The sequence below is a fragment of the Weissella paramesenteroides genome (assembly GCF_036327715.1).
In the GTDB taxonomy this organism is placed as follows: Bacteria; Bacillota; Bacilli; order Lactobacillales; family Lactobacillaceae; genus Weissella; species Weissella paramesenteroides.
The window spans coordinates 1,324,350-1,439,692 of the sequence record NZ_CP130559.1; the positions used below are offsets into that span (position 1 = coordinate 1,324,350).

112 protein-coding genes, 16 tRNA genes, 3 rRNA genes, 1 riboswitch and 2 other annotated features (2 of these 134 cut by a window edge) are annotated in these 115,343 nt (G+C 38.4%); of the genes, 10 read left to right on the forward strand and 121 right to left on the reverse strand.

The window, feature by feature from the left end; all coding sequences use genetic code 11:
- The 23 genes from recD2 to QRX23_RS06675 all read right to left on the reverse strand — a co-directional run.
- A protein-coding gene (gene recD2 / locus QRX23_RS06565; protein WP_330155083.1) for an SF1B family DNA helicase RecD2 crosses the window boundary here: on the reverse strand, positions 1-175 show its 5' portion. The gene continues 2,330 nt to the left of window position 1, outside the view; the window shows 175 of its 2,505 coding nt (coding positions 1-175); its start codon is at positions 173-175; the stop codon falls past the left edge of the window.
- Entirely contained in the window at positions 156-824 is a 669-nt protein-coding gene (locus QRX23_RS06570) for a tetratricopeptide repeat protein (protein WP_330155084.1), read from the reverse strand. The genes recD2 and QRX23_RS06570 overlap by 20 nt, the downstream gene beginning before the upstream one ends.
- A gap of 21 nt (positions 825-845) precedes the next feature.
- Positions 846-1,508, reverse strand: a complete 663-nt coding sequence (locus tag QRX23_RS06575; RefSeq protein ID WP_330155085.1) for a histidine phosphatase family protein — start codon at positions 1,506-1,508, stop codon at positions 846-848.
- A 94-nt stretch (positions 1,509-1,602) separates the two neighbouring features.
- On the reverse strand, positions 1,603-4,395 hold the full coding sequence (gene ileS / locus QRX23_RS06580; protein ID WP_330155086.1) for an isoleucine--tRNA ligase: 2,793 nt from the start codon (positions 4,393-4,395) through the stop codon (positions 1,603-1,605).
- Between the two features lie 278 nt (positions 4,396-4,673).
- Positions 4,674-5,312, reverse strand: coding sequence for a DivIVA domain-containing protein (locus QRX23_RS06585; protein WP_002828537.1), 639 nt, complete (start codon positions 5,310-5,312; stop codon positions 4,674-4,676).
- A 14-nt stretch (positions 5,313-5,326) separates the two neighbouring features.
- On the reverse strand, positions 5,327-6,112 hold the full coding sequence (locus tag QRX23_RS06590) for a YlmH family RNA-binding protein (RefSeq protein ID WP_002828538.1): 786 nt from the start codon (positions 6,110-6,112) through the stop codon (positions 5,327-5,329).
- A gap of 8 nt (positions 6,113-6,120) precedes the next feature.
- Positions 6,121-6,384 (reverse strand): YggT family protein, encoded by a 264-nt coding sequence (locus QRX23_RS06595; protein WP_002828539.1) that lies wholly within the window; start codon positions 6,382-6,384, stop codon positions 6,121-6,123.
- A gap of 11 nt (positions 6,385-6,395) precedes the next feature.
- Positions 6,396-6,848, reverse strand: a complete 453-nt coding sequence (locus QRX23_RS06600) for a cell division protein SepF (RefSeq protein WP_002828540.1) — start codon at positions 6,846-6,848, stop codon at positions 6,396-6,398.
- 11 nt (positions 6,849-6,859) lie between these two features.
- Positions 6,860-8,113, reverse strand: coding sequence for a cell division protein FtsZ (gene ftsZ, locus QRX23_RS06605; protein WP_002828543.1), 1,254 nt, complete (start codon positions 8,111-8,113; stop codon positions 6,860-6,862).
- Positions 8,114-8,142: 29 nt separating this feature from the next.
- Positions 8,143-9,504 carry a cell division protein FtsA gene (gene ftsA / locus QRX23_RS06610; RefSeq protein ID WP_330155087.1) on the reverse strand — a complete coding sequence of 454 codons (1,362 nt, stop codon included), beginning with the start codon at positions 9,502-9,504 and terminating at the stop codon, positions 8,143-8,145.
- Positions 9,505-9,611: 107 nt separating this feature from the next.
- Positions 9,612-10,577, reverse strand: a complete 966-nt coding sequence (locus tag QRX23_RS06615) for a cell division protein FtsQ/DivIB (RefSeq protein ID WP_330155088.1) — start codon at positions 10,575-10,577, stop codon at positions 9,612-9,614.
- A gap of 38 nt (positions 10,578-10,615) precedes the next feature.
- Complete coding sequence (murG, locus tag QRX23_RS06620; protein WP_330155089.1) at positions 10,616-11,713, reverse strand: undecaprenyldiphospho-muramoylpentapeptide beta-N-acetylglucosaminyltransferase; 1,098 nt, start codon at positions 11,711-11,713, stop codon at positions 10,616-10,618.
- A gap of 25 nt (positions 11,714-11,738) precedes the next feature.
- Positions 11,739-13,073, reverse strand: a complete 1,335-nt coding sequence (murD, locus tag QRX23_RS06625; RefSeq protein WP_330155090.1) for a UDP-N-acetylmuramoyl-L-alanine--D-glutamate ligase — start codon at positions 13,071-13,073, stop codon at positions 11,739-11,741.
- Positions 13,074-13,131: 58 nt separating this feature from the next.
- Positions 13,132-14,127 carry a phospho-N-acetylmuramoyl-pentapeptide-transferase gene (mraY, locus tag QRX23_RS06630; RefSeq protein ID WP_330155091.1) on the reverse strand — a complete coding sequence of 332 codons (996 nt, stop codon included), beginning with the start codon at positions 14,125-14,127 and terminating at the stop codon, positions 13,132-13,134.
- A gap of 29 nt (positions 14,128-14,156) precedes the next feature.
- The gene (locus QRX23_RS06635) at positions 14,157-16,346 is read right to left on the reverse strand and encodes a penicillin-binding protein (protein WP_330155092.1); all 2,190 of its coding nucleotides are present in this window, start codon (positions 16,344-16,346) and stop codon (positions 14,157-14,159) included.
- A 1-nt stretch (position 16,347) separates the two neighbouring features.
- A complete protein-coding gene (gene ftsL / locus QRX23_RS06640; protein WP_131473365.1) occupies positions 16,348-16,725 on the reverse strand; it encodes a cell division protein FtsL in 378 nt (125 codons plus the stop codon).
- A gap of 21 nt (positions 16,726-16,746) precedes the next feature.
- On the reverse strand, positions 16,747-17,691 hold the full coding sequence (rsmH, locus tag QRX23_RS06645; protein ID WP_330155093.1) for a 16S rRNA (cytosine(1402)-N(4))-methyltransferase RsmH: 945 nt from the start codon (positions 17,689-17,691) through the stop codon (positions 16,747-16,749).
- A gap of 36 nt (positions 17,692-17,727) precedes the next feature.
- A complete protein-coding gene (gene mraZ / locus QRX23_RS06650) occupies positions 17,728-18,162 on the reverse strand; it encodes a division/cell wall cluster transcriptional repressor MraZ (RefSeq protein WP_002828552.1) in 435 nt (144 codons plus the stop codon).
- Positions 18,163-18,573: 411 nt separating this feature from the next.
- Positions 18,574-18,954: a hypothetical protein gene (locus QRX23_RS06655; protein ID WP_330155094.1), complete on the reverse strand. Its 381-nt coding sequence runs from the start codon at positions 18,952-18,954 to the stop codon at positions 18,574-18,576.
- Positions 18,955-18,975: 21 nt separating this feature from the next.
- Positions 18,976-19,716 carry an RsmE family RNA methyltransferase gene (locus QRX23_RS06660; protein WP_330155095.1) on the reverse strand — a complete coding sequence of 247 codons (741 nt, stop codon included), beginning with the start codon at positions 19,714-19,716 and terminating at the stop codon, positions 18,976-18,978.
- A complete protein-coding gene (gene prmA / locus QRX23_RS06665) occupies positions 19,716-20,669 on the reverse strand; it encodes a 50S ribosomal protein L11 methyltransferase (protein ID WP_330155096.1) in 954 nt (317 codons plus the stop codon). The genes QRX23_RS06660 and prmA overlap by 1 nt, the downstream gene beginning before the upstream one ends.
- A gap of 144 nt (positions 20,670-20,813) precedes the next feature.
- The gene (pyk, locus tag QRX23_RS06670; protein ID WP_330155097.1) at positions 20,814-22,238 is read right to left on the reverse strand and encodes a pyruvate kinase; all 1,425 of its coding nucleotides are present in this window, start codon (positions 22,236-22,238) and stop codon (positions 20,814-20,816) included.
- A gap of 340 nt (positions 22,239-22,578) precedes the next feature.
- Positions 22,579-24,054, reverse strand: coding sequence for an amino acid permease (locus QRX23_RS06675; RefSeq protein WP_330155098.1), 1,476 nt, complete (start codon positions 24,052-24,054; stop codon positions 22,579-22,581).
- A gap of 95 nt (positions 24,055-24,149) precedes the next feature.
- Positions 24,150-24,327: riboswitch (Lysine riboswitch) on the reverse strand.
- Positions 24,328-24,501: 174 nt separating this feature from the next.
- On the opposite strand from QRX23_RS06675, the gene QRX23_RS06680 reads away from it, so the two are divergent.
- Entirely contained in the window at positions 24,502-25,149 is a 648-nt protein-coding gene (locus tag QRX23_RS06680; RefSeq protein ID WP_330155099.1) for a hypothetical protein, read from the forward strand.
- 165 nt (positions 25,150-25,314) lie between these two features.
- Here QRX23_RS06680 and QRX23_RS06685 read toward each other — a convergent pair whose 3' ends face one another.
- From QRX23_RS06685 to mreD, 5 genes are all read right to left on the reverse strand, one after another.
- Positions 25,315-26,982: a formate--tetrahydrofolate ligase gene (locus QRX23_RS06685; RefSeq protein ID WP_330155100.1), complete on the reverse strand. Its 1,668-nt coding sequence runs from the start codon at positions 26,980-26,982 to the stop codon at positions 25,315-25,317.
- 229 nt (positions 26,983-27,211) lie between these two features.
- Positions 27,212-28,045 carry an amino acid ABC transporter substrate-binding protein gene (locus tag QRX23_RS06690; protein ID WP_002828562.1) on the reverse strand — a complete coding sequence of 278 codons (834 nt, stop codon included), beginning with the start codon at positions 28,043-28,045 and terminating at the stop codon, positions 27,212-27,214.
- The gene (locus QRX23_RS06695) at positions 28,042-28,692 is read right to left on the reverse strand and encodes an amino acid ABC transporter ATP-binding protein (protein WP_330155101.1); all 651 of its coding nucleotides are present in this window, start codon (positions 28,690-28,692) and stop codon (positions 28,042-28,044) included. Before QRX23_RS06695 ends, QRX23_RS06690 begins: the two co-directional genes overlap by 4 nt.
- A 12-nt stretch (positions 28,693-28,704) precedes the next feature.
- Positions 28,705-29,349, reverse strand: a complete 645-nt coding sequence (locus QRX23_RS06700) for an amino acid ABC transporter permease (RefSeq protein WP_002828564.1) — start codon at positions 29,347-29,349, stop codon at positions 28,705-28,707.
- Positions 29,350-29,679: 330 nt separating this feature from the next.
- On the reverse strand, positions 29,680-30,300 hold the full coding sequence (gene mreD / locus QRX23_RS06705; protein WP_002828565.1) for a rod shape-determining protein MreD: 621 nt from the start codon (positions 30,298-30,300) through the stop codon (positions 29,680-29,682).
- Between the two features lie 152 nt (positions 30,301-30,452).
- Here mreD and QRX23_RS06710 point away from each other — a divergent pair, with 152 nt between their 5' ends.
- Positions 30,453-31,079 carry a carbonic anhydrase family protein gene (locus tag QRX23_RS06710; protein WP_330155102.1) on the forward strand — a complete coding sequence of 209 codons (627 nt, stop codon included), beginning with the start codon at positions 30,453-30,455 and terminating at the stop codon, positions 31,077-31,079.
- Positions 31,080-31,140: 61 nt separating this feature from the next.
- Here the strand turns inward: QRX23_RS06710 and mreC are convergent, their stop codons facing one another.
- From mreC to QRX23_RS06725, 3 genes are all read right to left on the reverse strand, one after another.
- The gene (gene mreC, locus QRX23_RS06715) at positions 31,141-31,986 is read right to left on the reverse strand and encodes a rod shape-determining protein MreC (RefSeq protein ID WP_330156128.1); all 846 of its coding nucleotides are present in this window, start codon (positions 31,984-31,986) and stop codon (positions 31,141-31,143) included.
- A 126-nt stretch (positions 31,987-32,112) separates the two neighbouring features.
- Positions 32,113-33,117, reverse strand: coding sequence for a rod shape-determining protein (locus QRX23_RS06720; RefSeq protein ID WP_002828570.1), 1,005 nt, complete (start codon positions 33,115-33,117; stop codon positions 32,113-32,115).
- An 83-nt stretch (positions 33,118-33,200) separates the two neighbouring features.
- Positions 33,201-33,635, reverse strand: coding sequence for a JAB domain-containing protein (locus QRX23_RS06725; protein WP_150177891.1), 435 nt, complete (start codon positions 33,633-33,635; stop codon positions 33,201-33,203).
- Between the two features lie 111 nt (positions 33,636-33,746).
- Between QRX23_RS06725 and QRX23_RS06730 the strand changes: the two genes are divergently transcribed.
- A complete protein-coding gene (locus tag QRX23_RS06730) occupies positions 33,747-34,091 on the forward strand; it encodes a VOC family protein (protein WP_002828572.1) in 345 nt (114 codons plus the stop codon).
- Between the two features lie 151 nt (positions 34,092-34,242).
- On the opposite strand, the gene QRX23_RS06735 is transcribed toward QRX23_RS06730, so the two are convergent.
- From QRX23_RS06735 to nrdH, 9 genes are all read right to left on the reverse strand, one after another.
- Complete coding sequence (locus QRX23_RS06735) at positions 34,243-35,088, reverse strand: hypothetical protein (RefSeq protein WP_330155103.1); 846 nt, start codon at positions 35,086-35,088, stop codon at positions 34,243-34,245.
- Positions 35,089-35,215: 127 nt separating this feature from the next.
- Complete coding sequence (locus QRX23_RS06740; protein WP_150191287.1) at positions 35,216-35,584, reverse strand: fluoride efflux transporter FluC; 369 nt, start codon at positions 35,582-35,584, stop codon at positions 35,216-35,218.
- Positions 35,572-35,958: a fluoride efflux transporter FluC gene (locus QRX23_RS06745; protein WP_330155104.1), complete on the reverse strand. Its 387-nt coding sequence runs from the start codon at positions 35,956-35,958 to the stop codon at positions 35,572-35,574. The genes QRX23_RS06740 and QRX23_RS06745 overlap by 13 nt, the downstream gene beginning before the upstream one ends.
- A gap of 13 nt (positions 35,959-35,971) precedes the next feature.
- Positions 35,972-36,745 (reverse strand): ABC transporter ATP-binding protein, encoded by a 774-nt coding sequence (locus QRX23_RS06750; RefSeq protein ID WP_330155105.1) that lies wholly within the window; start codon positions 36,743-36,745, stop codon positions 35,972-35,974.
- A gap of 6 nt (positions 36,746-36,751) precedes the next feature.
- Positions 36,752-37,639 carry an ABC transporter permease gene (locus tag QRX23_RS06755; RefSeq protein WP_330155106.1) on the reverse strand — a complete coding sequence of 296 codons (888 nt, stop codon included), beginning with the start codon at positions 37,637-37,639 and terminating at the stop codon, positions 36,752-36,754.
- A 7-nt stretch (positions 37,640-37,646) separates the two neighbouring features.
- A complete protein-coding gene (gene trpX, locus QRX23_RS06760; protein ID WP_330156129.1) occupies positions 37,647-38,636 on the reverse strand; it encodes a tryptophan ABC transporter substrate-binding protein in 990 nt (329 codons plus the stop codon).
- 318 nt (positions 38,637-38,954) lie between these two features.
- Complete coding sequence (gene nrdF / locus QRX23_RS06765; RefSeq protein ID WP_150191290.1) at positions 38,955-39,911, reverse strand: class 1b ribonucleoside-diphosphate reductase subunit beta; 957 nt, start codon at positions 39,909-39,911, stop codon at positions 38,955-38,957.
- 32 nt (positions 39,912-39,943) lie between these two features.
- Entirely contained in the window at positions 39,944-42,115 is a 2,172-nt protein-coding gene (nrdE, locus tag QRX23_RS06770) for a class 1b ribonucleoside-diphosphate reductase subunit alpha (RefSeq protein WP_150191291.1), read from the reverse strand.
- A gap of 85 nt (positions 42,116-42,200) precedes the next feature.
- Positions 42,201-42,437, reverse strand: coding sequence for a glutaredoxin-like protein NrdH (gene nrdH, locus QRX23_RS06775; RefSeq protein WP_040760879.1), 237 nt, complete (start codon positions 42,435-42,437; stop codon positions 42,201-42,203).
- 257 nt (positions 42,438-42,694) lie between these two features.
- Between nrdH and QRX23_RS06780 the strand changes: the two genes are divergently transcribed.
- Genes QRX23_RS06780 through QRX23_RS06790 form a run of 3 tightly spaced genes read left to right on the forward strand, consistent with a single transcriptional unit; the run spans position 42,695 to position 44,093 of the window.
- Positions 42,695-43,141 (forward strand): class Ib ribonucleoside-diphosphate reductase assembly flavoprotein NrdI, encoded by a 447-nt coding sequence (locus tag QRX23_RS06780; protein WP_330155107.1) that lies wholly within the window; start codon positions 42,695-42,697, stop codon positions 43,139-43,141.
- A gap of 23 nt (positions 43,142-43,164) precedes the next feature.
- Positions 43,165-43,818: a hypothetical protein gene (locus QRX23_RS06785; RefSeq protein ID WP_330155108.1), complete on the forward strand. Its 654-nt coding sequence runs from the start codon at positions 43,165-43,167 to the stop codon at positions 43,816-43,818.
- Positions 43,819-43,829: 11 nt separating this feature from the next.
- Complete coding sequence (locus QRX23_RS06790; RefSeq protein WP_150177896.1) at positions 43,830-44,093, forward strand: hypothetical protein; 264 nt, start codon at positions 43,830-43,832, stop codon at positions 44,091-44,093.
- A 96-nt stretch (positions 44,094-44,189) separates the two neighbouring features.
- On the opposite strand, the gene QRX23_RS06795 is transcribed toward QRX23_RS06790, so the two are convergent.
- The 7 genes from QRX23_RS06795 to QRX23_RS06825 all read right to left on the reverse strand — a co-directional run bounded on the left by QRX23_RS06795 (position 44,190) and on the right by QRX23_RS06825 (position 47,861).
- Positions 44,190-44,825, reverse strand: coding sequence for a LysM peptidoglycan-binding domain-containing protein (locus tag QRX23_RS06795; protein WP_330155109.1), 636 nt, complete (start codon positions 44,823-44,825; stop codon positions 44,190-44,192).
- A 453-nt stretch (positions 44,826-45,278) separates the two neighbouring features.
- Entirely contained in the window at positions 45,279-45,620 is a 342-nt protein-coding gene (locus tag QRX23_RS06800) for a cysteine desulfurase (protein WP_330155110.1), read from the reverse strand.
- A gap of 23 nt (positions 45,621-45,643) precedes the next feature.
- Complete coding sequence (locus QRX23_RS06805) at positions 45,644-46,339, reverse strand: 5'-methylthioadenosine/adenosylhomocysteine nucleosidase (RefSeq protein ID WP_330155111.1); 696 nt, start codon at positions 46,337-46,339, stop codon at positions 45,644-45,646.
- A gap of 31 nt (positions 46,340-46,370) precedes the next feature.
- Positions 46,371-46,664 (reverse strand): hypothetical protein, encoded by a 294-nt coding sequence (locus tag QRX23_RS06810; protein WP_002828588.1) that lies wholly within the window; start codon positions 46,662-46,664, stop codon positions 46,371-46,373.
- Between the two features lie 12 nt (positions 46,665-46,676).
- The gene (locus tag QRX23_RS06815) at positions 46,677-47,240 is read right to left on the reverse strand and encodes an NUDIX hydrolase (RefSeq protein WP_330155112.1); all 564 of its coding nucleotides are present in this window, start codon (positions 47,238-47,240) and stop codon (positions 46,677-46,679) included.
- 22 nt (positions 47,241-47,262) lie between these two features.
- Positions 47,263-47,463, reverse strand: coding sequence for a cold-shock protein (locus tag QRX23_RS06820; RefSeq protein WP_348650840.1), 201 nt, complete (start codon positions 47,461-47,463; stop codon positions 47,263-47,265).
- Between the two features lie 26 nt (positions 47,464-47,489).
- Positions 47,490-47,861 (reverse strand): DUF3397 family protein, encoded by a 372-nt coding sequence (locus tag QRX23_RS06825; protein ID WP_002828592.1) that lies wholly within the window; start codon positions 47,859-47,861, stop codon positions 47,490-47,492.
- 114 nt (positions 47,862-47,975) lie between these two features.
- On the opposite strand from QRX23_RS06825, the gene QRX23_RS06830 reads away from it, so the two are divergent.
- Positions 47,976-48,098 carry a DUF4044 domain-containing protein gene (locus tag QRX23_RS06830; protein ID WP_002828593.1) on the forward strand — a complete coding sequence of 41 codons (123 nt, stop codon included), beginning with the start codon at positions 47,976-47,978 and terminating at the stop codon, positions 48,096-48,098.
- Positions 48,099-48,197: 99 nt separating this feature from the next.
- On the opposite strand, the gene QRX23_RS06835 is transcribed toward QRX23_RS06830, so the two are convergent.
- The 6 genes from QRX23_RS06835 to QRX23_RS06860 form a co-directional block, all read right to left on the reverse strand.
- Complete coding sequence (locus QRX23_RS06835; protein WP_330155114.1) at positions 48,198-49,319, reverse strand: ATP-grasp domain-containing protein; 1,122 nt, start codon at positions 49,317-49,319, stop codon at positions 48,198-48,200.
- Between the two features lie 23 nt (positions 49,320-49,342).
- Positions 49,343-49,906: a glycoside hydrolase family 73 protein gene (locus QRX23_RS06840; RefSeq protein ID WP_002828596.1), complete on the reverse strand. Its 564-nt coding sequence runs from the start codon at positions 49,904-49,906 to the stop codon at positions 49,343-49,345.
- Positions 49,907-50,020: 114 nt separating this feature from the next.
- The gene (gene cydC / locus QRX23_RS06845) at positions 50,021-51,781 is read right to left on the reverse strand and encodes a thiol reductant ABC exporter subunit CydC (RefSeq protein ID WP_330155115.1); all 1,761 of its coding nucleotides are present in this window, start codon (positions 51,779-51,781) and stop codon (positions 50,021-50,023) included.
- Complete coding sequence (gene cydD, locus QRX23_RS06850; protein WP_330155116.1) at positions 51,774-53,507, reverse strand: thiol reductant ABC exporter subunit CydD; 1,734 nt, start codon at positions 53,505-53,507, stop codon at positions 51,774-51,776. Before cydD ends, cydC begins: the two co-directional genes overlap by 8 nt.
- A gap of 107 nt (positions 53,508-53,614) precedes the next feature.
- Positions 53,615-54,628: a cytochrome d ubiquinol oxidase subunit II gene (cydB, locus tag QRX23_RS06855; RefSeq protein ID WP_330155117.1), complete on the reverse strand. Its 1,014-nt coding sequence runs from the start codon at positions 54,626-54,628 to the stop codon at positions 53,615-53,617.
- A 3-nt stretch (positions 54,629-54,631) separates the two neighbouring features.
- On the reverse strand, positions 54,632-56,104 hold the full coding sequence (locus QRX23_RS06860) for a cytochrome ubiquinol oxidase subunit I (protein ID WP_002828601.1): 1,473 nt from the start codon (positions 56,102-56,104) through the stop codon (positions 54,632-54,634).
- 272 nt (positions 56,105-56,376) lie between these two features.
- On the opposite strand from QRX23_RS06860, the gene QRX23_RS06865 reads away from it, so the two are divergent.
- Positions 56,377-57,309 carry an NAD(P)-dependent oxidoreductase gene (locus QRX23_RS06865; protein WP_330155118.1) on the forward strand — a complete coding sequence of 311 codons (933 nt, stop codon included), beginning with the start codon at positions 56,377-56,379 and terminating at the stop codon, positions 57,307-57,309.
- Positions 57,310-57,371: 62 nt separating this feature from the next.
- Here the strand turns inward: QRX23_RS06865 and QRX23_RS06870 are convergent, their stop codons facing one another.
- The 23 genes from QRX23_RS06870 to QRX23_RS06980 all read right to left on the reverse strand — a co-directional run bounded on the left by QRX23_RS06870 (position 57,372) and on the right by QRX23_RS06980 (position 67,319).
- Entirely contained in the window at positions 57,372-58,223 is an 852-nt protein-coding gene (locus QRX23_RS06870) for a helix-turn-helix transcriptional regulator (protein ID WP_330155119.1), read from the reverse strand.
- 748 nt (positions 58,224-58,971) lie between these two features.
- Positions 58,972-59,059, reverse strand: a tRNA-Ser gene (locus tag QRX23_RS06875).
- Between the two features lie 26 nt (positions 59,060-59,085).
- Positions 59,086-59,159, reverse strand: a tRNA-Ile gene (locus QRX23_RS06880).
- A 10-nt stretch (positions 59,160-59,169) separates the two neighbouring features.
- A tRNA-Gly gene (locus QRX23_RS06885) sits at positions 59,170-59,241 on the reverse strand.
- A gap of 20 nt (positions 59,242-59,261) precedes the next feature.
- A tRNA-Phe gene (locus tag QRX23_RS06890) sits at positions 59,262-59,334 on the reverse strand.
- Between the two features lie 9 nt (positions 59,335-59,343).
- A tRNA-Asp gene (locus QRX23_RS06895) sits at positions 59,344-59,417 on the reverse strand.
- Positions 59,418-59,442: 25 nt separating this feature from the next.
- Positions 59,443-59,516 (reverse strand) — tRNA-Met (locus QRX23_RS06900).
- Positions 59,517-59,547: 31 nt separating this feature from the next.
- A tRNA-Ser gene (locus QRX23_RS06905) sits at positions 59,548-59,637 on the reverse strand.
- Positions 59,638-59,657: 20 nt separating this feature from the next.
- Positions 59,658-59,731: transfer RNA gene (locus QRX23_RS06910), tRNA-Ile, on the reverse strand.
- A gap of 16 nt (positions 59,732-59,747) precedes the next feature.
- Positions 59,748-59,821, reverse strand: a tRNA-Met gene (locus QRX23_RS06915).
- A 23-nt stretch (positions 59,822-59,844) separates the two neighbouring features.
- Positions 59,845-59,918: transfer RNA gene (locus QRX23_RS06920), tRNA-Pro, on the reverse strand.
- A gap of 41 nt (positions 59,919-59,959) precedes the next feature.
- Positions 59,960-60,033: transfer RNA gene (locus QRX23_RS06925), tRNA-Arg, on the reverse strand.
- An 8-nt stretch (positions 60,034-60,041) separates the two neighbouring features.
- Positions 60,042-60,125 (reverse strand) — tRNA-Leu (locus QRX23_RS06930).
- Positions 60,126-60,127: 2 nt separating this feature from the next.
- Positions 60,128-60,200, reverse strand: a tRNA-Gly gene (locus QRX23_RS06935).
- 4 nt (positions 60,201-60,204) lie between these two features.
- Positions 60,205-60,277, reverse strand: a tRNA-Thr gene (locus tag QRX23_RS06940).
- A 49-nt stretch (positions 60,278-60,326) separates the two neighbouring features.
- A tRNA-Lys gene (locus tag QRX23_RS06945) sits at positions 60,327-60,399 on the reverse strand.
- Between the two features lie 2 nt (positions 60,400-60,401).
- Positions 60,402-60,474: transfer RNA gene (locus tag QRX23_RS06950), tRNA-Val, on the reverse strand.
- Positions 60,475-60,480: 6 nt separating this feature from the next.
- Positions 60,481-60,597, reverse strand: a 5S ribosomal RNA gene (gene rrf / locus QRX23_RS06955).
- Positions 60,598-60,690: 93 nt separating this feature from the next.
- Positions 60,691-63,606, reverse strand: a 23S ribosomal RNA gene (locus QRX23_RS06960).
- Positions 63,607-63,854: 248 nt separating this feature from the next.
- Positions 63,855-65,429, reverse strand: a 16S ribosomal RNA gene (locus QRX23_RS06965).
- Together the 16S, 23S and 5S rRNA genes with 16 tRNA genes alongside form the textbook arrangement of a ribosomal RNA operon.
- A 429-nt stretch (positions 65,430-65,858) precedes the next feature.
- Positions 65,859-66,245, reverse strand: coding sequence for a hypothetical protein (locus QRX23_RS06970; protein WP_002827700.1), 387 nt, complete (start codon positions 66,243-66,245; stop codon positions 65,859-65,861).
- Positions 66,246-66,271: 26 nt separating this feature from the next.
- Positions 66,272-66,670, reverse strand: a complete 399-nt coding sequence (locus tag QRX23_RS06975; RefSeq protein WP_277375299.1) for a CvfD/Ygs/GSP13 family RNA-binding post-transcriptional regulator — start codon at positions 66,668-66,670, stop codon at positions 66,272-66,274.
- 64 nt (positions 66,671-66,734) lie between these two features.
- A complete protein-coding gene (locus QRX23_RS06980) occupies positions 66,735-67,319 on the reverse strand; it encodes a peptidylprolyl isomerase (protein ID WP_277375300.1) in 585 nt (194 codons plus the stop codon).
- Positions 67,320-67,455: 136 nt separating this feature from the next.
- On the opposite strand from QRX23_RS06980, the gene QRX23_RS06985 reads away from it, so the two are divergent.
- A complete protein-coding gene (locus QRX23_RS06985) occupies positions 67,456-68,118 on the forward strand; it encodes a VTT domain-containing protein (RefSeq protein ID WP_330155120.1) in 663 nt (220 codons plus the stop codon).
- Positions 68,119-68,179: 61 nt separating this feature from the next.
- On the opposite strand, the gene rpoZ is transcribed toward QRX23_RS06985, so the two are convergent.
- The 34 genes from rpoZ to QRX23_RS07155 form a co-directional block, all read right to left on the reverse strand.
- The gene (gene rpoZ / locus QRX23_RS06990; protein WP_002827705.1) at positions 68,180-68,383 is read right to left on the reverse strand and encodes a DNA-directed RNA polymerase subunit omega; all 204 of its coding nucleotides are present in this window, start codon (positions 68,381-68,383) and stop codon (positions 68,180-68,182) included.
- Positions 68,380-68,997 (reverse strand): guanylate kinase, encoded by a 618-nt coding sequence (gmk, locus tag QRX23_RS06995; protein ID WP_002827706.1) that lies wholly within the window; start codon positions 68,995-68,997, stop codon positions 68,380-68,382. Before gmk ends, rpoZ begins: the two co-directional genes overlap by 4 nt.
- A 74-nt stretch (positions 68,998-69,071) precedes the next feature.
- Complete coding sequence (gene recN, locus QRX23_RS07000) at positions 69,072-70,763, reverse strand: DNA repair protein RecN (RefSeq protein ID WP_330155121.1); 1,692 nt, start codon at positions 70,761-70,763, stop codon at positions 69,072-69,074.
- Positions 70,764-70,789: 26 nt separating this feature from the next.
- Positions 70,790-71,233, reverse strand: a complete 444-nt coding sequence (locus QRX23_RS07005; protein WP_002827708.1) for an arginine repressor — start codon at positions 71,231-71,233, stop codon at positions 70,790-70,792.
- Positions 71,220-72,068 carry a TlyA family RNA methyltransferase gene (locus QRX23_RS07010; protein WP_330155122.1) on the reverse strand — a complete coding sequence of 283 codons (849 nt, stop codon included), beginning with the start codon at positions 72,066-72,068 and terminating at the stop codon, positions 71,220-71,222. Before QRX23_RS07010 ends, QRX23_RS07005 begins: the two co-directional genes overlap by 14 nt.
- A complete protein-coding gene (locus tag QRX23_RS07015; RefSeq protein WP_330155123.1) occupies positions 72,059-72,931 on the reverse strand; it encodes a polyprenyl synthetase family protein in 873 nt (290 codons plus the stop codon). Before QRX23_RS07015 ends, QRX23_RS07010 begins: the two co-directional genes overlap by 10 nt.
- Before the next feature lie 3 nt (positions 72,932-72,934).
- Entirely contained in the window at positions 72,935-73,153 is a 219-nt protein-coding gene (locus QRX23_RS07020) for an exodeoxyribonuclease VII small subunit (RefSeq protein WP_002827711.1), read from the reverse strand.
- 1 nt (position 73,154) lies between these two features.
- A complete protein-coding gene (gene xseA, locus QRX23_RS07025) occupies positions 73,155-74,417 on the reverse strand; it encodes an exodeoxyribonuclease VII large subunit (protein WP_330155124.1) in 1,263 nt (420 codons plus the stop codon).
- Positions 74,402-75,292, reverse strand: a complete 891-nt coding sequence (locus tag QRX23_RS07030) for a bifunctional 5,10-methylenetetrahydrofolate dehydrogenase/5,10-methenyltetrahydrofolate cyclohydrolase (protein ID WP_330155125.1) — start codon at positions 75,290-75,292, stop codon at positions 74,402-74,404. The genes xseA and QRX23_RS07030 overlap by 16 nt, the downstream gene beginning before the upstream one ends.
- A 177-nt stretch (positions 75,293-75,469) precedes the next feature.
- Positions 75,470-76,015: an ECF-type riboflavin transporter substrate-binding protein gene (locus tag QRX23_RS07035; RefSeq protein ID WP_330155126.1), complete on the reverse strand. Its 546-nt coding sequence runs from the start codon at positions 76,013-76,015 to the stop codon at positions 75,470-75,472.
- Between the two features lie 99 nt (positions 76,016-76,114).
- A complete protein-coding gene (locus QRX23_RS07040) occupies positions 76,115-76,609 on the reverse strand; it encodes a hypothetical protein (RefSeq protein ID WP_330155127.1) in 495 nt (164 codons plus the stop codon).
- A gap of 267 nt (positions 76,610-76,876) precedes the next feature.
- Positions 76,877-77,605: a glucosamine-6-phosphate deaminase gene (locus tag QRX23_RS07045; RefSeq protein WP_330155128.1), complete on the reverse strand. Its 729-nt coding sequence runs from the start codon at positions 77,603-77,605 to the stop codon at positions 76,877-76,879.
- A gap of 205 nt (positions 77,606-77,810) precedes the next feature.
- Complete coding sequence (gene thrS, locus QRX23_RS07050; protein WP_330156130.1) at positions 77,811-79,790, reverse strand: threonine--tRNA ligase; 1,980 nt, start codon at positions 79,788-79,790, stop codon at positions 77,811-77,813.
- Positions 79,791-79,873: 83 nt separating this feature from the next.
- Positions 79,874-80,076, reverse strand: a binding site (T-box leader).
- A gap of 44 nt (positions 80,077-80,120) precedes the next feature.
- Positions 80,121-80,582: a flavodoxin domain-containing protein gene (locus QRX23_RS07055; protein WP_330155129.1), complete on the reverse strand. Its 462-nt coding sequence runs from the start codon at positions 80,580-80,582 to the stop codon at positions 80,121-80,123.
- 28 nt (positions 80,583-80,610) lie between these two features.
- Positions 80,611-82,638 (reverse strand): DNA mismatch repair endonuclease MutL, encoded by a 2,028-nt coding sequence (gene mutL, locus QRX23_RS07060; protein ID WP_330155130.1) that lies wholly within the window; start codon positions 82,636-82,638, stop codon positions 80,611-80,613.
- A gap of 15 nt (positions 82,639-82,653) precedes the next feature.
- A complete protein-coding gene (mutS, locus tag QRX23_RS07065; protein ID WP_330155131.1) occupies positions 82,654-85,290 on the reverse strand; it encodes a DNA mismatch repair protein MutS in 2,637 nt (878 codons plus the stop codon).
- 95 nt (positions 85,291-85,385) lie between these two features.
- Complete coding sequence (locus tag QRX23_RS07070) at positions 85,386-85,931, reverse strand: YceD family protein (RefSeq protein WP_330155132.1); 546 nt, start codon at positions 85,929-85,931, stop codon at positions 85,386-85,388.
- Between the two features lie 16 nt (positions 85,932-85,947).
- Positions 85,948-87,129 carry a nucleotidyltransferase gene (locus QRX23_RS07075; protein ID WP_330155133.1) on the reverse strand — a complete coding sequence of 394 codons (1,182 nt, stop codon included), beginning with the start codon at positions 87,127-87,129 and terminating at the stop codon, positions 85,948-85,950.
- 16 nt (positions 87,130-87,145) lie between these two features.
- Entirely contained in the window at positions 87,146-87,892 is a 747-nt protein-coding gene (locus QRX23_RS07080) for a class I SAM-dependent DNA methyltransferase (RefSeq protein ID WP_330155134.1), read from the reverse strand.
- Positions 87,892-88,263 carry a ribosome silencing factor gene (gene rsfS / locus QRX23_RS07085; protein WP_040760474.1) on the reverse strand — a complete coding sequence of 124 codons (372 nt, stop codon included), beginning with the start codon at positions 88,261-88,263 and terminating at the stop codon, positions 87,892-87,894. The genes QRX23_RS07080 and rsfS overlap by 1 nt, the downstream gene beginning before the upstream one ends.
- Before the next feature lie 4 nt (positions 88,264-88,267).
- Complete coding sequence (gene yqeK / locus QRX23_RS07090; protein ID WP_330155135.1) at positions 88,268-88,864, reverse strand: bis(5'-nucleosyl)-tetraphosphatase (symmetrical) YqeK; 597 nt, start codon at positions 88,862-88,864, stop codon at positions 88,268-88,270.
- Positions 88,854-89,492: a nicotinate-nucleotide adenylyltransferase gene (locus QRX23_RS07095; RefSeq protein WP_330155136.1), complete on the reverse strand. Its 639-nt coding sequence runs from the start codon at positions 89,490-89,492 to the stop codon at positions 88,854-88,856. Before QRX23_RS07095 ends, yqeK begins: the two co-directional genes overlap by 11 nt.
- A 24-nt stretch (positions 89,493-89,516) precedes the next feature.
- The gene (gene yhbY / locus QRX23_RS07100; RefSeq protein WP_131473314.1) at positions 89,517-89,831 is read right to left on the reverse strand and encodes a ribosome assembly RNA-binding protein YhbY; all 315 of its coding nucleotides are present in this window, start codon (positions 89,829-89,831) and stop codon (positions 89,517-89,519) included.
- 1 nt (position 89,832) lies between these two features.
- On the reverse strand, positions 89,833-90,975 hold the full coding sequence (gene yqeH / locus QRX23_RS07105) for a ribosome biogenesis GTPase YqeH (protein ID WP_002827728.1): 1,143 nt from the start codon (positions 90,973-90,975) through the stop codon (positions 89,833-89,835).
- The gene (locus QRX23_RS07110) at positions 90,968-91,495 is read right to left on the reverse strand and encodes a YqeG family HAD IIIA-type phosphatase (RefSeq protein WP_002827729.1); all 528 of its coding nucleotides are present in this window, start codon (positions 91,493-91,495) and stop codon (positions 90,968-90,970) included. The genes yqeH and QRX23_RS07110 overlap by 8 nt, the downstream gene beginning before the upstream one ends.
- A 206-nt stretch (positions 91,496-91,701) precedes the next feature.
- The gene (locus QRX23_RS07115) at positions 91,702-92,850 is read right to left on the reverse strand and encodes a D-alanine--D-alanine ligase family protein (RefSeq protein WP_002827730.1); all 1,149 of its coding nucleotides are present in this window, start codon (positions 92,848-92,850) and stop codon (positions 91,702-91,704) included.
- Between the two features lie 79 nt (positions 92,851-92,929).
- Positions 92,930-93,913 (reverse strand): DUF2785 domain-containing protein, encoded by a 984-nt coding sequence (locus QRX23_RS07120; RefSeq protein ID WP_330155137.1) that lies wholly within the window; start codon positions 93,911-93,913, stop codon positions 92,930-92,932.
- Positions 93,914-94,044: 131 nt separating this feature from the next.
- Positions 94,045-95,880 carry an APC family permease gene (locus QRX23_RS07125; protein WP_330155138.1) on the reverse strand — a complete coding sequence of 612 codons (1,836 nt, stop codon included), beginning with the start codon at positions 95,878-95,880 and terminating at the stop codon, positions 94,045-94,047.
- Between the two features lie 228 nt (positions 95,881-96,108).
- On the reverse strand, positions 96,109-97,731 hold the full coding sequence (gene groL, locus QRX23_RS07130) for a chaperonin GroEL (RefSeq protein ID WP_330155139.1): 1,623 nt from the start codon (positions 97,729-97,731) through the stop codon (positions 96,109-96,111).
- A gap of 32 nt (positions 97,732-97,763) precedes the next feature.
- Entirely contained in the window at positions 97,764-98,039 is a 276-nt protein-coding gene (locus QRX23_RS07135) for a co-chaperone GroES (protein WP_002827734.1), read from the reverse strand.
- Between the two features lie 206 nt (positions 98,040-98,245).
- Positions 98,246-100,198 carry an ABC-F family ATP-binding cassette domain-containing protein gene (locus QRX23_RS07140; RefSeq protein WP_330155140.1) on the reverse strand — a complete coding sequence of 651 codons (1,953 nt, stop codon included), beginning with the start codon at positions 100,196-100,198 and terminating at the stop codon, positions 98,246-98,248.
- Positions 100,199-100,302: 104 nt separating this feature from the next.
- Positions 100,303-101,622: a bifunctional folylpolyglutamate synthase/dihydrofolate synthase gene (locus QRX23_RS07145; protein WP_330155141.1), complete on the reverse strand. Its 1,320-nt coding sequence runs from the start codon at positions 101,620-101,622 to the stop codon at positions 100,303-100,305.
- Positions 101,623-101,787: 165 nt separating this feature from the next.
- Positions 101,788-104,454 (reverse strand): valine--tRNA ligase, encoded by a 2,667-nt coding sequence (locus QRX23_RS07150; protein WP_330155142.1) that lies wholly within the window; start codon positions 104,452-104,454, stop codon positions 101,788-101,790.
- 77 nt (positions 104,455-104,531) lie between these two features.
- Positions 104,532-104,741, reverse strand: a binding site (T-box leader).
- 82 nt (positions 104,742-104,823) lie between these two features.
- Positions 104,824-105,441, reverse strand: coding sequence for a LysE/ArgO family amino acid transporter (locus QRX23_RS07155; protein ID WP_002827738.1), 618 nt, complete (start codon positions 105,439-105,441; stop codon positions 104,824-104,826).
- 130 nt (positions 105,442-105,571) lie between these two features.
- Here QRX23_RS07155 and trhA point away from each other — a divergent pair, with 130 nt between their 5' ends.
- Entirely contained in the window at positions 105,572-106,228 is a 657-nt protein-coding gene (gene trhA, locus QRX23_RS07160) for a PAQR family membrane homeostasis protein TrhA (protein ID WP_206213480.1), read from the forward strand.
- A gap of 111 nt (positions 106,229-106,339) precedes the next feature.
- Here trhA and QRX23_RS07165 read toward each other — a convergent pair whose 3' ends face one another.
- From QRX23_RS07165 to QRX23_RS07215, 11 genes are all read right to left on the reverse strand, one after another.
- Positions 106,340-107,053, reverse strand: a complete 714-nt coding sequence (locus QRX23_RS07165; protein ID WP_330155143.1) for a hypothetical protein — start codon at positions 107,051-107,053, stop codon at positions 106,340-106,342.
- A gap of 132 nt (positions 107,054-107,185) precedes the next feature.
- Complete coding sequence (locus tag QRX23_RS07170) at positions 107,186-108,022, reverse strand: hypothetical protein (protein WP_330155144.1); 837 nt, start codon at positions 108,020-108,022, stop codon at positions 107,186-107,188.
- A gap of 176 nt (positions 108,023-108,198) precedes the next feature.
- The gene (locus QRX23_RS07175; RefSeq protein ID WP_040760477.1) at positions 108,199-108,666 is read right to left on the reverse strand and encodes a universal stress protein; all 468 of its coding nucleotides are present in this window, start codon (positions 108,664-108,666) and stop codon (positions 108,199-108,201) included.
- 118 nt (positions 108,667-108,784) lie between these two features.
- Positions 108,785-109,060 carry a hypothetical protein gene (locus QRX23_RS07180; RefSeq protein ID WP_330155145.1) on the reverse strand — a complete coding sequence of 92 codons (276 nt, stop codon included), beginning with the start codon at positions 109,058-109,060 and terminating at the stop codon, positions 108,785-108,787.
- A gap of 374 nt (positions 109,061-109,434) precedes the next feature.
- Positions 109,435-110,724 carry a replication-associated recombination protein A gene (locus QRX23_RS07185; protein WP_330155146.1) on the reverse strand — a complete coding sequence of 430 codons (1,290 nt, stop codon included), beginning with the start codon at positions 110,722-110,724 and terminating at the stop codon, positions 109,435-109,437.
- 26 nt (positions 110,725-110,750) lie between these two features.
- The gene (locus QRX23_RS07190; protein WP_330155147.1) at positions 110,751-111,194 is read right to left on the reverse strand and encodes a YueI family protein; all 444 of its coding nucleotides are present in this window, start codon (positions 111,192-111,194) and stop codon (positions 110,751-110,753) included.
- 248 nt (positions 111,195-111,442) lie between these two features.
- Positions 111,443-112,423: a ketopantoate reductase family protein gene (locus tag QRX23_RS07195; protein ID WP_330155148.1), complete on the reverse strand. Its 981-nt coding sequence runs from the start codon at positions 112,421-112,423 to the stop codon at positions 111,443-111,445.
- Positions 112,424-112,677: 254 nt separating this feature from the next.
- On the reverse strand, positions 112,678-112,887 hold the full coding sequence (locus tag QRX23_RS07200) for a hypothetical protein (protein ID WP_330155149.1): 210 nt from the start codon (positions 112,885-112,887) through the stop codon (positions 112,678-112,680).
- On the reverse strand, positions 112,884-114,455 hold the full coding sequence (locus tag QRX23_RS07205; RefSeq protein WP_002827749.1) for a peptide chain release factor 3: 1,572 nt from the start codon (positions 114,453-114,455) through the stop codon (positions 112,884-112,886). The genes QRX23_RS07200 and QRX23_RS07205 overlap by 4 nt, the downstream gene beginning before the upstream one ends.
- Positions 114,456-114,651: 196 nt before the next feature.
- A complete protein-coding gene (ntdP, locus tag QRX23_RS07210) occupies positions 114,652-115,206 on the reverse strand; it encodes a nucleoside tri-diphosphate phosphatase (protein WP_002827750.1) in 555 nt (184 codons plus the stop codon).
- Between the two features lie 80 nt (positions 115,207-115,286).
- On the reverse strand, positions 115,287-115,343 hold the end of the coding sequence (locus QRX23_RS07215) for a RecX family transcriptional regulator (RefSeq protein WP_040760478.1). It continues 738 nt past the right edge of the window; only the last 57 of its 795 coding nucleotides appear in the window; its start codon lies off the right edge, out of view; its stop codon occupies positions 115,287-115,289.

The following is a 115,343-nucleotide window of genomic DNA, read 5'->3' on the forward strand; positions in this document are numbered from 1 at the left end:
TACCAGTGACCGTCATTTCGTCATCATCAAAATCAAAATTTTTTTCTAATATCGTAATCCGCAAAACTTTATAAAAAGAATTTTGCGCCGAAAAAACAATGGTCGCAATTTGACCGACAACTGTTGGTTCTGTGTCAGTTCCATCTTCAAAAATATCAGTCTGTGTTTCGCTCATTGTTTGTGCTCCCCAACATGACCTGAATTAAATCATCTAATCGACTAGCATCTGCTTGATATTGTTTTGGATCTATCTTTTGAGCAATTCGCAACCACTGATTGTCCTGTTCATTTAAAGCCATGGCAACAACCCCACGACCCAAATTCGCCGAATAATCATCACTATTTATGGTTAGTGCGCTATCAAAAGCATCCCTTGCTGCTTTACTATCGCCCAAACTCAACCAAATATTTCCTAACAAAATTTGTGCATTTAAATCGGCATTATCTTGTTGTACAGCCGTTAACGCAAACGCCAACCCCTGCTTAAATTTATTTTGTGCATAAAAACTTTGCGCCTGCATCATTGTTGCATCATGCTTTAATTTTGCATCTGTAATCTTATTAAAAAAACTTGTTGCGCGCGAATAATCCGCTGCAGTGTAATAGACATTACCCGTTGCATAGAGTAACTCCTGCTGTGCTGCTTCATTATTTTTAAAAATAGATAGACTTTTTAACGCCAAGTCTTCTGCCTCAACCAAACTATTAATGACTGTTAAAACATTTACTAAGTCAACATACGCTTGCCAATGATCCGGATGTTCAGAAATATCTTTAACCAGTTGTTTTATATCTTTTTGAACATCTTCATCTAATTTAGCCATTTATTTTTCCTACCTAATTTTTTAAATTGTATTTGATGCATTAGCGGGTACATTCAAATAGCTTGTATCGTTTCGAATTAATTCCTTAAATTTAATGCCATCATTTGTTTCAAGAATTGACGTACTTGTATTACCCAGACCACCACGATCTCTCAAATTAGCTAATGGAATATTTAACAAACCACCCATTCCTGCAGTAAGAGCTGCACCATGACTAAAGAAGATTAAGTTCACATCTTTTCCACCATAAGCATTTACAGCATCAAAAACTGCCCTTCTAAAGCGTTGTTGAACCGCTTCGAATGTTTCTGCACCTGGAACCTGACTAGCATCAAACCTTTCTGGATGATGTCGTGAAGCATCATACATCGTAAGCCAGTCTTGCTTGACCTCTTTAAACGTTAATCCTTCCCAAACCCCAAATGAAAACTCTTTTAATCCATCCAAAACGGTTAATTCTGGTTGGTTATTTATATAAGCGAGCGTTTGCTCTGCCGTATCCATAGCACGCTTGATTGGACTTGTAAAAGCATGGGCAAATGTCACATCACTTAGGTAGTTACCCAAATCAGCAATCTGATCGATTGATTCAGGTAACAATGGTGAATCGCCGCCGGACCCTTGAAAACGCCCTTCAGCATTCCAAACAGTTTTTCCGTGGCGTATAAAATATAATTTCGTCATGCAGTGATTCTCCAATCCATTTTAAGTAGTTACTACTCATTATAATCAAAAAAACGACTAGAAACAAAGTTCTAGCCGTTCATCTGATTAATTATTATTCTAAACCGTCTGTCAATGCTTCTGGGAAGTTTTCACGGACAATTTCTGCTTCATGTGCTGACAACATTGGGAAATCCTTATCTGATCCCAAATCAGTATGGTACATTCTGTCTCGTGGTGAAACCTCACCAACCGCATGTGCGACTTCAATCTTGTAACCATCATAATTCTCAACATCTGCTGATGCATCTGTCACATCTGCTAAGTGTAACTGAGATACAAGCAATAACACGCGAATATCTTGTCCTAATGCATCAACCATTTGTGCTTGTTCCTTGGTTAAGTACAAAGTTAAGGCAGCTTCAGCTGGCTTACCAATTAGTTTAGCATTACGGGCTTCTTCTAGAGCCTTATTCGCTGCATCACGTAATTTCATAAATGAAGACCAATTTGCAAACAATTCAGTATTATCACCCAAATCTTCGACTTCTGGCATATTTGTTAAGTATGCAAAGTCTTCAGTCTCATAAGGCAAATATTCAAAAATTTCTTCTGCTGTATGTGGCAAAATTGGTAACATCAATTTATCTAATCCAACAACAATCTTATACAAAACCGTTTGTAGAGAGCGACGAAGATGACCATTAGGTGCTTCAACATACAAAATGTCCTTCGCAAAGTCCAAATAAAAGGCTGACAAATCAACATTAATGAAGTTAATAAGTAGTTTATGAACTGATTGGAAGTCATAAGCATCATATGCTGCTTTAAGCTCACTAATCAATTGATTAAATCGTGCGTAAAAATACTTATCTACTTCTGTTAAATCTTCATACGCCACAGTATCTTCATTTGGATTAAAGTCTGCTGTATTTGCTAATAAGAAACGCATCGTGTTTCTAATCTTACGATAGATTTCTGAAGTTTGAGATAAGATATCCATCGAAACACGTACATCAGCTGATGTATCCACAGTTGATACCCACAAACGAATGATTTCAGCACCCATTTGCTTGATAACTTCATTAGGTTCAATGGTATTGCCAATTGATTTCGACATCTTCTCACCATTACCATCTAAAGTAAAGCCTTGTGAAACGACTTCCTTGTAAGGTGCCTTACCAGTAACCGCCACTGATGTAATCAATGAAGAATTGAACCAGCCTCGATATTGATCAGAACCTTCCAGAACCAATGTTTCAGGGAATTCTAATTCTGGTCTAGTTGCCATCACACCTTGATGAGAACTACCTGAATCAAACCAAACATCCATGATATCTGTTTCTTTGGTAAATTCGCCATTTGGTGAATGCTCGTTCGTATAGCCTTCCGGCAACAAATCTTTTGCTTCACGTTCAAACCACACAGTTGACCCATGTTCAGCAACCAAATCTGCCACATGGTCAATGATATCTGGATCTATAATCGCAGTACCATCTTCTGCATAAAAAATTGGTAGTGGTACACCCCAGACACGTTGACGAGAAATAACCCAATCGCCACGATCCCGAATCATGTTGTATAGTCGTTTCTTACCCCATTCTGGCTTGAATGTCACATCATCCAACGCATCCAAAATTTCTTGACGGAAACTATCAATTGATGCAAACCATTGTGGTACAGCACGGAAAATAACTGGTTTCTTTGTACGCCAATCAAATGGGTAACTGTGCGTAATTGGTTCTGATTTAACAAGTGCATCAACGTCTCTTAACTTCTGTAATGACAATTCGTTTGCATCTTCATAGAAGACACCATCAAAATCTTCACCAGCTTCAGCAGTTAAATATCCCCGATCATCAACATTCATAATTGGTGTGATACCATAACGCTTACCCGTCATAAAGTCATCTTCACCAAAACCAGGTGCTGTGTGAACAAGACCAGTTCCGGTATCATCAGTCACATAGTCTGCCAAAACAACTAAAATGTCACGATCCATATATGGATGTTCTGTCACCATATATTCAAGATCTTTACCTTCAAAAGTTGCCAAGATGGTTGGCTCTTCCCAACCAAATTTTTCTGACAAAGATGATAGTAATGACTCAGCAACTAGATACTTTTTAGGTGTGTTCTGAGGTTGAACTTGCACATATTTAAAATCAGGGTGAACTGCTAATGCTTGTGAAGCAGGTACAGTCCATGGTGTGGTCGTCCAAGCCACTAAATAAGTGTCTTGATCTAATACCCCTTTACCATCTTTGATTTTTTCAGAGATAAATGCTGACTCCGAAGTAACATCATGGTATTCAATTTCAGCCATTGCTAAGGCAGATTCTGACGACCATGACCAGAAGACTGGCTTCTTACCACGGAAAATCAAATCGCGCTTTGCCATACTACCAAAGACCCGAAGCTGTGCCGCCTCAAATGATGGTTGTAGGGTTAAGTATGGATGATCCCAGTCAGCTGAAACTCCTAAACGCTTAAAATCAGCCATCTGCTTTTTAACTTGCTTATGCGCAAATTCATCAGCCATCTTACGCCAAATAACAGGTCCAACCTTTTTACGATCTTTACCAGCTTTTGTTAACTGTTGTTCAATTGGTAGTCCATGCGTATCCCATCCTGGTACGTATGGTGCATAATAGCCATTCATAGACTTGTAACGAACAATAATATCCTTTGAAATTTTATTCATTGCATGACCAATATGAATATTTCCATTTGCATATGGAGGACCATCATGTAGCATAAACGATGGCTTACCAGCATTTAATTTTTGACGGCGCTCATAGACTTTATTTTCAAACCAAATATTTTCGCGTTGTAACTCTGTTTGTGGTAAGTTACCACGCATTGGAAACTTGGTTTTACCAAGATTTAATGTTTGCTTGATTTTCATAAGCATTTCCTTTCCTCAACCCTTGCTGATTACCAACAATGAGTTGGTAACAAAAAACCCGCATCAGTCATTTCTGACTAACGCGGGACGTTTTAACCGTGGTACCACCCGAATTCACAATTTACACTTGTAAATTGCCTCTTCAACATGTATGTGTACTGATTCTCTGCTGATAGATATAATTCGTCACTATCTTAGGCTTACACCATTCCCTAAGTCGCTGGTTAGAATAAATTATATTTTTTGGTCAGAAACTTTACGATATCTATAATAACTAATTACTTATCCTTATTCAAGAAATTTTCTGAATCTTCACTTGATTCTGGGAAAATAACAACTGTTTCAGCACTATCCTCTGAAACAGCTGCCTCTGAAGCTGGTTCAGAACCAGCTGTTGCTGATGGTTCTTGATATGCAGCTGGTTGTTGGAAAGCCGCCCACTCATCAGTTTGTATCATGTCCAACTGTGCACGAAGCAATCCCTCAATCTTTGATTTGAAGGCGCCCATCTCTTTATCCAAACCTTCTTTTTCGGCAACAAGTGCTTCATTTTTAGTTTGTGAATCAGTTAGTAGTGCATTTGCTTTTGCATTTGCTTCCATCACAATTTTTTGAGCTTCTGTTTGTGCTTGTTGCAAAGTTGCTTCTGCCTCGGCTTCTGTCTGCTTCTTCAAGCGATCTGCGGCCTCTTGTGCAATTAGAATAGATGAATTAACAGATTGTTTCATCTCTTCAACTTGCTTAGCATTTGCATCAGCTTCTGCTAATTGTGTCTTCAATGTTTGATTTTCTTGCATCAAAGCATCATAGTCAGTCACAATTTGATCCAAAAAGTCAGAAACTTCCGACTTATCATACCATTTGCTACGACTTGTTGTGAATTCTTTTGCATGAATTTCTTGTGGGGTCAATGCCATGAGATTTCTCCAATCTATTTTTTAATGACTGCCATTGTTATTCGCCATTTATCTTTTTTAGTTAAGCCATTAAGCTCGTCAATTTTTAGACGACCATACTTTCGTACAGAGACTAAATCATTAACTGCTAGAACATAATCGGGCTTATTAATATCAGTCCAATTAACACGTACTAAGTCATGCTCAATCATCTGCTTCGCATGGTTCCTAGAAATATTATACCCATTTGCGACGATACTATCTAGTCGTAAAGAACTAACTGTCGTATTAATAATTGTCCATTCATCATCAACTACAACGATTTGATTCGCCATCACTTCTTCAAAACGAACCTTTGCTTTACCAATATGATCTAGATGCCTTAAAATAAATGTCCCTATCGCCTTGGTAGCGACAAAATACCACGTTTCAGCCTCACCCTTAATAATATCACCAATACTTTGCCGTGCAATACCATTGTGCATGAAAGTACCCAAAATTGTACTATGATGTAACGTTGCAAATTTTTCAGGATACTTAATTTGAATAACCATTAAATCAAAATCATCTTGTATTGGCTCATAATAATTTGGTGCAATCAATAATCTTTGATTTTCCGCATTTTGATAGCCACCATATTGAAATACTTTTAAATCATCTTGCTGATTAACCAAAGTTTTTAGAATATAAATCTCTCTTGGGTTTAAAAAATTCGTCAAGACTGGACGATATTCATCCAATACCTGACGAACCAAGCCTTCCGCTAAATTAAGAAACGTGGCTTCATTAGGGCGGAAATGTTGTGCTACATTATCAACCATAATCTTCTCTATATCATTGTTCGAGCAATTGCTTGCAATCCCATTTCAGCTGCTTGCAATAGAATCAATCCAACCAATGGTGTTAAATCAATTATGCCAATAACTGGTATAAATCGTCGTAATGGATTCAAAATTAGTCCTGATATTCGACCTAGTAATTGACCCAATGATGATTGTTGTGCCCCAGGTAACCAAGACATCAAAACCCAAATAACGATTATAAATTCTAGTGCTCGAAGTAGCAAATTTAATAATCCAAGGATTGTTAACATATTACCACCTATTAATTAAATTGTTGTCCGAGATTTTGAGAAATTGTTCCCGAAATCTCGAAGTTATGCGGGGTTGCCAAAAAGATTCTTTCACCAACTCGCTCAATTGTACCATCAACTGCAAATGCTGTACCACCCAGGTAATCTAAAATACGCTTACCTGTATTTTCATCGATTGATCCCAAGTTGACAATAACGGCTTCACCACCAAGTAATTGCGTCGCAATTGTCTGGGCATCTGCATATGTACGTGGTTCATACAAGGCGATTTTAGCTGGATCATCTCTTGAACCATCCATTTTAATAACATTTGCACGCCGCTCATTGGTTGGTCGAGTCGCATTGTTATTTGACTCCGCAAAATTAGCTGCCTTTTGGTCTTCTTGACTACTTTCGGAATCTTCATCTTCATAATAATAATTATCATCGACGCCAAAAATATAATCTTTAAACTTAAATGCCATGACCAGTCTCCTTACTTGTCACCACGCTTCATCCAATTGAAGTAAGCTGGGCGCTCAATTTCTTCATCAGATGAGCTTGGTTGTGACGGTGCTGATTGTTGAGCTGGTGCAGCTGACTGTACAGGTGCACTTTGTTGTTGTGGTGCTTGAGATTGTTCAGAAGGTGTTCCCCAATCAGCAAACGGATCATTGTTAACCACTGGCTGTTGTGCTTGTGGTTGTGCTTGTTGCATTGGTTGTTCTGAAACAGCTTGGAATGGACTAGCTTGTTGGTTAGATCCCAAGTTTATTTCTGGTCGCGGTGTCTGTGGGCGATCAATACCAGTTGCGATAACTGTGACAACCAAATCACCTTCCATTTCCATATCAATGGTTGTACCAAAGATAATATCAACGTCTGTTCCTGATGCTTGTGCAATTGTTTCAGAAGCTTCTTGAGCCTCGAACAATGACATATCAGCACCACCCTTAACAGAAAGCAACACGTTTGTTGCCCCTTCAATTTTTGCTTCTAGCAAAGGTGAAGCAATTGCTTTACGAGTTGCCTCGGCAGCACGATTCTCCCCTGATGCAGAACCAATTCCCATCAAAGCAGTACCTTGACCGGCCATTGCAGTCTTAACATCCGCAAAATCAAGATTAATAATACCAGGCTTTGTAATCAAATCTGAAATTCCTGACACACCCTGTAGTAGGACGTCATCAACCATCTTGAAAGCTTCCATGATAGGTGCTTTTTTATCAACGATTTGTAACAAATTATTGTTGGCAATAACGATCAACGTATCGACGTTATCTTTTAGTTTAGCTAATCCCTCAGCTGCAGACTTTCCACGTCTTGGTCCTTCAAAAGAGAATGGACGTGTCACAACACCAATCGTTAGTGCACCAGAATCCTTAGCAATCTTGGCAATAACAGGAGCAGCACCAGTTCCGGTACCACCACCCATTCCAGCGGTAACAAAGACCATGTCAGCACCTTGTAGCGCTTCAGTTAGTTCTTGTTCGCTTTCCTTAGCTGCTGCTTCACCAACTTCAGGTCGTGCACCCGCACCTAATCCACGAGTTGCTTTTGATCCAATTTGGATCTTATTTTCTGCTGAAGAACGATCAAGAGCTTGTGCATCAGTGTTAGCAACGATAAACTCCACACCTTCTACACCATCAGTTACCATTTGGTTTACGGCATTTCCACCACCGCCACCAACTCCGATGACCTTAATCGTTGCACCATATTCTTGGTTCATGTCCATTTGCAAATCCATATTGAGCTCCTTTTTAGTTAATTTATGAATTAGTCAAAGAACTCCGCAAAGAAATTCTTAATCCTATTTTTCTTCTTAGGTTGTTCTTCATCAGTTACTTCAGTCGACTCGGCCTTTTCAGGTTCATTTTGAGGGGCACGTTGTTGTTCGACCCTTTGCTTTTTCTTTTCATTGCGTCTATCACGAGGCAACTGTGCTCCCATACTAGGCTGTCCGAGAACAACAAGTGGTAGCCCATATAAAGCTTGTTTTACAATTAATTGAATTGGTGTTTGCTGTGCAGCATAGTGTACTAACGCCCATGCGCCCGCATAACCAGGATGGCGTAGTCCAATATCATCAGGTGTAAATAATTTTGTCTGAACGTTATAAGTTTCATGAATGGCTTGTGTCATGCCACGTAGAGCAGCACCACCACCCGTTACAATAACGCCACCTGGCATTTGAAATGCACCAACTAAGTCTAGCTTTTCACCAAGCTTTCCTAGGATTTGCATAACTCTTGCTTCAATAATTTGTGCTAATAACGTTTCTGAAATTTGTTCTGGTTCTTCAGCACTGACCTTCTTGATAACCAGCTGATTTTCCTCTTGAGCCAACTTTGACAAAGCAAATCCTGAGTCAAGCTTTAACATATCTGCATCATGTAGTCCCAATTCAAGGACTGCACTAATATCTCGAGAAATGTTGTCGCTTCCTGCAGGGAATGATGACAAAAACTTTAATTGATGCTCATGAACAACAGTCGCTGAAGTTTGTCCGGCACCCATATCTAACAAAATTGTGCCAAATTCTTGTTGGCCATCATCCAGTAATGTCTTACTATATGCCAATGGTGCCAAAACAAAATCACGAAGCTGTAGTCCAGACTTATTAATGGCAAGGCGCAAGTTCCCCATGACATTTCTTGGCGCTGTGTAGGCAATACCGTGCATTGCCAAACGCATACCCACCATATCATTTGGATCTTGGATGCCATCAAAATCATCGACTACAAACTCAGTCGGAATTAACTCAACTACTTCACGGTCTGAAGGCAATTGTATCTTAATTGCCTCCTGTACAGTATTAGCAACATCTTCATACGAAATATGTTGGCTATCTTGTACTGTAACAGTTCCTTTTACGTGTTGAATTTGAATGTTGCTTGCAGGTAAACTCGCAACAACTTCTGTTATCGGTTGCTCAGTCTGCTCGTTTATTTGTGCTACTGCTTGACGAATATCAGTCGCTGTTGCATCAATATCAACAACAACGCCCTTCTTTACACCGTGTGCAACAGATCGACCAACCGCTACAATATTAGCCTGTTGATCTCTAACATCTGCTGCTAGCACTTTAATGGTGTTAGTCCCAACATCAAGACCAACAATTAATCCATGGTTGGCCATCTTAATTCCTCCTTTGACTACCATACAAAATGTTTAAATAAATAAACAATTCTTTAAGAATAATACCATACTTTGGGGGCATTCTTCCAGACCTGCACCCAGTTTTATTAATCATATGGTTTAAAATATGCACCAACTTGTAAATCTGCTACCCCGGTTTGTTTTAATTGTGCCACCATACCTGGATAGTACTTCATCTTCTTTGATAATTCATCTGCGCTAATTAGCACTTCATTACCATCATTCATATAAATCAATAAACGTTGATTGTTTTGACTATTTGGTGACCAAACTATTTCCGACACTGCATGTCTTAATGGATCGGAAAGTTTACCAAATTCCGCTAATGTTTTACGTAATTGTTTATCAGATGTGAAACCATCGTATAATGGCAACCCACCTACCTGTTGGTTACTTAGCCCTTGATTCAACATACTGCCATTCTCTAATATTGGATAATATTTATTACCAGCCTTAACATAGCCGACCTTTACAATTTCGTCGACCTTGACCTGTAAGGTATTATCTGATTTTATTGATAATTTCAGATTATTGATTTGTGGGTTTTTACGTTTAGCCTCTTGACTAAAATAATTACTTTGATTTACTGTCGTTAGCAGTGATTGGCCTGTTCTCAATCCTGCTGCGTTCAACACCGTTTTATCAGAAAGTTCATGGGTACCGACAACTTCATAACGTTTGACCTGCCCATTTGGTGAAATGAGGTAAATCAAACCTGCAGCCATAACCACTAAAATAACAATGGTTTTAATCGCTGCCCATTCATGAGCAAATAACAATGGCGTTCTTTTCAAGTGTGGACGCTTTGAAGATTTAATCTTTTCTTCATCAATCGTTGTAATATCACTTGATTTATCTTGTTTTTCCTCAGATATCTTAACGTTGCTTGCTTGCGTTGGTTCTGATTGAGAATGTGTTTCATCTGTTTTTTTTGACCGCTTTGGCTTTGATGACTCAACCTTCCCTGATAATAAAGCATCTAAATGTGCCTGAATATCAGAGGAATTCGCATTGTCGCTGTCGTTATGCGGATTTTCTTTTTTATCAGTCATCGTAACCTCCTACAATCTCCTCACAGAAATACTTTATTTTACTTAATAACGCTCTTAATTAGTGCGATAAATTGGTCTGCCGCATCAGGAACACCCATTTTCATAGCTGCTTCTGCCATTAACTGACGCTGTTTTTCATCTGTCATCAGTTGATCAATTGTTCCAAACAATGTTGTACCAGATAACGATTCTTCTGTAATCATTTCTGCCGCACCAGCATTTGCCAAACTACGCGCATTTTTTGTTTGGTGATCATTTGTTACATATGGACTAGGAATAAGAATCATTGGTTTTCCTAAAGCTGTTTGTTCAGCCAAACTTGTGGCACCCGCTCTTCCAACCACTAGAGACACTCTTGGCATTAATTGTGGCATGTTACTAATGTATGGTACAACAGCCACGTTATCCGCTGGCACGATATTTTTAATTCGCATTTCTTGTTGCACATCATCAAATCTTTTAGATCCAGTTACAAAGATAACTTGATATGGCTTATCAGCAAAGTTTGGCAATGCTTCAACCATTGAAGCATTGATTTTAATTGCTCCTTGTGAGCCACCAAACACAAGTACTGATGGCTTATCAGGCACTAATCCTAGTTTTTCCCAATCAAAGCTACCCTGCCCATCAACGACTTCTTGTGCTCTTGGATTTCCTACAATTGTTGCCAAGTTGGCTTTAAAAGCTGGTAAAGCTGCCGGAAAAGCAACCCCAACTTTGGTCACCTTTCGTGCCAAAAACTTATTTGTTACACCAACCACAGAATTTTGTTCGTGAATAACAGTAGGGATACCCATTTGTTGGGCAGCATATAATACCGGACCTGAAACATAGCCCCCTGTACCAACAACAACATCTGGTTTAAAAGCGACTAGATATTTTTTGGCTTCACGTGTTGCCTTTAAAAATAGGTAGATCGTTTTAAAATTATCAAGCGAGAGTGATCGATGGAACCCTTGAACCTTCAATGATTTGAACTTGAAACCTGCTTTGGGTACAATGCTACCTTCTAACCCACGTTCGCTACCAATATACAAAACCTCAGTATCAGGTTCTAATGCTTTTAAGCGCTGAACAGTGGCTAAAGCTGGATAAATGTGACCACCTGTGCCACCACCAGATACAATAATACGCATAGCTAATCCTCCCTAATTCTTATGTTTAAAACTTAAACTTTTTCACGGCGTCGACAAATAAATTCCCTCTGGTTTCAAAATTAGGAAATTGATCCCATGATGCAGCAGCAGGAGACAATAGAATAACTTCACCAGCTTCACTTAACTCAAAAGCTGGTTTTACGGCGCTGGGCGCATCTTTAGCATAAAGCACTGGAATACCTATTTCCTTACCAACCGCTGCCAACTTCTCAGCTGTTTCACCAAAAACAATCAAACCTTTAACATGTTGTTTCATTGCCGATAACAGTCTCATCTGATCATCCCCTCGATCCAATCCACCAGCCAATAATATTACTGGCACATTAAATCCAGATAAAGCCATCTCTGTCGCTTCAATATCAGTTGCTTTGGAATCATTATACACTGGCCGATCGTAGAAGTTGCCGATGAATTGTAGCCGATGTTCAACACCAGAAAAGCTCCTTAATGCGCCAGCAATATTGGTAGTCTCAACCCTCATTAATTTACCGACTGCAATTGCAGCAAGTGCGTTTTCAATATTATGAGTACCAGGAACTCCTAATTCATCAGCCGCAATGATAAATTCTTCTTTATAGTACAAACTACCATTTTTCAAATAAGCACCGGCTTCACTGACACCTTTTCTTGAAAACGGAACAATCGTTGCGTTTGTCTGTTCAGCTAAATGACGCCATTCTTCATTATCATAGTTAACAACAAAAAAATCAGCTGCTGTTTGGTGCTTTGTAATATTCATTTTAGCAGCAACGTAATTTTCCCGTGTCCCATGAAAATTCAAATGTGAAGCAAAAATATTTGTCAACACAGCGATGTGTGGTTTTGGTGCTGGCATACCTGTTAGTTGGAAAGAAGATAATTCCGTCACTAATACGTCATCCTTTAGCATTTTAGGAGCTACTTCACTAACAGGAGTGCCAATATTTCCGGCAACCAATACATGGCCATCGCCTGTTTGCGTTCTTAGAACTGATGCAATCATTTCCGTCGTCGTTGTCTTACCATTTGAACCAGTGACCGCAATCCAATTTTCTTGAATATATTTTTGAGCAAGGGCTACTTCAACCACAATTGGAATATGTCGTTCTTCTGCAGCAGTTAGTATAGGAATTGTGTATGGAATTCCCGGATTTTTTACAATTAAGTCTATATCATGAAGTAATGCCACAGACTGATCGGTCGTAAACTGCACGCCCTTTTCCTTTAATGTCATTACTTTTTTATCCGTGATATCCAGCTTAGGATCCGAAACAATCACTTGAGCGCCTTCATTTTGTAATAGATTGGCTGCAGCTGCTCCAGAACGAGCAAATCCAATTATTAATACATGTTTATCCATTATTAAGAGCCCCTTTTTTTCTTAAGATATGTATACGGGGAATCACACCCCATTATTTTTATAAGAACCAGATAAGCAGATAAATAACTGCCATAATTAGGCCAGTCCCCCAAAAGAAGAAATTAACTTGCCATTCATTCCATGGCTTATCTGTGTTACCCGTTAAACCACCTTTTTCAAAACTATGATGAATAGGTGTCATCAAAAAAATCCGTTTCTTAAAGAAATGAAAACTTGTTACTTGAATAATGACACTTAGGGTCTCAACCATAAATACAAACCCAATGATTAGTATCGACCATTCGTGATGAAGTACCAATGAGTTCATTGCTAAACCGGCTCCTAATGCCAATGATCCTGTATCACCCATAAAAATCGTCGCTGGATAATGGTTGAAGAACATGAAGCCAAGCAAGGCACCAATCATCAATCCATCCAATAAGACCATTGTCATATCACCTTGCACGATAGCGATCACTAAATAGGCGACATAAGCGATAATCGCTGTTCCTGATGCTAAGCCATCTAACCCGTCCGTTAAATTAGTTGCATTAGACCAACCGACAAGCCAGAAAATAGTAAATAATGTGTAAACAATCACACTATGCCATTCTCCTAAACCAAATGGTAGGCTGAGGAAAAAATCAAATTTACCTAAAGCCAATACAACAACCCCTAGAATTGCTGCAGCAATTTCTGCAAAAAGCTTAGGCAAAAAGCGTAATCCTTCATCACGATGATTGAAAACTTTGATGCTATCATCAAAAGCGCCCACAATTGCAAAGACCACAATCGCAATCAAAGTTGCCCAGCCTGTTGAAGAAGTATTTTTAGTGATTAACGCTAAAATAATAAAACCAATCACAACAACTGGAATAAATCCCGCACCACCCATTGTTGGTGTCCCAGCCTTCGCAGCATGATCAGGTTCATGTTCACCAGTACGCATAACCATCTGGGCTACTTTAATTTTTTTAAACCAATCTCGTAGACGAGGTACCACAAGTACCGTAACAATTAGACTAAATAAAAGTCCTACTAAAAAAGTCGACATTCGACTACTCCTCTCACTCACCTATATGCTTAGTTTGATGTTTTAGGCTCTTTAAATTCTACCGTAATTTCATGATAACCATCAGACAATTTTGAATTTGCCTTCACTGATTGTGTTGAAACAAAACCAGTACCACTAATGTTTACCTTGATTTTCGCTAGTTCTGCCCATGCTAATACATCACTTTTTGCCCAACCACGCATGTCAGGAACAGCAATATTTTTACCTGTATTCAAAAAAATTCGTTGACCAACAATTGATTTTTTACCACCAGTTATTGATTGTCCTTTAACAGTCTGACCATCACCCATCACAATTGGTGTTAAACGATTAGACTTCATCTCTTTAGTGGATTCTTTTGTTGAGCCACCAACAACTGTTGGCACACTAACTTCTTGATTTGCACTAACAACTACCTTATTATCGCTTTCAGACATATCCAAAGCTTGGGTCATCACTGTCTTGAAAACTTTTGCCATATCAGTAGAAATATTATCCGTGTTTTGTTGTGGCTGTTTTGTCACAATATACATCATATATCGCGGATTATTTGAAGGTGCCATCCCCATCCATGAATGAATTTCATTCGTATTATCACCAGGTGTAGAGTAACCCGTTGAAGTGGCAATTTGAGCAGTTCCAGACTTACCAGTTGTACGGACATTCGGAATAGCATACATTTTCCCCAATCCATATTGTGAATAGATAACATCTTCCAACTGTTTACGAGTAGCTTTTGCGCTCGCCTTGCTAATTGGCTTTGCCACAACTTTTGTTTTCGGTTGTGAAACCACTCTATTGGTATTCGGGTCAACAATTTTTTCGATAATTTGTGGTTGTAGTTCTTTACCATTGTTTGCAATTGCTGAATAGGCCTGCATCATCTGTAGTGGTGTGACAGAAATTGCCTGACCAAACGCCGTATTTGCTTGTTCAATAGGATACTGGAATTGCATACTGCCTCGTGCTTCATCACTAAATCCTGTGTTCGTTGATTTTAAAAACTTGAATCGATTCAAATACTTACGCCAAGTTTGTGCACCCATTTTTTGCTCAGTTAAGGCCATCGCCACATTAGATGACTCAGCAATTCCTCGTCCATACGTAATGCGTCCCCAGCCTTCTCCGTTGTTCCAATCAGTAACTTTCTTATCACCAATCTTTAAAGTACCTGATTCATAGGTGTCATTCTCATTCCAATTACCAGAATCAATTGCTGAAGCTAGGGTTATTCCCTTCAAAACGGATCCTGGTTCAAAAGCAGTGCCATATAATTGGTTTGTCCAAAGATCTCCAATACCTTCACCTGTCGTCGCATTATAAGATGGCCGTTGTGTTGTTGCCACAATCTTACCAGTTTTTGTATCCATAACCACGGCAACTGCTGCTTTTGGTTTCATATCATCTGCAAGTGTTTGCATACTTTTTTCTAACGTTGACTGTAATTTCGTATTAATTGTTGTGTAAACGTCATAACCATTCTTTACAGCCAGATTTTTCTTTGAAACCGATCGATCAGTCGTATCAGAAGAAGTTGTTTTTACACCGTTGTGACCAGTTAACTGTTTATTCCAAGACTGTTCGATACCAGTTATTCCTGAAATCACTTTGCCATCACTACTATTTTCGTTTTTTGTTAAACCAATTAAATCTGATGCAAATGTCCCATTTGGATACAAACGTGACTCACTAGACACAAAAGATAACCCTGGAATATTAAGAGCTTTTAACTGTTTATATTTTTTTACATTTAGATTTGAACCCAGTTGTCCAAATTGCACTTGTTGTAATTTGTCCTTACGACCACTTTTAAGTGATTGAACATAAGCTTGTGCCTTCCCACCAAGTACGCTAGCTATTTTCTCGCTTACGACTTTATCTTGGCTTTTCTTCACATACATTGGCTTGCCTTTTGCCGATTTTTGGCTTTTATCTAATACAGCAACTAGTGTATAAGTTGTCGAAGATTCGGCCAGTGGATTCCCAACTGCATCAAATATTTCACCACGTTTAGCTGGAATCTCGTTTTGACTACGATAAATTAGCTGGGCGGCCTTGTCTAACCTATGCCCTCTCACATCCTTTGTGATGGCGACATAAGAAAAACGGACCCCCAACACAACCAGCACCAACATCATTAATATGAGCAAAATTCTTCCCGTATTACGACTGTTTTTATCCGATTGGTCACGTTTTGGCATCCGTTGTTTTTTTACCATGCTACTTTACGTTCCTTATATTTTGATTATTGAGTTTCAATCCATTCTTTTCAGCAATTTTATTCAAACGATCTGGGCTAGATAAATCACTGACTTCCTGCTTTAAATCATTATTCTTATTGCGCACTGTCTCTAACTGTGCTGATGTTGTTGACAACTGTGTGTTAGCTGTTGCACTTTTATTTGCCATAAAAATGACTAAAAAAGCCATGACAATAACTGTTAAGACTGCCGCTCCAACCATCATGAAATCTACTGTATCCCACTTAGGTTTTACCATTTTCACATTTTTAACTGTCTTATGTTTAATCTTTGTCTCTGGGCGACTAATTTGTTTCGTTACAACATTGCTATTGTTGTACTTTGGCAATCCATCCATAGTGGGGCTTCCTCCATCGTTTTACTTAATACGCTCTATGATTCGTAACTTGGCAGAATGTGCACGTCGATTCGTTGCTAATTCTTCATCTGATGGCAAAATAGGCTTTCGGACGACTAACTTAAAATCTGGCTGCATTTCTTCTGGAATAATAGGTAAACCAGCTGGTAAATCTGGAATTGATACTTTTTCTTTAAACATTGTTTTGACTAAACGATCTTCCAATGAGTGGAAAGTAATTACGGCAATTCGACCGTGAACATTTAACATATCTAATGCTTGCGCTAAGGATTCCTCAACCGCTCCCAATTCATCATTGACCGCAATTCTAATTGCCTGAAAAGTACGTTTGGCCGGATGACCGCCCTTTCTTCTAGCTGCTGCTGGAATAGAATCCTTAATAATATTAACTAATTCAAATGTTGTCTCAATTGGCTTTATTTCTCGTTCATGCTCAATTTTTCTCGCAATCTGCTTTGCAAATTTTTCTTCACCATAACGCGAAAAAATTCGTAGCAATTCGTGAAATGACCATTCATTAACAACAGTTCGTGCTGTTAGTGATTGAGATTGATCCATCCGCATATCTAATGGTGCATCATAATTATATGAAAAGCCCCGTTGTCCATCATCAAATTGTGGTGAAGATACGCCTAGGTCATAAACAATTCCATCGATTGTCGAAACATCTTTAGCCATTAATGCATCATGCAAATGACGAAAATTATCTTGGATAAATGTAACCTTACCAGCAGCTAACTCATCAGCCAGGTGTTCTTGGTTATATGTAATTGCCGTTTCATCTTGATCAAATGACCACAATTTACCAGTAGATAAACGACTTGCTAATAATTTAGAATGGCCACCACCACCTAGGGTTGCATCAACATATACGCCATCAGGCTGGACGTTTAGTCCATCAATTGCCTCTCGCAATAATACTGTTACATGTTTAAACTCTGTCATCGGTCTTTCAGTTCCTTTCAATCTAATACGAAGCTATTAAAACCCTAGCTCTTCTAAACCATCCGCAATGTCATCAAAGTTTTCTGCTGTTTCATCTTCATAAGCTTGCCACTTCTCAGTGCTCCATAGTTCAAAGGTTGTATCTCCAAGACCGAAAACCGTTACATTTTTCTCGATTTTTGCATAATCACGTAGCGTCTGTGAGAGATTAATACGTCCTTGTTTATCAAATTCAACCTCAAGGGCACCACCGAACACAAATCGCTTAAATTGACGTGCCTTCGAATTAGTTTCTGGTAACGCATTAATTTTTTTTGAAAAGTCTTGCCATCCTTCAAGGGTATAAGCTCTTAATGAATGATCCATCCATCTAGTAATCACAAAAGACTCACCTAATTGGTTTCGAAATTTAGCAGGAATGATTAGCCGATTTTTTGTATCTAATGAGTGTTGATAGGTTCCCATAAACATCAGCTAATTCCTCCTTTCTAAACTTCAACATGTAACAAGTACAATTTACCAATCTATTCGACAATTCAATACATTTAATTTACCACAATATCCCACTTTCAACCACCTTTCCCCACCACTTCCCACCTTGTTTTTTCAAACATTTATTGCTAAAAAGACTGACACAACAGCATATAGTGACTTTTTTAACATAAAGTTTACAATTATGCGTAATTTTAACAACAATCTAGAACACTAAAATATCTGACTTTTCAATTAAATAAGATGTGGGAGGAAGTGGGGAGGAAAGCGAGATAAAATGCCTTATTTTAATTAAAAATAGAAACAGCGACAATAAAAAAAGTTGGAACATTTTCTTTTGTTCCAACTTCTATAAATATTTGCACATATTTATTAAAATACGTTGCGTTATTAAACTTCACCAAATCCACCATCAATGGGAATCTGCTTATCAATATCAAGTTCTTCCTCTTGACCACTAGTAAATGAAAAAATTTCTAAAATCAAATATAACAAGGCAAGGTAATAGCCATAAAATGTAGAATTGATTTGTAGCCAAACCGAAATCAAAAATATAATTGGCCAAACAAGTAATAGCACCCAAAAGGCACCTGTATGACGCAAGAATCTGCCAGCTACAATGCTAAACAACATATTAATAATAAAAAGTGATACGATAATTTTGAAATTAGCGGTTAACTTCGTCAAGTTAATGATATATGGGAAAAGTATGCCTAAAATCGGCATAAAAATCCAGAAACGCCAATCAAAAGTTTTATTGAACCTTTTCATAAAAAAACTCCTATTTTACTACTATATATTTAATTCCAAAACATAACTTAAAACGCTTAAAGCATATAGAGGCGCTGTCTCTGCTCTCAAAATACGTGGACCTAATCCAGCCGGCACAAAACCTTGCCCTGCCAAGACATCAATTTCTTCTGGTGATAAACCACCTTCCGGTCCAAATAAAAAGCATACAGAATCATCTGGTTGTAATCGGTTTAATTGTCGCACCAATTCACCTGTTTCGCCTTGCTTTGCACTTTCTTCCCAAGCAACTAATTTCACTGTAGCATCAATCATTAGTCCCTCTAACGATGATTCATAAGTGACATCAGGTATTCGCAGACGATGCGCTTGTTCAGCAGCGGCAGCAGCTATTTTATTCAAGCGTACTAATTTTTTGGTTGCTTTTTGCCCCCAGTGAACAACAGACCAAGCTGTCTCAACCACAACAATGTGGTGTGCACCAAGTTCTGTCGCTTTTTGCACAACCATTTCAGGTTTGTCACCTTTAGACAAACCAATAACAATAGTCGTATCAACTGGTAATTCAACACTCGTTTCTTGTCGTGAAATAACCGTCATAATTGCCTGTTCTGCTTCAAACCTAACAATCTTAGCAACAATCACCTCGTGTTGATTTGGTAATACAAACTCTGCTTGCGCACCTTCGCGACTTCGCAAAACTGTTATGAAATGATGAGCCACCTCTTCTGGTAATCGAAATTCATTACCTGTTGGCATTTCATTCAAAAAATATCTTTGCATTAATCTTCCTCATCCTCAAGCTTTGCAATGATACCATACCAATCACCCAACTTTGTTGATTGTTCAACAACTAACCCTTGCTCTGTTAGCGCATCAATTATCTTATCACGTTTATCATAATAAATACCAGATAATAATAAATGACCATTTGGTTGCAAAATATCATTAACATTAGGAATCAACCTATCTAGGACTTCAGCTAACATGTTGGCAATGACGATATCATATTTCTTCTCCGGAACATCCTTCAACAAATCACTAACAATAAACGTCATGTCAGCAGCTTTTGGATTTAAATCAACATTGCCTTGCGCCGACTTAACCGCAACCTCATCAATGTCCGTTCCTAATATTTCGCCAGCTCCTAATAACCGGGCTGCAATTCCCAAAACACCTGACCCAGTTCCAAGATCAATCACCGATTCACCACCACGCACGATAACTTCTAATGCTTGAATCATTAGTTTTGTCGTTGGGTGCGTTCCCGTACCAAATGCCATCCCTGGGTCTAATACAATAACTTGTTCATCAGTTTGAACTGGTTGATAATCTTCCCACTTGGGTACAATTGTTATATGACGAGTAACTCGAACAGGGTGATAGTACTTTTGCCACTCAGTTGCCCAATCTGCATCTGCTACCGATTGTATTGTAACTGTCCCTGGATGAGCATCCAATCCAAAATCAGATAATTGGTTAACTTCTATTTGAATAGACGCCGTCAACGACTGTAAATCAAGACCATTTGCAAAATAACCAATCACTGCTGCACCATTCAAACGGTGAATAATATCTTCTTTTTTTACCATTACCGTTGCATCAGATGGCTGATAATAATCTAATTCCGCAGAATCATCAATTTCTACACCTTCTGCACCATGTGTCATTAATATATTACTAATTGCTTCAATTGACTCTGTCTGTGTCTCTACAATGATTTTTTGCCAACTCATGATTTTCCCTCGTTTACTATGTTCTTACTAGGTTAAGAATACCATAAATTAACCCAGACGCCCATTATGTGCAAGCAAACAAAAACATACCTAGTAACCAATTAAGTTGATCACTAGGTATGTTAATTTTATTTTGATAATTAATTAGTCAATCGTGACGATAGTCATCAAATTAGTTGTTCCTGAAGTTGTCACAGGAATACCTGCAGTAACGATAATCGTATCACCCTTACTTGCAAGACCAGCCTTAACAGCTTCTTTCTTTGCCAAATCAATCATTGCATCAGTATTCTCAACTGGCTCTGCAATCGTTGGTTGCACACCCCAGTAGATGTTCAACATACGTTGCACATTTTCTGTGAAAGTTAATGCCAAAATGTCTGCATTTGGGCGGTACTTTGAAATCATTTTTGCAGTATAACCTGAGTTTGTTGCTGCAACAATAGCCTTGATATTCAAATTACCAGCAGCATTAGCAACTGCTGATGCAACTGATTCAGTAACATCTGTTGGGTCAAAATGATCATCATCATGACGACCGTTCATTGCCAATGATGTTTCAGCTTTTTCATCAATGCGTGCCATAGTTGCAACAGCTTCAACTGGGTAAGCACCATTTGCAGATTCTCCTGACAACATCGTTGCATCAGTACCATCAAATACGGCGTTAGCAACGTCAGATGCTTCCGCACGTGTTGGACGAGGATTCTCTTGCATTGAATCAAGCATATCCGTTGCTGTAATAACTGGCTTTCCAGCAGCATTCAAACGACGAATCAAGTTCTTTTGTACCAAAGGAACATTTTCAGCTGGAATTTCAACACCCATGTCACCACGAGCAATCATTAATCCATCAGAAACTTCCAAAATTTCATCAAAGTTATCAATTCCTTCTTGTGATTCAATCTTTGGGAAGATCATAACTTCTTCATGGTGTGACTCAGTAAGTAACTCACGAATTTCAAGCACATCGGCTGCCTTACGAACAAATGAAGCTGCGATATATTGAATACCATTCTTCAAACCGAAACGAATGTCATCCGCATCTTTTTCAGTAATACCAGGCAAGTTAATTGAAACACCAGGTGCGTTAACACCTTTACGTGAACCCAAAATACCATGGTTTTGAACTTCAGTTACCAATTCCTTGTTTGCATCATCTTTTTCAGTGATAACCATGTCAAGCTTTCCATCATCAAACAAGACATGACCACCAACATGAACGTCATCAAACAAGCCTGGGTATGTTACAGCAATTTTCTCTTTCGTACCTTCAATAGAAGCATCCATTGAAATACGAACAACATCACCAATATTAAATTCAATCTTACCAGGCTCTTGTACAGTGGTACGAATTTCAGCACCCTTTGTATCCAACAAGAAACCAACCTTCTTGCCAGCTACTTTTTCAGCCTCACGAACAGCATTCATTCGTCCTAAATGTTCCTCATGATCACCATGTGAAAAATTAAAACGGACAACATTTGCGCCAGATTCGATTATTTTTGTAATCGTCTCTACATCAGAGCTGGCTGGTCCAAGCGTTGAAACAATCTTGGTCTTCTTCATGATTAAAAACTTCTCCTTAGTAAAAGATATTGCTATTTCTATCTATCTGCAATCATTGTACTATTTATCACTTTCTTTGTATACAAATTCAACTTCTCATTTGTTTCATCAGTAGAACACTTTTCATCCCTTCTAAATAGGAACCTTTTCATATTAACTAATAAAGCGCTAACATGAATTTGAATATATTTTGTGATTTTTTTATATAAAAAAAGAAGTTGGAACAAAAGAATTTGTTCCAACTTCTTTTTGCTAAAAATGTATTAATTATCAGCATGAAAGTTTGATAGCATAAACGTGTTTCAAAAGTCTGAAGCCTCACTCTCCGTGAGATATTCATCTAATCTAATGGTCGTGCGTGCATTTCTAAATCAACTTCTGTCAACTTACGCAACTTTGTGTGGTGCTTTATTTTGTAACCAAAATACAACACAATGAACAATGGTAATGCTAAGTAAGTTGTAATAATTCCTGGCCAGTTCCAATCAACAATTGATCCCTTAAATGATGCTGTATCTTGTCCAAGAACAACAACAATTGATAATACCAACGCAACAATTGGTCCAAATGGGAACCATTTTGCTTTATAACGTAATTTATCAACATCTTTCCCTTGTGCAACAAATGCACGCCGGAAACGGAAATGAGAGATAGCAACCCCAATCCAAGCAATAAATCCTGTTAACCCAGAAGCAGCAACTAAGTAATAATATAAGTCTTGGCCAAAAATTGATGTCACATACGTGAACAAGCCAACAGCGACCGTTGCCAATACTGCAGGTACAGGAATTCCCGTACGAACATTCACACGTTTAAAAATCTTTGGTGCCATACCATCAACGGCCATTGAATAAAGCATACGAGTAGATGCATATAGACCTGAATTAGCTGATGATACCACTGCTGTTAGAATAACTGCATTCATAATTGATGCTGCTGCTGCCAATCCTGCAGATTTGAATACCAATGTAAATGGTGAAACAGCAATGTTTGATTCACTTGAATGCAACAAATTCGGATCTTTATAATAAATAACTGCACCAATAACGAAAATCGCCAAAATATAAAATAGTAAGATTCGCCAGAAAATTTGCTTTACAGCAGCTGGCACCGACTTCTCAGGTGTTTCTGATTCACCAGCTGTAATACCAACCATCTCAGTTCCTTGGAATGAGAATCCAGCAACCATAAATACTGACAAAATACCACCAAAACCACCGATGAATCCATGATGACCACCAGCAGAAAGATTACGTGCAACATCTGGCTGCTTAAACATAATTCCAAAGATGGTCAATAATCCAACAAGCAAAAATGCCACAACTGCAATGATTTTGACCATTGCCATCCAGAATTCAGTCTCAGCATAAGCTTTAGCGGACAATAAATTAATCACTGTAATCAAAACCAAGACAATTGTTGACCAAATCCAACTCGGTACATCTGGCAACCAGAATCCCATAACAACTCCTACAGTAGCTGCTTCTACAGCTACTGTAATCGCCCAGTTAAACCAGTAATTCCAACCCATTGCAAAACCAAAAGCTGGATCAACAAAACGATCTGCATAAACTGAAAATGAACCCGAAACTGGCATATAAGTTGCCATTTCTCCTAGGCTGGTCATTAGAAAATAAACCATTATCCCAATCACGGCATAAGCTGTTAATGCTCCAAACGGTCCAGCCTGAGAAACTGTTGCTCCTGATGCAACAAACAACCCTGTTCCAATCGTCCCTCCTAATGCAATCATTGAAAGATGACGAGTTTTCATCGTTCTTTTCAAATGACCCGTCTGTTGTTGATTATCTGCCATAATTCCTCCTAAACAAAGGCCTAACGCATTTAAAAACAAAAAAAATCCTAGTTTACACATCTATCGTATAAACTAGGAACTCATTAGTTTTTAGTATTGTCGATAGCTCTCCGCAGCCGACTATTTTGCCGCGACAGTCCGCACACTATTAATGTACACACCAACAATGAATATTACCACACTCATCATTTCGGCAACCGCCCCTTTCGTCTAAAATCCTAACCTGTCAGCTCCTTTAGACTAATTTTGTTGGTTGCAACCTCTATATCCTATTTAATTTGTACCATAAATATACCTGAATTCATTTTACTTTGTCAAGTTATATTTTAGGTAAAGTAAAAGAGTCATTAAGCATTGCCTGTATCCATGGGTTATTTATTACAAACATGATAAAATTACCATAGTTAAACATCTAAAATTTTTAGATGGTCAAAGGAGTACGGGCTTATGATTATAGCTAAATCACGCACACGTTTTCTGATGCTAATTCTTAGTTTGATATTATTTATCGTAATTTCAATACTAACTTATAGACATCAGGGGTTTTTGCACACACTCTCACAAATTGATCATTCAATTGCAAGAGCTGTGGTGCCTACTTGGTTAGAAAACATCATGAAACCAGCCTATATTTTTAGTCATGGGTTACTTGCTGGTTTACTTATATTTGTCATCGCATTCTTTTTATGGGGATTTAAATTTAAAATACCCGCAACTTGGATTTTATTGACCAGTTTAAGTGGTTGGCTATTGATTAACGTTTTTTCATTATTCTTCAATTTAGAGGTTAATGGTACAAAAATAGTTTACCCTGCTCATACAACATTTTTTATGACCTTGTTAATTTCTTATGTACTACTAATCATCATCCCAGAAATTCAACAAAACTTTTTACAATTTGTTTGTCAGACTTTGTTACTACTTTGTTGGATAGGCACGTTTATGATGACCCTTTTAGCACCCAATTCTAATGTTGCATCTGCAATTGCCGGCTGGTTCTTAGCTATTGCTTGGCTACAGTTTTCGGAAAATGTTTACCGTATATATGCAGCGGACTTATATCGTCGAAAAGGATTTAGTAATTCATGGTACTGACCTTTATTCAAACAGACTGAAATGAAACATACGTATCTTGTATACTGAAAGGGGACATTGATCTACCACTTCATAAAAGTTGGTAGATCAATGTCCCCTTAACTGTGTTCTAAAATAATAAACCCTTATTGTGAGTACTAATTAGGGCTGCTTTCTACTCTTTATTTAGTTTAATCCAGTTATTTGGCCGTCACTAGCAATATCTATGTCAAGCGCTGCTGGATGTTTAGGCAGTCCTGGCATAGTCAATATTGAACCAGTTAGTGCAACTAAGAAGCCTGCGCCTAACTTAGGTATAAATTCACGAATATGGATATCAAAGTTTTTGGGTGCCCCAATTCGTTTTGAATCATCAGTCAATGAATTTTGAGTCTTTGCCATAATAATCGGTAACTTATCCCAACCATATTTTTTGAATGTTGCCAATTGTTTTTCAGCTTTACCAGATAAGACAGCTTTATCACCACCATATATTTCCTGTACAATGTGATTAATTTTTACAATTGCCTCATCCTCTGGTTGATAAAGTGGTTGAAAATTCTGACTTTCAGCCTGCTCAGTTGCTTGCACAACACCAGTAGCTAGGTCTTGTGCACCTAAACCACCTTGTCCCCAAACATCAGCAACATAGGCCTCAACACCCAGACTTTTCGCATAATCATTAACTAGTGCAAGTTCTTCCTTCGTATCATGCGTAAATTGATTTATCGCAACAACTACCGGTACACCATATCGTTTCATGCTTTTTATATGTTGACCCAAATTGACAAGTCCTAGCTTCAAAGCAGATAGATTAGGTGTTTTTAAATTCTGCTTGTCTTCACCACCATGCATCTTTAATGCACGAACAGTCGCAACAATGACAATCGTGTCTGGTACTTTTCCTAGTAAGGGTGTCTTAAAATCAAGGAACTTTTCGCCTCCTAAATCAGCACCAAAACCAGCTTCTGTCACTACATAATCTGATAATTGTAAGGCCGTTTTCGTTGCTAAGATCGAATTCGTTCCTTGTGCAATGTTAGCAAATGGGCCACCATGAATAAGTGCCGGTGTATGTGCCAAAGTTTGGACTAAATTAGGTTTGATTGCGTCTTTTAACAAGGTTGTAATAGCACCCGCAACGCCTAAATCAGCTACCGTCACAGGATCTTTATCATAAGTATATCCAATCACAATTTTTGAGATTCTCTGCTTCATATCAGTTAAGTCATGAGACAACGTTAAGATAGCCATTAACTCAGAGGCAACTGTAATGTCAAAACCATCTTCACGTGGCACCCCAGATGTCGGACCACCTAGACCAATCGTCACATGACGTAATGCCCGATCATTCACATCTAGTGCTCGTTTCCACAAAATACGTCGTGGATCAAGATTTAATGGATTACCCTGATACAAACTATTATCAATTAGGGCAGCCAATGTATTATGTGCACTGGTTAATGCATGAAAATCGCCAGTAAAATGCATATTAATATCTGCCATCGGAACCACCTGCGAATAACCGCCACCAGTGGCACCACCCTTTAGTCCCATAACTGGTCCCAAAGATGGTTCACGCAATGCAACCATTGTTTTATGTTTTTGATGCATCAACGCATCGGCCAAACCTACTGTAACAGTAGACTTACCTTCACCAGCAGGTGTGGGATTAATGGACGTTACTAAAATCAGTTTACCTAATTTATTCTCTTGTGATTGCTCACTAAGTTGCACCTTCGCCTTGTCACGACCATAAGGTTCCCATTCCTCCGGTTTTAAGCCAACCTGTGAAGCAATTTTTTCAATTGGCCAAACATCAGCGGATTGTGCAATTTCAATATCTGTTTTCATCCCAACTATTACCCCTTTATTACTTACTATGACACATCTCTAATTTATACCACTTAGTCTACTTGCTCTTTCATATAATCTCAATATCTTTTTTTAAATAATTAAAAATAACTGCATCATAAATAACTTTTGTACGCAAAAAACCACCAATCTACCCATAATTTGGTAGATTAATGGTTTTAAATGTGTGCTACAAGATTAACATCATCTTTCGGCACACCTACATAATTTATTTATTATCGGTTCCAAAATATCTTTGTGATATTTTGTCAATCGTTCCGTCCTTTTTGACCTGCGCAAGTGCCTCGTTAACTTTATTACGCAAGGTAACATCCCCTTTACGCATACCAACGCCGTACGAATCCGTACCAAAATTCGTTTGAATTATTTTGAAAGCTTCAGGATCTTTCTCATGCGCAATATAATAACCTGCATAATCAGCATCAATTAATACAGCATTTAATCGACCAACCTGTAAATCATTCAGCGCCTTATCAAAGGTATCATACTGTTGTGCATCAGACCCAACAATTTTTCGCAAGCTATTCCCTTTTTCAGTATAAGTTAATAATCCTGATGAACCTGTTTGTGCACCTAACCGCTTGCCCTTTAAATCAGACAACTTATTAATTTGCTGATTTTTCATAGTAACAATAACTTGGCGATCATGGTGATACGGATTTGAAAATGCGACTTTTTTCTTTCGATCACTATTAATCGTGTAGCCATTCCAAATCATATCAATATGACCCGTCTTTAATTCTGTCTCTTTCATCGACCAATCAATAGGCTGAAATTTTGCTTTTAGTCCAATTTTCTTCAAACTAGCCCGAGCTAAATCAACATCATACCCAATTAATTTACCACTTTTATCGCGGAAACCCATAGGAACAAAAGTATCATCGACCCCGATAACAACTGTCTTATCAGCTGTTACTTGACGCCAAGTATCTTGACTATGAACTGATCGATACCAAAAGAAACCACCAATTAAAGCTAAGACAATAATAACAAGACCATTACCAATAATTTGCCGTCGCCAATTAATTTTAGACTTAATCATAGGCTTCCTCCTCTTGAGACGTCCGTACCAAAATCAAAAGTTTTATCAGCAACCGCCTGTGCAAACGGTAAATCGTGAGTAACAATTAGTTGCGTAACACCCTGTTCTTTCAGCTGTTTAATGACCTTAATCACACGCTCTGTCGAACCCGCATCTAGCCCTGATGTTGGTTCATCATAGGCCAAAATTCCTGGCTTCATTGCAAGCGCTCGGGCAATTGCGACACGTTGCTTCTGACCACCAGATAATTGAAATGGGTACTGATTAATTTGTTCTTCTAACCCTAAATTAGTTAATAATTCGTCTGCGATATTATTGGCTTCTTTTTTTGACAATTTTTTAACAAGTTGTGGGGCTAATGTCACATTTTCCTTGACTGTATACTGTGGAAATAGGTTAAAGTCTTGAAAAATGACACCCACTTGTGCACCTTGACGATCACCCGAAATATTTAATGATTCATTATTTAATATCAACTCCCCACGATCTGCTGGCAATAAGCCGGCTAGAATACGCAAAAATGTTGTCTTACCAATACCTGAAGGACCAACGATACTTAAAACTTCACCATCATTTATCGTTAAATCCATTCCTTTAAAAATCACACGATCGCCAAAAACTTTTGCTAAATTTTTAATTTCTAACATAATGCTTACCCCTTAACGATAATAGTTCAATTTACTTTCCGTACGGCGTTGAATAATCGTTGCCAAAGCAATCAGTACCAAATACACTAACCCGACCAACAAATATGGAACTAATGTCACATCCCGAGAAGCTGCAATATTTCCGGCACGCATCAAATCACCTAATCCAATGACATAAACTAATGAAGAATCCTTGACTAGGTTGACCACTTCATTCCCCATCGATGGCATCACAATTTTGAATACTTGTGGCAAAACAATTTTGCGCATTGTTTGAAATTTACTTAATCCTAGTACTTTTGCACCATCATATTGACCATCCGGGATACTTTGAATACCACCACGGAATATTTCGGCAAAATAAGCTGCATAATTTAAAATAAAGGTTACTACTGCTGCTTCAAATCGTGGCAAAGTCATAATATTCGCTAAACTTAATCCATAATACACAAATACGATTTGTAGTAACAAAGGTGTCCCACGCATTATCCATACGTACGCATTCATAACCCACTTCAATAAGTAAATATCTGATCGCAAAGCTAGCGATACTAGAATTCCCAATGGCACTGACCCAATCAATGTTAATACAAACACACCAATTGTCATTTTCAAGCCACTTAGTATGCTTGGTAAAATCTGTATAATATAGTCCATCTGCAATAATCTCCTTAATAAATAAAAAAGTCCTCAAGCAATCACACAGATTGCTTGAGGACGATTACTCGTGGTTCCACCTCAGTTTAATTAACCATTACTAGCTAATACTCTAGTACCATTGATATCAAATGGCACTCATGGATAACATCATGACACGGGAACGATTAGGCTCCGATAATCTTGGGTGTGGTTCATCTAGTACCATGGTTACTTTTCAGCTTCAGCGTAACTCTCTTTAACAAGATAACAAGACTACTCTTCCAATCAAATCTTTTTTATAAATAACTGTTTACAACAATATAAATTAAAACAAATCATAAGTCAATCTTATTTTGAAATATTTCTCTGAGAACGTGATTTCAAAGCTAAGCGACTATTCAAATCACGAAGTGTGACATCATAAGATGAAATGTCTGGTTTTTTGGTTGCATTATACAAATACGTAATAAAATCATATACAACAATGAATAGAATTAAATTAACAATAATTGTTGGGAATAAATGGAACATAATAAAATTCGGTACATTCAAATTCACCAAACTAATAATGCCAAACGCCGCATAATCATATACCATGTATGCTGTCAATGTGACGAACCAAACAGCTAATGACGATGAGAAACTGTAAGATAAATATCCTTGAATAAATTCTGCTAAACGAAGAATTAGCAAAAAGCCAATTATTGCTGGGCCGATAATGCCAGTATAAAAAATGTCAACTAGCATACCTGCAAACAGTGCAATAAGATACAACCACTTACGCTTAATTTGTTGTGCATATCCCGTCATAACAGGCATCATCACAACTATTAGTGAGAGCATTGGACTTGCCGACATCGGTTGTTTAAATAGTAATGGTGCCAAATATAATGATATCCCGCCATCAAGCATAATGGCAATGATAACTAAAATAAAATGAATCCATGTGGTACTTATATATTTCAGCATAATTATTCTCCATAGTCGTTACAAAATTGGTAACTACATTATAGTAGCCTGATTTTAACTACCCCGTCAACTAATTTACAATAAAAAATTCCTGTAATAAAACATATTAGACTGCTACACTTAAGAGAGTATGGTTTATAAGGAGAAATAACATGGAAAAATTAGACTACGCAGCACAAGATAAATGGCCACGTGTTTCTGGCAACATGCAATCACCCATTGCATTATCTGATGATCTTGTCGTTAAAAATGATTTTCAAACAGCACTATCCTTCAATTACAATCACACTGCGAATTATGTACGAGATACAGGTGCGGGCATTGAGGTTGGTTTAAAAGGGCAGGCTCAATTAGGTAATCGTCCCTTTTCACTTAAACAATTTCATATTCACACACCTAGCGAACACACAATCAATCAGCAATCATATGATGCTGAAATTCATTTCGTACACGAAGCAATTGACGGTCGCCTAGCAGTTGTTGCAGTGGTTGTTAGGGCCGGCAATGCATCGGCAACATATGATGCTGTCCTACAACACATGAATGAAACGACTAACTTTGAAATACCAGTCAATGACATTATCCCTGAAGATAAGGAATATTATCACTATATTGGTTCATTAACCACACCACCTTTAACTGAAAATGTCGAATGGTATGTACTAAAAACACCAGTTACACTCTCACAGGAGCAAATCGCTAATTTGATGACATTTTACAGTCATAACAACCGTGATCTACAGTCATTAAATGATCGGACGATCGTTTCTTCAAACTAAAAGTAAATTGCTTAATATATAAAAAGAGATCAAATTTTAATTTGATCTCTTTTTATATTATCTAAGGGATAGCAACACTTACAACCGGAATATTATTAAAATCAGTTGCTGGTTTGATATAAATTTTCTTTGACAACCCATAGTTATCACTTCCAACCTTCTCAACCTTACCAACATACAATCCAGATGGTGTTACACCACCAAGTCCACTAGTTGTAACTAAATCACCTTTCTTAACTGAGACACTTGATGTAATTTGCCCCATCACAATCAGATTTTTAGCTTGATTAAAACTAGTTATAATCCCATCGACTGTTTCTCCTGCACTGTTTTGCACACGAATAGCAAATCGATCTGAAACTTGGCTATTGTCTGATAGAAGTTCAACCTTGGCATTGGTTGTATTTACTTGAGTAATCCGTCCAATAAGGCCACCAGAACCCATCACAGATAGTCCCTTTTTCAGTCCTGCATTGGTTCCTTTATCAATAATCAACTGCGTTTGCCAATTACTTGGTGACCGTGATGTAACAACCGCATTAACAACCTTATAATCTGTCAATGTGTTGCTTATTTTAAGTTGATCTTTTAATGCACGATTTTCTTGTTGCAAGACTTGCAACTGGACTTTTGTCTGAGCTAAATCATCAACCTTTTTAGTTAATCGATCATTTTCTTGGTAAGTATTCATCAACTCATCAATTGAATCAAAGCCACCTTTAATTGCTCTTATTGGGGCATTCACAATATTAGAAGTCCAACCTGATACATCCGAGATAACTCGGACTGGCAAAGAAGGTTCTTTTTCTGAATTGTGGGCACGTGCACCTAATGTGATTGCACCAATCGCCACAATGACAACAATGACACCAATCACTAGCCGACGTGATGTAAAGATATTCTTCATCTTAAACATGCCTTTCGTTTATCTTGTTTTATCATACTACATGAGCTTTTACCTATCAATTCTAGCATGTATGAATAAACTACCCTGAAAATAACGACGGGTAGTTACTACTTTACAAGTTTCGGCTTAATTATTTTTTAAAACATCAATTGACTTTAAAGCTTCACCTGTACCAATAACAACCGCATCTAATGGTTCTGGTGCAACAAAGACCGGCACTTTGGTTGCCTCTGCAATCACTTCATCTAAATGAGCTAATTGCGCACCACCACCAGTCAAGACAATACCACGGTCAATAACATCAGCAGCAATTTCAGGAGATGTTTCTTCCAAAGTTTCTTTAATAGCAACAATCACTTCAGCAATAACATCTTTAATAGCATCAGCAACATCACTCGCCTTAATTTCAATCGTCTTTGGCAAACCAGTTACCAAATCTCTTCCGCGTGCAGTGGTACCTTCCATATCTTCAGAAGCCTCAACATCTGCCGAACCAATTGCCATTTTTAGCCGTTCTGCCGTTTGCTCTCCAATTAATACTGAGTACTTTTGACGTACATAAGTCATAATTGCTTCATCAATCTTGTCACCAGCCATTCTGATCGAACGTGATGAAACAATACCACCAAGTGAGATGGTTGCAACATCCGTCGTACCACCACCTAAATCAACAACCATTGATCCAGTTGGCTCCATGACTGGCAAGCCAGCACCAACAGCTGCTGCAAAGGGTTCTTCGATAACATAAGCGTCACGAGCACCAGCCACACGAGCAGCATCAATGACAGCACGCCTCTCAACAGCTGTTACCCCTGAAGGCACACCAATCGTAACATATGGTTTTGCACCACGAGTACCTAATGCCTTACCCAAATAGTACTTCAGCATTGCAACTGTCGTTTCGTAATCAGCAATGACCCCGTCACGCATTGGCCGAATAGCCGTGATTGAACCAGGTGTCCGTCCAAGCATCTCTTTAGCAGCAGTACCAACGGCAACAACTTCATTTGTTTTTGTATTCCGTGCAACAACAGAAGGCTCACGAAGAACGATTCCTTTACCTTCAATGTATACTAACGTGTTAGCTGTTCCTAAGTCTATTCCAACATTTCGAGTTCCAAATGAAAACACAGCACTTTCCCTTTTCTTTTTTTATTTTTGATAATTCTAACCATGTACTTTAAAAAGTACCATGCAATTTCTTACTAAGTTTATCACATGTTGTCGACCTTAGTCCATAAATCGATTAGTGTTTCTAGCTCAACTTTGGGTAATAAATGTTCTGTCCGATAGCTTCGGTATCCTTTTGTCGAAATGATCATAAAATCCAAAAAATGAACCTGCATAATCTGACTACACATGGCCATTTGAGACATTGCTGATTTGTCCGCAGATGATGCATTCAAATTGCCACTAGGATGATTGTGGCACAAAATAAAACCATATGCATTAGTCGCCACTAAATGTCGAAAAACATCACGTGGATGAATGCTCACGCTATCTAAAGTACCCAATGCAACTTGATAGATCTCAATAATTGTCATTTGTGTTGTTACAGCAACTACCCAACAACCTTCCTGTGGTGAATGGGCATAACGCTGCATTAATAAATCACCTAGCTGCCTCACTGATATAATTTTAATTGTCATAAATTGACCTCCTAAAACAAAGACGTTTGCTAAATGACTTTTGTCGTCATTGTTTTAATTCTAGGCGTATAATGAATAGTTGATAAATTAAAAAATATTGAGGTGTAACAAATGCGAGTTAGAAAATTCAGCCCTTTACAAATTCCAGCAAAAAATGTACCCAATGCGGTACGATTTTATCGTGAGGTATTTGATTTACCAACTGAATTTGGTATAAACGAATCAAGACATTTATACTTTGACCAACATGCTATCGTGTTTACAGAAGATCCAGCTGCTGAGCCGATTACTGTTCAGGTCGTTGTACGTGACCATCGTGAATCAGTAGAAAATCATTTTATTAATTACGAAGTCAAAGAATCAAAACCTGCAGCAGAAAGTGATGATGGTCGACACATAATTTTTTATCTTGACGACATTGACGGCAATCATATCGAAGTAATTGCTAATAAGTAATTCTGTCAATTCACCACAAACATAGCAGTAATATACTAAAAATTCGGAAAGAATAAAAAACTACCATAATATGTAAAGGGTCAGCAATTTACCACTTCATCGAAGTTGGTAAATTGCTGACCCTTTAAACATGTTCCAATTAGTTTATTTACTATTTATCATAAACTGTAGAAACATAATTTTGCCAAGCGCGTAATAAATCTTGTCCATTTTCAAACATATCATGCATTTTCAATTGCTCAACTACTTGTATGTCTGTCTCAGCATTTTCCCATTGATGCTTCACCAAATGATCTACCAAATTAGACCACCAAGCAAAACTCATCGCATTCCGTGGCTGTTCCACCATCCATGAGGCAACCTCATTGAAGATTTCTCGATGGAGCTGCTCTTCTCCTAATAACATAACTAAAAATTTAGCGGTCATTGTGTTAAGCAATTCCATTGTATGATGTGACCAATGTTTAGACCAAATAATTGTTAAATAATCAGCAACTCTTTCCACTGGAATATCAGTAATTATTGGCGCTAGCAACGCGACATCCATTTCTCGCCAAATTGTAACTGCTTCAAAAGAATCAATTAGAATTTTTTTGGCAATTTGCGCATGTTCATCAGGAACAATCTGTGCATGCAGAACATCTGCAAGACTGGCCACGCGTAAATAACCACGGGCCATCGTATTACGAAACAAATGATAACCGCGACGACTAATATCTTTTATATCATCAACCGCATGTTTTTGATTTGCCTCTTGTAAAGCAATGATTAATCCTTCAACAGTATCAAATCCATTGACTAGTTCTGTATTTACTTCTGTTCCCGTTAATAATAAATGACTCATCAGTGAAATAAATCCTTCAGCTGGTAAGTCATTTTCATTATTCAAATACCGATAATAGCGATTACGGCTAATGCCAATATTTGCTAATTCACGAACAGGAATATCATTAGCTTGACGAATAGCATTAATTCGGTCGCGATTAATTAAACTCATGTGGCTATCCCCTATTTTGCTATCTCTCATATCTCATACTATTGAGTGTACCACCTGTGAAACAACCATTCAACAAAGATTAACCCATCAAGCAAATTATTCTTATTTTTTACATATATCTGTGCACTTAAAGCAAATTTTGACCAATTTGCATGCCAAGCCAAAAAATAATCAAGCCCCCAATAAATGTCATAATTGTTTTAAAAACTAGCATTTGATGTGGACCATGCGGTTTTTGAATAGCATCTGCAATGTCCACAATTGGTGCTGAAAACGTCGACAAGCCACCTAAAATACCTGGTGCTAAAATTGTATGAAGCCAATCTGGCAAAATTAATACCACAACAATCCCCATACCCAATGCTGCTAATAGATTAATGCAGACAACCATTAAATCTGCTAACTTGCCAAACCACCGAGGAGCCACTGTTAATAGCCCAAAACGAATGAGCGAGCCACACATTGCCCCTAAACCAGTTAACATTATTTCTGCCATGACGTCACCATTTTATGACCGATTGCACGACTTAACAGCACAACCGCCACACCACCACCGATGCTTATTAATAAATACAACAAGGCCGAAAAAAATGACAATCGACTAATATCAGCCAATGCTGTTGAGTAAGTCGTATATGCACCTAATATTCCTACCATAATAAAGTTTGCCGTCACTTGACTAAGTTTAGTAACTTTACCAAGCAATATGACTAACAAAGCAGACATAAAAGTCCCCGTTAGGTTCACAATAATTGTTGCCCATGGAAACTGATTATTGTGAAAAATAATCAGCATGATTGCTCGTAATACACCACCAATAAAACCGCCACCCGCAACTGCCAAACTATTAGCTATTATGTTTTTTTTCATCACACTATTGTTATTAGTAACGATTAAAATAATTTAATAAATCAGTTACTGTTAATTTCTCCTTTTCTTCACCACTCACATCCAATGAAATTTTTCCTTCTGACATAATGATTAAACGATTACCATAATCTAACGCATCTTCTAAATGATGGGTAATCATTAATGCTGTTAATTTTTCTTCATGGATTCGTTCGTTTGTCACTCGCATTAATTGTGTACTTGTCTTAGGATCCAATGCTGCTGTATGTTCATCTAACAATAACACCTCTGGTCTGAGTTGGGTAGCCATTAAGAATGACAAGGCTTGTCGCTGACCACCTGACAAATCACCTGCATCCATATCTAATCTATCCGACAAACCATTTCCCATGGTTTTAGTAACTGCCACAAAGGATGCTTTTTTTTCATCAGTCAACCCACGATTTTTTAGACGCCTTCTTAAGCCTCTTCTTTCGGCCAACAATAAATTTTCTGCTACGGTCATTCGTGGTGCAGTACCCAGTTTGGGATCTTGGAAGACCCGCGCCAAAAAATGTGTTCGTTGCGCTTCATCTAACTTAGTTACATCACGATCGCCCAGGAAAATATGTCCACTAGTTAGTGCCAAAGAACCAGCAATAACATTAAACAGTGTTGACTTACCAGCACCATTAGATCCTAAAACAGTCACAAAATCACCATCTCGCAGGATTAATGATACATCATCTAATATTGTTTTTTCATTCGATTGACCCTGATTGACAACAACCGTTGCATGATCTAATCGTAATTTTTCTTTTAAAGCCATAGTTAGTTATCCTCGTTTTAAAAATGCATTTAAACGCAACTTTGAGCGTATTCCCGGTAACATCAATGCCAGTCCAAGTATAATGGCACTTACTAATTTCAAATCATCTGCATTAAAGCCGATATATAAGACAATAACTAGAACAAATCGATAGAAAATTGATCCAATAACAATTGTAATTAAACGTTCAGTCAAAGTCAGTGTATCAGTAAATACAACTTCACCAATAATAATTGAAGCAAGTGCAACCACAATTGTACCAACACCCATGTTCACATCAGCGAAACCATTATTTTGTGAAACTAATGCCCCACCGAGGCCAATTAACCCGTTAGCAATCATTAATCCTAAAATTGTCATATTGTCTGTGTTGATACCTAAAGAACGAGCCATCTTAGGATTATCACCAGTCACGATAAAAGATTGACCTAATTCTGTTTTCAAAAATAATGCCAAACAAATTGTCAATAATACAATCATAATCAATCCAATAACAATGACCGGAAAATTAGGGGGTAAAATTTTTAAAAAATGATATGAAAATAAGCTGTCTTTCCCCAGCAATGATCGATTGGCTTGACCCATAATTCTTAAATTAACGGAATAGGCCGCCGTCATCGTTAAAATCCCTGCAAGCAAAATAGGAATCTTACCCTTTGTATATAGTAGACCAGTAACTAATCCTGCTAAACTTCCCACTAATGCTGCACAGATTGTCGCAATAATTGGAGAGACCCCATTTGATATTAAAGTAACTGCAGTTGCCGCACCTAAGGGGAAAGTTCCCTCCACTGTCATATCGGGAAAGTCTAAAATACGGAAAGTTAGGAATAATCCAAATCCTAAGGTTGCCCAAATCAATCCCTGTCCAATAGCTGAAATTAAAATATTCATAATTGCCTCACTTTACGAATTTTGCTTGTTGATTATATTTATTTGGCAATTTAATGCCTAATTTATCTAACTGTGCGCGATTAATAACTAAATCACCCTTTTTAATAAAACCAACTGGCATATCTTTGGGCTTTTTGCCCTTTAATATTTGGGCAACTTGCTTTCCTGTCTTGATTCCTAATTCTTCTTGATTAATTGATTCTGCTGCAAGACCACCATCTTTAACCATGGTATCTACCGTTGGAAATACCGGGACATTCGCTGCATTTGTACTATCAATCAGTGTTGGCATTGCCCCTGCAATCGTATTGTCAGTTGGTACGAATACTGCATCAACCTGGTGATTAGCAACCATTTGCTTAGAAGTTTGATTTAAATCATTTGATGATGAGATTGTATATGGTTTTACCTGAATACCTGCTTTTTTGGCTAATGCCATCATCTGTTTGGCTTGAATCGATGCTGAATCGTCAGAAGAGGTGTAGATAACACCAAGATTTTTTAGATGCGGCAAAAAAGTTTGCATCATTTTTAATTGTGATTTTAAAGGTGCTTGATCTGACACACCTGTCACATTACCGCCTGGGTGCTGATAACTTTTCACAAGTTTTGACTGTATTGGTGTTGTTGATGCAGCAAAAACAACTGGTCTATCGGTAATTGTATTTGCCAAAGACACTGCTGCTGGGGTTGCAATTCCTACCGATACATCAGCCTGAGCATTATCAAATTTTGATGCCATTGTTTTCAAATTTGATTGGTCGCCCTGAGCATTTTCAAAAAGTATTTTGATATTTTTCCCTTTATGAAATCCCTCACTTGCTAATCCTTCATAAATACCTTTATTAATTGCATCTAGGGCCGGATGCTTCATAAATTGTAAAACTGCCACTGTTGGTATGGCTTTTTTTTGCTGCTTATCAACCGTCTCATATACACCAGCAAAAAGTGTAAATAACGCTAATACGCCAATTGTACCCAATATTTTTTTATTCATTTGCTTACTCACTTCCACTATTATCTTTTTGATAAAATAAAAAACACGAGCAGATACTATAGTACCTTCTCGTGTTTAACATGAAAAGGACTATACACTAAGTCGTGTAACCCTTTCCAATAATTTTTGGAAAATTAGTCAGCACAGACTCAATACATCTGCTCCAAAAGGAACCACGTACCAAGTCTATGCAATCATAGCTCGTACGCGTTATCTGCGCCACCAACCATTTAATTGGAAATTAACTTTAACCATAACTAATTTTCTCCTCGTTTATTAATGTCATAATAATATCACGTCTTTTTTACTTACGCAATACTATTCAATATAATAATCATCATCTTCCATAGCTTCAACTTGACCAAGGCGATAACCATTACCAACTTGTGAGAAGAAATCATGGTTTGAGGTTGTTGTCGAAATACCATTCATAACGATTGGATTAACGTCTTCAGCCCCGTCTGGGAATAATGGATCCTGACCTAAATTCATCAATGCCTTATTCGCATTATAGCGAAGGAATGTTAGCACAGACTCAGTCCATCCAATTTCATCATATAATAATTTGGTATATTTTTCTTCGTTTCCATATAAATCTAGCAATAAATCGTATAACCAGGTTTTTAATTCATTTTGTTCATCTGTACTAAGCTCATTGAACCCTAATTGGAACTTATAGCCAATGTACGTACCATGGACTGACTCATCACGCAAAATTAACTTAATAATCTCAGCAACATTATTTAGTTTATTGTGTCCTAAATACCAAAGTGGTGTATAGAATCCTGAGTAAAACAAAAATGTCTCTAAAAACACTGAGGCAACTTTACGCTGTAATTGGCTACCATTTTGATAAACCTGATTGATTCGATTTGCTTTATATTGTAAAAATTCATTACTATTTGTCCAATCAAATATCTCTTCGATTTCAGCTGGTGTGTGTAATGTTTCGAAAATTGAAGAATATGACTTGGCATGGACAGATTCCATAAACTCAATATTATTTAAAACTGCTAGTTCATGTTGTGTCCTAGTTGCTTGCTTCAAAGATGCCATACCGTCTTGAGACTGCAATGTATCCAGTAATGTTAGCCCACCAAAAACGTGACCAACCAAATAATGCTCTTGTTCGGTCATTTTACGCCAATCATCCAAATCATTTGACAGAGGAATTCTTGTGTCAAGCCAAAATTGCTCTGTCAATTTTTCCCAAGTGGCTTTATCAACCTTGTCTTCAATCGCATTCCAGTTGATTGCTTCATATCCTGCTGTCATCTGTTCACCTTATTCCTTATCTATACCGCAGTCTAAATTGAACAACTTTCACATTCATTAACACCAAACTCCTCCATATCATCCGTATAAGTACGAATATAGTAGATTGATTTGATACCCTTTTGATAAGCATACAATCTTAGAATGTTTAAGTCACGTGTGGTCATCTTTTCAGTATGACCATCCTTCCAGTCGTATAGTCCCGCAGGTATTGTGGAACGCATAAATAATGTCAATGCCATTCCTTGATCAATATGCTGTTGTGCTGCTGCATAAACATCAATAACACGACGCATATCCATATTATACGCAGACTCATAGTAGGGTAACGTATCTGTTCCTAAATAAGGTGCCGGATAATAAATTTTTCCAATCTTCTTTTCTTGTCGCTCTTCAACACGATTAATGATAGGATGCAATGAAGCAGTTGCGTCATTCACATATGAAATTGACCCAGTTGGTGCGATAGCCATGCGATATGCATTGTATAACCCATATTGCTTAACTGACTCCGCTAATGCAACCCAGTCTTCCTTTGTTGGGAAATGATGTACAGAAAAGATTTCTTTCACCTTATCTGTTTTTGGTGACCAATCTTCGTTAATATATTTATCAAAATAAGCACCACTAGCGTAAGTTGATTTTTCAAACTCATAAAAACTAGATTGACGTTCTTTCGCAATATTGTTTGAAGCAACCAAACTATAATAATTTAGCATCAAGAAGTAGGCATTAGTAAAGTCCAACGCCTCCTCATCACCATAATACATATGATTTTTAGCAAAAAAAGCGTGTAACCCCATAGCGCCGAGACCAATTGCATGTGTCTGGCGATTACCTAACCTTACAGATGGCACAATATCGAGATCTGTTTGATCCGATACAAATGTTAATGCACGAACCATTGCATCGACTGACTTACCAAAGTTCTTTGTTGCCATCATATTAACAATGTTAGTTGACCCAAGATTACATGAAACATCTGTTCCCAATTCATCATAAGTTTGCTCATTATTAATTTGTGATGCTCGTTGAACTTGTAATATTTCTGAACATAAGTTAGATGAAATAATCTTTCCAGCAATTGGGTTAGCAGCATTAACTGTGTCTATATTGATAATATAAGGGTAACCAGATTCTTGCTGTAACTTTGAAATTTCAGTCTCTAGTTCACGAGCACGAATTTTCTTTTTGCGAATTTGCTTATTAGCCACCATGGCATCATATTCTGCCGTAATGTCTACATAATTAAATGGCTTGCCGTATACTCGCTCGACGTCATATGGAGAGAATAGGAACATATCTGAATTATTTTTAATTAATTCATAGAATTTGTCAGGAACAGTTAAGCCAAGTGACAATGTTTTCACACGAATCTTTTCATCAGCATTTTCTTTTTTAGTTGCCAAAAAATTCATAATGTCTGGATGAAATACTGATAAGTAGACAACTCCCGCACCATTACGTTGACCCATTTGGTTTGAGTATGAAAATGAGTCCTCCAATAGTTTCATAACAGGAACGACCCCAGATGCAGCATTAGCAATGCCTTTGATTGGCGCACCGGCCTCTCTCAAATTCGACAAAACAATACCTACACCACCACCAATTTTAGATAATTGAAGTGCTGAATTAATCACACGTCCGATGGCATTCATATCGTCAGTTGCCTGTAAAATGAAACATGAAACTAACTCTCCACGACGTGAACGCCCAGCATTTAGAAAAGAAGGAGTCGCCGGCTGATAACGTTGATGAATCATTTCATCAGCTAAATTCATGGCCAGTGTTTCATCCCCATTAGCATAAAATAGAACATTCATCACAATTCGATCATTGTAATTTTCAATGTAATAATCACCATCATTTGTTTTTAAAGCATATTGTGCATAAAACTTGTATGCAGCCATAAAAGACTTAAACTGAAAATTCTGTGATTCCAAATATGCATATAGCTTTTCAATGAAAGTCATCGTGTACTTGTTGACCATTTTTTGATCCACATAATCGTTTGCAATCAAATAATCAAAACGATCCTGTACTGAGTTAAATTGCTTCGTATTTGGCTTAACATTTTCTTGAATAAAAGCCTGTAGCGCTTCAGTATCTTTCTGTAACTGAATACTATTATTTTTTGGAATATTTAATTGGTTATTCAGATCAAAATAAGTTACCTTATCTAAATCCAGTGTTGCTAATGACATATAATTCCCCCGCGTACCTAGTGTAAAGCGGAATCCCATTGATTGCACCGACACATAAGTATCTTAATTAATTATTTTGATTAAATTAGATTGCTTTACTTAACTTTGCAAGCAAATCTGGTCGGAACCCTCTAACAGGCTCCATATCTTCTGAAAAGACAACTGGTACTGATTGATAACCTTTGTCTTTTAAGAAGGCAAGTGCTTCAGCATCATTTTCAACATTCTTTTCTGAATAGCTAATACCATATTGCGTTAATGTCTTCTTGGTCATAAGACATTGTATGCAGTTATTTTTTGTATATACGGTCACATTTTGCATATTTTCACCTAAACTTTCTTCTTCTATAAAACCTAACGCTTTGTTAATATGACATTGAGTATAAACCACTCAACTAACTGTTTGCAAGCTATTAATTTGCTTAAAAAAAGGCTTGACATAGGCTTTATAGCACCACATAAGCCTTTTGAGTGATTATTACAAAAAGATTAAATAATAACTTTCCGTTACATATTTAATTGCTAATTATCATAATATTTTTTAGACTTAATGTTAGTAGAAAATTTTGGAGGATAAAAATGCCTATTCATCTGTTATATACTTCAATCTCTGGCAATACCCACTCATTTATTGAAAAACTAACAGCGTATGCTGAAACACAAGGACGTGTCACTTTTACCCCAATTGAAGTTTCAGATGCAACCCCTGACATAATTGCAGATGCACCCTTTTTTGTCTTTGTACCGACCTATTTAGATGGTGGCAACGGTATCGATAATGGTGTATTTGAAATATTGACGGATTGCCTACGTGAACAATTAGAGATCCCCGAAAACCAACAACATTTACTAGGAATTATTGGATCGGGAAATAAAAATTTTAATGCCCAATACATCTTAACAGCCCGTCGTTATGCGCTGCAGTTTAATGTACCGTTAATTGCTAATTATGAATTGCGTGGTACGTCAACTGATGTCGAGCGCGTTTATAACGCAATCCAACAACGTTTAGAAGAAATCAAATAATTAAAGAGTCGAAGTTTAAAATCATGCCAGTCACTAAACAAAAAACTAAAAAGGTCTCACTCACAAAACAACGGCGTGCAGAAACGTGGCACCAATTAACTAGTGAGCAACAAGCTGTTGTACAAAAGCATATTCGTTATCAACAAACATCACTATTTATGAATCATGAATTAGTCGGACATGGGCGACATTGGTCCTTAGTTGCTTATCATGAAAATTTTAATTATGAAGACACTCATAAACCTCAGTTATATTGTGACTGTGGTCGTCGCCTAAAGTATCAATATGTTCTAGCCAATGATTTGGGTGAAGAAATAAAACTAGGCATCACTCATTTTGCTGATCATATCGGCATTCCTGAACCAGTCGCTCGCCAATTACAAACTGAAATCCATCAATTAAATTTTGGACTCGATGAATTGTTGCAACGTATCCGTCGACATGCTGGTTTAAATCAGGAAATGCGCCACTGGTTTATTGATCATCAAACGGCATTTAAAAACTTGCCACCACAGACGGTCGAATTTATTCTCCAGAACTTACCCCCAGAAAGAGAAGTACAAGCCGACATTGTGCGTGCATTTAAAAAAGCAACTTATGTAAAAAAACCTCGTACACATCACAAGAAATCGAAGCTTGATAAAAATGCTTGGCAAGAACTTTTCCGAGACATTTGAAATAAGGAGTTATGATGATCAAAATTTACCTTGCACCAACCGTAAAGCCAAGATTTGCCCTACTAGTTGATGAGAGTCGTGAACTAGTTTCTCAGGTTTATCCGATTCAAGTCCACACTTTTCCATCAGAGTTAAGGCAAATAAAATCTTCTGATATGATGGCACTCCATACCAAACAAACACAACTACTGGCAAATAACAATTATTGGTTATGGCCCATTGACGAAAGTACAAATCACTTTCCATTAAACACACAGCAACATGTAAAAAATTAATACAAAAATAAAAAGGTTACATCTAAATTGGAATTATTCCCAGTTTAAGATGTAACCTTTAAAATTTTATGAGTTAGTTGTTTAAACCCACTCGGTTTACCACCAACCGTTAGCTACACGGAAAGCAATGGCATTTTCAACTGAACCGTAACGTGAAGTTGCGTAGTTCAACATACCTTGTGTTTGTGATGCAACAGAGCCATAGCCCCATGATTGATTAGTTTGACCTAATCCATGATATTGACCATTTGATGCATTAACATTTCCACCTGATTCAGGCATTACAACTGAAGTCCACAATGCTGAAGTTCCACCAGCAGCAATAAATTGGTCATAGGTTGATCCTGAAGCTGAACTTGTTGAAGTTTGTGTTGTTGCTGCACTAGATGATGATGTAGCTTGTGAAGTTGCTTCGCTAGCAGCTGGTGCCACTGAAGCGACTGAAGTTGCTGCTGATTGTTGTGTAGCAACGGCACTAGATGCTGGTGTTACAGCCTGTGTTGTAGCAGCAGCTTGATCATCTAATTCAAATTGTTCACCAACAAAAATCATGTTGGCATCTGCAATTTTGTTAACATTTAGAATACGGTCTACTGTGGTGTTATGATTTGCGGCGATTGATGATAGAGTGTCTCCTGACTTAACAGTGTATGTATCAGCTGATACATCAGTGGCCATTGCAGCAGTTGCAATACCAGCGACAGTTAATGCAGTAAGTACTTTCTTATTCATGGTAAATAATTCTCCTTGATGTTTGCCAATTATAGCATTTAATCTATCCAGTCCTCTGCAACACAGGAATTATCACTGCGTTGGGAACTGAACTCTTAACGACAAGTAATAGTTTACCAAGCTCAGACTGTTATTCGTTACAATGCTGCGACATTGCGTTACACATGTATCACAAACAAACTTTTTGTTAGAAATTAAATTGTAACATCATACCTTGTACCGCTCTAAATGACTGTTATAACAGCTTTCTTAAAATGATCATTAACCGGTTAAATAAGGACGTTAATTTTATCAAAATCGCTAAATTCTTTTTAACACTTTATATTTTTAGAAATAAAGCTTTACTGATTACGACAATGTAACAGTATTAAAGTTAACTTATATTCTGTTTTTTTACTTTTAGCTTTAAAAAAACAGCTTGGCGAATGGTCGTCAAACTGCTCTTAAAATGTCTTATATTTTTTTTATGATTTCCCGTGTAACTAACTCATTTAAATAAAAGCGATACAATGACACTAAATCTTCATGATGCTCATGTTTAAAAATGTTTATTGTTGCGTTGCCACTAGGATTAATTGTCTTTATTTTAATGCCCGTCAATTGTTTGTTCACAACAACTTTTAACTTAATCGCATTATCTAACCCTTTGTCTGGTTCTAATGAACGATTCATCACGTATGAACCGGCATTATTCTTTACAAAACCAGTATCGCCTAATGCATATTGTTTTAATTGCGGATTAAATTGGTAGACAACATCATCCCCAGCAACTTTAACAGTTGTTTCAAAGGCCATTTTGATATCCTCCCCTACTATGATTAAGCTTGTGCCTCAAAAAAATTAATGAGAACTTGTGCAGATTGTTGTCCTGCCTCAACAATAAAATCGTCAAAAGTCATCCCCGCATCACCATTAGCATTGTCTGAAATGGCTCGCACAACTGCAAATGGCACATCAAAGTAATTAGCCACCTGAGCAATTGAGGCCCCTTCCATTTCTGCTGATTGTGCTTCAGGAAAGTGTGTTAAGATTGTTTGCTTTTGCTCATTGCTTGCAATAAACGAATCACTCGTCACGACTAATCCTCGCACCAAACGAGCATCCGTCACCTTCTCGTATGATTCTGACAAATCATTTGATAAATCAGTATCTGCCTTAAAACGAGCAGGTTGTTGTGGTACTTGCCCATATGCATATCCAAAAGCACGTGCATCTGCATCTGCATACGCAAGGTAATCAGCAATGACAATATCACCAATTCGTAGATCAGTTCCCAAAGCACCTGCTGATCCTGAATTAATTACGGCATCAACACCAAAATTAGTGATTAGTAACGTCGTGGTTAAAGCAGAAGCAACCTTACCAATACCGGATTCTACAACGACAACATCCACATGACCAATCTTTCCATGATGAAATAGTTTTCCCGCAATGGTTGTCTTTTTTTCATCAATCATTGCATCAACTAGTGCTGCCTTTTCCTCTGCCATTGCATTTATTACACCATATCGCATTAAAAAATCTCTCCTTTATTTTAATCGTCTACTACAAAAAGAATAGTATTAGGTAAGTTATAATAATTAACACTATCAAAACAATAATCGTTACATTTAACCGATGTTTCAATCGTGATGTTTTACCATTCTTTGTCAGCTTACGTGTTTGTGAATCCAATTCATAACGACCATGTCTGGTAATTCGATGCTCTTCACGAGTTAATAATTCAGGCGAAGCAATATTATCCTCGCGATTCTCACCTTCTACCCCCGGCTTAGAATTATCAACAACTTTTGAACGTTGTTGCCGAGTTGTTACTTGTGACTTTTTTTTAAATACCATTATCTTCACCTATTATTGTAAAGTACGCCAGTAAAGGTATGCCATATTAGTCTTAGCATCCTCCAATTGTCCGTTCTCAAATAATACAGTGGCTTCTTCATAACTAACATAAACTAAGTCAATTTTTTCATCATAATCTTGTGGTAATTCATGTGTCACAGACGATAAATCAGTTGCTAGATATAGTGTCATGTACTCATTTGAAAAACCAATTGAAGAATAAAATCCCGTTATTTTCTCCACATGATGCGCTTGAAGTCTTGTTTCTTCATTTAATTCCCGATTTACTGCATCAAGTGTTTTTTTATCTCGCGTATCAATTTTACCAGCAGGCACTTCCAAGGTTAATTTTTGAACTGGAGCACGCCATTGTTTTTCTAGAATCATTTTGTTATCTGCTGTCAGTGCTAGAATCGCAATTGCATCGGCATGATAGACAATATCACGTTTTGCTTGACGACCATCAGGTAATGCAACTGTCTGTTCTGTCGCCCGAATGATATGGCCATTATACTTTTCTTCCTCATTTAAGACCGTTTCCTTAAATTTATTCGTATCTGCTGATAAATCTATCATGTCATTGACCTCCAATCAATTATTAATCCAAGACTTCAACTGCTGCTGCTTGAGGACCACGAATACCTTGAACAACAACTAATTTAACCTCTTGACCAACCGTCAAATCACGAACTCGTGGCGTTTGAATTGCTGAAAAATGTACAAAGACATCATCTTCACCTTTCAATTCAATAAAACCAAAGCCCTTATCTGATTGCCATGTTTTTACGTATCCACTAATTTTTTTCATGTATTTACTCCTTATTCTTAAGTACGAGTTATAAAGTAGGCAAAGGCTGAAATACCAATTAAAACAACATAGCTGGCAAGTGTACTGATTCGCCACCAAATAAGCCAAAATCGTCTTGTCTCGAAATTTTCACGGACAAATCCTTGATATAAAGCCAGCGCAATACCCCAAACAACAAACATTAACAGCATAGGCGCAAGCATTATGATATGCCAAACCTCAAACGTTGTCACAGCAATGCTCCACCATGCAAAAAAAACAGCAATATCTGTAACCTTTATATTCTTTGGCCAATTATTTTGAAAAAACACTTGTTTGATAATCCAAAGTACAATTAGCAGAATTATAGCAATGAAAACGGTAACTGGCCAATTAAATAATGTCAGCATCCTTGCCTCCTTAAATTCATTAATCTATTTATTATACCTTTATTTAATCGCTCTGTGGTACGTTATACCATTTTTTTGATACAATAGACTAAATGAAAAGTTAGAGGTACCATAATGCAAAAAAATACGAAAAAGAAAAAATCAACAATGCAAAAGGTTATTCAAGGATTTGTCATCTTCATGCTTATTCTATCATTTGCCAGTGTATTCATTACCTTGTTGCAAATTTCTTTCTAACCAAATACAAAAAACAAAGGGCTGGGACGTTTTGACGTTCCAGCCCTTTAAACGTGTTCCAAAAAACTAAATCCTTGCTGTAACACGTGCTTTTTTCATTTAATCGTTAAATTGCCAAACACCAGCAACATGTAACTGATTCAACAATTGTTCAGAACTTGATCCTGCAGCTAAAACATGACCAATTTGTGGTAATAAAGTTGGCGAGTGGTAAATTGAAACTTGCCAGTGTGGCTGAATTTGCCAATGTCTATATAACTTAGATTCTTCTTTATCACTAATAGGCATGTAGATGGCAGCCGCTTCAAAAACAACTTCTGATAGCCGCTGACCAGTGACTGCTCTTAAGTGTTGCATTGTCACACCAACATTAACAGAAACATCATAAAGAACTGTTGTCTTAGACAAACCAGGAATCGTATTACGTAAATAAAGTGTGCCATTCTCGGAAACCAAAAATGTGACATCATAAGCACCAATATAATTAAGAGCCTGACCTAGCTTTTCAGTCACCTTCTTAATTTCTGTAACAATTTCATCTGAAACATCCCCAACTGTCCATGCTCTTGTTAACCCTGGTTCAGGAGTTTCTACTTGTCGCAATGGATACAATGTTGTCTCATCATGTGAACCTCGAACAGCAGTCATAACAAATGATTGCGTGTTCTCAAGCCATGGTTCTACCAGCAATGTACCACCATCAATTAGTGGTGCTACCAATCCAAGATCCCAATCTCCACGCAAAATTACTTGATCATCAATATGCTTGTGTTTAAACACAGGCTTTACAATAATTGGATAACCCAACTTGGTACCTGCTTGTGCAATTTCGTCTAATGAACTACCTGTTTCGTACGGCAGTATATTTAATGATTCACTTTCATAAAAAGCTTTGGCTAATGCATGATCATCAGTAATATCTAATATTGTTGTTCCCTGTGGCACGACTTGATTAGTCAACTGATTCGTAATTTGTGTTGGTAACCACGCTGACGTATAAGTTATCATGTCAGATAATGCGACAAAACTTTCAATTTCATCATCATTATCCTTCTCCCCTAAGAAACGGTAGTCTGCGTCTTTAAATACTACTGATTCAGCAGTACTACTATATGCTGCAACTTGATACCCCATATTATGAGCAGCTTGTGCCAAGTAACGGCTAGTAATGCCTTCACCAATTATACCAATCGTTGCACCTGGTAAAATTTCATAACTCATGTTCTCACCCTTTTCATCCATTTCTATTTATCATCATACTTATTTAAGTGATAAGTTTCAATCATATGAATTATTTTGTCAGCGTATGTCGGATCTGTTGCATATCCCCCAGTTACTAATCCATTCGCTGCTGTTTTATAATCAGTTGCTTGAACAACCGTTGCATACCGTTGCGGGTTATCTGACGTGCCACTAACTAGCAATTTCGCATGACTTGCCATCGAATCTTGCCAACTATTATAGACTCGAAATGAGTCATTGATCGTAACCCATTGATTATTTTCAAACTCCTTGGTTGCGAGTGTGACACTTGGTTGACCAGCTGAAGACTTCACACCAAAAAAATTATTGTACTTAGCTGACAGTTCAGATTGACCCCAATTTGACTCTAGAGCAGCTTGAGCAATACTAATAGATGCTAATACGCCGTATTGTTTCTCAAGTTTCTGGGCCTCAGGGGCAATTTTTTCTATGAATGCTTCTCGAGAAACTGGCACTTGAGACACCTCTTCTGTTGTTTTTTCTTTATTCGCCTGTTGTATACGTATATCCGTTTGCCAAAATCCAATACTTAGTAAAATAACCACACATAAAAATACACGACCCTTATGTAGCTGACCTTTCTCAACAAAGAAAGTTCGTATGAAATTTTTCTTCTTTTTCGTATGCCTTTTCTTTGTCTTAACCAGAAAATCACCCTCTTATATGTCAATTAAATTTCCATGATCCATCTGCAGTAATCTTTTAAATCTAGGTTCTGTCATCATCAATTGTTCAGGCGTACCTTGCATTGATATTTTTTTGTTTTCAATAAAAATCACATCATCGACAAACTCAATACCAGTTAAATGGTGGGTCACCCAAATAATCGTTCGATCAGACAGTGTCTCAAAAATAGTCTTTAGTACAGTCAGTTCCGTAATTGGATCTAACGCAACGGTCGGCTCATCAAGCACGACAATTGGTGTATCTTGTAGTAAGACACGTGCTAAAGCAAATCGTTGTTGTTCACCACCCGAGAAACGACTTCCCATCTCCGTCATTGGTGTATCCAATCCTTCTGGCAAACTACGAACTAGATCTATCAAAGATACTTGTTTTAAAACATCCCAGAGTTGTTCATCAGTAGCCTTTAAATTACCTAATCGCAAATTATTAGCAACTGAACTGGCAAATATATGGGGTTGCTGGTCCAATACTGAAATAATATCTGAGCGCTGCTGTTGCAATGAGCTAATATTATGGTCATTAATTGTAATTGCCCCACTATCAGGGTGCTCATCACCTAATAATAACTTTAACAATGTTGTTTTTCCAGCACCAGATTGTCCCAAAATAGCTAACTTTTGACCATTTTTAATGGTTAGATTTAGGTTTTCCAAAACTAACTTACTGTCATTATAACCAAAATTAACTTGATTAAACTTAATTTCTGGTTCAGTTATTAAACCTGTTGATTGTTCATCACTTTTTTGCCACTCCTGTTTCGATTGCGCATCCATCTTGTTTAATCTTTGAATTGAATCTTGATATCGTGGCCATTCTCCAACACCTGTACTAATGGTTGTTAAAGCATCTTCAGCTGGAAAAATTGCTAACACAAAGGCTGCAATCCAATTAACCCCAAAACTATCATTACCAAATTGACGTGTGGCAAAAATCATCAAAATAACTGCAGCCGCCCCAATAACCAGTGCACCAAACATATCTCGCCACCAGTTAAAATGAGACTGCTTTGATTTAATTTTATTTATTGCGTCAAAATCACTCTGTTGCCGATCAAATAATTCCTGCGTTCGTCCAGCCAAAATCCAATCTTGCAAGCCCATCACAGAATCAGTTAAATCCGTATACAATTGTCCTTCTAACTGTTGCTGTTTAAAATCGCGGGCACCATTGACTGCTAAAGTGACCATCGGTGCGACAATGACTGTCATTCCCAATATCAATAGTATGGCAAGCGCAAATCCCCAATTAAAGATACCAACACCAATAGCAATTAGGACATAAATTACGAGACCAATTACTGTTGGGAATAATGTTCGCAAATAAAAATTTTCAATCTTAAATAAATCATTATCCAGAACATTTAAGACTTCTCCAGTTTGTGACTTCGCATAGACAGACTTTGTACCAACTTCAACAAGTTCATATAAACGTCGACGAAACACTGAAACTATTTTTAATACCCAATTATGTGAAACTAGTCGTTCAGCATACCGAAAAGTTGGTCGGCCAATTCCAAACGCACGCGTTAGCACAATAGGAACATAAACCATCAAAATATTTTCAGGAATTTGCGCTGATCTGGAAATCAAGAACCCAGATGTAAACATTAAGGCTGCCCCAGAAAAAGTCGTCATAAATCCCAAAAAGATAATTAAAACTAGTAATTTTTTATACGACTTTAAATAAGGAAATACCCATGTATCTTTTTTAATTAATTCTAACATCTTATGCATTTTTGCCACCTCGCATTGCTGATTGCAAACTTACAAAGTAACCGTCATTGGCCTTTAAATCAGTTAAGGTTCCTTGCTCAACAATTTCACCGTCACGCATGACAATGATCCAGTCCATCTCGGTCAACCAGTGTAAACGGTGTGTGGCAAAAATCACTAGTCTTTGCTCAAATAATGGCACCATTGTTTCCTTCAAGTGAACCTCTGTTTCGATATCTAAGTGCGCCGTTGGTTCATCTAACAACAACACTCGTCTATTCTGATCCAATAAAATTCTGGCCAACCCAATTCGTTGTGCTTGTCCACCTGACGTTTTCATTGCTCCTTCGCCGATCAGCGTGTCTAATCCTTGCTCTAATCCGTCATACCATTCACCCAGCCCGACAGTATGCAAGGCGTCGACTAGCTCAGCATCTGTTTTTTCAGGAGAATAAAAAGATAGATTACCACGTAACGTATCGTGAAAAATATATGGTCTTTGTGGTAGAACTTGCAATTGATTTTGCCAATCTTTTTGTTGAAGATGTGGCGTCTTTTGCTTGTTTAATTGCACCTCGCCGTCTCCAATTAAAAAACCACCTAATAAATTCAAAAGTGTCGATTTACCTGATCCTGAAGTTCCAACGATAGCAACCCTCTGATGACCTTTAAGTGAAAGATTAATATCTTTTAATGCTGGTTCTGTGGCACCAGGGTATTCGTAATTAACTCCTTGTAATTGCAATGTATCATCTTTTTGCCATTGCTGCTGTTTACTATGGTAAATATTTGTGTCATCGGCAAGCTTTTTATCAAGTAAGTTCATAATATCAGCAAATGCATTTTTCCCATTAAGAGTTGCATGATAATCATTGGCAAAGTTTCGAATTGGCAAAAAATACTCAGGTGCTAAAACTAATATTGTCAGGGCTGGCAATAGTGGCATTGTCCCATTCATTAAACCTAGACCCAAGAACAAAGCGACAATAGCGATTGATAATGTTGTGAAAAAATCCAAAGCAAACGTCGACAATATTGCAATTTTTAACGTGCTCATTGTTGCCTTACGATGTTCTTCAGAAACATCATAAATATTGTTAGCATACTGTTTTGCTAGCCCAAGTTGCTTCAACGTAGTCAAACCACGCAGCGAATCCACGAAATGATTTGATAATCTATTAAATGTATCATATTCCCGATCTGCTTTTGCTTGAGCTGCATATCCCAAGATAATCATAAATAAGACAATCACAGGATAAATCATAAATAGAAAAACAGCTTGTTTCCAATTAATAGTAAAAATATATGCCAAAATAACCCATGGAATAATCATCATATCAAAAAGTTTAACCAAAACTAGTGTAAAGTAATCATGCACTTGATCAATTCCTTCAACTGCTAAAGTTACTGATTTTCCAGTTCCTAAACTAGTAATCGCACTTGGTCCTAATTTTGCATATTGTTGCGTTAACTTACTTTGCAACATACCAGTTGTTTTGTCAGCGAATGGTGCCAAAACATATTCCTTAAAAACCCCCATTAGTTGACGTAAAACATATGCGCCAATAAATATTAAAACAATCCAAAAAATTGACTTTAATGGATGATGTTGCCACAGTTTGGTTAATGCGATACTAATCGCCCGCCCTTGACCAACAATAGCAAGAGATTGAATAAATGTCAGGAGACAAAGAAGGCCTAGCGCTTTCTTCGCACCAGCAAAGCTAAATAAACGTTTATCTAACATAAAATAATTCCTTTCATTTCTAGAATAAATCAGATATGTATAAAAAGGTTGGGACAAATATTGTCCCAACCTTTTTGGACCTGTTAATCACTCAAGACAACAAATAATTAATACGAAATCTTCTCAACTCGGATACGATCACGGAAAACGTAAAAGCTCCAGATTTGATATGCCAACACGATTGGCAAAGCAGTCAGTGAAATTATTGTCATCCATTTTAGCGTATATGGTGTCGAAGTTGCATTCTTTAATAGAATTGACATGTTTGACTCATTACCAACAATGACACGTGGGAATAATCCTGTAAATAACAGAGCCACAACTAGGATAATAACTAATCCCAATGCAATGAATGCCCATGTATTTTGTTGTTTTAGTGTCACAGCCCATGCAATTAATGTTAAGGCAACAATAGCTGCCAACATGATAATTGTCACTACTGGTTTTTTAGTGAAGAAATCAGTGAAGACAAATAGAGTAATTGCAAAAGCAACCTCACCAATCAAAAGTATAGGATATAATACCTTTAATTGTTTTTGAATGCGATCGTGTAGTGAACCATTCGTAATTTTTAATCGTGCATAATTTAGACCATGGACGTATGAAAGCAACCCCATAGCAACACCACCAACAATTGAGAAAATGTTGAAGTAATCCCAGAAATTAGCTGACATATCACCATTAGCATTCAAAGGCATCCCCTGAACAACGTCAGTAAATAAGACACCAAACAAGAAAGGTACTAACATCGAAGTTATTGATGAAATCGTCGTCCACAAATTTCGGAATTTAGCAGTCCGCATTTGTTCGCGGAATTCAAATGACACACCACGATAGATCAACCCAATCAATATTGCGAATAAAATAAGGTAAAAACCAGAGAATAGTGACGCATACCAGAATGGCATGGCAGCAAACATTGCCCCACCAGCGGTTATTAGCCATACCTCATTACCATCCCAATGAGGACCAATTGAACGAATCAATGCATCTTCTTCTTCTTCATTTTGGGCCAATGTCTTTAATGACATACCGATTCCAAAATCAAATCCTTCAAGGAAAAAGAAACCGGCAAATAGTACTGCAATCAAAACAAACCATAAAATTTGATATCCTGTCATCACCTAGGCCTCCTTTCCTGCTTCAAAGGCACTTGGTGAGAATGGATCCACATTTTCTTCAGTTGCTTGTTCATCAACTGATTCTGGACCAGCAATCATCACACGACGTGACAACATAACCATAATCAAACCTAACACAGCGAAAGTTGCAAAATACAAAATATTTGATGTTAGTAATGATGCAGCAGATACGTTTGGCGATACTGCATCGGCCATTGTTAGCACACCGTAAACAACCCATGGTGCACGACCTAACTCAGTAATCAACCAACCTGAAGTAATGGCAAGAAATGGTAGATAGGTTGCCAATCCAAAGATCCAAAGTGCCCACTTGTACTTTGAAATATCAACCTTAGACTTCTTACGAGTGAACCATAGAGCCACAACTGCCAATAATCCAAATGCACCAGCTGAAACAGCCATGATTCGGAAACTGTAGTAAATCGTATTGTTTGGTAAGTAATAATTCATGTCATGTCCAAACTTTACATCATACTTCTCATGAAGCTCTTTGTTAAGTTCATGCCATCCTTGACTACCACCAGTTAATGAGTGGTGTGCAAGAATTGAAAGCATATAAGGAATATCTAATGACCATTTCACATCATGCGTCTTTGGATCAGTATAAGAAATAACAGACCATGGTGCTTGTTCATGGGTACCACCAACATTCTTATCAATACCTTCTGTCGCAGCAAACTTCATTGGTTGATCTTCTTGTAGATACAATGAGTGACGATCACCTGTATAGGCTAACCCTGCGACACCAATTAGTGCTACTACTGCTGCCACTTGAACTGATTTCTTAAAGAAATTCACTTCATGATGTGGTTTACGTAATAGTGACCATGCAGAAACTCCCATTACCACAAATGATCCTGCCATAAATGTGGCAAAAATAACGTGTGGGAACTCCAACCATAGTTGATGATTCTGTAGCAATGCTGGAAAATCTACCAAAACAGCTCGATTAAATTTGTGATCTACTTGGAACCCAACTGGATTTTGCATAAATGAATTTGCAGCTAAAATCCAAAGAGCTGAAAATGCAGAACCCAATGTTGTTAACCAAATAAACAATAGGTGTAACTTTTTATTAAAACGATCCCATCCAAATGACCATAGCCCTAGGAAAGTCGATTCTAAAAAGAAAGCTACAAGAGCTTCAACAGCTAATGCTGGCCCAAAAATATCACCCACATAACGAGAATATCTAGACCAATTCATACCAAATTGGAATTCTTGAATAATTCCAGTAACAACACCAACAGCAAAACTGAGCATAAAAATCTTACCCCAGAATTTTGTCATTCGTTTATACTGGTCATCCTTTTTTATAACGTACAAAGTTTCCATAACCGCTACAATAATACCAAGCCCGATTGACAACGGTACAAAGAAAAAATGAAAAATTGTTGTCATTGCGAACTGGAATCTTGCAAGGTTTAAAATGGAAAGACCTGCTACCAAGTTCATACAACTAACCTCCTACTCAACAGATATGTTTTAAGCGCAATAAGTGCTCATATACAGTTCATTGTACAGAGTTTATGCCCCTTTTACCACTTTATTAAGCAATTTTTTGTATATTTTTTTATCAAAATATTATTTATTTGTGAATATTTTCATTATCATTTCAATTGATACACATTTTTAACATTCTTTGATTTTCGTGTTATTTATTAAATAGACGTTTTCCGATATTTCGCTTAAAATTAAATAAAATAGCCTATTTGGAGGAATTAAATATGACGACAAAATTATTGGCACTTTCACCGCTGACTGATGCAAATATAACTACTTTAGAAAAATATCACGTCACGGTTGTTACACCAGAAAATATTACGCCTGATGATTACAGTGATATTGTTATCAGTTATGGCTGGCGTTCTAAAATAATTAATAAAATTCTAGAAACACCCAACAATCAATTAAAATGGATCCAATCTTTTTCGGCTGGCGTAGATTTTATGCCTCTTAATGACTTAAAAAAACATCAAATTATATTGACGAACACTAGTGGTCAAAAAGCAGTACCAATCGCTCAAAGCGTAATGAGCTATATTTTCCATTTTGCTCGTGGTCTTCATGTCTATCAAACTCAAAATCATTGGGAGCCATTTGAACAACAATTCACCTTACAGGAGTTGCCGGTTGTCATCTTCGGAACTGGACGTATTGGTCAACAGATTGCTGCCTATCTACATACTTTTGGGAGTACTGTCTATGGTGTAAATACAACCGGTCACCCGGTGGGAAGTTTTGAAAATGTTTTTGCTATCGATAATCTACAAGAAATTCCTAAAGATATTGCTATTGTTATCAATGCTTTACCTGGCACAACTGATACAGAGAACTTTTTTAACAAAGAACATCTAGACTTGTTTAAAAATCTATTTCTGTTTGTAAATATTGGTCGTGGTTCTACCGTTAATGAACAAGATCTATTAAATAGACTTAATGACGGCAGTATTCAACATGCTGCGCTAGACGTAACTAAACAAGAACCTATTCCTAAAGATTCAAAATTATGGCACCAAGATAACCTAATATTAACCCAGCATTCTACCTGGGCTGGTGAATCAGAATCTCTATTTCATGTATTCATGAAGAACCTACCAGATTTTCTGACAGATAAACCATTGACATATAATGTGGTTGATTATGAACGAGGCTACTAAATAAAACACCTATCAAGATAGCTAACACATCAAATGTGCAAACTATTCTGATAGGTGTTTTATTAATCTGTTTCTAACTCCTCTAAATACTTTTTTACATCATCTTGTAAGTTAATATCTTTAGAAAATTCTGCGGCTGCATAAATAAGCATCTTTGCCTCAGCTTTTTCTTTTAACAATGATAACTGTTCACAACATTTCACGCGTATCTTTTGTAACTTAACAATTTGATGAAAGTGCTCATTTGTTGGTAAAACTGCCAATGCTTTTGTAATGCGATCTCTTGCTTTTTCTGGATCATTGATTGTTAGATATAATTCACTTTGATGATAATATGTGTGTGCAATGACCTTTCCTAACTCAGATCGCATTGTCGGTCGATAACCTTTAATGAGTCCACAAGCACGTTCAAAATATTCTGACGCATAGACATACTCACCCTGCTTTGCCCATGTTGCCCCCATTTCCGTATATATTTCAATCATTAATTCCATTTGATGCTTTTCCGCATCACCTAATGCAATTTGTAACAGTTGCATTGCAACCGTTGTTTGATTTTGAGACAACGCAATTCTAGCTCGCAATAGATTATATTCTGGTAACGCAAAGACTGGTAATCGACGTAGTAATGTTGAACTTTCTAATCGATTCGCAGCCTGTTCAAATTGACCAATATCAATAAAATAACGGATTACCGTTAATGGTGTGACCGTTAATTCGTTAATTTTAGCAACACTGGAAACGCGCAACTGCAAGCGCGCACAAAGTTGCTGTAAGACGGTGATATTTGAAATTTCATCAGTGCGTTCTATTCGAGATAGTAAGGACTGATGACAAATACCCTCTGCAACATCAGCTTGTGAAATTCCTAATTGTTCGCGACGACGTTTTAAACTACCTTTTAATAATTTCATGTCTTTGATCTCCGAATCAAAAATATAATATTAGCATAAATGTTAATTCAATAATAAACAAGTCCTTTTATATTATTTTTTAGAGTTAATGATAGTTTAAATACATATTTTATGATATTTTTCATAACTATAATCACTCTAAATCACTTATTTATTACGTTTTTGTTTTCATGAAATTATCGTAACTTCATAAAATAATTAATTTACACATTTTTTCATATGCTAATTTTCAAAATATAATTTTTTTGAATATCTTTTGATTATAGGCATCAAATTTTAAAGCACTTTTTAGGACAAACTATCAGAATATACCAATTACTTATCTTATCCACTTATTTTTCTTACTTTTATTAATAAAAAAGTTACTTAATTCATAAAAAGGCATAGCTTTCTGAATAGATAAAAACTGTGGCTATTGTTAACTCCTTCCATTAATCAAATCCTATAATGAATTATTCAAAAATAAGTGTTGCCTTTTAATTTAAGCAGAATACAAAGAATATAGTATTAACAGTTAATACATACATCATGTACCCCAAAGATCATCAGGTAGCTATTTAGTTCCTAACAAGCATCAAGATATTAATGACCTAAATAACTGTACTGATCGACCTTTAATTGGTTTCAGTAGCGTGCAATTCTAGTTCTACTCTTCTCGAGGAGAACCTTTGGTTATCTTTAAAAACAAAAAAGTTGTTCCCCCTAAAGGGAACAACCTTAATTATCAAATCTATTATTGTGTAATGTACGGAGACAGAGGGATTCGAACCCTCGCGCCGGTTTCCCGACCTACACCCTTAGCAGGGGCGCCTCTTCAGCCTCTTGAGTATGTCCCCATGTCAAAAGCAAACTTTCAACAAAATGGGACTGAGAGGACTCGAACCTCCGACCTCACCCTTATCAGGGGTGCGCTCTAACCAGCTGAGCTACAGTCCCATACTACAAAAGCGGACGACGGGAATCGAACCCGCATTCCCAGCTTGGAAGGCTGGAGCACTAGCCATTGTACTACATCCGCATAACATTATTATAATGCTATGGCGCGGGGCGGAATCGAACCGTCGACACTACGAGCTTCAATCGTATGCTCTACCAACTGAGCTACCGCGCCAATATAAAACGGTCACAACGGGATTCGAACCCGTGATCTTTCGCGTGACAGGCGAACGTCATAACCAACTAGACCATGCGACCAACAGATAAATATAATCTGAATTAATTGCGGGTGTAGGATTTGAACCTACGACCTTCGGGTTATGGGCCCGACGAGCTACCAGACTGCTCCAACCCGCGATAATAAATAATAATCATCAAACGATGACAAAGGAGAATGTGGGATTCGAACCCACGCGCCGGTTTCCCGACCTGACGGTTTTCAAGACCGTTCCCTTCAGCCAGACTTGGGTAATTCTCCATAAATACCTAAGGCCTAAATGGACCTTGTTGGACTCGAACCAACGACCGGACGGTTATGAGCCGTCTGCTCTAACCAACTGAGCTAAAGGTCCAAGTTATTTGAGCCAATCGCGGCGGGGGGAATCGAACCCTCGACCTCCCGGGTATGAACCGGACGCTCTAGCCAGCTGAGCTACACCGCGAATCATAACACTTAGTGCTATAATCGGGACGACAGGATTCGAACCTGCGACCCCCTGGTCCCAAACCAGGTGCTCTACCAAACTGAGCTACGTCCCGAACATGCTAACTAGCAATAATAAACAAACTAACGTTTGTAATGCACCTAGAAGGATTCGAACCTTCAACCTTCTGATTCGTAGTCAGACACTCTATCCAGTTGCGCTATAGGTGCAAATAATATGCCGGCTACCGGGATCGAACCGGTACGATGTCTCCATCGCAGGATTTTAAGTCCTGTGCGTCTGCCTATTCCGCCAAGCCGGCAAAGCGAACAACGGGATTCGAACCCGCGACCTCTACCATGGCAAGGTAGCGTTCTACCAGCTGAACTATATTCGCATGATGCCGACTAAAGGGTTCGAACCTTCGACCTCCGCTTTACAAGAGCGATGCTCTACCAACTGAGCTAAGTCGGCAACAAATACATAGTTACCAGTTTGACGAAATAGATACATATTATTAAAGTGGGTCGTCTGGGGCTCGAACCCAGGACCCATGGATTAAAAGTCCACTGCTCTGCCAACTGAGCTAACGACCCAATGGACGTTACAGGGATCGAACCTGTGACCCCCTGCTTGTAAGGCAGGTGCTCTCCCAGCTGAGCTAAACGTCCATTGATGCATCGCGATGTCCTATCCTCGCAGGAGGCGATCCTCCAACTACTTTTGGCGCTACTGAGCTTAACTACTGTGTTCGGTATGGGAACAGGTGTGACCTCAGTGCCATCATCACGACACGATTGTTACTAAAAGCAACCACGAGATTAATTATCTCAAAACTGAATCATAATGTCAAGTCTTTTTTTCATTTGCCTTACACCACTTGCTACTTGGTTAAGTCCTCGAACCATTAGTACTAGTCCGCTCCATGCGTCACCGCACGTCCACTTCTAGCCTATCTACCTCATCATCTCTGAGGGGTCTTACTTCATTGCTGAATGGGAAATCTCATCTCGAGGCGAGTTTCACACTTAGATGCTTTCAGCGTTTATCTCATCCGTACATAGCTACTCAGCGATGCTCCTGGCGGAACAACTGATACACCAGTGGTACGTCCACCCCGGTCCTCTCGTACTAAGGGCAGCTCCTCTCAAATTTCCTACGCCCGCGACGGATAGGGACCGAACTGTCTCACGACGTTCTGAACCCAGCTCGCGTACCGCTTTAATGGGCGAACAGCCCAACCCTTGGGACCGACTACAGCCCCAGGATGCGATGAGCCGACATCGAGGTGCCAAACCTCCCCGTCGATGTGGACTCTTGGGGGAGATAAGCCTGTTATCCCCAGGGTAGCTTTTGTCCGTTGAGCGATGGCCCTTCCATGCGGAACCACCGGATCACTAAGCCCTACTTTCGTACCTGCTCGACTGGTAAGTCTCACAGTCAAGCTCCCTTGTGCCTTTACACTCTGCGAATGATTTCAAACCATTCTGAGGGAACCTTTGGGCGCCTCCGTTACCTTTTAGGAGGCGACCGCCCCAGTCAAACTGCCTGCCAGACACTGTCTTCCACCACGCTGAGTGGTGTGAGTTAGAGTGTTCATACAACGAGGGTAGTATCCCACGTTTGCCTCCATCGAAACTAGCGTCCCGATTTCTACGGCTCCTACCTATGCTGTACAAGCTGCACAAACACTCAATATCAAGCTACAGTAAAGCTCCATGGGGTCTTTCCGTCCTGTCGCGGGTAACCCGCATCTTCACGGGTCTTTAAATTTCACCGAGTCTCTCGTTGAGACAGCGCCCAGATCGTTACGCCTTTCGTGCGGGTCGGAACTTACCCGACAAGGAATTTCGCTACCTTAGGACCGTTATAGTTACGGCCGCCGTTTACTGGGGCTTCAATTCGTACCTTCGCCGAAGCTAAGCACTCCTTTTAACCTTCCAGCACCGGGCAGGCGTCAGCCCCTATACGTCATCTTACGATTTTGCAGAAACCTGTGTTTTTGATAAACAGTCGCCTGGGCCTATTCACTGCGGCTCAGCTTGCGCTGAGCACCCCTTCTCCCGAAGTTACGGGGTCATTTTGCCGAGTTCCTTAACGAGAGTTCACTCGCTCACCTTAGGATGCTCTCCTCGACTACCTGTGTCGGTTTGCGGTACGGGCAGGTAAACACTAACTAGAAGCTTTTCTCGGCAGCGTGACATCACAGACTTCCCTACTTTATTTCGGTCCCCATCACAACTTGTCCGTATAAGTGCAAGCATTTGACTCACACTAAGACTTGTTGCTTGGCCCAGCATTTCCAGCCGCTGGGTTCTGTTAGCCTTCTGCGTCCCTCCATCGTTCAAACATGTTCACCTGGTACAGGAATCTCAACCTGTTAGCCATCGACTACGCCTTTCGGCCTCGCCTTAGGTCCCGACTAACCCTGGGAGGACGAGCCTTCCCCAGGAAACCTTAGTCATACGGTGGACAGGATTCTCACCTGTCTTTCGCTACTCATACCGGCATTCTCACTTCTAAGCGCTCCACCAGTCCTCACGGTCTGACTTCATTGCCCTTAGAACGCTCTCCTATCGCACCACTGATGTGGCACCCGTAGTTTCGGTGGTGTGTTTAGCCCCGGTACATTTTCGGCGCAGAATCACTCGACTAGTGAGCTATTACGCACTCTTTAAATGGTGGCTGCTTCTGAGCCAACATCCTAGTTGTCTATGCAACTTCACATCCTTTTCCACTTAACACACACTTAGGGACCTTAACTGACGATCTGGGCTGTTCCCCTTTCGACAATGGATCTTATCACTCACTGTCTGACTCCCGGACATACGTGATTGGCATTCGGAGTTTATCTTAATTTAGTAACCCGAGATGGGCCCCGCACCAAAACAGTGCTCTACCTCCAACACGCTATCTTCCGAGGCTAGCCCTAAAGCTATTTCGGAGAGAACCAGCTATCTCCAAGTTCGATTGGAATTTCACCGCTACCCACACCTCATCCCAACATTTTTCAACATGTACGGGTTCGGGCCTCCAGTGCGTTTTACCGCACCTTCACCCTGGACATGGGTAGGTCACCTGGTTTCGGGTCTACAACAACATACTAAAACGCCCATTTCAGACTCGCTTTCGCTACGGCTCCGGTCTTTCCACCTTAACCTTGCATGGTATCGTAACTCGCCGGTTCATTCTACAAAAGGCACGCTATCACCCATTAACGGGCTCTAACTTGTTGTAGGCACATGGTTTCAGGAACTTTTTCACTCCCCTTCCGGGGTGCTTTTCACCTTTCCCTCACGGTACTGGTTCACTATCGGTCACTAGGGAGTATTTAGCCTTACGAGATGGTCCTCGCAGTTTCCGACCGGATTTCACGTGTCCGGCCGTACTCAGGATCCTACACGGGAGTTTGCTTACTTTCGCATACGGGGCTATCACCCTGTTTCGCTCAGCTTCCCAGCTGATTCTGCTAATAAACAAATTTGTAACTCCACAACGGTAGTCCTACAACCCCAGAGTGCAAGCACTCTGGTTTGGGCTCCTCCGCGTTCGCTCGCCGCTACTGACGGAATCGATTTTTCTTTCTTCTCCTGTTGCTAATGAGATGTTTCAGTTCACAACGTCTACCTTCGTTTAACTATGTATTCATTAAACGATAACTTGCATCACAAGTTGGGTTCCCCCATTCGGAAATCCCCGGATCACAGCTTACTTACAGCTCCCCGAGGCATATCGGTGTTAGTCCCGTCCTTCATCGGCTCCTAGTGCCAAGGCATTCACCATGCGCCCTTAATAACTTAACCGATCAACTCTCGTTGATGATTTCGTTTGAGTATTGTGACTCAATGGTCACAAGCGATTTTAAACTTATTTAAAAAACTCAAAAAATTACGCGGTGTATTTTTTCGGCTCAATTTAATTGATATAATCAATTATAATGAATTTAAAAATTTACAATTATGATTCAGTTTTCAAAGAACTAATCAGAGAGATAAAACTCTCAAAACTAAATATCGTTTCGTTGAATGTGTAGGTTTCCGATTTTCCTTAGAAAGGAGGTGATCCAGCCGCAGGTTCTCCTACGGCTACCTTGTTACGACTTCACCCTAATCATCTGTCCCACCTTAGACGGCTGGCTCCTAAAAGGTTACCCCACCGGCTTTGGGTGTTACAAACTCTCATGGTGTGACGGGCGGTGTGTACAAGACCCGGGAACGTATTCACCGCGGCGTGCTGATCCGCGATTACTAGCGATTCCGACTTCATGTAGGCGAGTTGCAGCCTACAATCCGAACTGAGACATACTTTAAGAGATTAGCGCACCCTCGCGGGTTGGCGACTCGTTGTATATGCCATTGTAGCACGTGTGTAGCCCAGGTCATAAGGGGCATGATGATTTGACGTCATCCCCACCTTCCTCCGGTTTGTCACCGGCAGTCTCACTAGAGTGCCCAACTAAATGCTGGCAACTAATAATAAGGGTTGCGCTCGTTGCGGGACTTAACCCAACATCTCACGACACGAGCTGACGACAACCATGCACCACCTGTCACCTTGTCCCCGAAGGGAACGTCCTATTTCTAGGATTAGCAAGGGATGTCAAGACCTGGTAAGGTTCTTCGCGTTGCTTCGAATTAAACCACATGCTCCACCGCTTGTGCGGGTCCCCGTCAATTCCTTTGAGTTTCAACCTTGCGGTCGTACTCCCCAGGCGGAGTGCTTAATGCGTTAGCTGCGACACTCAAGGGCGGAAACCCTCGAACATCTAGCACTCATCGTTTACGGTGTGGACTACCAGGGTATCTAATCCTGTTTGCTACCCACACTTTCGAGCCTCAACGTCAGTTACAGTCCAGAAAGCCGCCTTCGCCACTGGTGTTCTTCCATATATCTACGCATTTCACCGCTACACATGGAGTTCCACTTTCCTCTACTGCACTCAAGTCATCCAGTTTCCAAAGCCATTCCTCAGTTGAGCTGAGGGCTTTCACTTCAGACTTAAATAACCGTCTGCGCTCGCTTTACGCCCAATAAATCCGGATAACGCTTGGAACATACGTATTACCGCGGCTGCTGGCACGTATTTAGCCGTTCCTTTCTGGTAAGATACCGTCACACACTGAACAGTTACTCTCAGTGCCGTTCTTCTCTTATAACAGTGTTTTACGAGCCGAAACCCTTCATCACACACGCGGCGTTGCTCCATCAGGCTTGCGCCCATTGTGGAAGATTCCCTACTGCTGCCTCCCGTAGGAGTATGGGCCGTGTCTCAGTCCCATTGTGGCCGATCAGTCTCTCAACTCGGCTATGCATCATTGCCTTGGTAAGCCATTACCTTACCAACTAGCTAATGCACCGCGGGTCCATCTCTTAGTGATAGCAGAACCATCTTTCAACCAACAACCATGCGGTTGTTGGTATTATACGGTATTAGCACTTGTTTCCAAATGTTATCCCCTGCTAAGAGGTAGGTTACCCACGTGTTACTCACCCGTTCGCCACTCTTTGTCAGATAAAATCAAATCAGAGCAAGCTCGTCAAATCAATTAAAGACAAAGCGTTCGACTTGCATGTATTAGGCACGCCGCCAGCGTTCATCCTGAGCCAGGATCAAACTCTCATTTTAAAAGTTTGAGTATAACTCAATTGTTGTTATTTGTTTAACAGAAGTTAAACGAATTTATTAGCGAATTGACTTCGCAAATGTTTTTGTATCAAGTAAATTACTTGATGACCCTACACATTTGTTTCATCGAAACGATATTCAGTTTTCAAAGACCTATCTCTTTTAGAAAGCGTTTACTTAACGCTAGCTATATTAGAATAGCAATTTCATTCAACATTGTCAAGAACTTTTATGAATTAACAATACTTGTTTGATACTTGCTGTTCCAACACAACTTAATAATCATATCTCATCAAATGATGATTGTCAACATTTAATTTCAATTGATTATTATTGAATTTAAATTAGGAATGTAATCTTTCCTCAAAACTCAACTTTTTAATAATACCGAATTTACAAAGTAATTGCAAGTGTTTTTTTGAAAGAAAATCAATCTAATTGCATAACACCCGTCATATCAACATTTTTCAAAAAATCAACAACATCTTTTGCATTAACAAATTGCAAGCCCAGTAAACTCAATCGATCCAAATTCAATGCTTCTGAGTCAATAGGTTCAAAAGTATAAAGAGAAATTAAATCTTCAGTTGTTTCTAATCCTTGTGTATGCCACGCTGCTAATTCTCCAAAACGTAAGTTATCCATATTAATGCCCAATTCATCCTGCATACCATTAACGATTGAACCTAGAGCGGTATCACCATCATGCTTGTGCATTTTAACCGTATAAAACTTTGGCTCTGGTACTTCGTCCGTCACTAAAAAATAAGACTGTTCGTCCCGAGTAAATATTATTGTACCTGCAATGAGTGACATATCTGTCTCCTTATATTCTATTTTATCTATTGATGCAATCGTTCAAGAGCTTCGTTAATCATTGATTGTCCGGATTTGGAAATGGTCTCAAATCCAATATCTAGGTGTTGGTTAGTCCAATAATGATGTTGTGTATATTTATGTTCTTGATTTATTTTTTCAGTATAGGTCGTTTTTTTATCATAGCCATCAAGAACCGTGCGCCTCGAAAGAGATATCTTATGACTATATAAGTCAATATCTAGAATCATAACCCGGACTGGCTGTCCAACTTTTATTTCATCCTCAATTTCATGAATAAAAGCTGACCGACATTCAGATATATGGATTAACCCTTGATGCTTTTCATCAAGTTGTACAAAAGCTCCATATGGCTGTATGCCCGTGACAACTCCCTCCAAGACCTGACCAACATGAAACGTCATCGTTATACCTCCTATTAATTATTACTAAAATATATGTATCCGAGAACTTATCTCGGTCTGACAATTAATCTGTCACAGTTGCCTTTAAAATTTGAATAGCCGTCTTTGGCTTATCTGCAAAGTCAACTTTTTGAGTTGCCATATTATCAACCACATCCATGCCTTCGATAACCTGACCAAATACAGTATGGTGATTATCTAACCAAGGTGTACCACCATTCTCACTATATGCTTTTACAATTTCATCAGGCACAGCTCCTGAAAGTGATTGCAACATACGTTCTGGTACTTTGTGAGCTTGGACAATGAAAAACTGTGAGCCATTTGTATTAGGACCAGCATTGGCCATTGATAGTGCGCCACGTAAATTAAAAACTTCATCAGAGAATTCATCCGCAAATGATTTTCCCCAAATAGATTCACCACCCATACCAGTACCAGTTGGATCACCACCTTGAATCATAAATTCATTAATTACACGGTGAAAAATGATGCCATCATAATATCCTTTTTTAATCAACCCAACAAAGTTTTCGACTGTCTTTGGGGCTTGCTCAGGAAATAGTTGTACTTTGATATCACCTAACGTTGTTGATAAAGTTGCAATTGGTCCTGAGACTTCACTCATATTTAATTGTGGAAAAGCCATTATATTTCTCCTCTTAAGTTATGTTAAATACACTGGGAATATTATAACATATAACTTACAGGGGCTTAAAAAAGTGCTAAACTAGTAGCTAAGTAATTTTTAGTCAATTGACAAAATATAGGAGTTTAAACACAAAATGGTTCAAATCATCGACATCTTCCTCCATCTTGATGTTCATTTAAATAATTTAGTAAATATGTGGGGTGGTTGGTCTTATGCCGCGTTATTTGCTGTAATTTTTATCGAAACAGGCGCTGTTGTTTTACCGTTTTTACCAGGTGATTCACTATTATTCGCAGCTGGATCAATTGCTGCTTTATCAGGTAACTCACTTAACCACTGGGTTTTAATGTTATTATTTTGGCTTGCTGCAACCTTTGGAGATTCACTGAATTTCTGGTTAGGTCGAACCGTTGGGCTAAAACTAGTTCATCACCCAATTTTAGGACGTTTTATTAAAGAAAAACATTTACAAGAGGCTAATGAATTCTTTATAAAGCATGGAAAAATGGCCATTATTCTAGGTCGCTTCCTGCCAATCATACGAACTCTAGTCCCTTTTACAGCTGCCGTATCTGGTTTTCGTTACCGTAGTTTTATCGGATTAGAAATGATTGCTGTTACCTTATGGGTGGTCATTGCTGTCGAAGCTGGTTACTACTTTGGTGGCAATCAGTTTGTGAGTGAACATTTTTCGTTAGTACTAATCGGTATTTTGCTTGTCTCAGCCTTACCTGCAATTATTAGTGCTGCCCGACAAATGATCGTATCTAAAAAACAAAAACAAATTAATAAGTAAACATTGTATACAAAAAGAGGAGGACCACTTAGGTTCTCCTCTTTTTAAGTACTACTTTAAATTATTTAGTTGTATCATCAATAACAACATTACCAGCTTCAATCTCTTCAAAAGCTTGTCCAATTGGTTTAACTGAATCAAACTTTGACAAAGTAGGTAATTCACCTTGTTCTAGCTCATGAGCCCGCTTTGCGCCCAGAGCGATCAGTTTATAACGAGAATCAACTTTCTCTAACAATTTATCAACAGATGGGTATAAAATCATGCTTCTAACTCCTCAATCATTTTAATATACTCTGGCAATACACGATTAACGCGTAATCGCTCAACCTTAATAATATCCTTGATACGATTAACGGCTAATGAGACTTCATCATTAACAACTGCATAATCATAGTTTGCCATCATACGAATTTCTGCAGTTGCTGCTGATACACGGCGATCGATAACATCCATCGCTTCAGTGCCACGACCAATTAATCGTTCCTTCAGTGCAGCTAAATCAGGCGGTGTTAAGAAAATATATGCCCCTTCTGGCATCTTTTCCTTCACTTGTAGTGCACCTTGTACATCTATTTCCAATAGAACATCTCGTCCTGCTGCTAATGTTTGGTCAATAAACTTCTTAGGCGTACCATAATAATTTCCTACATATTCAGCATATTCCAACATATCGCCATTTGCAATTTCTGTTTCAAATTCATCGCGGGTTACAAAAAAATAATCTTCACCGTTTACTTCACCATTTCTAGGCTGTCTAGTAGTCATTGAAATAGAATATTGAAAATCAATATCTGGTTCCTCAAATAAGGCCTTCCGTACGGTACCTTTACCGACGCCAGACGGTCCAGATAGTACGATTAATACGCCACGTTTCATGGTACACTTACTCCTAACTTTTTATTTAGCTATTTAAGTAGTCATTTTACTCGTTTTTTCTTGTAGAGACAACTTTATTCATTCGAATTTTTATTGTCATGGGCTCTTTTGAGCAAGTCACGTGCATTTTCCTTCGCAGCAGATGTCAATTCATTTCCTGATAGCATGCGTGCTAATTCATCAATCCTTTGATTCTCTGGCAATTGTCTAACAGTTGTTTCTGTACGTTCCCCAACAACCTGTTTCTCAATAAAAAAGTGATGATCAGCAATGGCCGCTACCTGTGGTAAATGCGTAATAGTAAGAACTTGGGAATAACGACCAATAACTGCAATTTTTTCAGCAATGGCTTGGGCAACTCTTCCAGACACACCCGTATCTACCTCGTCAAAAATGATTGATGTCACACCTTGCTCACGAGAAAAAATTGTTTTCATAGCCAACATCATACGTGAGAGTTCACCACCGGATGCAATTTTAGCTAACGGCTTGGCACCCTCGCCTAAGTTTGTTTGAATATAAAATTCAACATTATCAAATCCAGTTGCGTTCAAACGTTGTTGCGCAAATTTCACCGAAAAAATAGCCTTTTCCATATACAAATCCTTTAACTGTTCATGGATTTGCTTTGCTAGTGATGTTGCAGCTTGACTACGAATATCATGTAGTTGAGCAGCAAGTTGACTGGCCTCTTTTTTGGCAAGTTGTAGCTCTTCTGCTAAAGCAGCAGCACTTTGCTCGCTACCACCCATCTGCGCTAATTCCGTATCTACCTTTTTCTGATGTTCTAGAACATCTTCAACCGTGGCCCCATACTTTTTTTCTAACGAACGAATTAAATTTAAACGGTCATCGACAAATCGTAACCGTTCTTCATCAAATTCCAGTCCATCACGTACCGTCAAAATTTCAGAACTTGCCTCTTGTAGTTCATAATATGCACCACGAACAGCTTCGGTCAATTTTGCATACCTGGGAGATAATTCTTCAATATCTTCTAATTCACTCATGGCAGTTGCAACCGTTTCTAGGCTATTATGTTCCCACTCACCGTTCAATGCTTCATAAGCTGTTGACAAAGCTGTTAAAACATCTTGAAAATTTGAAAGCTCTTGATATTCTGTTTCAAGACGTTCTTCCTCACCAGCTACTAGCCCTGCCTCATTAAGCTCATTACTTTGGAAACTTAACATGTCTAGACGCTGTGCCCAAGCTTGTTCATCTGCTTGTCGTTGATGATACGCATCTTCCAATTGTCGATACTTTGCGTAAGCCTGACTGTATGCAGTCATAACGGGCTGTATCTTATTCTTCGCAAACTCATCTAATAAACTCAAATGCTGTTCAGGTTGCATCAATGCCTGATGCTCATTTTGACCATGAATATCAACCAAATGACTACCCAATAATTTTAATGCAGTAGCATTGACTAACGTATTATTAACGCGAATTACATTGCGCCCATTTCGATGTAACTCTCGATGAATAAGCAATTGATTATCTTCCAATTTAATTCCTAAATCATCAAGGATTGCTGATAGCGCCGTATTCGGTTCAACATCGATCAATCCTTGTAAAACAGCAGTATCAGTTCCTTCCCGGATATAATCTTGCGATCCTCGCCCACCTGTTAACAAACCAACCGCATCAATAATAATAGACTTTCCAGCACCAGTTTCACCCGTTAAAACCGTCATGCCTGGTTCAAAACTAATATTTAATTTTGGAATAATCGCAAAATTTTGAATCGATAGTTCTTGTAACATGCGTCCTCCTCAATTTTATACAAATATCATTGTAACTGTTGCGTAACAAATTCCGTTGCTTGTATATTTTTCTTTAAGATAATTAAAACATCTGAATCATCCCCCAGCATGCCAAACAACTCATCAAAATCAGCTTCTTCTAAAGCCAATTTCAAAGCTGGACCTGTACCAGGTAACACTGTAATCATTACAAAATTATCCTGTGTACGAATCGTCGTGGTTGGTTCTTGAATGATTTTTTTAATACGTACTAAGGCATCCGTTTGTGCAACTACTGCATAGGCAAAGCCCCCCGCTTCAAGGGGAACTTTGACTAACTGCATTTCAGTAATATCCCGTGAAATTGTTGCCTGTGTCACTTCCCAACCAACACGATTTAATTCAATAACCAAGTCCTCTTGCCGTTGAATATTTTTTTGCGTAATCAACTCACGGATTGCTAATTGTCTTTCTTTTTTAGTTTTTCTCATCTACTTTACCCTCACGATGAGCATTTAATTGGGAGTGAGCAGATTGAACAACGGCTTCTCGTTCAGCCATAGTCATGGTACTTTCTCCACCATCTAATACTAGATGTGCTAGGAACTCAATATTCCCTGAACCACCCTTAATTGGTGAATAATCTAGTCCAATCATGCTAAATCCGGCTTGCTTCGCATAATCAGCCACTTTATCAATGACTTGACTGTGTGTCGCCGCATCCTTCACAATACCATGCTTACCAACCGCTTCACGACCAGCTTCAAATTGTGGTTTAATCAATGTCGCTACTGATCCGCCCGCCACTAAAATTTTAGATAATGGTGGCAAAATAAGATTTAGCGAAATAAAAGAAACATCGATAGTTGCTACTTCTGGTTGTCCGTCTTGGAAGTCAGCTAATTGTGAATAGCGAAAATTTGTATTCTCCATAACGACAACCCGTTCATCAGAACGCAAAGACCAAACCAGTTGATTAGTACCAACATCCAATGCGTAGACCAACTTGGCACCATTTTGCAATGATACGTCAGTAAATCCTCCAGTTGACGAGCCGATATCTAAGATTATTTTATCTGACACGTCAATATTAAATACACGTAACGCCTTTTCGAGTTTGAAACCACCTCGTGAAACATATGGCATGGGTGCGCCTTTCAAGTGAAGTTCTGTCGTTACTGGTATTTTTTCACCTGCTTTATCCATCCGCTGTTCATTCGCACCCAAAATTTCACCAGCCATAATCGCCCGTTTGGCTTGTTCACGTGAAGTAAATAATCCCTGTTGCACCGCTAAAACGTCAACACGCTCTTTTTCTATTCCCATGTTTGCTCCAATGTTTCTGTAAAATAATCCAAAAATGATGCTAATAATGTCTTATCCAACCCTGTGATTTCTTCAAACTTTAAAAGCAGATTTTGAGCAAGATCAACTTGCTCTTGTAATGCTACCACTGTTTCTGATAACCCAAGGATTGTTGGATAAGCTTGTGATTCAATCTTGCCAGCTTGATAGTCATCAATATCGTCTTTTATTTGAAAAGCCAATCCATAGGCCATGCCAAAGTCATGCAATATATTTTGAATATCCTCATTTGCATCAGCCATAATGGCACCAGCTTGTAGTGCATACGCAATTAATGCACCTGTTTTGTGATAATGAATAGCCTGTGTTTCAGCCAGTGTCACTGAGGACGTTTTCATCGCCTCAATATCTAATACCTGTCCAGCAACCATACCAGCTTCACCAGCTGCTTTTGCCATTGCGACAACTAGCTGTACTCGTTGCGCATCATTCAAAGGTTGATCTAAATCCGTTAACCATTCGAAGGCCAATGGCTGCAAGGCATCCCCAGCTAAAATAGCAATATCTTCACCAAATGCCCGATGCGTTGTCGGCTTGCCACGTCTTAGTTCATCATCATCCATCGCTGGTAAATCGTCATGAATTAAACTATAGGTGTGAATAAGCTCGATTGCACTGGCTACTTTAAGATATTCATTAACTGGTAACCCGTAAGTTTGAATAACAGCCAATGACAGCATTGGACGAAGCCGTTTACCACCAGCCATTACCGCATAGCGCATAGCTTCTTGTAATTCTGCTACCGAGGCATTCTTAGCAAGTTCATTTTCTAAAGTATGTTCAATTTGAGGGACAATATTTGTCGAGAATTCTTTAAATTGCATGACTTATTCTCCATCACCAAAGTCACTGATGCTACCATCCTCATTGACAATTTTTGCGAGACTTGTCTCAGCATTTTGTAATGTTTTTTGTAAATCTTGACTAATTTTAATGCCAATTTCGAATTGTTTTAATGCCTCCTCTAGAGGTACATCACCCTTTTCTAACTCACTAACAATTTTTTCTAAGGTTGCTAGGTTTTCTTCGAATGTTTTCTCTGCCATTTTACTTCTCTTTCTTTCCCGTAACCCGTGCAAGAATTTCGCCGTCTGATACCTGAATTGAAATATTATCATCCAACGCAACCTGGTTTAATTGCCGAACTACTTCTGATTCTTTTTTTGTCACACTATAACCCCGGGCTAAAATAGCTAATGGACTTACCAGTTGTAAACCAGCTGCAGCTTGTCCTAAACGTTGCTGTGCCTGCTTCATTTCATGATCCATACTCATTTTTAGTCGGGGTTTCAGTGTTGCTACCTGTTGCTTTTGCTGACTGATTTGTAACGATACCGTCCGAATTAATTTATCTTGCGCAATGTCCAGACGTTGTAGATATCCTTCATATAGTCGTTCAGGATTGGTTAACACGTAACTTTGTTGTAACCGTGACAGATAATCTTTCCGTTGCGCAATTTCGCGTTGCAGAATCATCACTAATTTTTGTTGGTCTTGTTGGATAGCTAACCATAAATCTGCTAATGGCATCGGTGTTGCTAATTCGGCAGCAGCAGTGGGCGTAGCTGCTCGTTTATCAGCGATAAAATCAGCGATAGTCGTATCAGTTTCATGACCGACAGAGCTAATTACCGGAATTTTTACTGTCAGTAATTGCCGCGCAAGTTTTTCATCATTAAACGCCCACAAATCCTCGATTGATCCCCCACCACGTCCAATAATTAGGACATCATAATCACTAGATTGATTAACCGCATCAATTTGCTGGCATAGTGATGGCACTGCGCCATCTCCTTGGACAACCGCTGGATATAGCACAATTTCAGCAATTGGGTAGCGTCTTTGTACTGTGGTCATAATATCACGAATAACCGCCCCACTTGGGGATGTAATCACCGCAATTTTTCGTGGAAATAACGGTATCTTAGCTTGTCTTGCTTGAAATAAACCTTCTTTTTCTAATTTCTCTTTTAATTGCTCATATGCTTGATATAATGCCCCAACACCATCTGGTTCAATTGTTTCAATAATCAAACTATATGAACCATTGGGTGCGTAAAGATCCATATGTCCAGTAACATTAACTTTCATCCCTGGTTCAAGTTGAAACTTCAAACGATTAAAAGCCGACTTAAACATTGTTGCTGAAACAACGGCTTGGTCATCCTTAATTTTAAAATATTGATGCCCAGGTCGTTGGCGATAATTTGATATCTCTCCAGTCACATAGACTTTCTTTAAATATGGATCAGCTGTAAACTTACGCTTTAAATAGGCTGTTAATGCTGAGACTGTTAAATATTCTGCCATCCTTGCTCCAATTCTATTTGGTGATGCTCAGCTGCAAGTTCGACAGTTGTTTGCAATAATGTAGCAATAGTCATCGGACCAACGCCACCAGGAACAGGTGTAATTGCACCTGCCACCTTCTCAGCAGTACCAAAATTCACATCTCCAACTAATTTATTATTTGGTAACCGGTTAATACCAACATCAATAACCACGGCTCCTGGTTTCAAATCAGCTCCCATTACCAAATCTGGGACACCAGTTGCGACCACAACAACATCTGCAGTAGCTAATAATTCACGACGTAATGCGGCTGGTGTGTAACGGTGGAGTAATGTGACACTTGCGTCTGCCGCTTGTAGTAAGGCAAACATTGGTCGGCCGACTAAAATTGATCGACCAATAACTACTGCATGCTTATTTAGCAGATCAATTTTTTCATGCTGGAGCATTGTCATAATACCCCGCGGTGTATTAGCAATAGGATAATATCCTGCTTGGTTAGCATATAAACGACCCACATTTTCAGGATGGAAGCCGTCAACATCTTTGCTTGGAATGATCGCTTCTTGAACTTTTTGTTCATTGATTTGTGATGGTACAGGACTTTGTACTAAAATCGCATCGATTGTATCATCCGCATTTAATTCAGCTACCTTATCCAGAATTTCTTTTTCTGTAGCTGTGCTTGGATATTTAAAAGTTACAGCATGAACGCCAACCTTATTGGCTGCACGTTCTTTGTTTCGTACATAAATTTCACTAGCCGGATCATCACCTACTAAAATCACCGCCAAGCCAGGAATAACTGATTGTTCTTTTAAAATAGCAGCTTGTTCTGAAACTGCAGACCGTAATTTCTTAGCAATCTCTTTACCATCAATAATCTTTGCCATATCATCCTCGCTTTTATTCATTCTTGTGCATAAATTTTATCACACAATTACTTTTTGCACCATGTACAATTAAAGATAAAAAGCGAATGAACCGCCTAATCTTAACGGTTCATTCGCTTTTTATCTTTATTATATAACTTGGATTTAACTAATTGATGATGTGCATAAATATCAAGACTAATCAACAGCATAATGCTGGTAAATTTTAAACAAAATGGTGCCGACAATTGCAATCGCTAAGAAATTCACAACAACAATTAATCCACCTTCTTTCATTGATTCAACCAATGAAAGGTTATAAACCCAGTGATCCCCGAAAGGTGCAATAATCAACCAAGCAACGACATTGGCAATTAATTGCCAGACATTGAACAACACTAACTTTCGTGTTGTTAATTTTCCAATAAAAATCGCTAATCGACGGGTAATCAGTCCGATGAATAATCCAAATAAACTATCTGCAATCGTCCAAGTCCACCACACGGTCGACGTTGCACTATTAGTCAGCATATCACTAGTTGCATGTCCGATAAAAGCGGTCACTGCTCCGGATACGGGACCAAATATCGCGGTTACTAATGACAACCATGCTGGTGCCAAAGTAGCATTGTCTTTGGTATCACCGATTTGTACTGCTAAATATTTAAACAGAATTATGAAAACAATAATACTAATGATCGTACCAATCACTTTATGTGATGCAATAACATTATGTTTCATCATTTAATTCCTCCAATGTGACAAAAGGGCACAACATAATATGGACCCACAAACTCAAAAATTTATCTCACCCTTTTATGACCAAACTAATAATCACATCTGTCAGTTTGATTCGTCATGATCTGCTTGGTCAACTGAATTCTCCTCAGTGTCTGCTGCTATTTTATTTTGATTAATAATTTCGATTTGTTCATTGAAAAATGATGCTATTTTTTCTTCAACAGAAGCTGAATCGTCTAAAAATGATTGTACCGAAGCTGCTTTTTTAATAATTAAATGCGACTTAGTAACTAGTGGATGTTCCACAATCATATACAATGACACTTCCGTTTCTGGATCATTGATGACAATTTTACGGATTGCATTTGTATAACGAATTGGCAAATTAATTAAACTTGTTTCCAAACGTAAACTAATTGGTTCTTCTTCATTGATTAATACTTCTGCGCTAAACAATTGATTTTCAGCTGTTGCCTTTTCGACAAAAGCAAATAAATCATCCAGGGCAATCGTTGCTTGGTCTGCAGCTTCAAACGTCTTTTTTGTATACGTTTCTTCAGTTAAGACCTCAATGAAATCATTTCCTGTCATTTCCATGGGTTAACCCCTCTTCTCTAACTTTATATACAAGTTTAGCACATGGACCAGGTTTTACACTAGCCACCATCTATACAGGTAAGCGAATAATGAGCTTTTAAATTCAGACATCAGTAGTCAATATTTTCGAAGCACACAGACGTTAGTATAGAAATAGAAAACAATTATATCAATAGAGCGATTGAGACAGTAAACAAAAGGGGTTGGGACAAGATGATGTCCCAATCCCTTTTTGCTAAAAACGTCTTAATTATAGTCGTAAAAGTTTTACAGTACCGTGATATTTTCACGATTCTTAATTTTTGAAGCAGCTGCGTGATCAACAATCACGGTCACATCCGCATGTGTTTGTAAAGCACTTGCTGGCATATCTTCCGTCACCGGACCTTCAATCATAGCCGCAACAGCATCGGCCTTATTTTCTCCATAAGCAACTAGTAGAATTTTCTTAGACTTTAAAATACTACCAATTCCCATTGAAATTGCACGACGAGGCACTTCATTTTCATTCGCAAAGAAACGTGCATTAGCCGCAATGGTTGATGGTGTTAAATCAACTGCATGTGTTTGACTATCAAATGGTGTTCCAGGTTCATTAAATCCAATATGACCATTTTGACCTAGACCCAATAATTGTAAATCGATTGGGTGATTAGCAATAATATTATTATAACATGCTGTCTCTTCAGCAATGTTTTCAGCCAAGCCATTAGGTACATAGCTTTCTTTAAATGGTTTTGCATTGAATAAATTTTGGTTCATAAAATAACGGTAACTTTGATCATGAGTACCCGCTAAACCTTGATATTCATCTAAATTAATTGAAATTTTATCTGAAAAATCAACATCACTAGCAACCAATTCTTGATAAATTGAAATTGGTGTTGAACCTGTTGCTAACCCAAACACTTGCGCATTATCTGCTAATGCTTCTTTAAAGATATTAAATCCAGCCTTACCACCTGCTTGTTGGTCTTTTACTTCAATAATTTTCATAATTACACTCCATTTATAGCGTTTTGGTATAGACCAATAATATACCAATCCCGTTAAAATTGCAATCAAAATACTTTGAAAAAATTAAAAGAGCTTGGAACAAAAAATGTTCCAAACTCTTCTTACTAAATTTGTCTGAATTATAAATCGATAATTTTTATAGCATAAACGCGTTTAAAAAGTTTGAAGTCTCTATGCAACGAAATTATTCGCCTTTAACTGCCTTTTCAAGGGTATCTAGTGCACGTGAATGATTAGCGATATCAGCAAGCAAGTCTGTCTCAAATTGATCAACTGACTTAACACTAGTATCACGTGAACCAAAACGACGAATCGTTACTGTATCATTTGATACTTCTTCATCTCCAATAACAAGGGTGTATGGAATCTTTAATGATTGTGCATTACGAATTAAGTAACCTAATTTTTCATTACGACCATCATAATCAGCACGAATACCTTGCTTAACCAAACGATCTGTCAATGCTTGTGCAAACTCACCGTGTGCTTCACGGTTAACTGGAATAATACGTACTTGATGCGGTGCTAACCATGTTGGGAATGCACCCTTGTACATTTCAGTTAGGTATGCGGTAAAGCGCTCCATCGTTGAAATAATACCACGGTGAATCATCACTGGACGGTGTAATTCACCATCTGATCCAACATATGTGACATCAAAACGTTCTGGTAATAGGAAATCAAGTTGAATCGTTGATAACGTTTCTTCACCACCTAAGGCTGTCTTGATTTGGACGTCTAACTTTGGACCATAAAAGGCTGCTTCACCTTCAGCTTCAAAGTATTCTAAGCCCATATCATCCATAGCACCTTTCAACATACGTTGTGCTTTTTCCCACATTTCGTCATCATCAAAATACTTTTCCGTATTTTTAGGATCACGATATGACAAACGGAAACGATAATCAGTAATGTCAAAGTCTTTATAAACATCAACCATTAACTGCAAAATCTTCTTAAACTCATCCTCAATTTGATCAAGCATCACAAAGGTATGACCATCATTTAGCGTCATTTCACGAACTCGAGATAATCCAGTCAAGGCACCTGACTTTTCGTAACGGTGCATCATACCAAGCTCTGCCACACGGAATGGCAAGTCACGATATGAACGTTGATGGTGCTTGTACACCATGATATGTGATGGGCAATTCATTGGACGCAATTCCAAGAATTCTCCGTCTCCCATATCCATTGGTGGGAACATATCATCACGATAGTGGTCCCAGTGACCAGATTGCTTGTATAGATTTAAATTTGACAAAACTGGCGTGTAAACATGTTGGTAACCGTCTTGTACTTCACGATCAACTATGTAGCGTTCTAGTGTGCGACGAATTGCTGCCCCATTAGGCATCCATACTGCTAACCCTGAACCAACTTCTTGTGACGTAAAGAAAAGATCCTGATCAGCACCAATCTTACGGTGATCACGCTCTTTAGCTTCCGCACGGCGTTTCATTTCAGCATCTAAGTCATCAGCATTCCAAAATGCGGTTCCGTAAATACGTTGTAGCATTGGATTAGATGACTTACCACGCCAATAAGCACCAGCAACAGATGTCAACTTAAAGTGCTTGATCCAGCCAGTTGATGGCACTAAACCACCACGGTCTAATTCAACATGTTCTCCTTGAACTGCAATTGAAATATGCTCATCAGCTGGCAAATCATTAATTAATTCAATCTTGTATGGATCATTTTTGAACATCTCTAAAGCTTCATCGCGACTAATCTCACGAGAAACAATTGGCAAATTTTCTTTGACAATACGCTTCATCATTTTTTCAATTTCTGGGAATTGATCAACTGATATTTGATTACCTTCAACCTTGTCCGTATCATAGTAGAAACCGTTCGCGATAAATGGTCCAACACCATAATGAATTTGGTCTGGATACAGACGATTCAATGCCTGCGCCAACAAGTGTGAAACAGAATGGCGAAGTAGTTGTAATCCTTCTTCATCATCTTTAGTGATTAATTCAAAATTACCACCTGTTGTCATTGCATCATTCATACCCACATATTGGCCATTAAGTTTTCCAGAAACTGCTTTCTTAGACAATGATGAGGAAATGCTTTTTGCAATTTCCAATGGTGTCACATTTACTGGAAATGACTTTTCCGCACCATCTGGAAATGTAATTTGTACATCTGCCATAATTATTTCTCCCTTAATATCTGTTGTTGATTCAATCACATCATTCATAAACAAAAAGCGTCCCGTCATCAGAACTTTTCTGATAACGGGGCGCTTGTACGCGGTACCACCCGAATTCATAACAGCACAACTGCTACACTCATATCCCTTAACGCGGGAAACGTTGCCATTTATATCACAGCACACTCGGAAATAGTACCGCCTAACTTATGTTGCCAACTTACACCAGCATTGGCTCTCTTTTAACATAACTTGTCAAGCGACATGTTTTCTTCAACGTTTTTATATTCGACTATTATTATACCCGAAAAGTTTAAAAATAAAAGGATTTTATTTTTCTTGTTGTTTTGCGGTCACAATAAGTTGTTTTGTGAAGGTCTGCAATGCTTCGGTGGCAGCTGCATCTGGACTCAAATTGACCTTCACACCCTTGGCCCCCTTGGTTGCACCAGTTTTCTCAAATTGTTGTTCAAATTTATCAATGGCGACAGCAAAATCATCACCATAAAAATCATCACCTGACCCTGAAACACCATAAACAATGCCACTTAAATCTGTATCAACTAAGTCCTCATAGAAGTCAAGTGCTTCATCAGGTAGTGAACCTTTATCAAACGTGTATGGCACCACAACAACAATATCCGTATCTGTGCTTGAAATATCCTGTGGGTCAATCAATTGAATATCTTCCTTAGTTACTTCAACAGATTCATTTTTAAATGTATCCACAATAACGTCTGCAACATCTTCATTATTACCAGTAATCGTTGCAAAAAAAACTCTGGCTTGCATATACTTCTCCTCTTACTTATCTATTAAATTAAAATGGGTGATTATCATATTCAACCCATGATTCATGAGAATCCTGAATTCGCTTAAACATTTTTTCCATATCTGTATTTGTGAATGAAACTAATACTGGGCGTCCATGTGGACAATTATATGGATTTTGAGCTTGTGCCAATTGCTTTAATAAACCACGCGCTTCATAGTCGTTTAAAGCCCAATTTGCTTTGATTGACCGTTTGCACGACATCATGATTGCTGTTTTTTCACGAAAATCCTTTGTTGTGATATTACCATCACGTAATAACCAGTCAACCATCTCTCGAATTGTCGCTTCCTCTTGCCCCTTTTCAATCCAGGCAGGATGTTCACGCACAATTACTGCATCATCCCCAAACGATTCTAGATTTAAGCCAACTTGTTCAAGCTGACTAGCATGTGCTTGTATTTTTAAAATATCTATTTTCGGATATGTCAGTACAATCGGTACCAATAATTTTTGACTTTCTAAACCGACCTTACCGATTTCTTCACGATAATATTCATATTTAATTCGTTCTTGAGCTGCATGCTGATCAACAATATAAAAACCTTCTGGCGATTGTGCAAATAAAAATGTACCATGCATCTGACCAATATATTGCAAATCAGGGAATGGTTTATCGTGCCGACTATCATCGACTAAATCAGTATTTGTGAATGATAAACTAACCTCTTCTGCAGCCACAGGATCAGCCGCTTCAGTAAATGGCAGACTAGGTGTTTCAGCTGTATACTTTGCAACAAAATCTCGGACTGATTTCTTTACTAAATCCTGCGACTTTGTAATCACAATTGGTACAACCTCATCATTTTGTGTTTGCGCTGTACTTAAGTCAGGGTCATTAGCTATCGGTATTTCTGGTATCTCAATCTCATCACTACTTATATTTTGCAAACTACGACCTGTTTCCTGATGAAAAGTTACTGAAGCTTCTTGTAACTGGGTCATAAATTGATCATTATCATGTTCTGGTACGACATAACTATCATGGTTCCCTTGCATGTAATTCTCGTAAGCATTGGGAATAAGATTTTCGTTAACAAATCGCTGGACAACCATTTCTTCTATCAAAGACATCAATTGGGTTTCTTTAGATAAACGAACTTCATGTTTTTGTGGATGGACATTGACATCAACTAATAATGGATCCATTTTAATTTGTAAAATTGCAATTGGAAATCGTCCCACCATTAACTTTGATCCATAGCCTTTAACAATGGCCTTGCTCAAATTATAATTTTTAACAAACCGCCCATTGATTAAGATAGAAATATATGATCGGTTAGCGCGAGTTAACTCTGGTAAAGAAATAAATCCATTTATTTCAAAATCATTGTCATGGGCAGAAACTGATAACATTTTACGTGCTTGTTGAACGCCATATACACTAGCGATGACTTGCTGTAAATTGCCATTGCCTGCTGTCTGTAATAATTCTTTACCATTATGAACCAAATGAAAGGCAACATTCGGATAACTCATTGCTAAACGATTGATGACGTCGACAATCTGGGATAACTCTGTTGCCTGTGACTTTAAATACTTTAACCGCGCTGGGGTATTAAAAAACAAATCTGACACAGTGATATCTGTTCCTTGTCGTGCATTCGTGCCGGTTTCCTCAATTATTTTACCACCCTGATAATGAATCTTAGCACCTTGTTCAGCATCGGCCGTTGCTGTTTGTAGAACAACATCTGCAACTGACGCAATGGAAGGGAGTGCCTCACCTCGAAATCCCAGTGACTGCACTCGGAACAAATCTTGTCTTGAGTTGATTTTTGATGTAGCGTGCCTTAAAAAAGCACGTGCAACTTGATTGCCAGGAATACCATCCCCATTGTCAATTACACGAATTGATTTAACACCAGCCTCTTCAACTAACACGTCAATTTGTGTTGCATGAGCATCCAAGGCATTCTCGACTAATTCTTTAACAACAGAACCCGGCCGTTCAATGACTTCACCAGCTGCAATTTGATTTGCAAGAATTTCCGATAATTCATGAATTTCAGCCATACGTCTTTCTCCCATTTATTGTACTGTTTGCTGCCACTCATTTAATTTCATCAACGCCTCCAATGGCGTCATAGTTGCAACATTAATGTTTTTCAATTCATCAACAACTTGTTTCGTTTCAGGGTCAATTGGATCAGGCAAATCAAACAAAGCTAGTTGTGCATTATCCGTTGATTTTTTCTCATGTGATGTTTTTTCATCATCCGTTACCATCGCCGTGGCAGTATCAGCTAACTGGGTTACCGGCATGGGTGCAGTTCTTAACGACACATCCTGCGATTCTAAATTGGCTAAAATTTTAGCAGCACGCTTAATTAATGTTTCTGGTAGTCCAGCTAACTTGGCGACGTTGATTCCATAACTTTGATCAGCCGGTCCGGGCAATACCTTATGTGAAAAAATTAATTCACCATGCTCCTCGGTTGCACCAACATGTACATTACGTAACGCAGTCAATTCATCAGCCAGTGCTGTCAATTCGTGATAATGCGTTGAGAACAAGGTCTTTGCTTGAGTATGTTGATGAACATATTCAATAATAGCTTGCGCTAGCGCCATACCGTCATAGGTTGCGGTTCCTCTTCCTAATTCATCAAATAATATTAAAGAGTGTTTCGTGGCGTTCTGTAAAGCTGTATTTGCCTCAGCCATTTCAACCATAAACGTAGAATTTCCTGAAATCAAATCATCTGCAGCACCAATACGCGTAAAGATTTGGTCAAAGATCGGTAACGTTGCTTCACTAGCTGGCACAAATGAACCGCTTTGAGCCATCACAACAATTAACGCTAATTGGCGCATATATGTTGACTTTCCAGACATATTTGGACCAGTAATCAATAAAATTGTATCATCCGGTTGCATATCCACATCATTAGCAACATAAGATTGATGACCTAACACCTTTTCAACCACTGGGTGTCGACCATCTTTAATAGCAATGGTTTGTTCATCAGTCAAAGTTGGTCGAACAAAATGATATTTCTCAGCAACTGTTGCCAAAGACTGGATCACATCCAATTGTGCTAAATTGGCCGCTAGTGTTTGAATCCGTTGAATATTGTCTTTAATAATTTGGCGTACCTTTGTAAATAGCTGATATTCCAATTCACTTGATTTTGATTCCGCTTCCAGAATCATTTGTTCACGTTCTTTTAATTCTGGCGTAATAAATCGTTCAGCATTAACCAAGGTTTGCTTACGTGTATATCGCTCTGGATCCAACTTTGGAATATTAGCCTTTGTTACTTCAATATAATAACCAAAAACCTTATTAAAACCAATTTTTAGTGAATTTATGCCTGTCTCTTCACGTTCATGTGCTTCTAACTCTGCTAACCAACTCTTACCATTCGTCATGATATCACGATAACTATCTAATTGTTCGTCATACCCCGCACGAATAACGCCACCATCAGTTACTGAAATTGGTGGTTCATCTGTAATTGATTCACTAATTAACGTTTCAATATCTGCTACCGGATCGATTTGTGAATGAAGTTCACCAAAAATTGCTGGATCAAGATCTGCTAAAATAGCTAGGATATCCGGAACTTGACGCAATGAGTTGCGTAATTGTAATAAATCACGACCATTTGCTGTACCATAAGCAACACGGCCGGCTAATCGCTCTAAATCATATACCGATTGTAAAGCTTCTTGTAATGCCGAACGTCCAAAGAAATCTTCAATTAACTCGCCAATTTTGTCGTAACGCTGCATTAAGATGTCAGCATCCAACAATGGTTGCTCTAACCACTGTTTAAGTGCCCGTCCCCCCATTGCGGTTTTGGTTTCATCTAATAGCCACAACAAGGTCCCTGAACGTTGTTGTGTTCGCAAATTGACAGTTAACTCTAAATTCGCACGTGAATGTCGGTCCATTTTTAAATATTGCGCCACTTCATATGCGGTAGCTTGCTGCAAATGATCTAATGATCGTTTTTGCGTATCAAACAAATATTGCAACAAAGTTTCAGCTGCTGTTTTTTGCGCTATCTCTGTCAAATGCTGTGTTAAAAAAGCAATCTCCGCATGTTCACTAGCTTGTTGATCAATTTTAGACACCAGAATTCCCAAGTTAGTTAAACTAGCTTGTAAATCACTAGGTAACTCATTGGCTGTCACAACTTCTTTAGTTTCTAAGCGACTAATTTCATTTAAAATACCATTAACACTTTGTAAATCAGTTGCCTTAATTTCACCAGTTGATAAATCAGTATAAGCTAGCCCATAATCATCCGGTTTCGTTGTTGCTAACCCAACTAAATAATTATTTTCCTTTGCCGCATCAGCTGTGGTCTTCATTCGCGTTCCTGGCGTAACTAATTGCACAACTTCACGCTTAACCATTCCTTCTGCGTCTGCTGGATTCTCCATCTGCTCAACCACAGCAACTTTGTACCCCTTATCAACTAAAATATCAATATAGTTTTGGGCGGCATGGTGTGGCACACCTGCCATCGGGATCGGCTGTGCAGAATTTTTATTGCGTTGTGTTAATGTTAATTCGAGAATTTGTGATCCAACAATTGCATCCTCATTAAACAACTCATAAAAATCTCCCAGACGATAAAATAAGAAGGCATCAGGGTACTGTGCTTTTATCTCGTTATATTGTGCCATCATCGGAGTCATTTTTGATTTAGCCATTCTAAAGCAATCCTTTCTCTAACAAACAAGACCAGAACACGATTTGCTCTGGTCTTGTTCCTATTATATGTTTATCAACAAACAATTACCAAGATTTATTTTTCATCATCTTTAAATAGATCAGCTAAACCTGACAAAGGTGTATTTTGTTGTTTGGTTTCTTGTTTTTGGTTTTCATACGTTTCTTCTGAAATGACTGACCAATCTTTACCAGCAGGCATTGTATTGTTTTTTGCCTCTTCATCAGTCAAAACTTGTAGTGGAATTGATAGGACAATGTATTCAAGGATGGCTTCATCAAAATTAATTTTACCATCATCAACTAAAATCACTGATTCTTCATCACTGTAGCGATCTTCGTGTTGCTTATCTTGAATGTAAATCTCATCAATATCCAAATCAATTGGCAATGTAACTGGTTGCAATGATCTTGTTGAAGGGGTTACCAGCTCTCCTGTTACATGCGCATGAATAAAGACGTCATCATCTTCGGATTGTGCAAAACCAGAAACATTTACTGGCGTTATATCCTTGATCACATCCCCAAATTTACTTAACAAGTCTTCCTTAAGCGTCACCGTTTCATTAAATGGTAATGGTTCATCTTTATAAGTTTGTAATTCTGAAAATTGCCACTTCATATACTTGTTTCCTTTCTTATTCACTAAATAGCGGAATACGACCTGTATCCATCGCTTGTTGTACTGGCTGTTGTGCCATTAATTCATACAACTTTCCGGCACGATAATCCAATGTCAAAATGCCCGTCGTATCCTCATTTGTCACTCGATTAATAACTGGCAATGATACGTCTTTTCGATGCTGTTTAATAAACAGTCGACCTGCTTTACTAGCACCTAATAAGCGCAAGTAAGGCTGTGCTAAAGCAGTTTGCATCTCCTGCTGCTGAACATTCAATAACGTATATAGTAACGTTCGCTGCAATCTTGACCAGGTATATCGTTTACTCTTAAAGGTTGTCATAAAAGTTTCATAACTACTATCTGTTTGACGAGTTATTTGCTCTTTCAAGCGATAGGCTAACCCATCATTCAGTTGATAAATTTGTTCTAACTCTTCAACTGGTGAGGTTAATACCTTGTATTGCAACAACGAATACCAAGCAGTCGACCAATCTTTTGTTTGCTGACCTTGGCTAAGCAAATTTGCTGCCTTTTTAGAAACAAACGCCCCATACTCTTCTATAGATGCTTGTTGCTGCATAAGACTTCGCAAAGCGGTCGCACTGGCTATTTGACTATCAGTTATTTTAGTTTGATGATATGATGCCCCAATTCGCTGGATTGGTAATAATTGGATTTTATCTGCTAAACCAAGTTCTAAAACAGCTGTTGCATAGGCAAAACCAAGCAAGTCATTGGGCTCAGAAATACGTGCACCCGTTGCTTGTGCTAACACATCATTGAATACTGTTGCATAGGTTTGGGTATAATCCGATTGAAAAGCTGCATTATTCAATAATAAAGTATGTGCTTGCTTTGCCAAAGAGAGAAAATCTAATTGTGCATGTTCTGCACCAAAAACAATGGTATCAACTCCGGCATCGGCTAGTAGTTGGATTGCACCACGCGCAAATAAATGTGCGGGTTGTACCGCAAAGGCAAAGGGCAATTCGTAAACAACATCAGCACCACCTTCAAGTGCAAGTGCTGCGCGCTGCCACTTATCAAAAATGGCTGGTATCCCACGCTGCACAAAATTTCCCGACATAACGACAACAGCAGTTTTTGCACCAGTTAACAATTTTGCTTGCGCCAAATGGTACGCATGCCCATTGTGAAACGGATTATATTCTGCAATAATACCAACTGCTGTCATCACACATCTTCCTAACTTAAGCTTTTATCGCACTGAAAAACCAGCGATCTGACTCTGGTGTTACTGCGCTTCTCCCAAAATCAGCTGAAATTTGGATATCTTTAAATCCTGCCTTTTTCAGTAACCGTTGATACGTTTCAATATCATATGTTCGTTCAGTATGAATTTCTTGAATTTGTTGATAACCATCAATATCTTCATTATAAACAAAGAAAGTCAACTCATGCTCAACTATATGTTGACTATCTTCAACACCATATGATGACCACATAAATGCGGTCTCTTCATCATGCCAATTATACATATAACCTGGATAATATACATCCGTCTGCCATGGCGAGATAACATCAAAAAGGAATTGACCATTAGGTTCAAGATGACTAGCAACTTGCTTAAACGTTGCTAACACTTCTTGTGTATTCGCTAAATAATTCAAAGAATCTGCAAATGAAGTAATTGTTGCATACTTTTGTTTTAAATCTGACCATTCACGCATATCACCTTGAATTAAAGGTAAATCAATTTGAGCCGCTTCAGCATGTTCAGCAGCCAATGTCAGCATTTCAGGAGATAAATCAAATACGGATACATCCTTAAAACCATTTTGTTTTAACAAAATGGCCAACCGACCAGCGCCACCCGCTAATTCAAGCAGCTTGCCGTCTTTTGATTGAATATGTGTTTGTGCATATGATTGCCAATCCGCATATGCTTCTTCATCAAATAAATCATCATATAATTTAGCGAATGTTTGGTAATTCATTAGAACTCTTCCTTAATAATCCATTGATCAATTGCGACTTCTGGAGCAGCTTGCCAATTTTTTTCGAGACGATAAAACTCACGGGTTTCCGTCTTAAACACGTGGACAATTAAATCACCAAAATCTAGTAGCACCCACTGCCCTTCACTACGTCCTTCTTGACGTACTAGGTCAAAGCCTGCTTCTGCCATCTTGTCGATTATTTCATCAGCAATAGCGATAACCTGTCGCTCAGTTGGGGCACTCAAAATTAAATAATCATCAGTAATGATGCTCATTTCATGAATATCTAATGCCACTAAATCTTCTGCACGTTTGCTATCAGCTGCTTTTACTGCTACTGCCAACATGTCATTAACATTACTTGTCATTTTTTTATTTAACACTCCATGTATTGTACGTTAGTAAGGTGCCAGGATAGATTCTTACTTGCTTACCCACAAGATAAGCCAGCGTATGTGCTGTTTGCCAGCCAACACTAGCACCCAAATCCTTAAATGCAAGTGCACGTACCTCAGTGACACCTGGGAAATCACGAGCCTCTTCGATATAATCAGCCATGTACAAAATTTGACTTAATTTAGTCATTGCCGATCCACCAGTGGTATGTTGACGAATCGCATTTAAAATATCTTCATGGTAAATGCCTAATTCATCTTTCACCATTTCAGCGCCAACCACACCATGCCAAACATTATTGCCCCAATTATTCAAATCAGGATCCAACTTTTTTTCACTAATTTTGGCCAAAAAATCAGCATCTGAACGCTCTTTTGCATAATCATGTGTCAGCGCTGCAATTGAAGCTAATTCCTCGTCAACTTGCCAACAATCAGCTAACTCTGTTGCCATTTTTTCAACACGTAAAACATGTTGAAAGCGTTTAGCTGATAAAGCTGCTTTTACTTTGTTTATCAATTCTTCTCGTGAACCATTATAAATATTTTTTGTATAAACTAATTTATCTGTCATTTAAATACAACCCATTTTCTACAATATACGCAGCGACCAAATCAGGCACCAGGTAGCGAACACTTTTATGATGTGTAATTCGTTGCCGAATATCAGTGGAACTTATTGCTAAATTAGGCACATCTACCCATAAAACGGGATAAGCTGACTCCCGTGATTGACCAGGGCGATTGACACCCACAAACTTTACTAAATGCAATAAATCATCAATCCGATACCATGTATTCAGATACGCTACCTCATCCCCACCAATTATAAAATAATAATCATAGTTAGGATGTTCTATCGTTAATTGTAACATTGTATTATACGTATAACTTTTTCCACCACGTTGCACTTCTAATAACTCAATATCAAAATGACTGTTACCCGCAATGGCTGCTTGTACCATGCGCGCACGATCGATCGGATCAATGGCTTCTTTCGTGTCAATGTGGGGTGGCTTCGCATTTGGCATAAAATATACCTTGTCCAAGCCAAGTTTATCTGCAACTTGCTCAGCAATGATGAGATGACCAACGTGGGGCGGGTTGAAAGTACCACCGATAATCCCTATTTTTTTCTTTTTATCAGCAGATTCGGGTTCTACCTGAACCTGCGTAACAAATTCTTTCAATGTGGTTACCATACGCCATCTCCCATTGATTATTTCTTAAATTTTTTGAACAGTCACTGAATAGTGACGGTTCTCCTTTTCTTGAGATTCACCAAACAACACCAATGTATGTCCAATTGTTTGGACAACTTGAATATTTGAATTACTTTCAATAAAGTCTTTCAATTCCGTTGTATCTACATCAGAATTCGCTAGAATATTGACCTTAAAAAGTTCACGCTTATTAATCGCATCTTCTAATTGATTTAGCCAATTTTCAGTTAAACCTTGCTTACCCACACTAAATAGTGGTCGCATATCATGTGCTGCTGCTCGTAAATATCGTTTTTGTTTTCCGCGTAGTGATATCATTTTAAATCATTGCCCTTCGTGTTAATACTGAAACACCTTTTGGTGCCCAGCCTGCGACTACAGTATTTGCTGGTACTGTTAACCAACCCAAACCATCAATCACAATATCTGTCTTTTCAGTTGTTTTAAATTCATGCCGTTGTAATGGTGGCAATTTATCTAAGTTTTCTGTTGTTGGTGGTGCTAATAATTCACCCGCATGCTTGTTATAGAAAGCATCCGCATTCGCTAGCTTAGTTCGGTGAATCAACAAGTTATTCTCAAAATAAGCAGTAATACCTGTACGATCACCTTGAATATAATCAAAACGTGCAAGAGCTCCCATAAATAATGTCTGCTCGGCGTTTAATTGGAATGTCTTTGGCTTAATTTCTTTTTGTGGTGACACATATTTCAGGTCTTTAACACCGAGATAATGTGCCATTTGGTCTTGATGAATAATTCCTGGTGTATCAATAATGTTACTATCATCATCCAATGGAATCTCAATCCGATCAAGTGTCGTACCAGGGAATCGTGATGTGGTGATAACGTCTGTGCGATCACCAGTCACTTCTTTGATAATTTGATTAATCAAGGTTGATTTACCAACATTTGTCACACCAACTACATAGACCGAACGACCTTTACGATACTTGGCAATTAAATCAAGTAGGTTCGCAATGGCATCCCCATTCTTACCTGAGGTCAGTGCAATATCAATTGGACGTAGACCAGCAATATTAGCCTGCTGTCTCATCCAATCTTTAATTTTTGTTCGTTTCAAAGAGCGTGGTAAGACATCCACCTTGTTACCAACGAGCAAAACGTCATTATTACCAACAAAACGATGTAATCCTGGAATAAGTGAGCCAGAAAAATCAAAAACGTCCATCACATACACAACAAGTGAATCCGTATCTGCAATTTGCTCCAGCAAACGGCGAAAATCATCATCTGTCAAATTAACTGGTTGAATTTCGTTATAGTGCCGTAAACGGAAGCATCGTTGACAAAACACCTCGTCATTTTCAAAGCTCTTCAAAAGCGCTGACATTGGAGTGTAGCCAATCTCATCTTTATTATCTGTTTGAATCAGAGCACCACAGCCAATGCACCGCAATCCTTCATCAATATACTGACGTACAGTCTCTTCACTAATCAAGCTCTTTCCTCCATTGCAATTGTGGGTTATTCTTCAACATATTGCGCTTCACGCCTTTCTCAAAAAAGCGATTGATTTTTGTGTTCCATTGATCAGTTTCAATCAACGGCTTTACTAAAATGCTTCGTATCCCTGCATTATGGGCTGACCAAACATCCGTTAATAACTGATCTCCTACCATCACTACCTCACTGGGTTGTAACTGTAAAATTGTTGTTGCTTCTTTTAAACCACGTGTCATTGGCTTTAGGGCTCGAGAAACAAAGTTTAACTTTAATGGATCAGCAACTCGAGCGATACGACTTGCTGAATTGTTTGAAACAATCATCACTGGTATCTCTGCTTGTTGCATTTCCAACAACCAATCATGAAGTTCTTGCGTGCCGTCTGGATTATTCCAAGCCACTAATGTATTATCTAAATCTGTTAAAACAGCTTTAATATTATGCTGACGTAATTGTTCTGGCGTGACACAATAAATTGCATCAATCATCCATGTTGGGGTAAATGAATTCGTCATTTTTTGTCCTTTTCCACTATTAATCTTATTATAAAGTATACGCTAAATGAATGATTTTATAAAGAACCCCGCTACCGGAATCCTATGATAAATTCTGATGCCAACTGTTGTTTCAACAAAAAGTAGTCCATTAGTTTTTACAGTTTACAATCGTGTTTAAAAATAAATAAACCACACCTCAATCGAGATGTGGTTTATTTATTTTCTTATTTAGCTACTTCAGCATTATACTTCTTTTCACCCATTTGTTCTTCGCCAAGAGAAACAAAGTCGTATGACAACTTGTTCTGACGGTCAAATTCAGCGATACCATATGCAATTAGTTCATCAATCAGATGTGTATAGCTAATGCCAGAAACTTCCCACATTTGTGGATACAATGAAATATTAGTGAATCCAGGTAATGTGTTAGGCTCACCAAGGTATGGCACCCCATTCTTATCAATCATGAAGTCCATACGTGTCAATCCAACTAATCCAAGAGCCTTGTAAGCCCTCAAGGCCATATCGGTAATTTCATCAGTTAGTGCTTGATCCAATTCAACAGGTAACTCAAATACCATACCTGAAGCGTCAACAAACTTATTATTGTAATCGTACCAAACATCTTCCTCTGGTAGTACAATACCACCTAAGCGTGAAGCACGCGGATTCTCGTTACCTAAGATTGAGATAAATACCTCACGAGGCTTATCAAGAGCACCTTCCACTAAGATTTTATAATCATATTGGAATGAATCCTTCAAGGCTGCCTTGTACTCATCTTCATTGGTTACACGAGACACACCAACGGATGAACCTTGACTAGCTGCCTTAACAAACAAAACTTCTGAATCCAGTTCCTTAACTAATTCGTCGTAAGTGTAATCTTGATAATTTTGATCAGTTAATAGTACGTAGTTTGTATTACGCACACCAGCTTGGTTCAAAATTCGTTTCGTCAAGTCCTTATCAAATGACATGGCTGAGGCTGCAATACCAGGTCCTAAGTAAGGCTTTTTCAACAAGCGGAATAGTGCTTGTAGTGTCCCATCCTCACCCAAGTTTCCATGGACAACTGGGTAGAAGAAATCAATATTGGCCATTTCCCCCAAAACAGCAATTGGTGCAAGCGGATTAGATAGGTCCATCTTCTCCTTAGCTGCCGCTACGATTTCATCCTCATCTTCGCCTTCGAAAACACGCCATGAGTCTTCAGCATTAATCATAATACCGTCTTTTGAAATCAAAAAGACTGTGACATTGTATTTCTCCTTGTCCATAGCATCATAAATATTATGAGCTGAACGCTTTGAAACATCGTGCTCTGATGAGTTACCACCAAACAACATTGCAATATTTAATTTTTCTGACATAATGGTTGATCTCCCTTGTCTGTCAAACTGATTTGTCTAGAAACCTAAGTATAACATATAATTCCTGTTTTTGGGAACACTATGCCAAAAAATTCCGAGATTCATTTAAATAATTCAAAATTTCTTGTGGTAGATTCTCTCGCATGAGTAGTCCTTGTTGAAAACGTTGCTGATTATATAAACGGTGCCAATCACTTTCAGAGTCTGGTTGCATTTGGCGGGTCATCTCTTGTCGCCATTGCTTTAGTTGTTTCAAAAAGTATTGTGCGTATAAATCATTCGTATTTACTAATTCGGTGATAAAGCCAATCAAACGACGATTCTCCCCCATAATCAAGGGCGTATCTAGACGCTTTAATTTCTCAACCAAAATAGTCAACAAAAATATTTTATCAGCACGTGGTAACTTATCATCATGAGCTAGTTCGTCCAATAGATTACCGATATGCATAAAAGCATGCGCCCAGCCCTTTTCACCAACAAATCCTCTTGTATCATGCTCCAATGCAATATAAGTTGCAAAATTTAACAACAGCGTCTCTTCAACCTCTTCGCTGATAAAATGAACGCTGCCCTTGCGGTTTGCATAATGCAACATTGATAGAATAAAGATACTAAATGATCGAAAAAAGACACCGTCATTTTCCATCTCAGTAATGTGATTAAACAGCACGTTATCTTGTAATAAATAGCGAACCATTAATAATAATTGATTTGGTTTAAATACGTTATTTTGTAACCCGTCACTAATAAAGAAAAAAGCTCCTTTATCACGGATTGCTGGGTCAGTTTGGCGCAAGCTATTCAGTAGATCCAAAACATCCTGATTACTAATAGCAACTGGTTGTCCTGCGTAAAGTATTTGCTGCCAATCTAAGACCCGTTGCTTAATTTCTGTCGCTTCATTAGTTGATAATTGTGCAACATCAGTTGGCGTATCGTAATCGAATTGGTCAAGTAACCGACCAATCTCACTTCCTAACGAATCAAACAATGTTCCTGCATGTACACGTGATCGAATCATTTTTAATTCCTCACGAACATCATCAATCGTATATTCCATGTTTTGATCCTTTCTCTTATTATTTTAGTCTAATTTAGATTAACACAACCATATAAAATAAAAAACATACTAGTTCTTTCACCCGAAGATTTACGGGTTAAAAACCAATATGTTTTATTATTTATACTTTACTACTCTTTCAAATGGAAATAATAAGTTGACACGGTGATATCGCGAGATGCTAATGCTGTACGTAATTTCAAACTATTTTGATTGTGTAACGCATTTTGCCAACTATGGTGTGGCACAAATTGTGGGATCAAAATTGTTAACGAGTGATTTCGTTCTTTTGAACCCTTAGCAATTTCATCAACAAACCGCATGGCAGGCTTAGTAATTGAACGATAAGAAGAATGAATATCAACATACCGTACCTCAGGAAACTCACGCTTAAATTCAACACCTAGGCGATGCTCCTTTTGTGGGTTTGAATCAAACGAGACGTGCATCGCCAACACCTTATCACCAATTGATTTTGCATAATCAACCGCATCAGCTGTTGCTCGTGTCAAATTTGATACTAACACAATAACAGTCGCCCCATCATAATGACTCCGCTTTATTGGTTCTTGCGAAAGCACACGTAATTGCTTAGCCACCAACTTATAGTGGCGATTAATGACCCAAAACATTCGCAATAGAATTGGCATAATAATCAAGTATGGCCAAACTGAGTTAAAGTGCAAGGCAAATAATGTAACGACCAACACGGCTGATATTAGGGCACCAACAAAATTGATCAATGATTTCATTAACCAATGCCCATCACGCTCGCGCCACCAGTGAATAATCATTCCTGATTGCGACAATGTAAAGGGCACGAACACACCCACAGCATATAATGGAATTAACGCGCCAGTTGATCCATTAAAAATAACTAATAGCACAATGGCACCTAGAGCTAACGACACGATACCATTTGAATATCCAAGCCGATCCCCTTTATCCATATAGCTATGTGGCATAAATTTATCTCGTGCCAGATTGTAGGCTAATTGTGGAAAGGCCGAAAATCCTGTATTGGCTGCAACAGCTAAAATTAATGCCGTGGCAATTTGTAATACATAAAAGAGAACGCCATGACCAAATACTTGTTGACCAATTTGTGCCAATACAGTCACATGTGCATCAGGCTTAATACCATAAGTAAATGATAGAAATGTAACCCCGACCAAGAAGAATGCCAAAATGGTCGCCATAATGACCAGTGTGATCGATGCATTTCTAGGCTTTGGTTCCTTAAAATTCGGTACAGCATTCGAAATTGCTTCAACTCCGGTCAAAGACGATGACCCGCTCGAGAATGCCTTTAAGAACAATAAAATCGAAGCACTGCCTGTTGCAACATGCCCAGTAATGGTTGGTTGATAGTTAACATGTCCAGTCAAAATATTAAATAATCCCCAAACAATCATAACTACCATCACAACAATGAAGAGATAAACCGGTACCATCAAGGCACCTGCAGATTCGCGTAAACCACGTAGGTTAATCCCAGTTAAGGCAAGAATGATAATAACACCAATTGCGACATTATATGGATGCAATGCCGGAATAGCAGATATGATCGCCTCAGTTCCAGATGCAACCGAGACAGCGACGGTCAACATATAATCAACTAACAAAGACCCACCAGCTACCAGACCTGCATTACGTCCCCAATTTTTAGAGGTAACTAAATAAGCACCTCCTCCAGTTGGATATGCATGGATAATTTGGCGATATGACAATGTAATTGCCCCCAAAAGGACTAACACTAATGCCACAACTGGTACTTGTAGCCATAGTGTTGCGACACCACCAACAGCTACAAGTACCGTAATAATTTGTTCCGTTCCATATGCAACAGATGACAAAGCATCTGACGATAACAGAGCCAACGCTTTTGTTCGACTAAGATGACGAGCACCTTCGTCTAAAGTTTTTAACGGCTTACCAATTAAAAACCTTTTAAATAGTGGCCACATGTTTCTGCTCCTCAATAAATGAATTTTTCCAGTAGAAGTTAAGAATAATCTTAATCATAATGGTCTATTTCTACAAGGGTCTATTTTAGTTCTCTGCCAATCGATTGTCTATCTTTTTATATCCTTTTTATTTTACTTTTTTATGACATAAAAAAATGGTAACGACTTACATAAAGTCATTACCATTTTACCTCAAACTGTGTGTAGCCTTCTTAGGCCTAGACCAGTTTACATCATTCCTGGCATACCACCTTGAGCAGGCATTTGCGCATCTGAATCATTCTTTGGTTGTTCAGCGATAACTGCTTCAGTCGTTAACAATAATGCAGATACAGAGGCAGCATTTTGCAAAGCAGAACGTGTCACCTTAGTTGGATCAACAATACCAGCTTTGATCATGTCAGCCCATTCACCAGTTGCCGCATTGTATCCAATGCCAACCTTTTCGTTCTTCAATTGGTTAACAATTACTGAACCTTCAACACCAGCATTTTCTGCAATTTGACGAACTGGCTCTTCTAAGGCACGTTTAACAATATTAATACCAGTTTGTACGTCACCATCTTCTGAAAGTGCAGCAACGGCAGGGATAGCATTAACCAAGGCAGTTCCACCACCTGAAACAAAGCCTTCTTCAACCGCAGCACGAGTTGCATTCAATGCATCTTCAATACGGTACTTCCGCTCTTTAAGCTCAGTTTCAGTTGCAGCACCGACATTAACAACAGCAACGCCACCAGCTAACTTAGCAAGACGTTCTTGCAACTTTTCGCGATCGAAATCAGAGGTTGTCTCAGCAATTTGACCCTTAATGGTTTCAACACGTTCACTAATCGTTGCAGAATTACCGTTACCTTCAACAATTGTTGTATTATCTTTTGTCACAGTAACCTTTGCTGCTTGTCCTAATTGGTCAACAGTTGTATCTTTCAAACTCAATCCCAAGTCATCAGTAATTACTGTTCCACCTGTTAGAATGGCGATGTCTTCAAGTTGTGCCTTACGACGGTCACCAAAGCCAGGTGCCTTAACAGCAACAACGTTAAATGTACCACGCATCTTGTTCAAAACAAGTGTTGGCAAAGCTTCGCCAGTAATATCATCAGCAATGATCAACAAAGCACGACCTTGCTCAACAACACTTTGTAGCAATGGTAAGATTTCTTGGATATTACCAATCTTCTTATCTGTAATCAAAATATATGGATTATCCAATGATGCTTCCATCTTATCATTGTCAGTTACCATGTATTGTGACATATAACCACGATCAAATTGCATTCCTTCAACAACATCTAGCGTTGTTTCAATACCCTTTGATTCTTCAATCGTGATAACACCGTCATTGCCAACCTTTTCCATTGCTTCAGCAATTAACTTACCAACTTCTGGATTAGCGGCAGAGATAGATGCAATTTGCGTAATCTCTTCCTTCGTTGAAACAGTCTTTGACATCTCATGCAATGACTTGACAGCAGCTTCAGTTGCTAATTCAATACCACGACGAACGCCAACTGGATTAGCTCCTGCAGTAACGTTCTTCATACCTTCATTAATAATGGCTTGTGCCAAAACCGTAGCTGTCGTTGTACCATCACCAGCAATATCATTTGTCTTTGAAGCAACTTCAGCGACTAACTTAGCCCCCATGTCTTCAAAGTGATCCTCTAATTCAACAGCCTTAGCAATTGTCACACCATCATTCGTAATTGTAGGTGCACCATAGCTTTGCTCAATAACGACATTACGTCCCTTAGGACCAATTGTTGTTTTTACTGTATCGGCAAGCTTATCAACACCTGCTTGCATTTTTGCACGTGCATCTTCTGAAAATTCAATATCTTTTGCCATATTTACTACCCTCTATTTATTAATTATTTAAATTACAACACTGCCACGATATCTTTTTCGTGAACAACCAAATAATCAACCCCGTCAACACTAATTTCGGTACCAGCAAACTTATCAAAAATAACACTATCGCCTTCTTTTACAGCGGCTGGTGCTGTTAAGTCGCCAACTGTTTGTGTAGAAACAGCGACTACTTTTCCTGTAACTGACTTTTCTTGTGCATTAGAAGCTAACAAAATTCCCCCAACTGATTGCTCAGGTGCTTCTGATACTTGCAATACAACACGATCTCCTAATGGTTTCAACATGTTATCTGACCTCCACAGGTTATTTTTCTTTTATTAGCACTCTGTAAGTTAAAGTGCTAATCAACACTATTAATAATAACACATTACCTATTATTTGCAAACATTTGTTAAAACTGGCTTGAATCTTAGTAAATTAAGTTAAAAGACGCATAAAGACCCAAAATCTTCCAAAATTGAGAAAGATTTTGAGTCTTTATGTCCAATATTTATTTTTCCGCTATAAATGTTTCTAAATCAATGCTTGCTTCAGTCCATTGATCCTCAATTTCTGTTAATTGGGCATCGAGGTCTGCTATTCTCTCTGAGAGTTCTGTTAATTTCGCTAAATCAGACCCATTTTCAGGATCATTCAAGGCAACATTTAACGTATCACGCTCATCAGTAAGAGCTGCCATTTTATCTTCTAATGCTGTGACAGCTCGTTCTAACCGCCGTTGCTCTCGTTGCTGATCTTTTAAAGCTGCCCTTGATAGCGTTTTTTGTTGCACATCCGATGATTCAACAATTGTTGTTTGCTGTGTGGTATCCGCTTTAGTTTCATTCTCGCCAGCAGTTTTTTCAAGATAGTAATCATAATCACCATCAAAAAAGCGTGTACCTGATGGTGACAATTCAATAACTTCCGTTGCCACTTCATTAATGAAATATCGATCATGAGACACAAAGAAAATAGTCCCATTATACTCATTCAATGCTGTTTCCAATACTTCTCGTGAATCTATATCCAAATGATTGGTTGGCTCGTCAAGAATCAAAAAGTTAGCGTGCTCTAGTGCCAGTTTAGTCAGCAAAAGGCGGGCTCGTTCACCACCAGATAGTGCGGCGACTAACTTTTCTACTGCTTCACCAGAAAACATAAACGATCCCAAGATTGATCGTACATCCTTCTCAGCCATTTTGGGGTGTTCATCCCAAATCGTATCGATAACTGATTTTTTACTATCAAGCATCTGTTGCTCTTGATCATAATAACCAACTGTAACATTTGCTCCTAGTTTTATTTTCCCCGCTAATAATGGTAATTTTCCTAAAATAGTCTTGATAAAGGTTGATTTACCAACACCATTTGGTCCAACCAAAGCAACCGCATGTTGCTTATCTACGGCAACATTTACGTTTTCAGCTAAAACATGTGTCATGTCATAACCTAATTTCACATCATTAACTCTTAGCACTTCATTACCAGAATCTTCATCAGCCATAAATTGAATATGTGCCACGCCAGATTCATTTTTAGGCGCCTCGATGCGGTTCATCCGTGCCAACTGCTTGCGTCGTGATTGTGCTCGTTTCGTTGTTGAAGCACGCACAATATTACGTTTCACAAAATCCTCTAGTTTGGCGATCTCAGCTTGTTGTTTATCGTAAGCTTTCTGTTCTTGTAGTATCTTAGCCGCCTTCTGTGCCATAAATTCACTATAATTTCCTTTATAGTGGTCTAATTGACCAGAATGCATATCATAAATCTCAGTTACCACACGATCTAAGAAATAGCGATCATGAGAGACAATCAACAAGGCCCCCTGATAGTTTTTTAGATATTGCTCGAGCCACGCTAGCGTTTGCATATCCAAATGATTCGTTGGTTCATCTAAAATCAGTAAATCGGGGGTTTCCAATAATTGTTTCGCAATAGCTAAGCGTGTCCGTTGACCGCCAGATAAGGCAGCTATTTTTTGATCATAAAATGTTTCATCAAAGCCAAAGCCATGTAACACTGACCGAATAGTCGCATCATAGCCGTAACCATTCTTTTCATTAAAATCATGTTGTGCTTGATCATAGGCCGCCAACAATTCTTTGTATGCATCACTTGCATAATCTGTTAATGTGGCCATTTGCGTTTCCATTTGTCGCATTCGTTCTTCCAATGCAATAACATCAGCAAATGCCGTTAACATTTCATTGTAAACTGACAGGTCAGAATCCAATCCAGAATTTTGTGCTAGATAAGCTAACCGAATGCCTTTTTTCATTGACACTTCACCTTCATCAGGTGTCGTTTCACCAATCAGCATCTTTAATAAAGTTGATTTTCCAGCCCCATTACGTCCAACCAAACCAACCCGTGCCTTATTTTGAACTTGCATCGAAATATTATCAAAAAATGTGACGCCGTTAAAACGACGTGCAACATTACTTGCTTGCAAAATAATCATATTTATCACTCCATCTTAGGCATAAATCTTCCATTCCTGCCCCATCTCATTTCTCAGTCTACTGTACCAAAACAATCAGTAAGGTGCCAGTTTTCAAAAAAACTTCAGTCTAATATTGAAAATGCTTGTCGTACCTCAGAGACAAAATACAAAGATCCTGTGAACAAAATCAAATCGTCTGCATGCATCTGTGATGTCACCGTTTCGTAACCCGTTTGCCAGTTTTTATGTAAAGTGATGTCATTCATTATCTTATCTTTCGCTAGATTCTTGGGGTCTATCGGTTCACGATTATTCGGTCCTTGAAATCCGACAATATGTAAATCAACATTGGGCAGCTCATTCAATAGTTCTAACATTTTGGGATAATTTTTATCAGACAATGCACCAAACAAAACATGGATTGTTCGCGTGCTAAAACGTGTCTGAAGTGTTTCTACTAATGCTTTGACTCCCGGTTCATTATGCGCTCCATCCAAAATAATTTCTGGGTCATTTGCAATTTTTTCAAAACGAACTGGCCAAGTGACCGTTTTCAACGCTGACATAATGATTGTCTCTGTTAATGAGCGATCAAAGTGCTCACAAACAATTTGGGCTGTCTGAATGGCGACTGCAGCATTGTCAATTTGATAGCGCCCGATTAAATCGACAAACAAATTTTGATAGTTGATTGTGCCAGTTATTTGAAATCTTTCTCCCCATTCACCAATATTGGGTAATGCTGTCACATCAAACTGTTCTCCGAGCCGGTATATTGGTGCTCCCATAGCTGTGGCAACAGTATCAAGTACATGGTTGGCTTCCTCAGGTAAACGACCGATGACCACCGGACGTTGTCTTTGAATAATACCGGCCTTTTGCGTAGCAATTTGTGCAATGGTATTCCCCAGAACATGCATATGATCTAGGCCAACCGTTGTAATGACCGCGGCAATTTTATCTGGAATAACCGTCGTTGAATCCCATGTACCCCCAACACCAACTTCTAAGACTACCACATCCACGGGATGTTCTGAAAAATACATAAACATTAACACCGTTAATGTTTCAAACTCAGTGAGTCCAGTAGTGAGTTGTTTATCAAATTCGTCAATAATAGGCGCTAATTTTTGTACTAAGTGCAGCAAATCATCGTCTTTTATATTACCTTGATCATCTTGAATGCGCTCATTAAATTTTAAAATGTAAGGTGAAGTAAATAAGCCCACTTTTAACCCACTCGCCCGCAAGAGCTGTGCAATCATTTTACTTGTCGATCCCTTACCATTTGTACCTGTTACATGAACATACTGCAATTGTTTTTCAGGATGTCCTAAATAGGCAAGAATGCTATTTAAGCGTTCGAACGTTGGTGTTTTGGACCATTTATGCCGACCATGGATATAGTTAATTGCATCCTTAACCGTTTCAATTTTTACCATTATGAGCCCCATTTTATTCAAAGATAAACAAAAACGCCGTCTACATGGTAGATGGCGCTTCTGTTTGTGTAATTTACTGCATTGTAACGACGAACCGCTTAAATTCGTTATTCACAATATATTAAATTATACACTTAAATAATTTTAATCGCAAGTACCTATTAACTATGCTTTTGCATCTTGTAATTGTCGTAAACGATCCTGTGTTGCTTGTAGCTTGTTCTCCCAATCCGCTAACTTTTCACGTTCTGCAGCGACAACCTGTTCAGGCGCATTGTTAACAAATTTTTCATTACTTAGTTTACCAGTAGCACGCTTTACTTCGCCTTGGAATTTCTTTACCTCATCTTGCAAGCGGGCAATTTCTTCATCCAAATCGATCAGCTCTGCTAATGGTACATAAATTTCAGCACCAGAAATAATTTGTGTCATGGCTAGATCGGGGGCAATAATATCAGCTGAAATTTGCAAATTCTTTGGCTTTACAAAACGATTAATATAGTCTTCATTTTCCTTGAAGATACGCTGTAAATTCTCATCAGCTGTTTTAATCAAGACATCAATAGTTGTTGACATTGGTGCATTTGCTTCTGTACGAATTGTACGAACTGCTTTGATTAAGTCAATCAAACTATTAAAATCTGTTTCAGCTTGTTGATTTGCCAACGTTTCATCAACTGTTGGGTATGTCGCCGTCACAATCGTCTCACCTTCATGTGGCATTTCTTGCCAAATTGCTTCAGTTACAAAAGGCATGATTGGGTGTAGCAAACGTAACGTATTATCTAGTACATAAGCAAGGATAGATTGTACGGTTGTTTGTGCATCAGCATCATCCCCGTTTAACGTCTCCTTAGTCATTTCGATATACCAATCAGCAAAATCATTCCAGATAAAGTTGTAAAGTGCACGGCCTGCTTCACCAAATTCAAACTTATCAAAATTCTTCGTTACAGTAGCAATTGTTGCATTCAAACGTGACAAGATCCATTGATCAGCCAATGATAACTTTGTCCGGTCAGCTGGTAATTCTGCCTTTGTATCATCTGATAAATTCATTAGCACATAACGAGAAGCATTCCATATCTTATTAATGAAATTCCAAGCTGAATCCATCTTTGTATATGAGAAACGCACATCTTGTCCAGGAGTTGAACCAGTTGCTAAGAACCAGCGCAAAGCATCCGCACCATACTTTTCAATCACATCCATTGGGTCAATACCATTTCCCAACGACTTTGACATCTTACGACCTTGCTCATCTCGAATTAACCCATGAATCAAAACGTTCTTGAATGGCCGACGATCAGTAAATTCCTTTGATTGGAACATCATACGTGCAACCCAGAAGAAAATAATGTCATATCCAGTCACAAGTGTATCTGTTGGGAAATAGCGTTTAAAGTCCTCTGCGTCTGTATCTGGCCAACCCATCGTTGAAAATGGCCAAAGCGCTGATGAGAACCACGTATCAAGAACATCCGAGTCTTGCTCCCAATTTTCAGCATCCGCTGGTGCTTCCATACCAACATACATTTCACCAGTTTCTTTATGGTACCAAGCTGGAATTTGATGTCCCCACCAAAGTTGACGTGAAATAACCCAATCATGAATATCATCCATCCAACGTGTGAAAGTCCCTTCGAAACGTGGTGGATAAAAATCAACGCGGTCATCTGACTTTTGCATAGCCAAAGCTTGTTCAGCCAGTGGCTTCATTTTAACAAACCATTGTGTTGATAAACGTGATTCAACCTGGACACCAGTACGTTCAGAATGACCAACCGCATGCACGATTGGTTCTACTGATAGCATCCAGCCACCAGCTTCTAGATCGGCAACCATTGCCTTACGTGCATCAAAGCGATCCATACCAACATACTTACCCGCACGTTCGTTCATTGTTGCATCTTCATTCATCGTGTTGATACGTTCCAAATTATGACGATTACCAACGCCAAAATCATTTGGATCATGTGCAGGTGTAATTTTAACCATTCCTGAACCAAATTCGGGATCAACATACTCATCAGCGACAATAGGAACTTCCCGATTAACTAATGGTACAAGTACCTTTTTACCAACTAATTCTTTATACCGTTCATCTGATGGATGTACAGCAACAGCCACATCCCCAAACATAGTCTCTGGACGTGTTGTTGCGATTTCAATGTAGTGCTTACCTTGATAGGTTGTCTCTTTATCCACAAATGGATATTGCACATGATAAAAAGCACCTTCATCGTCTTGGTGAATAACTTCGATATCTGACAAGGCTGTCCGTGCCTTTGGATCCCAGTTAATGATGTATTCACCACGATAAATCAAGCCTTTTTCATAAAGCGTCACAAACACTTTTCGAACTGCTTCTGACAATCCTTCGTCCAAAGTAAAGCGTTCACGGTCATAGTCGAGTGACAAGCCTAGCTTGCCCCACTGTGACTTAATCGTGGCTGCATATTCGTTTTTCCAGTCCCAAACTTGCTCAACAAATTTTTCACGGCCTAAATCATAACGTGAAATGCCATCTTCTGCTAAACGTTGTTCAACCTTCGCCTGCGTTGCAATACCAGCATGATCCATACCAGGTAACCACAATGTATCAAATCCTTGCATACGCTTCTGGCGAATAATCATATCCTGTAACGTTGTATCCCAAGCGTGGCCTAGGTGCAGCTTACCAGTTACATTTGGTGGTGGGATGACAATCGAATAAGGACGTGCTTTCTTATTTCCTGATGGCTTAAATCGTTTTTCTTGGACCCACTTATCATAACGTCCAGCCTCAACAGCTGTTGGATTATACTTTCCAGGCATATCAATTTCTCGCATAACCTTCACTCCTTATTTTCTAATCACTCTTTTTCATTGTTGTCCATTAAAAAAGCCCTGAACACACATTACTGTATGTTCAGGGCGAAATTATCGCGGTACCACCTGAATTAGAGTTTATTCTCTATCTCATTTTGACTTAACGCGTCCTCACGTCATCGGCTACTACAATATTCACCGACAAAGCCCACTAGCTACTTTCTAAGTCGAAGTCCTCAAAATCTCACACCAAATGATTTTGTCGCTGTTAGTTACTTTGCTTATACTCTCTAGTGCATTGCTATAAGAGCAATTTTACAATGATAGATTGACAAAATCAACCCTAAGGACTGTCATGAGTTCAATTCTGTTGGAATAAAGCCATTTTATTTAGAAGATGTCCAATAATGCTTCAACTAATAAGTAAGCACCATAAATCAAAACGATTAGTCCAGATATAATATTTACCCAAACAAGCACTTTTTTAGGTAGACGTTCTTTTAACAAATTCATGAGAATCGTAATCGTATTAAACCAAATAAAAGTCGCCATAATCACACCAATAATAAATGGCCACACAGCATCTTTTGCCAAGGTACCTCGTAAAGCACCCAGCAACAAACTACCGTCAATCAAAGCCTGTGGGTTGGCCCATGACACAATAAAAGCTGTCATAAAAGCTTGTTTTACTGGTAATTTATTTTGATGGGCATTTAACTGGACCCCGTCAGCACTGCGCAAAATTCCCCAGCCGATCCAAATAACTAGCAAACCACCCACTAGCATAACCAATAATCTCAGCCAAGTCACTGAACTAATGATGGCACCCATACCGAAAAACGCTGCTAACGAAAATAATGAATCCGCAATCCATACAAAAAGAACATAAACTAATGAACGTCGAAAGGAATTAGTCAACGCATTATTAAACACGTACAAATTTTGCATCCCAATTGGTGCCACAAAAGCAAACCCAATCATCATACCTTTTATTATCGTCATCAACATCTCTACAAACCTCACATATTCCTTATAACCATTTTATTTAGTTTACAAAACTAGATGTAACAGTTATGATAATCATAACAATTAATTTAATTTAATCGGTAATGTCCTTATTAGATAAAGGAGAACCCCTATGCCTACTTTAACAAAAGAAAATCGTCGCTACCTCATTACCTACGAAACTTTAAATGCCGTTACCCACGGGATTGGTGTTATCGCCGCAATTATTGGTGCAACCTTATTAATCATCAACAGTGTACAACACCATTTTTCAGCCTTTACAATTGTTGCGTTAACCATTTATGCAATATCGATCATTAGTTTTCTACTTGCTTCGACTTTGTTTCATGCACTCATTTTTACAAAGGCTGGTAAAATTTTCCAATTTTTGGATCATTCTGGTATCTACCTCGTCATTCTCGGTAGTTATACCCCATACACCTGGCTATTTTTAGATACTAAAATAGGCTGGCCAATTTGGCTAACCATTCTATTATGCACTATTTTAGGCTTTATTTACGACCTATTTTTTGTTGGTCGTTGGCCATGGGTATCGGTCATTATCTATGTCATCATGGGTTGGCTGATTATATTGGCCTTTCCTGCCCTTCATGCAGCGCTAACACCCTTCGCATTTTACTTATTACTAGCAGGTGGCATTACCTATACGCTTGGTGCCCTGTTATATCTTATGCCAAAGCTGCCGCTTGGTCATGTTTATTGGCATTTATTTGTATTATTAGGTGCGACACTTATGTATATTTCAATTTATTCAATGCTCTTCAACTAACTACAATGCATAACTTTAACCGTAAAGGGCCGAAGTCTTCCATATTTGGAATTGACCTCGACCCTTTTATTATTTATAAAAATTGCTACATGAAACATAACAATCTTTAAATTATTTGTTCTTTTCAATACCAGCCTGGACCCACTTATTAAAGCCATCATCGGTTGCTTCAACTTGACCACCTTGTTGATGATTTTGGTAGTCATTTTTTTGTTGCTGTGAGAATGCATCCCAAACCGAACCACCAATTGAGTAATGGCTGGCACTTAATAAGACGTCCTTAATAGCAGGTTCAGCAGCTAACTTGTTAACGGTTGCTAGTTGATCCTTTTGCCATTTTCCTGCTACTGCATATTCTAGACCATCTTCTAGTTTAACTTGACGCGCAATCATCACTGAACTAATTTTTGATTGTTGACTAGCTGCCTTTAAAACTAAGCCAGTTGCCTTAGCATATGCCTTCATAAAATCATCAAGTGATTGTGTTCCATCATCAGCAAAGACAACCGTTAACTCACCATTGTTTTGATTGACCGAGACAATAGCGGGAACATTATTTTGCCCCTTTAGTATGTTTTTAACATCTAAATTCTCTTCTGCGCCAGTAGAACTTGACGACTTGTCAACAGTTGTAGAAGTTTTTGAAGCTGCTTTGCCCTGACTGTTTGACTGTTGCTTCTTGTTAACGGCCTTAGAACTGTGTGACGAAGTTGCTGCAGTTGCCGCTTCTTCATGCGGTGTACTATTAAATACAATCGCAAAAATAGCAATTATTGCTGCCACTGCCATAATTCCAATAATCATCGTGATTTGTCGTTTATGCATTATGATTTACCTTTCTTTTCCTTAAACCATAATATTTTATCATAGATAATTTTACGTTTTTAATGACTATGTCACAGTTCCATTAACAAATGCTAACTTTTTATTAAATGAACGCCTGTCTTTGTCATAAAATTAACCTTTTCGACCAAAAAGGCGGGCAAAGAAGCCCCTAATACCACCACGTTTACGTCTTTCAACACGTGATTCTGTTGTGGATCTATCATTGTTTTCAGAATCCTTAGCCTCAGAATGGGCCGATGTCTCAGCTATTTTATCCGTTTCTTCTACTGCATCAGAAACATCTTTGTCTGACTCACTCACTGATGGCGTTGTAATTTCCGTAGATGTCGCTACTTTTTTACTAGCTTCGACCTCAGACTGATGTTTAACTTCTTCATTATGAACGTATTCTGCAATCATTTCATCTGTCAAAGCAGGCATAGCGACTGTCTTTGATGTCACGCCAAGGCCAACAACCGTTCGACCAGTCTTGCCAGTCTTTTGATTCGTTGCATGCACTTCTATCTGACTTGGCAAAATATCATCTGGTAAGACTAATTCAAACTCCAGCCCATTATCAATAGGTAATGAAATGACATGTTCATCACCAATGAAATGTACAGAAATCGAAACATCTCGCTGATTGACACGCCCTTCAAGCAATCGTTGTCCATTTTGAGTAGAAATCACTGCCGTTACAACTGGTGCCGGTTGATCAATGACTAATGACACAACCTCTTTAGCTGATTGATCAGGGAACATTGCTGTTAACGTTACTTCATTGTCTGTATTTTCTGTTGGTATTTTAACAACAAAGCTACCCTTTTCATCTGAAGTGGTTGTATCAACTTCATCATTTGCATACTTTACAGTGATCACAACATTCTCTGCCGCCACGTGACCAATAATGGTTGTCCCCAAACTATTTGTCAATGTTGATGCTACCAAATTTAGTTTTGACTCACTCATATTGCGATCTCCATCCCTTATAAACTGTCAATAATATATTTATTGTACCAGATATTTAAACTAACAAGAAATAATAGCCCTAACAACATAAATTGGTTATCGTACAAATACCAAAAATCAAAAAAGCTGAGACAGAAATTCTGTCTCAGCTTTTACTATAAATTAATCTTAAAACGCTACTCATCATCCTTTGTCCGACGAACAATTAACGTATCAACTGTTGCGACACGTGTCACGAACTCAGTAACAGAACCAATCAACAAACGCTCAATAGCATTTAACCCCGTAGCACCAATCATAATCAAATCAATGGCATACTTTGCTGGTGCCTGCGTTGCAATGACGTCCTTAGGTGAACCATATTCAATTGAATAGTCAACGTTCTCAACGCCGGCATCCTTAGCCTTCTGCAAATATGCGTCCAACGTCTTCTTAGCAGTACCTGCGACTTGCTCAACCATTGTTGTTCTAAAATCAGTAACATTTTGGAATGATCGGGTATCAATAACATGCAAAATATGCAACTTTGTATCTGATCCATTCTGCTTAGCTACCTTGATAGCACGATCTAATGCAGCCTCGGCCTCCTTAGATCCATCAACTGGTACCAATATATTCTTGTAGTTTACTTTTACATCAGCCATAACAGTTCCCCCTGTCCGATTGACCATATGCGACTTTTTCTACACTTTTATTATAACGCATCTGTCACATTTTTTCACATAAATAATGTTTATTTTTACCATTTGCGATATATATAAATTATTTAAATAAAAGACGAACAACAACAATTGCCAATACAGTTGTTAACAAAGTAGCTACGATGACAAAGAGTCCGCCTGGTAATGCAGCCCCTTTTGTTAAAAAAGTACTTATTAGTAATAAAATAGCATCAATCGTAAATAGCCAGCCAAACCACAGTGCCGGTTGTTTCGCATGTTGCGCTGAGATGCCTAAAAAACCATGCCGATGCGTCAACAAATAAATGCCAAGTATCCCCACCACCACTGCAAACAAAACATAAAGTCCAATAATCATATTTATATTCCTTTTCTTTACTGATAAAAAAGCCGCCCACCTTCGATATGTGTATCGAAAATGGCCGACTATCGTCACTCAAAAACTTAAAGTTTTGAGAAACTATAAACACTTGATTGGTGCCGTTAGTAAATTCGACTGAGTTGGCTCCAGTTAAAGGAAAGTGGGTGAATAAGTCCGCGTTTATAACTACTGAGTGAAACAGCATGTTATAGCGGCATCCCGACATCCCCGAGCAAAAAGGTTGTAAAGCAACTACAGATGGTAGAATTACGCGTACACCCAAGGAATTCATTTATATTTCCTATTATACTGATAATTATACAAAATAAAAGCCTTGACAGATCATTAGGCACACTATTCTTCATAAGCGCCTAGTTTCCTTTTAACCCATCTCGTTGCGCTTTTTTTAATTTGTCATATTGTTCTTTATAAGCACGTTCAACCTTAGAGTTACCGGCTGGCTTAAAGTAGCTGGCTCCCATCAACTTGTCAGGCAAATATTGTTGTGGTACCCAGTCGCCAGGATAGCCATGCGGATAGACATAGTCTACACCATGACCTAATTTTTTTGCACCAGAATAGTGCGCATCCTTTAAATGATCAGGCACATCACCTGTAGCACCCTTTTTGACATCACTAATTGCTGCATCAACTGCTGTAATTGCTGCGTTTGATTTTGGAGATAGCGCCAATTCAATGACCGCATTCGCTAACGGAATACGTGCTTCTGGGAAACCAAGCTGTAAAGCCGCCTGAATTGCTGTCACAGTTCGTGCAGCAACGGCTGGATTAGCCACGCCAACATCCTCATATGCAATCACTTGTAAGCGTCTTGCAATGATTGGTAAATCGCCAGCCTCAATCAAACGTGATAAATAATGTAGTGCTGCATCAACATCACTACCGCGGATGGACTTTTGTAATGCTGAAATAACATTATAATGACCATCACCATCTTTATCAGCCGTGATTGCTTTTCGCTGCACAGTTTCTTCGATAATCGGTAAGGTAATATGAATCTGCCCATCTTCGCCTGGATTAGTTGACCTAACTGCTAATTCAAGACCATTCAATGCTGAACGCAAATCACCATTAGTTGCATAAATTAATTGTTGCCGTGCTTCTTGAACCAAATCAACATCAAAGTCGCCCAGACCACGCTCTTTATCGGCTAAAGCACGAGCGATCGCCATTTGCATGTCAGCTTCAGATAATGGCTTCACCTCAAATATTTGTGTTCTAGAGCGAATCGCTGGCAAAATTGTCAAATAAGGATTTTCCGTCGTTGCACCAATTAAAACAATGCGCCCACTTTCCAAATGAGGTAGCAAAAAATCTTGCTTAGTTTTATCTAATCGATGTATTTCATCCAATAATAAGACCACTGTCCCGGACATTTTAGCCTCTTCAGCCACAATCTGTAAATCTTTTTTAGTATCCGTCGCTGCATTTAAAATTCGAAAGGCATATTTTGTCGACCCAGCAATGGCACTAGCAATACTCGTTTTCCCGGTTCCAGGAGGTCCATATAGAATCATCGATGACAACATTTTAGCAGTTACCATTCGATTAATAATTTTTCCCTCACCTACCAGATGTTGTTGACCAACAACTTCACTGATATTTCGTGGGCGCATGCGGTAAGCCAGTGGCTGTTGCATCCAAATTACCTCCTTTAACCGTTTAATTAACTAAATAGTCTTTTATACCACGGTTTTTTCTCATCTTTTTGACTGCTACTAGTCTCACTACTATCAATGGTATCTTCAATGGAAACAGGTTCTTGATGAACCGCTGAATGTGCCGCAAGAACTGCTACCACATCAGACTGATCATAGATTGCATCACTTTTAAGTGTAAATTTTGCCTGTTGTTTCGCAGCTAACTCAATATACTGATCTAACACATTTTTATTTAAATGACCATTTAAATACAGCACTGCATCAGGATGGGCATGCAACTGTTGCTCCCAGGCTTTCATATAGCGATTTTCACCAGCAGTTTCACGCGTCTGTAGTACATAGATGCGTTCACGGAAATTACCTAAGTAATGGTGTTGTTCATCTGGATTAATTTCAGGTGTTCCATATAGTCCGGTTTTGACGTGTGGATCCATTTCTTGTTTGTCCATGAATGTCTCTCCTTTAATTATTAGGTTTATTTTAACATAATCAGCTTCCAACGACAATTTCACTAGGTATGTCAGTATGTAGCTACTAAAACAGCGCATCAAAAAGCGGGATAACACAATCATCATTTAAGTTTTTGGGAACAATTGAAGGGCTACCACCCCACCAACAAATTGGTAGAGTGATAACCCTTCAATATACAATGTTCACTTATGGTCAAAACATAAGTGATTATCAAAAAAAGAACCAACTAATTTGCACTATTCTCTGGCATTTGGTGATATTTTCTCATCATCTCTGCCATGTGTACTTCATGAACAACAAATTCATGTGTCCGACAAACATAGTCATGTTCACGGCCTATTTTTGCAATATAACCATTGATGTAGTCAACCTCCGTTGGACGTCCCTTTGAAAAATCTTGATACATCGATGGATAATGATATTTGTACTCTTGACTAACATTGATAACTGAATCAACTTGTTCCTGACGCGTAGCAATCAGATATATGCCGGCTCGTTCACAAGCATCGTAGGCTTCATCAAAGAGTTGCTTGGCCATTTCTCGGACACCTGCATACTCAATAAACTGCCCCATCTGCATTTCAAACATTGTACACAATGTATTTGTCACCGCATTAAAAACAACCTTTGACATACACATTCCCAACCAATCATCAGTAACCACCGGATTTAACTTTGCTCGTTTAAAATCCGCAACGATTGCTTGAAATATTTGATCTGCTGAATTGTTATCATATTTAGCTAGATGCATGACTTCCGTCCCTTCAGCACCCATAAAATCCACATTGGCAGGACCATCCAAGCGAGTTGCAATCATTGCCGTACCACAAACAATATGATCTTCAGCAAAATAATTTGCGATTTTTTCAAAGTGCCCCATGCCATTCATCGCAGAAACTACATATTGATCTTCATGAAAAATGCCTGCTGCTTTGTCACGTTTTAATTCTTCAGCTAGTTGCATCTGCTTTTTAAAAATAATCCATACATCAGGGTGTCCATGATATTCCTCTGGATAGAAAATATTAATGGGTTCTATATGCCGATTCTCATGATCACGGGCAACAGAAACACCACCTTGTTCACGAACGGCTTCAACATTGCGCCCCCAAGTATCAATGAAGTCAACATCAACATTAGCATTTTTTTGTAACATTACCCCAAATCTATATCCCATTGCGCCTGCTCCAATAATGCCATACTTCATATTGACCACCTCTTTTTTATTATTTTTAAATCAAACAACATCAATCATGAACCTTAAAAATGTTTTTTTAATTTAAATATTTAGTGTAGTGTAGTCTCTTATGGCAGGTAGCGTCAATGATATATTATAAAAAAATATTTATTTTCTAATTTTGAATAAAATAATTTCATTGTTTTTTAATATAAAATAAAAAACACTTGTGATTAACAAACAGCGCCATTGGCTTTTGTAATTGATCACAAGTGTTTTAATTTTTAGCTAACTAGCAACGTTACCATTCCGGCAACAATTACATATATTAAATATGCCCCAAATAGCCAATGTAATGCATTGAATAATTTTGGAAACCGTTTTAATGCCAAATGACCAGCAAAGTAAACTGCTGTTGGCATTAATAATATCACGGAAAATACCAATGCTCCCATTAGCCAATTCGTTGGCATAACAGGTAACATTAACGTCATAACTTTGCCTCCAATTTAACATCTGGGTACTTATTTGCAAACCAACGTTCAGCAAATTGATTTTCAAATAAGAATACTGGCTTTTCATGTCGGTCACGAACAAGTAGGTTTCGTGAAGAAGCCATTCTTGGATCCAACTGCTCTGGATCTATCCAGCGAGCAATTTTAGATCCCATAGTTTCTAATGAGACTTCGGTATTATATTCATTCTCCATTCGGAATTGGAACACTTCAAATTGCAATGCTCCAACTGCACCAATAATATAGTCTCCGGAATCCCAAGCCGTATACATTTGAATTGTTCCTTCTTGAACCAGCTGCGTAACCCCTTTATGGAATGACTTCTGCTTCAAAACATTTTTTGCATGTACGCGCATGAATAATTCAGGTGTAAATGTTGGCAATTCTTCAAACGTGACTTCATGTTTACCAGCGTATATCGTATCGCCGATTTGGAAATTCCCAGTATCATAAATACCAATAATATCACCTGGATAGGCTGTTTCAACATTTTCACGAGTATCAGCCATAAACTGAGTCACATTTGCTAATCTGATTTTCTTTTGTGTACGCTGTAAGGTCACATCCATACCACGTTCGAACTGACCGGACACAATACGCAGAAAAGCAATACGATCACGATGGTTCGGATTCATATTTGCTTGGATTTTAAAGACAAAACCAGTAAATTGCTCGTTATCTGGTGCAATTGCTTCACCAGTAATCGTATGCTTAGGTGCAGGAGCTGGTGCGAATTGCATGTATGTTTGCAAAAAGGTTTCAATCCCAAATCCCTGCAACGCTGAACCAAAGAAAACTGGTGTCAATTTTCCACTCATAACGGCTGATTCATCAAATTGGTTACCCGCATCTTGGAGCATCTCAATTTCATCACGAGTCTCGTCCCAGAGCGAATTATTCTGAATAGCATTTGGTGTTGCTAAATCAACACCTTCCTCATTAAGTGGCAAAAAGCGTTCGGCCTCACTAGTTGGTCGATAAACTTCCACATTATTATGGTAACGGTCAAATAATCCAGCTAAGATTTGTCCAGAACCAATTGGCCAATTCATCGGATAAGCATTAATGCCTAAAGTTGACTCTAGTTCATCCACCAAGTCCAATGGTTCACGACCATCACGATCTAACTTATTAAAGAAAGTGAAAATAGGAATATGTCGTTCACTAACAATCTCAAACAATTTTTTAGTTTGTGGTTCAATTCCCTTTGCTGAATCAACCACCATGATAACTGAATCAACTGCCATGAGTGTTCGGTAAGTATCTTCAGAAAAATCCTCGTGTCCTGGTGTGTCCAGAATATTAATGCGCTTACCATCAAAGTCAAATTGTAAAACTGATGATGTCACAGAAATACCACGTTTTTGCTCAATTTCCATCCAGTCAGATTTGGCAAAGTTTCCTTTACGTCCCTTAACGGTACCAGCCTCACGGACAACTCCTCCAAGCTTTAATAACTGCTCTGTAATTGTCGTTTTACCGGCATCCGGATGAGAAATAATAGCAAATGTACGTCGCGTTTGCGTTGCTTCTTTTAATGATGCCATAATTAATCGCCTTTTTATTTTTTTATATTATTTTTAAAAAACTTAACAATTCAGTATAACTAATATTATCATTTGTTTCAATAGGCCCGGTTGCAACGCAATACACTGATACAACCCGTCAGTAGTTCTCCCTATCATTCTGACACAAAAAAAGACTGCCTTGAATCGGTAGTCTTAATTAGTTATATTATGACAACTATTGTTGACTATTTCGACGTTTAATTTCTAAATAACGTCGATACCACAAGTCAATATAGGCATCGGAAAATGGTCCTTGCTGATTATTGATCCAATCGACTAAGATTTTGACATGCTCACGCACAATATAATCAATATCTGCTGGATAATGCCAACGTGCTTTATGTAATTCATATTCGTCTGTGTCTAACAAACGCTTCTCACCATTTGGAAAGACTTTCACATCCAAATCATAATCGACATACTTCAACGCTTCTTTATCCAACACAAATGGGGATGCAAGGTTGCAATAATAAGACACGCCATTCTCACGTATCATCGCAACGATGTTGAACCAATATTTACGATGAAAATAGACAATTGCTGGCTCCCTTGTCACCCATCGGCGACCATCATCTTCAGTCACTAATGTATGATCATTTAAGCCAATTATTGCATTTTCACTGGTTTTCAACACCATCGTGTCACGCCAAGTCCGATGTAAACTCCCGTCATGCTTGTAGCTCTTAATAGTTACGAAGTCGCCTTCACGTGGTAATCGACTATCTTTCATTATTTTGAGCTTTCTGTGAATTTCACCAAATTTTTTTCTATTTCATTGTATCACGCGAGACGTTAAAAAACACTGGCAACTTAGTCTCTTTGCTTTAACCACCGATCAACTAAATTTAAATCATAGCCTTTACGATA

Bases quoted from the DNA above. Each gene is read 5' to 3' on its own strand.
- QRX23_RS07205 (WP_002827749.1), bottom strand. From the start codon at position 114,455: ATGGCATCATTAAAAGAAGCAACGCAAACGCGACGTACATTTGCTATT.
- mreD (WP_002828565.1), bottom strand. From the start codon at position 30,300: ATGCTGAAATATATAAGTACCACATGGATTCATTTTATTTTAGTTATC.
- xseA (WP_330155124.1), bottom strand. From the start codon at position 74,417: ATGGCAGAATATTTAACAGTCTCAGCATTAACAGCCTATTTAAAGCGT.
- QRX23_RS06595 (WP_002828539.1), bottom strand. From the start codon at position 6,384: ATGTTAACAATCCTTGGATTATTAAATTTGCTACTTCGAGCACTAGAA.
- QRX23_RS06675 (WP_330155098.1), bottom strand. From the start codon at position 24,054: ATGGCAGATAATCAACAACAGACGGGTCATTTGAAAAGAACGATGAAA.
- QRX23_RS07120 (WP_330155137.1), bottom strand. From the start codon at position 93,913: ATGGAATATACGATTGATGATGTTCGTGAGGAATTAAAAATGATTCGA.
- QRX23_RS06870 (WP_330155119.1), bottom strand. From the start codon at position 58,223: ATGAAATTATTAAAAGGTAGTTTAAAACGTCGTCGCGAACAATTAGGA.
- QRX23_RS06655 (WP_330155094.1), bottom strand. From the start codon at position 18,954: ATGAAAAGGTTCAATAAAACTTTTGATTGGCGTTTCTGGATTTTTATG.
- QRX23_RS06590 (WP_002828538.1), bottom strand. From the start codon at position 6,112: ATGGTTGATAATGTAGCACAACATTTCCGCCCTAATGAAGCCACGTTT.
- mutL (WP_330155130.1), bottom strand. From the start codon at position 82,638: ATGGCTGAAATTCATGAATTATCGGAAATTCTTGCAAATCAAATTGCA.
- QRX23_RS07180 (WP_330155145.1), bottom strand. From the start codon at position 109,060: ATGATTATTGGACTTTATGTTTTGTTTGCAGTGGTGGTGGGGATACTT.
- QRX23_RS07070 (WP_330155132.1), bottom strand. From the start codon at position 85,931: ATGAAGTGGCAATTTTCAGAATTACAAACTTATAAAGATGAACCATTA.
- QRX23_RS06825 (WP_002828592.1), bottom strand. From the start codon at position 47,861: ATGCTGACATTATTTAATTGGCCAGTTACCGTTTTCATTGCTATAATT.
- QRX23_RS07115 (WP_002827730.1), bottom strand. From the start codon at position 92,850: ATGTCAGAAAAATTAAATATTGCAATGTTGTTTGGTGGTAACTCATCA.
- QRX23_RS07020 (WP_002827711.1), bottom strand. From the start codon at position 73,153: ATGGCAGAGAAAACATTCGAAGAAAACCTAGCAACCTTAGAAAAAATT.
- QRX23_RS06860 (WP_002828601.1), bottom strand. From the start codon at position 56,104: ATGAACTTGGTAGCAGGTCTTTCCATTTTAAACCTTGCAAGATTCCAG.
- QRX23_RS07015 (WP_330155123.1), bottom strand. From the start codon at position 72,931: ATGCAATTTAAAGAATTCTCGACAAATATTGTCCCTCAAATTGAACAT.
- QRX23_RS07110 (WP_002827729.1), bottom strand. From the start codon at position 91,495: ATGACGAATTCATTTACCCCAACATGGATGATTGATGCAATTTATTGT.
- QRX23_RS06975 (WP_277375299.1), bottom strand. From the start codon at position 66,670: ATGACGTTTCATGTTGGTCAGGTCTTGGAGGGAGTTGTCACGGGCATA.
- prmA (WP_330155096.1), bottom strand. From the start codon at position 20,669: ATGAGTTGGCAAAAAATCATTGTAGAGACACAGACAGAGTCAATTGAA.
- QRX23_RS07140 (WP_330155140.1), bottom strand. From the start codon at position 100,198: ATGATTATTTTGCAAGCAAGTAATGTTGCACGTCGTTTTAACGGCGTC.
- QRX23_RS07035 (WP_330155126.1), bottom strand. From the start codon at position 76,015: ATGATGAAACATAATGTTATTGCATCACATAAAGTGATTGGTACGATC.
- QRX23_RS06695 (WP_330155101.1), bottom strand. From the start codon at position 28,692: ATGTTAGAAATTAAAAATTTAGCAAAAGTTTTTGGCGATCGTGTGATT.
- QRX23_RS06785 (WP_330155108.1), top strand. From the start codon at position 43,165: ATGCCAGTCACTAAACAAAAAACTAAAAAGGTCTCACTCACAAAACAA.
- QRX23_RS06575 (WP_330155085.1), bottom strand. From the start codon at position 1,508: ATGACGAAATTATATTTTATACGCCACGGAAAAACTGTTTGGAATGCT.
- QRX23_RS06830 (WP_002828593.1), top strand. From the start codon at position 47,976: ATGCAAAAAAATACGAAAAAGAAAAAATCAACAATGCAAAAGGTTATT.
- QRX23_RS07045 (WP_330155128.1), bottom strand. From the start codon at position 77,605: ATGAAAATTATTGAAGTAAAAGACCAACAAGCAGGTGGTAAGGCTGGA.
- QRX23_RS07125 (WP_330155138.1), bottom strand. From the start codon at position 95,880: ATGTGGCCACTATTTAAAAGGTTTTTAATTGGTAAGCCGTTAAAAACT.
- rsfS (WP_040760474.1), bottom strand. From the start codon at position 88,263: ATGACAAGTAATGTTAATGACATGTTGGCAGTAGCAGTAAAAGCAGCT.
- QRX23_RS07040 (WP_330155127.1), bottom strand. From the start codon at position 76,609: ATGGAAATGACAGGAAATGATTTCATTGAGGTCTTAACTGAAGAAACG.
- QRX23_RS07155 (WP_002827738.1), bottom strand. From the start codon at position 105,441: ATGTTGATGACGATAATAAAAGGTATGATGATTGGGTTTGCTTTTGTG.
- QRX23_RS06790 (WP_150177896.1), top strand. From the start codon at position 43,830: ATGATGATCAAAATTTACCTTGCACCAACCGTAAAGCCAAGATTTGCC.
- trpX (WP_330156129.1), bottom strand. From the start codon at position 38,636: ATGAATAAAAAAATATTGGGTACAATTGGCGTATTAGCGTTATTTACA.
- QRX23_RS06685 (WP_330155100.1), bottom strand. From the start codon at position 26,982: ATGAAAACAGATATTGAAATTGCACAATCCGCTGATGTTTGGCCAATT.
- nrdH (WP_040760879.1), bottom strand. From the start codon at position 42,437: ATGCAAAATGTGACCGTATATACAAAAAATAACTGCATACAATGTCTT.
- cydC (WP_330155115.1), bottom strand. From the start codon at position 51,781: ATGCATAAGATGTTAGAATTAATTAAAAAAGATACATGGGTATTTCCT.
- QRX23_RS06570 (WP_330155084.1), bottom strand. From the start codon at position 824: ATGGCTAAATTAGATGAAGATGTTCAAAAAGATATAAAACAACTGGTT.
- QRX23_RS06635 (WP_330155092.1), bottom strand. From the start codon at position 16,346: ATGGTAAAAAAACAACGGATGCCAAAACGTGACCAATCGGATAAAAAC.
- murG (WP_330155089.1), bottom strand. From the start codon at position 11,713: ATGCGTATTATTGTATCTGGTGGTGGCACAGGTGGTCACATTTATCCA.
- pyk (WP_330155097.1), bottom strand. From the start codon at position 22,238: ATGAAGAAGACCAAGATTGTTTCAACGCTTGGACCAGCCAGCTCTGAT.
- QRX23_RS07190 (WP_330155147.1), bottom strand. From the start codon at position 111,194: ATGGACAAACAAGAAATGGATCCACACGTCAAAACCGGACTATATGGA.
- mraZ (WP_002828552.1), bottom strand. From the start codon at position 18,162: ATGTTTATGGGAACCTATCAACACTCATTAGATACAAAAAATCGGCTA.
- QRX23_RS07080 (WP_330155134.1), bottom strand. From the start codon at position 87,892: ATGAATTACCAAACATTCGCTAAATTATATGATGATTTATTTGATGAA.
- mutS (WP_330155131.1), bottom strand. From the start codon at position 85,290: ATGGCTAAATCAAAAATGACTCCGATGATGGCACAATATAACGAGATA.
- yhbY (WP_131473314.1), bottom strand. From the start codon at position 89,831: ATGATATCACTACGCGGAAAACAAAAACGATATTTACGAGCAGCAGCA.
- groL (WP_330155139.1), bottom strand. From the start codon at position 97,731: ATGGCAAAAGATATTGAATTTTCAGAAGATGCACGTGCAAAAATGCAA.
- QRX23_RS06680 (WP_330155099.1), top strand. From the start codon at position 24,502: ATGATTATAGCTAAATCACGCACACGTTTTCTGATGCTAATTCTTAGT.
- QRX23_RS06805 (WP_330155111.1), bottom strand. From the start codon at position 46,339: ATGCGATATGGTGTAATAAATGCAATGGCAGAGGAAAAGGCAGCACTA.
- ntdP (WP_002827750.1), bottom strand. From the start codon at position 115,206: ATGAAAGATAGTCGATTACCACGTGAAGGCGACTTCGTAACTATTAAG.
- thrS (WP_330156130.1), bottom strand. From the start codon at position 79,790: ATGGCAGATGTACAAATTACATTTCCAGATGGTGCGGAAAAGTCATTT.
- QRX23_RS06615 (WP_330155088.1), bottom strand. From the start codon at position 10,577: ATGACTGATAAAAAAGAAAATCCGCATAACGACAGCGACAATGCGAAT.
- QRX23_RS06700 (WP_002828564.1), bottom strand. From the start codon at position 29,349: ATGGACTATATTATACAGATTTTACCAAGCATACTAAGTGGCTTGAAA.
- QRX23_RS07075 (WP_330155133.1), bottom strand. From the start codon at position 87,129: ATGACAGCAGTTGGTATTATTGCAGAATATAATCCGTTTCACAATGGG.
- nrdF (WP_150191290.1), bottom strand. From the start codon at position 39,911: ATGACAGCAGGATATGAAGCAATCAACTGGAATGCGATTGAAGACAAG.
- QRX23_RS07095 (WP_330155136.1), bottom strand. From the start codon at position 89,492: ATGGTAACCACATTGAAAGAATTTGTTACGCAGGTTCAGGTAGAACCC.
- cydB (WP_330155117.1), bottom strand. From the start codon at position 54,628: ATGACAGGATATCAAATTTTATGGTTTGTTTTGATTGCAGTACTATTT.
- QRX23_RS06730 (WP_002828572.1), top strand. From the start codon at position 33,747: ATGCGAGTTAGAAAATTCAGCCCTTTACAAATTCCAGCAAAAAATGTA.
- QRX23_RS07170 (WP_330155144.1), bottom strand. From the start codon at position 108,022: ATGAGTGAGTCAAAACTAAATTTGGTAGCATCAACATTGACAAATAGT.
- QRX23_RS06690 (WP_002828562.1), bottom strand. From the start codon at position 28,045: ATGATTAAGTCTAAAATTAATTGGCGACGGCAAATTATTGGTAATGGT.
- QRX23_RS07135 (WP_002827734.1), bottom strand. From the start codon at position 98,039: ATGTTGAAACCATTAGGAGATCGTGTTGTATTGCAAGTATCAGAAGCA.
- QRX23_RS06600 (WP_002828540.1), bottom strand. From the start codon at position 6,848: ATGGCATTTAAGTTTAAAGATTATATTTTTGGCGTCGATGATAATTAT.
- mreC (WP_330156128.1), bottom strand. From the start codon at position 31,986: ATGAAGAATATCTTTACATCACGTCGGCTAGTGATTGGTGTCATTGTT.
- QRX23_RS07005 (WP_002827708.1), bottom strand. From the start codon at position 71,233: ATGAGAAAAACTAAAAAAGAAAGACAATTAGCAATCCGTGAGTTGATT.
- QRX23_RS06755 (WP_330155106.1), bottom strand. From the start codon at position 37,639: ATGAATATTTTAATTTCAGCTATTGGACAGGGATTGATTTGGGCAACC.
- QRX23_RS06865 (WP_330155118.1), top strand. From the start codon at position 56,377: ATGACGACAAAATTATTGGCACTTTCACCGCTGACTGATGCAAATATA.
- QRX23_RS06795 (WP_330155109.1), bottom strand. From the start codon at position 44,825: ATGAATAAGAAAGTACTTACTGCATTAACTGTCGCTGGTATTGCAACT.
- QRX23_RS06750 (WP_330155105.1), bottom strand. From the start codon at position 36,745: ATGGCTTTAAAAGAAAAATTACGATTAGATCATGCAACGGTTGTTGTC.
- ileS (WP_330155086.1), bottom strand. From the start codon at position 4,395: ATGAAAATCAAGCAAACATTAAATCTTGGTAAAACCAAGTTTCCAATG.
- QRX23_RS06660 (WP_330155095.1), bottom strand. From the start codon at position 19,716: ATGCAAAGATATTTTTTGAATGAAATGCCAACAGGTAATGAATTTCGA.
- QRX23_RS06725 (WP_150177891.1), bottom strand. From the start codon at position 33,635: ATGACAATTAAAATTATATCAGTGAGGCAGCTAGGTGATTTATTAATG.
- gmk (WP_002827706.1), bottom strand. From the start codon at position 68,997: ATGAAACGTGGCGTATTAATCGTACTATCTGGACCGTCTGGCGTCGGT.
- murD (WP_330155090.1), bottom strand. From the start codon at position 13,073: ATGGATAAACATGTATTAATAATTGGATTTGCTCGTTCTGGAGCAGCT.
- mraY (WP_330155091.1), bottom strand. From the start codon at position 14,127: ATGTCGACTTTTTTAGTAGGACTTTTATTTAGTCTAATTGTTACGGTA.
- ftsA (WP_330155087.1), bottom strand. From the start codon at position 9,504: ATGGCCAACCATGGATTAATTGTTGGTCTTGATGTTGGGACTAACACC.
- QRX23_RS06980 (WP_277375300.1), bottom strand. From the start codon at position 67,319: ATGGCTTTTCCACAATTAAATATGAGTGAAGTCTCAGGACCAATTGCA.
- QRX23_RS07185 (WP_330155146.1), bottom strand. From the start codon at position 110,724: ATGCAACAGCCACTGGCTTACCGCATGCGCCCACGAAATATCAGTGAA.
- QRX23_RS07165 (WP_330155143.1), bottom strand. From the start codon at position 107,053: ATGCATAAACGACAAATCACGATGATTATTGGAATTATGGCAGTGGCA.
- QRX23_RS06810 (WP_002828588.1), bottom strand. From the start codon at position 46,664: ATGGTATTTAAAAAAAAGTCACAAGTAACAACTCGGCAACAACGTTCA.
- QRX23_RS07055 (WP_330155129.1), bottom strand. From the start codon at position 80,582: ATGCAAGCCAGAGTTTTTTTTGCAACGATTACTGGTAATAATGAAGAT.
- QRX23_RS06710 (WP_330155102.1), top strand. From the start codon at position 30,453: ATGGAAAAATTAGACTACGCAGCACAAGATAAATGGCCACGTGTTTCT.
- QRX23_RS07200 (WP_330155149.1), bottom strand. From the start codon at position 112,887: ATGACGTTAATGTTACCTGTTATGCCAACGAATTGGCTAATGGGAGCA.
- QRX23_RS06835 (WP_330155114.1), bottom strand. From the start codon at position 49,319: ATGAGTTATGAAATTTTACCAGGTGCAACGATTGGTATAATTGGTGAA.
- nrdE (WP_150191291.1), bottom strand. From the start codon at position 42,115: ATGTCATTAGCAACACTGGATTTAGATAAGGTAACTTATTTTGATCTG.
- recN (WP_330155121.1), bottom strand. From the start codon at position 70,763: ATGTTACAAGAACTATCGATTCAAAATTTTGCGATTATTCCAAAATTA.
- ftsZ (WP_002828543.1), bottom strand. From the start codon at position 8,113: ATGGATTTGCAAATGGACATGAACCAAGAATATGGTGCAACGATTAAG.
- yqeK (WP_330155135.1), bottom strand. From the start codon at position 88,864: ATGACAGATAAATTAGTTTATACAAAAAATATTTATAATGGTTCACGA.
- ftsL (WP_131473365.1), bottom strand. From the start codon at position 16,725: ATGGATGGATTGCCAAAGTACAACAATAGCAATGTTGTAACGAAACAA.
- QRX23_RS06585 (WP_002828537.1), bottom strand. From the start codon at position 5,312: ATGGCATTGACCCCACAAGAAATTCATGCAAAAGAATTCACAACAAGT.
- trhA (WP_206213480.1), top strand. From the start codon at position 105,572: ATGCCTACTTTAACAAAAGAAAATCGTCGCTACCTCATTACCTACGAA.
- QRX23_RS06780 (WP_330155107.1), top strand. From the start codon at position 42,695: ATGCCTATTCATCTGTTATATACTTCAATCTCTGGCAATACCCACTCA.
- QRX23_RS06985 (WP_330155120.1), top strand. From the start codon at position 67,456: ATGGTTCAAATCATCGACATCTTCCTCCATCTTGATGTTCATTTAAAT.
- QRX23_RS06735 (WP_330155103.1), bottom strand. From the start codon at position 35,088: ATGAGTTTAATTAATCGCGACCGAATTAATGCTATTCGTCAAGCTAAT.
- QRX23_RS06740 (WP_150191287.1), bottom strand. From the start codon at position 35,584: ATGGCAGAAATAATGTTAACTGGTTTAGGGGCAATGTGTGGCTCGCTC.
- QRX23_RS07150 (WP_330155142.1), bottom strand. From the start codon at position 104,454: ATGCGAGAAATTGATATGCCTGGAAAGTATAATCCAACAGCTGTTGAG.
- QRX23_RS06815 (WP_330155112.1), bottom strand. From the start codon at position 47,240: ATGATAGATTTATCAGCAGATACGAATAAATTTAAGGAAACGGTCTTA.
- QRX23_RS06745 (WP_330155104.1), bottom strand. From the start codon at position 35,958: ATGAAAAAAAACATAATAGCTAATAGTTTGGCAGTTGCGGGTGGCGGT.
- QRX23_RS07145 (WP_330155141.1), bottom strand. From the start codon at position 101,622: ATGGTAAAAATTGAAACGGTTAAGGATGCAATTAACTATATCCATGGT.
- QRX23_RS07030 (WP_330155125.1), bottom strand. From the start codon at position 75,292: ATGGCAAAGATTATTGATGGTAAAGAGATTGCTAAGAAATTACGGTCT.
- QRX23_RS07175 (WP_040760477.1), bottom strand. From the start codon at position 108,666: ATGGCTGATGTAAAAGTAAACTACAAGAATATATTGGTACCAGTTGAT.
- QRX23_RS07195 (WP_330155148.1), bottom strand. From the start codon at position 112,423: ATGAAGTATGGCATTATTGGAGCAGGCGCAATGGGATATAGATTTGGG.
- cydD (WP_330155116.1), bottom strand. From the start codon at position 53,507: ATGTTAGATAAACGTTTATTTAGCTTTGCTGGTGCGAAGAAAGCGCTA.
- QRX23_RS06970 (WP_002827700.1), bottom strand. From the start codon at position 66,245: ATGTCACTCATTGCAGGTACAATAATATTTACTCGGGACGAACAGTCT.
- QRX23_RS07010 (WP_330155122.1), bottom strand. From the start codon at position 72,068: ATGGGAATAGAAAAAGAGCGTGTTGACGTTTTAGCGGTGCAACAGGGA.
- QRX23_RS06800 (WP_330155110.1), bottom strand. From the start codon at position 45,620: ATGGCCTTTGAAACAACTGTTAAAGTTGCTGGGGATGATGTTGTCTAC.
- rpoZ (WP_002827705.1), bottom strand. From the start codon at position 68,383: ATGATTTTATACCCATCTGTTGATAAATTGTTAGAGAAAGTTGATTCT.
- rsmH (WP_330155093.1), bottom strand. From the start codon at position 17,691: ATGACAGAGTTTAAACATGTAACAGTATTATTGCGAGAGGCAATTGAT.